At 63.5% G+C, this 97,179-nt stretch carries 82 protein-coding genes; 30 read left to right on the top strand and 52 right to left on the bottom strand.

What is annotated here, in order from left to right; genetic code table 11:
- The 14 genes from ACT53K_RS19185 to ACT53K_RS19120 all read right to left on the bottom strand — a co-directional run.
- A partial coding sequence (locus tag ACT53K_RS19185; protein WP_476230416.1) for a Rossmann-fold NAD(P)-binding domain-containing protein occupies positions 1-521 on the bottom strand: 521 nt, incomplete at its 3' end.
- A 2-nt stretch (positions 522-523) separates the two neighbouring features.
- A complete protein-coding gene (locus ACT53K_RS19180) occupies positions 524-1,453 on the bottom strand; it encodes an electron transfer flavoprotein subunit alpha/FixB family protein (protein WP_476230415.1) in 930 nt (309 codons plus the stop codon).
- Entirely contained in the window at positions 1,450-2,199 is a 750-nt protein-coding gene (locus tag ACT53K_RS19175; RefSeq protein WP_476230413.1) for an electron transfer flavoprotein subunit beta/FixA family protein, read from the bottom strand. The genes ACT53K_RS19180 and ACT53K_RS19175 overlap by 4 nt, the downstream gene beginning before the upstream one ends.
- Positions 2,200-2,256: 57 nt before the next feature.
- Positions 2,257-3,093, bottom strand: a complete 837-nt coding sequence (locus ACT53K_RS19170) for an oxidoreductase (protein WP_476230411.1) — start codon at positions 3,091-3,093, stop codon at positions 2,257-2,259.
- 20 nt (positions 3,094-3,113) lie between these two features.
- Positions 3,114-3,779: a glutathione S-transferase family protein gene (locus tag ACT53K_RS19165; protein WP_476230409.1), complete on the bottom strand. Its 666-nt coding sequence runs from the start codon at positions 3,777-3,779 to the stop codon at positions 3,114-3,116.
- 70 nt (positions 3,780-3,849) lie between these two features.
- Positions 3,850-4,659, bottom strand: a complete 810-nt coding sequence (locus ACT53K_RS19160; protein WP_476230408.1) for an acetoacetate decarboxylase family protein — start codon at positions 4,657-4,659, stop codon at positions 3,850-3,852.
- An 89-nt stretch (positions 4,660-4,748) separates the two neighbouring features.
- A complete protein-coding gene (locus ACT53K_RS19155; RefSeq protein ID WP_476230407.1) occupies positions 4,749-5,951 on the bottom strand; it encodes an amidohydrolase family protein in 1,203 nt (400 codons plus the stop codon).
- 322 nt (positions 5,952-6,273) lie between these two features.
- Positions 6,274-6,702, bottom strand: coding sequence for a GlcG/HbpS family heme-binding protein (locus ACT53K_RS19150; protein ID WP_476230406.1), 429 nt, complete (start codon positions 6,700-6,702; stop codon positions 6,274-6,276).
- Entirely contained in the window at positions 6,699-8,021 is a 1,323-nt protein-coding gene (glcF, locus tag ACT53K_RS19145; RefSeq protein ID WP_476230405.1) for a glycolate oxidase subunit GlcF, read from the bottom strand. The genes ACT53K_RS19150 and glcF overlap by 4 nt, the downstream gene beginning before the upstream one ends.
- Entirely contained in the window at positions 8,011-9,183 is a 1,173-nt protein-coding gene (locus ACT53K_RS19140) for an FAD-binding protein (protein ID WP_476230404.1), read from the bottom strand. Before ACT53K_RS19140 ends, glcF begins: the two co-directional genes overlap by 11 nt.
- Before the next feature lies 1 nt (position 9,184).
- Entirely contained in the window at positions 9,185-10,678 is a 1,494-nt protein-coding gene (locus ACT53K_RS19135) for an FAD-linked oxidase C-terminal domain-containing protein (protein ID WP_476230403.1), read from the bottom strand.
- A gap of 14 nt (positions 10,679-10,692) precedes the next feature.
- Positions 10,693-12,150, bottom strand: a complete 1,458-nt coding sequence (locus ACT53K_RS19130) for a flavin-containing monooxygenase (protein ID WP_476230402.1) — start codon at positions 12,148-12,150, stop codon at positions 10,693-10,695.
- Between the two features lie 149 nt (positions 12,151-12,299).
- Positions 12,300-13,115: an enoyl-CoA hydratase/isomerase family protein gene (locus ACT53K_RS19125; RefSeq protein WP_476230401.1), complete on the bottom strand. Its 816-nt coding sequence runs from the start codon at positions 13,113-13,115 to the stop codon at positions 12,300-12,302.
- A gap of 53 nt (positions 13,116-13,168) precedes the next feature.
- Complete coding sequence (locus tag ACT53K_RS19120) at positions 13,169-14,335, bottom strand: acyl-CoA dehydrogenase family protein (protein WP_476230400.1); 1,167 nt, start codon at positions 14,333-14,335, stop codon at positions 13,169-13,171.
- Between the two features lie 143 nt (positions 14,336-14,478).
- Between ACT53K_RS19120 and ACT53K_RS19115 the strand changes: the two genes are divergently transcribed.
- On the top strand, positions 14,479-15,726 hold the full coding sequence (locus ACT53K_RS19115) for an acyl-CoA dehydrogenase family protein (RefSeq protein ID WP_476230399.1): 1,248 nt from the start codon (positions 14,479-14,481) through the stop codon (positions 15,724-15,726).
- A gap of 51 nt (positions 15,727-15,777) precedes the next feature.
- Here ACT53K_RS19115 and ACT53K_RS19110 read toward each other — a convergent pair whose 3' ends face one another.
- The 4 genes from ACT53K_RS19110 to ACT53K_RS19095 form a co-directional block, all read right to left on the bottom strand.
- A complete protein-coding gene (locus tag ACT53K_RS19110) occupies positions 15,778-16,512 on the bottom strand; it encodes an alpha/beta fold hydrolase (protein ID WP_476230397.1) in 735 nt (244 codons plus the stop codon).
- 189 nt (positions 16,513-16,701) lie between these two features.
- Positions 16,702-19,404, bottom strand: a complete 2,703-nt coding sequence (locus tag ACT53K_RS19105; protein ID WP_476230395.1) for a TonB-dependent receptor — start codon at positions 19,402-19,404, stop codon at positions 16,702-16,704.
- 432 nt (positions 19,405-19,836) lie between these two features.
- Complete coding sequence (locus ACT53K_RS19100) at positions 19,837-22,278, bottom strand: CaiB/BaiF CoA-transferase family protein (protein WP_476230393.1); 2,442 nt, start codon at positions 22,276-22,278, stop codon at positions 19,837-19,839.
- A gap of 159 nt (positions 22,279-22,437) precedes the next feature.
- A complete protein-coding gene (locus ACT53K_RS19095) occupies positions 22,438-23,583 on the bottom strand; it encodes an amidohydrolase family protein (RefSeq protein WP_476230391.1) in 1,146 nt (381 codons plus the stop codon).
- Between the two features lie 162 nt (positions 23,584-23,745).
- Between ACT53K_RS19095 and ACT53K_RS19090 the strand changes: the two genes are divergently transcribed.
- Entirely contained in the window at positions 23,746-25,290 is a 1,545-nt protein-coding gene (locus tag ACT53K_RS19090; protein ID WP_476230390.1) for an aldehyde dehydrogenase family protein, read from the top strand.
- A 100-nt stretch (positions 25,291-25,390) separates the two neighbouring features.
- Here ACT53K_RS19090 and ACT53K_RS19085 read toward each other — a convergent pair whose 3' ends face one another.
- The 10 genes from ACT53K_RS19085 to ACT53K_RS19040 form a co-directional block, all read right to left on the bottom strand.
- Positions 25,391-26,278, bottom strand: coding sequence for a DUF2889 domain-containing protein (locus ACT53K_RS19085; RefSeq protein WP_476230389.1), 888 nt, complete (start codon positions 26,276-26,278; stop codon positions 25,391-25,393).
- Between the two features lie 143 nt (positions 26,279-26,421).
- Positions 26,422-27,204, bottom strand: coding sequence for an SDR family oxidoreductase (locus ACT53K_RS19080; RefSeq protein WP_476230388.1), 783 nt, complete (start codon positions 27,202-27,204; stop codon positions 26,422-26,424).
- A 183-nt stretch (positions 27,205-27,387) separates the two neighbouring features.
- Positions 27,388-28,761: an amidohydrolase family protein gene (locus ACT53K_RS19075; protein WP_476230386.1), complete on the bottom strand. Its 1,374-nt coding sequence runs from the start codon at positions 28,759-28,761 to the stop codon at positions 27,388-27,390.
- Positions 28,758-29,705: a CoA transferase gene (locus tag ACT53K_RS19070; RefSeq protein ID WP_476230384.1), complete on the bottom strand. Its 948-nt coding sequence runs from the start codon at positions 29,703-29,705 to the stop codon at positions 28,758-28,760. Before ACT53K_RS19070 ends, ACT53K_RS19075 begins: the two co-directional genes overlap by 4 nt.
- Positions 29,690-30,703: an enoyl-CoA hydratase/isomerase family protein gene (locus ACT53K_RS19065; RefSeq protein WP_476230418.1), complete on the bottom strand. Its 1,014-nt coding sequence runs from the start codon at positions 30,701-30,703 to the stop codon at positions 29,690-29,692. Before ACT53K_RS19065 ends, ACT53K_RS19070 begins: the two co-directional genes overlap by 16 nt.
- A gap of 80 nt (positions 30,704-30,783) precedes the next feature.
- Complete coding sequence (locus ACT53K_RS19060; RefSeq protein ID WP_476230382.1) at positions 30,784-31,452, bottom strand: TetR/AcrR family transcriptional regulator; 669 nt, start codon at positions 31,450-31,452, stop codon at positions 30,784-30,786.
- Positions 31,453-31,523: 71 nt separating this feature from the next.
- The gene (locus ACT53K_RS19055) at positions 31,524-33,014 is read right to left on the bottom strand and encodes a class I adenylate-forming enzyme family protein (RefSeq protein ID WP_476230381.1); all 1,491 of its coding nucleotides are present in this window, start codon (positions 33,012-33,014) and stop codon (positions 31,524-31,526) included.
- Positions 33,015-33,038: 24 nt separating this feature from the next.
- Complete coding sequence (locus ACT53K_RS19050) at positions 33,039-33,347, bottom strand: hypothetical protein (protein WP_476230379.1); 309 nt, start codon at positions 33,345-33,347, stop codon at positions 33,039-33,041.
- A 43-nt stretch (positions 33,348-33,390) separates the two neighbouring features.
- The gene (locus tag ACT53K_RS19045; protein ID WP_476230378.1) at positions 33,391-33,828 is read right to left on the bottom strand and encodes a Zn-ribbon domain-containing OB-fold protein; all 438 of its coding nucleotides are present in this window, start codon (positions 33,826-33,828) and stop codon (positions 33,391-33,393) included.
- The gene (locus ACT53K_RS19040; protein WP_476230377.1) at positions 33,828-35,042 is read right to left on the bottom strand and encodes a thiolase C-terminal domain-containing protein; all 1,215 of its coding nucleotides are present in this window, start codon (positions 35,040-35,042) and stop codon (positions 33,828-33,830) included. The genes ACT53K_RS19045 and ACT53K_RS19040 overlap by 1 nt, the downstream gene beginning before the upstream one ends.
- Positions 35,043-35,441: 399 nt before the next feature.
- Between ACT53K_RS19040 and ACT53K_RS19035 the strand changes: the two genes are divergently transcribed.
- Positions 35,442-36,290, top strand: a complete 849-nt coding sequence (locus ACT53K_RS19035) for an enoyl-CoA hydratase/isomerase family protein (protein WP_476230376.1) — start codon at positions 35,442-35,444, stop codon at positions 36,288-36,290.
- An 84-nt stretch (positions 36,291-36,374) separates the two neighbouring features.
- On the opposite strand, the gene ACT53K_RS19030 is transcribed toward ACT53K_RS19035, so the two are convergent.
- Positions 36,375-37,520 (bottom strand): amidohydrolase family protein, encoded by a 1,146-nt coding sequence (locus ACT53K_RS19030; RefSeq protein WP_476230374.1) that lies wholly within the window; start codon positions 37,518-37,520, stop codon positions 36,375-36,377.
- A 90-nt stretch (positions 37,521-37,610) separates the two neighbouring features.
- Here ACT53K_RS19030 and ACT53K_RS19025 point away from each other — a divergent pair, with 90 nt between their 5' ends.
- The 3 genes from ACT53K_RS19025 (at position 37,611) to ACT53K_RS19015 (ending at position 40,584) form a co-directional block, all read left to right on the top strand.
- Positions 37,611-38,387, top strand: coding sequence for an IclR family transcriptional regulator (locus ACT53K_RS19025; protein ID WP_476230372.1), 777 nt, complete (start codon positions 37,611-37,613; stop codon positions 38,385-38,387).
- A 144-nt stretch (positions 38,388-38,531) separates the two neighbouring features.
- Positions 38,532-39,539 carry an NADPH:quinone oxidoreductase family protein gene (locus ACT53K_RS19020; RefSeq protein WP_476230370.1) on the top strand — a complete coding sequence of 336 codons (1,008 nt, stop codon included), beginning with the start codon at positions 38,532-38,534 and terminating at the stop codon, positions 39,537-39,539.
- 4 nt (positions 39,540-39,543) lie between these two features.
- On the top strand, positions 39,544-40,584 hold the full coding sequence (locus tag ACT53K_RS19015) for an aldo/keto reductase (protein ID WP_476230369.1): 1,041 nt from the start codon (positions 39,544-39,546) through the stop codon (positions 40,582-40,584).
- Here the strand turns inward: ACT53K_RS19015 and ACT53K_RS19010 are convergent.
- The 6 genes from ACT53K_RS19010 to ACT53K_RS18985 all read right to left on the bottom strand — a co-directional run bounded on the left by ACT53K_RS19010 (position 40,557) and on the right by ACT53K_RS18985 (position 46,502).
- Complete coding sequence (locus ACT53K_RS19010; RefSeq protein WP_476230367.1) at positions 40,557-42,113, bottom strand: AMP-binding protein; 1,557 nt, start codon at positions 42,111-42,113, stop codon at positions 40,557-40,559. The two genes, ACT53K_RS19015 and ACT53K_RS19010, sit on opposite strands and share 28 nt — an antisense overlap.
- 36 nt (positions 42,114-42,149) lie before the next feature.
- Positions 42,150-43,022, bottom strand: a complete 873-nt coding sequence (locus tag ACT53K_RS19005; RefSeq protein ID WP_476230366.1) for an alpha/beta fold hydrolase — start codon at positions 43,020-43,022, stop codon at positions 42,150-42,152.
- Positions 43,019-43,867 (bottom strand): crotonase/enoyl-CoA hydratase family protein, encoded by an 849-nt coding sequence (locus ACT53K_RS19000; protein WP_476230365.1) that lies wholly within the window; start codon positions 43,865-43,867, stop codon positions 43,019-43,021. The genes ACT53K_RS19005 and ACT53K_RS19000 overlap by 4 nt, the downstream gene beginning before the upstream one ends.
- Before the next feature lie 7 nt (positions 43,868-43,874).
- Positions 43,875-45,083: an acyl-CoA dehydrogenase family protein gene (locus tag ACT53K_RS18995; RefSeq protein WP_476230364.1), complete on the bottom strand. Its 1,209-nt coding sequence runs from the start codon at positions 45,081-45,083 to the stop codon at positions 43,875-43,877.
- A gap of 61 nt (positions 45,084-45,144) precedes the next feature.
- Positions 45,145-45,780 carry a 3-oxoacid CoA-transferase subunit B gene (locus ACT53K_RS18990; protein WP_476230362.1) on the bottom strand — a complete coding sequence of 212 codons (636 nt, stop codon included), beginning with the start codon at positions 45,778-45,780 and terminating at the stop codon, positions 45,145-45,147.
- A gap of 2 nt (positions 45,781-45,782) precedes the next feature.
- Entirely contained in the window at positions 45,783-46,502 is a 720-nt protein-coding gene (locus tag ACT53K_RS18985) for a CoA transferase subunit A (protein WP_476230361.1), read from the bottom strand.
- Positions 46,503-46,749: 247 nt separating this feature from the next.
- Here ACT53K_RS18985 and ACT53K_RS18980 point away from each other — a divergent pair, with 247 nt between their 5' ends.
- The 4 genes from ACT53K_RS18980 (at position 46,750) to ACT53K_RS18965 (ending at position 50,522) form a co-directional block, all read left to right on the top strand.
- Positions 46,750-47,748, top strand: coding sequence for an NAD(P)H-dependent flavin oxidoreductase (locus ACT53K_RS18980; RefSeq protein WP_476230360.1), 999 nt, complete (start codon positions 46,750-46,752; stop codon positions 47,746-47,748).
- Between the two features lie 62 nt (positions 47,749-47,810).
- Positions 47,811-48,620, top strand: a complete 810-nt coding sequence (locus ACT53K_RS18975) for an enoyl-CoA hydratase/isomerase family protein (protein WP_476230358.1) — start codon at positions 47,811-47,813, stop codon at positions 48,618-48,620.
- 46 nt (positions 48,621-48,666) lie between these two features.
- Positions 48,667-49,626: an NAD(P)H-dependent flavin oxidoreductase gene (locus ACT53K_RS18970; RefSeq protein ID WP_476230357.1), complete on the top strand. Its 960-nt coding sequence runs from the start codon at positions 48,667-48,669 to the stop codon at positions 49,624-49,626.
- Positions 49,623-50,522: an alpha/beta hydrolase gene (locus ACT53K_RS18965; RefSeq protein WP_476230356.1), complete on the top strand. Its 900-nt coding sequence runs from the start codon at positions 49,623-49,625 to the stop codon at positions 50,520-50,522. The genes ACT53K_RS18970 and ACT53K_RS18965 overlap by 4 nt, the downstream gene beginning before the upstream one ends.
- 12 nt (positions 50,523-50,534) lie before the next feature.
- Here the strand turns inward: ACT53K_RS18965 and ACT53K_RS18960 are convergent, their stop codons facing one another.
- The 7 genes from ACT53K_RS18960 to ACT53K_RS18930 are packed head-to-tail and all read right to left on the bottom strand — an operon-like array spanning position 50,535 to position 60,767.
- The gene (locus ACT53K_RS18960; RefSeq protein ID WP_476230355.1) at positions 50,535-52,034 is read right to left on the bottom strand and encodes a class I adenylate-forming enzyme family protein; all 1,500 of its coding nucleotides are present in this window, start codon (positions 52,032-52,034) and stop codon (positions 50,535-50,537) included.
- A 37-nt stretch (positions 52,035-52,071) separates the two neighbouring features.
- On the bottom strand, positions 52,072-53,145 hold the full coding sequence (locus ACT53K_RS18955; protein WP_476230353.1) for a phosphotransferase: 1,074 nt from the start codon (positions 53,143-53,145) through the stop codon (positions 52,072-52,074).
- Entirely contained in the window at positions 53,142-55,346 is a 2,205-nt protein-coding gene (locus tag ACT53K_RS18950; RefSeq protein WP_476230352.1) for an acyl-CoA dehydrogenase, read from the bottom strand. The genes ACT53K_RS18955 and ACT53K_RS18950 overlap by 4 nt, the downstream gene beginning before the upstream one ends.
- 31 nt (positions 55,347-55,377) lie before the next feature.
- Positions 55,378-56,181, bottom strand: coding sequence for an enoyl-CoA hydratase/isomerase family protein (locus tag ACT53K_RS18945; RefSeq protein WP_476230351.1), 804 nt, complete (start codon positions 56,179-56,181; stop codon positions 55,378-55,380).
- Positions 56,178-57,149, bottom strand: a complete 972-nt coding sequence (locus ACT53K_RS18940; protein ID WP_476230350.1) for a hydroxymethylglutaryl-CoA lyase — start codon at positions 57,147-57,149, stop codon at positions 56,178-56,180. Before ACT53K_RS18940 ends, ACT53K_RS18945 begins: the two co-directional genes overlap by 4 nt.
- Positions 57,146-59,152 carry an acetyl/propionyl/methylcrotonyl-CoA carboxylase subunit alpha gene (locus ACT53K_RS18935; protein ID WP_476230348.1) on the bottom strand — a complete coding sequence of 669 codons (2,007 nt, stop codon included), beginning with the start codon at positions 59,150-59,152 and terminating at the stop codon, positions 57,146-57,148. Before ACT53K_RS18935 ends, ACT53K_RS18940 begins: the two co-directional genes overlap by 4 nt.
- 7 nt (positions 59,153-59,159) lie before the next feature.
- Positions 59,160-60,767, bottom strand: a complete 1,608-nt coding sequence (locus ACT53K_RS18930; RefSeq protein WP_476230347.1) for an acyl-CoA carboxylase subunit beta — start codon at positions 60,765-60,767, stop codon at positions 59,160-59,162.
- Positions 60,768-61,097: 330 nt separating this feature from the next.
- Here ACT53K_RS18930 and ACT53K_RS18925 point away from each other — a divergent pair, with 330 nt between their 5' ends.
- The 6 genes from ACT53K_RS18925 to ACT53K_RS18900 all read left to right on the top strand — a co-directional run bounded on the left by ACT53K_RS18925 (position 61,098) and on the right by ACT53K_RS18900 (position 69,302).
- Complete coding sequence (locus tag ACT53K_RS18925) at positions 61,098-61,730, top strand: TetR/AcrR family transcriptional regulator (protein WP_476230346.1); 633 nt, start codon at positions 61,098-61,100, stop codon at positions 61,728-61,730.
- A 287-nt stretch (positions 61,731-62,017) separates the two neighbouring features.
- Complete coding sequence (gene car, locus ACT53K_RS18920; RefSeq protein WP_476230344.1) at positions 62,018-65,578, top strand: carboxylic acid reductase; 3,561 nt, start codon at positions 62,018-62,020, stop codon at positions 65,576-65,578.
- A 160-nt stretch (positions 65,579-65,738) separates the two neighbouring features.
- Positions 65,739-66,692 carry an NAD(P)H-dependent flavin oxidoreductase gene (locus tag ACT53K_RS18915; protein WP_476230343.1) on the top strand — a complete coding sequence of 318 codons (954 nt, stop codon included), beginning with the start codon at positions 65,739-65,741 and terminating at the stop codon, positions 66,690-66,692.
- A gap of 3 nt (positions 66,693-66,695) precedes the next feature.
- Positions 66,696-67,457 carry an enoyl-CoA hydratase/isomerase family protein gene (locus tag ACT53K_RS18910; RefSeq protein WP_476230342.1) on the top strand — a complete coding sequence of 254 codons (762 nt, stop codon included), beginning with the start codon at positions 66,696-66,698 and terminating at the stop codon, positions 67,455-67,457.
- Between the two features lie 41 nt (positions 67,458-67,498).
- On the top strand, positions 67,499-68,494 hold the full coding sequence (locus ACT53K_RS18905) for an aldo/keto reductase (protein ID WP_476230341.1): 996 nt from the start codon (positions 67,499-67,501) through the stop codon (positions 68,492-68,494).
- A gap of 55 nt (positions 68,495-68,549) precedes the next feature.
- On the top strand, positions 68,550-69,302 hold the full coding sequence (locus ACT53K_RS18900) for an SDR family NAD(P)-dependent oxidoreductase (RefSeq protein ID WP_476230340.1): 753 nt from the start codon (positions 68,550-68,552) through the stop codon (positions 69,300-69,302).
- Positions 69,303-69,306: 4 nt separating this feature from the next.
- On the opposite strand, the gene ACT53K_RS18895 is transcribed toward ACT53K_RS18900, so the two are convergent.
- The 5 genes from ACT53K_RS18895 to ACT53K_RS18875 all read right to left on the bottom strand — a co-directional run bounded on the left by ACT53K_RS18895 (position 69,307) and on the right by ACT53K_RS18875 (position 76,277).
- Positions 69,307-70,089 carry an enoyl-CoA hydratase-related protein gene (locus ACT53K_RS18895; RefSeq protein WP_476230339.1) on the bottom strand — a complete coding sequence of 261 codons (783 nt, stop codon included), beginning with the start codon at positions 70,087-70,089 and terminating at the stop codon, positions 69,307-69,309.
- Positions 70,090-70,304: 215 nt separating this feature from the next.
- On the bottom strand, positions 70,305-72,362 hold the full coding sequence (locus tag ACT53K_RS18890) for a 3-hydroxyacyl-CoA dehydrogenase NAD-binding domain-containing protein (protein WP_476230338.1): 2,058 nt from the start codon (positions 72,360-72,362) through the stop codon (positions 70,305-70,307).
- A gap of 64 nt (positions 72,363-72,426) precedes the next feature.
- Positions 72,427-73,614, bottom strand: a complete 1,188-nt coding sequence (locus ACT53K_RS18885; protein WP_476230337.1) for an acyl-CoA dehydrogenase family protein — start codon at positions 73,612-73,614, stop codon at positions 72,427-72,429.
- Positions 73,607-74,815, bottom strand: coding sequence for an acetyl-CoA acetyltransferase (locus ACT53K_RS18880; RefSeq protein WP_476230336.1), 1,209 nt, complete (start codon positions 74,813-74,815; stop codon positions 73,607-73,609). The genes ACT53K_RS18885 and ACT53K_RS18880 overlap by 8 nt, the downstream gene beginning before the upstream one ends.
- 1 nt (position 74,816) lies before the next feature.
- Complete coding sequence (locus ACT53K_RS18875) at positions 74,817-76,277, bottom strand: OB-fold domain-containing protein (RefSeq protein ID WP_476230335.1); 1,461 nt, start codon at positions 76,275-76,277, stop codon at positions 74,817-74,819.
- Positions 76,278-76,509: 232 nt separating this feature from the next.
- Between ACT53K_RS18875 and ACT53K_RS18870 the strand changes: the two genes are divergently transcribed.
- The 13 genes from ACT53K_RS18870 to ACT53K_RS18810 all read left to right on the top strand — a co-directional run bounded on the left by ACT53K_RS18870 (position 76,510) and on the right by ACT53K_RS18810 (position 91,511).
- A complete protein-coding gene (locus ACT53K_RS18870) occupies positions 76,510-77,580 on the top strand; it encodes a phosphotransferase family protein (protein WP_476230334.1) in 1,071 nt (356 codons plus the stop codon).
- Positions 77,577-78,356 (top strand): SDR family NAD(P)-dependent oxidoreductase, encoded by a 780-nt coding sequence (locus tag ACT53K_RS18865; RefSeq protein WP_476230333.1) that lies wholly within the window; start codon positions 77,577-77,579, stop codon positions 78,354-78,356. Before ACT53K_RS18870 ends, ACT53K_RS18865 begins: the two co-directional genes overlap by 4 nt.
- 19 nt (positions 78,357-78,375) lie before the next feature.
- Complete coding sequence (locus tag ACT53K_RS18860; protein WP_476230332.1) at positions 78,376-79,692, top strand: acyl-CoA dehydrogenase family protein; 1,317 nt, start codon at positions 78,376-78,378, stop codon at positions 79,690-79,692.
- Positions 79,693-79,844: 152 nt separating this feature from the next.
- Complete coding sequence (locus ACT53K_RS18855; protein ID WP_476230331.1) at positions 79,845-80,633, top strand: SDR family oxidoreductase; 789 nt, start codon at positions 79,845-79,847, stop codon at positions 80,631-80,633.
- Between the two features lie 86 nt (positions 80,634-80,719).
- Positions 80,720-81,886, top strand: coding sequence for a thiolase family protein (locus tag ACT53K_RS18850; RefSeq protein ID WP_476230330.1), 1,167 nt, complete (start codon positions 80,720-80,722; stop codon positions 81,884-81,886).
- Between the two features lie 8 nt (positions 81,887-81,894).
- Positions 81,895-83,106 (top strand): acetyl-CoA C-acetyltransferase, encoded by a 1,212-nt coding sequence (locus tag ACT53K_RS18845; RefSeq protein WP_476230329.1) that lies wholly within the window; start codon positions 81,895-81,897, stop codon positions 83,104-83,106.
- A gap of 49 nt (positions 83,107-83,155) precedes the next feature.
- Entirely contained in the window at positions 83,156-83,929 is a 774-nt protein-coding gene (locus tag ACT53K_RS18840; RefSeq protein WP_476230327.1) for an enoyl-CoA hydratase/isomerase family protein, read from the top strand.
- Positions 83,930-83,958: 29 nt separating this feature from the next.
- Positions 83,959-86,034 (top strand): 3-hydroxyacyl-CoA dehydrogenase NAD-binding domain-containing protein, encoded by a 2,076-nt coding sequence (locus tag ACT53K_RS18835; RefSeq protein ID WP_476230326.1) that lies wholly within the window; start codon positions 83,959-83,961, stop codon positions 86,032-86,034.
- A 59-nt stretch (positions 86,035-86,093) separates the two neighbouring features.
- On the top strand, positions 86,094-87,191 hold the full coding sequence (locus ACT53K_RS18830; protein WP_476230325.1) for an acyl-CoA dehydrogenase family protein: 1,098 nt from the start codon (positions 86,094-86,096) through the stop codon (positions 87,189-87,191).
- A complete protein-coding gene (locus ACT53K_RS18825) occupies positions 87,188-88,402 on the top strand; it encodes an acyl-CoA dehydrogenase family protein (RefSeq protein ID WP_476230323.1) in 1,215 nt (404 codons plus the stop codon). The genes ACT53K_RS18830 and ACT53K_RS18825 overlap by 4 nt, the downstream gene beginning before the upstream one ends.
- A 68-nt stretch (positions 88,403-88,470) precedes the next feature.
- Positions 88,471-88,977 carry a flavin reductase family protein gene (locus ACT53K_RS18820; RefSeq protein WP_476230322.1) on the top strand — a complete coding sequence of 169 codons (507 nt, stop codon included), beginning with the start codon at positions 88,471-88,473 and terminating at the stop codon, positions 88,975-88,977.
- Positions 88,978-89,089: 112 nt separating this feature from the next.
- Complete coding sequence (locus ACT53K_RS18815; protein ID WP_476230320.1) at positions 89,090-90,559, top strand: aldehyde dehydrogenase family protein; 1,470 nt, start codon at positions 89,090-89,092, stop codon at positions 90,557-90,559.
- Positions 90,560-90,689: 130 nt separating this feature from the next.
- The gene (locus tag ACT53K_RS18810) at positions 90,690-91,511 is read left to right on the top strand and encodes a coniferyl-alcohol dehydrogenase (protein WP_476230319.1); all 822 of its coding nucleotides are present in this window, start codon (positions 90,690-90,692) and stop codon (positions 91,509-91,511) included.
- Between the two features lie 169 nt (positions 91,512-91,680).
- On the opposite strand, the gene ACT53K_RS18805 is transcribed toward ACT53K_RS18810, so the two are convergent.
- From ACT53K_RS18805 to ACT53K_RS18795, 3 genes are all read right to left on the bottom strand, one after another.
- A complete protein-coding gene (locus ACT53K_RS18805) occupies positions 91,681-92,880 on the bottom strand; it encodes a thiolase family protein (RefSeq protein WP_476230318.1) in 1,200 nt (399 codons plus the stop codon).
- On the bottom strand, positions 92,847-93,248 hold the full coding sequence (locus tag ACT53K_RS18800; RefSeq protein WP_476230317.1) for a Zn-ribbon domain-containing OB-fold protein: 402 nt from the start codon (positions 93,246-93,248) through the stop codon (positions 92,847-92,849). Before ACT53K_RS18800 ends, ACT53K_RS18805 begins: the two co-directional genes overlap by 34 nt.
- Before the next feature lie 65 nt (positions 93,249-93,313).
- Positions 93,314-94,534, bottom strand: a complete 1,221-nt coding sequence (locus ACT53K_RS18795; RefSeq protein WP_476230417.1) for a CaiB/BaiF CoA transferase family protein — start codon at positions 94,532-94,534, stop codon at positions 93,314-93,316.
- A gap of 277 nt (positions 94,535-94,811) precedes the next feature.
- On the opposite strand from ACT53K_RS18795, the gene ACT53K_RS18790 reads away from it, so the two are divergent.
- Positions 94,812-95,459, top strand: coding sequence for a TetR/AcrR family transcriptional regulator (locus tag ACT53K_RS18790; protein ID WP_476230315.1), 648 nt, complete (start codon positions 94,812-94,814; stop codon positions 95,457-95,459).
- 178 nt (positions 95,460-95,637) lie between these two features.
- Here the strand turns inward: ACT53K_RS18790 and ACT53K_RS18785 are convergent, their stop codons facing one another.
- Both ACT53K_RS18785 and ACT53K_RS18780 read right to left on the bottom strand, forming a co-directional pair.
- The gene (locus tag ACT53K_RS18785) at positions 95,638-96,969 is read right to left on the bottom strand and encodes an amidohydrolase family protein (protein WP_476230314.1); all 1,332 of its coding nucleotides are present in this window, start codon (positions 96,967-96,969) and stop codon (positions 95,638-95,640) included.
- Positions 96,966-97,179, bottom strand: a 214-nt coding sequence (locus ACT53K_RS18780) for a hypothetical protein (RefSeq protein WP_476230312.1), incomplete at its 5' end; no start/stop codon positions are given. The genes ACT53K_RS18780 and ACT53K_RS18785, both read right to left, overlap by 4 nt.

The raw sequence follows: 97,179 nt of genomic DNA, 5'->3' as shown, positions 1-97,179 counted from the left end.
ACACCCATCACGAAAACCTTGGCGGCGCTGACCGTGCCCGCCGCCGTCATCATCATCGGAAAGGCGCGGTCATATTCTGCGGCGGCATCCAGCACCGCCTTGTAGCCGGCCAGGTTCGACTGCGACGACAAAATGTCCATCGACTGAGCGCGGGTGATGCGCGGCATGAACTCCATCGCCAGCGCCTCCGCACCCAGCGCTGCATAGCGGTCGATTCGCGCACGCTCGCCGAAAGGGTTGAGACCGGCAACGATCCATGCACCGTTCTTCAGCCCGGTCAGGCTGTCTGGGTCCGGCCCCTGCACGCCCAGAACGATATCGGCATCGGCCAGCACCGCATCGCGCGCGCCGATGGTCGCACCGGCATCGACATAGCCCTGATCGGCGTAGGAAGCAGCGGCACCGGCACCGGCCTCCACTGCGACGTTCGCCCCCAGTGCCGCGAATTTCTTCACGGTTTCGGGAGTCGCGGAAACGCGCCGCTCGCCGGCGGCGGCTTCCTTCAGCACCGCGATCTTCACGATTACAACTTGTCAGTCAGTTCGGGGACGATCTTGAACAAATCACCGACTAAGCCGACGTCCGCCACCTGAAAGATCGGGGCGTCCTCGTCCTTGTTGATGGCGATGATCGTCTTGGAATCCTTCATGCCGGCAAGGTGCTGGATCGCGCCGGAGATGCCGACGGCAATGTAGACTTCGGGCGCAACGATCTTGCCGGTCTGACCGACCTGATAGTCATTGGGGACATAGCCCGCATCCACTGCCGCACGAGAAGCACCCACGCCGGCACCGAGCTTGTCGGCCAAAGGCTCGATGATTGCGTGAAAATTCTCCGAGTTCTGCAACGCCCGACCACCCGATACGATCACCTTGGCGCTGGTCAGTTCCGGCCGCTCGCTCTTGGCGATGTCCGCACGGACGAAGCTGGAAAGGCCGGTGTCGCCCTTCCCCCCAATCGACTCAACTGAAGCGCTGCCGCCTTCCGGCGCCGCTTTCTCGAACGCCGTCCCGCGAATAGTCAGCACCTTCTTGGCGTCGCTCGATTTGACGGTGGCAATCGCGTTGCCAGCATAGATCGGGCGGGTGAACGTGTCACCGCTCTCGATCGACAGCACTTCGCTCACCTGCATCACGTCCAGCAGTGCGGCAACCCGCGGCGCGATGTTCTTGCCGGACGTGGTCGCCGGTACGACGAACGCATCAAAGTCGCGCATCAGGTCTAGGACGAGCGGCGCGACATTTTCGGCCAGCGCATTGCCGTACGCGGCGTCATCCGCCAGCAGCACCTTGGAAACACCCGCGATCTTGGCGGCGGCGTCGGCCGCCGCCTGCGCCTCGTGGCCTGCGACCAGCGCGACCACGCCGCCCAGCTTGCCGGCGGCAGTCACTGCCGGCAGCGTCGCCTCCTTCACCGACACATTGTCGTGCTCAACCCAGACAAGAACGCTCATGCCACAACTCCCAGCGTCTTCAGTTTGCCGACCAGCGCATCAACGTCCGCGACCTTTACGCCGGCCTGGCGCTTGGCGGGTTCCTCGACCTTTATAGTCGTGAGCCGCGGCGTCACGTCGACGCCGTAATCGGCGGGTGTCTTCTGCTCCAATGGCTTGCTCTTGGCCTTCATGATATTGGGCAGCGAAGCATAGCGTGGCTCGTTGAGACGCAGATCCGTCGTTACGATCGCGGGAAGCTGGAGCTTCACGGTCTCCAGACCACCATCGACTTCGCGCGTAACTTCCACAGACGCGCCGGCAACCTCGATCTTGCTGGCGAAGGTGCCCTGCGGCCGCCCCCATAGCGCCGCGAGCATCTGACCGGTCTGGTTGTTGTCGTCATCGATCGCCTGCTTGCCCAGGATGATGAGACCCGGCCCTTCCGCTTCGGCGACCTTGGCCAGCAGCTTGGCAATTGCCAGCGGCTCTACCTTGCCCTCGCATACGATCAGAATGGCACGATCCGCACCCATGGCGAGCGCCGTCCGTAACGTCTCCTGCGCCTTGGCGTCTCCGACCGAGACGGCCACGATCTCGGTCGCAGCGCCCTTTTCCTTGAGACGGATCGCCTCTTCGACGGCGATCTCGTCGAAGGGGTTCATGCTCATCTTGACGTTCGCTAGGTCGACGCCCGTGCCATCGGCTTTCACGCGAGGCTTAACATTATAGTCAAGCACACGCTTGACCGGCACCAACACCTTCATATCCCACACCTCTGTTGTGTTATCGTCCCGCTCAGCGACGCCGGACAGGGCGAAATGCTAGTCACGAAAGTCGGTAGCAGCCCCCAATTCGCCCCAGCGATCCAGCGCTTCCATCGCGCGCTGCAAGGATTTGCGTTTAGTCGCAACGGCCGCAGCGCCGACGACAAAATGGACAGGTAACGCGTCGCCATCGATCATCTTGATCAGTGTCGCAGCCAACCGAGCAGGATCGCCCTCCTCACTGCCGCCATAGCCCGACAGCATCTTGCGGCTCGCTGCAGCGGGCGTGCTCTGGTAATCCTCGATTACCCGCTGGGTCCGGACGAGCGAGCCGAGTGCGAATTCAGTCCGAAAGCCGCCTGGCTCGACCGCCATCACGCGGATACCAAGCGGGGCCAGTTCTGCCGTCAAGGCCTCGCTCATGCCCGACACGGCGAATTTTGCGGCGCTGTACCCCGACATCCCTGGATAGCCGATGAAGCCGGCGATCGACGAAAAATTGATGATGTCTCCCTTGCGGCGCTGGCGCATATGCGGCAACACCGCCCGGATCATCGAAACCATGCCGCCGTAATTGGTGGCCATGCAGCGGTCTATCTCGTCGTCGGTGAATTCTTCCAGAGCACCGTTGATGCCATATCCGGCGTTGTTCACCAGCACATCCAGATGCCCCAGCCGTTCAATCACCGCCGGGACTTCGCGGGCAATCCGCGGCCGATCGGTCACATCGAGTTGCAGGGCAATGGCACGGCCGGGCGCGAGCGCCTCGAACGCTGCAAGCTGATCCTTGTTACGCAGCGTCCCTACCACCGTTCCACCATCCGCGAGAACCGCGGTTGCCAATGCGCGGCCGATGCCGGAGGAAACACCAGTAATGATCCAATTTCTGCTCATAGTCTGAATTCCCGGATTATCTATGCTCGGACCGCAGCGAGATCGTCCGGGCGCTCAGTCGCCAATGGCGCCTCGCGCTCCGCAAGCAGGCAGCGTTGATAGGAAGGCAGATCCTTGAGCCGTCCCCAATATGCCTGGACCGCCTCCGGAAGATCAACAGTGTAATTCATGAAATCGGTCAGGATGAAATTATAGCCTACGCAGAAATCAGCAATGGTCGGCCGATTATCTACCAAAAACGTCTTTGACCCAAGTTGGTCCGCAAGATACTCCGCCTTTTCGAAGAAACGGGACTTGTAGAACGCCACTACGTCCGGCTTGCGCTTTTCCTCGCGCTCCATCCAACCGTAGCGAAGGCATACCGACAAAAGATAATTCATCGTTGCCTCGCCAAAGACCGACCATGTTAGCCAATCTCCGAATTCCGCGGAAATGGCCGGAACACTTACCTTGTGAGCAAGGTCGTATCTGCTAGCGAGATATTGGCAGACGGCGACCGATTCTGTTAACCGTGTTGCGCCATCGACCAGCAACGGCAGCGTTCCCAGGGAATTTTCATCAAGGTACCAAGGCGCGCGGGCGCGGGGTGGAAAGGGCAGGTAGACGAGTCTGTACGGCAACTCGAGCTCTTCCAGGGTCCAAAGGACCCGGAACGCACGACTCCGCTTTCCATGAAACAGAGTCAACACATACTCTCTCCCCATCTTTATTGCTCTGATGGCAGACACACAGTCGGAAATACTTCTTATGATGCCGTCACTCCGGCACTCGTTTCATCGAAGGCAGCCGCTTGGTTTCCTCGCGATAGATGATCGCCGTCGCCTTGGCGACGAATCCTGGCTTCCACCCCAGGATAGGAAGCTCCGCCAGCCCCTTGACGGCCGCAAAGGATGCCGGGGTCTCGTCAAAGCTGCTGGGAAGGAATTTGGATTCACCCTCGCCGATCCACGCTTGCTGATAGTTCCATTTCATCCGGGTGAGTGTGATGTAATCGGCGTCTATCGTGTTCTCCGGCCCCTGAATATATTTCCAGGCAAAATTATACTCCGAGACCGAGGCGTTAATCTTTGGCAGCGCCGACTCCGGCAACGCTTTGAGGTTGCGCACCTCGCCCTCGAGAAACTTGGTTCCATATTCCGACGCCTGAAATCCGATACGGCCCTGGTACTCGATCAGTTGCGGGATGTCCGCGTACAGCTTCGGATAGCCTAGCGCCTCACGGCCGGACAAGATTGCGGGGACTTCATCCACCCATACGCAGATCATGTAGGGCGCCTGGATGACCTTGCCGTCATGCTCATGCCGCGCGTTGACGGCGACAACGATCTCCTCATAGCCACGGCCGGCAAGGTAATCGATGCCGCGATAGCGTAAGCGGTTGACATACACCAGATTGTTGTCGCCAAGCGCAAGATGTGGTGGCAGCAGGCGCTCGATCGCTTCCGCGGTTGTTTCGAACGAGGTGGCGATCAGTTGCAGATCGGGAACATGCGAAACCGTGGTAAAGATCGACTTTCCGAAGGCTGCGGGCATGTCATATTTGGTATTTGGCTCAAGCGTGAGCATACGCTTCGTTTCCTTCCGGCACGGTACCTAGACGACAGGCGTGCGGTGCGTCGATCTTGGTCGCAGCACCGCACGCCCTCCCGGCTGGCTCACGCCATTTCTACGCCCTGCGTCGCATCGCTGAGTGCCTTGGGCACAGGGATTTTGAACAGCTTCGCAGCATTTTGCCAAAGCACCTTGTTCTGAACCCGCTCCGGCTGCTGCTCCAGACCATTATGCAGCGCCTTATGGATCGCCTCCTTGCCACCGAGGCAGGTGGTGTGCGGGAAATCCGTCTCGAACATGATGTTGTCTTCGCCGAGGCTGTCGACGTGATACTGGTCGAGCCGTTCGAACCAGTAATTGACGGAGATCTGTTTCTTGAAGGTCTCGCTCGGCAGTTCCTTGAACTCAGGCCGATGCTCCCAGACCTTGGCGACGTTATAATGATAGTCGAGCGATTCTAGCGCAAATTGGAGATGACCCAGCCCGCTCTCCACCACGGTGAAGCGCAGCTCGGGGAAGCGCTGCGGCACACCGGACATCAGAAGATCCGACATCTGGCCGCTCATCAGCAAAAAGGTCGTGGTCGAGGAACGCACATAATTGGCGTAGATGCCGTCCGCCTTGTACCGGCCCGCACTCAGAAAATCGTCCGCGAAATCGCCGCCGCCGGCGTGGAAGCTGACGGGCAGATCGGCTGCGCGGATCGCCGCCCAGAGCGGATCCCACGTCTTGTCGCTCATATACGGCCAGCCATGCTCGTGCGGCGCACCGCTCAGCAAAACCCCCTTCATGCCCAGTTTGGCGGCGCGCTCTACTTCCTTGACGGATTCGGCGACGTCCCAAAGCGGCAGCACCGCCATGGCAGCGAAGCGCTCCGGTGCCGGCGAAATGAAATCTACGAGAAAGTCGTTATAGGCGCGGATCGAGCCGAGCTTGATATCGTCTTCCATGCGCTTGTACATCGACATGGTGACGGCACCGAGGTTCGGATAGAGAACCTGCGCCAGTACCCCGACCTCGTCCATATACTTCAGTCGTTCATGGATGTCCCAGGCACCCGGGTGCGACTCGTCGCGCTTCGGCGGAATGGAAAGCGACCCGCCCGGATAGCCATAGTTCGCGCTACCCCACGCCGAGAACACTGCCTTGTCACCGATGAACCAATATTCCATGTTGTACTTCGGGTGCATCTTAACATGAAGTACCTGATCGCCGTATTTCTTCGGCAAGCGTGAAGTCCAGAGGTCGGGCGGCTCGGTGACATGGGTGTCCGTATCGATAATCGGCTTTTTAAAAATGGAAGACATTTCTCACGTCCTTTTTCCAAACGAATTCCGGGTCAAAACACGCCGATCACGCCTAGCGACCGATGCGCCCCCTCACGCGCGAGGCCTTGCCGAGGCAGGCAAACGCGCATCGCCGTCCCCGCCGGGATCCCGGAGCCCTTGTTCCAACAGGCAGTGCTAACGGGTCAGTTCCGCCTTTGCAGTTCGCCATCCTCTCACGCCAAGCCGCGGCTTGACCGTACGATAGATAGCCTAACCCATCTTCTTGGGCAACAATTTTCACGAACGTTCGTTAGGTAGCTTTGCCAATTCGGGGGGTGCGCATGTCCGGCCGAGAAGGTGGTCACTGCTGGCAGGCCAGTCCCGCTGCGGCGACCCCCGCGAGAACGCACAGTTCGTCGTTGTCGCTCAGGTCGCCGGATATGCCGACGGCCCCCAATGTCTCCCCGTTACCGTCGATGACCAGAACACCACCCGCAGCCGGGACTACGCCGTTCGGCGACAACGATCCCAGCGAGGCAACGAAAATCGGGCGTTCCGCGACCATGTCGCCGATCTTGCGCGACGAAATCCCCAGGAATAGGGCACCGGCAGCTTTCCCCATCGCGAGTTGCAGGCGCCCCGTCGAGGCACCATCCTGCCGCTGAAAGGCGATGAGATGCCCCCCTGCATCGAGGACCGCGACACCCAGCGGTTTGAGCCCGCGTTCCTCCGCTTTGGCGAGCGCGCCGGTGATGATCTGGTTGGCCTGCGCCAGCGTGATGCCACTCATGACATGCCTTCTCCGATGTTGCGGTGTGATAGTGCGTCCGGCGCCGGACCACCGGTTGCCCAGTCGAGCAGCTCGACTGTGTGTACCACCGGCACCGAAGCGCCCCGGCCAATCTGGATGGCGCAGCCGACATTGCCGGTGGCGATCACGTCCGGCACCAGCCGCTCCAGATGGGCGATCTTGCGTTCGCCGAGTTGATCGGCGATCTCGGGTTGCAGGATGTTGTAGGTTCCCGCCGATCCGCAGCAAAGATGCGCCTCGTCAGGCGTTCGCACCACATAGCCCGCAGCAGCGAGGAGTCTCTTGGGCGCTTCCGTTACCTTCTGGCCGTGCTGAAGCGAGCAGGCTGCGTGATAGGCAACGGTCAGGCCGCGCCCATTGGCGGCGGACAGATCCACATCGATTTCGGTAAGGAACGCGCTGATATCTTTGGCGATAGCCGAGACTCGCGCAGCCTTTTCTGCATAGGCGGGATCATCCCGCAGCATATAACCATAGTCCTTGATCGTCGTGCCGCACCCCGATGCCGTAACGACGATCGCGTCCAGGCCCTCGCCTTCGATCTCTAGGGTCCATACGTCGACGTTCCGCTTGACGGCTTCCAGCCCAGCAGCCTCGCGACCCATATGGTGGACAAGCGCTCCGCAGCACCCCTCGCCCGTGATCGACGCAACCCGATAGCCGCAACGATCGAGCAAGCGCTCGGTCGCGGCGCGAATCGAGGGACGTAGCACCGGCTCTGCGCACCCACGGAGGATGGCAACTCTGCCACGAAAGGACTTAGCGGCGGTCTCGACACACTGCCGCGTGCGGGGCGCTGGCGTAGCGGGAACCAGCGCGAGCATGGCGGCAACGGGACGCATTCCGGGCAGCCGCAGGAAAAGAGGCGCCAGCGGCCGGGCCGCACGCCCGAGCCGCAACGCCACGCCAAAACGGCGAGGATAGGGAAGGATCATCGCGAGCACGCTGCGCACGAGCCGATCCTGCCATGGTCGCCGATAGCGCTTCTGAATATAGGCGCGCGCGTGATCGACCAGATGCATATAGTTCACACCTGACGGACAGGTCGTCATGCAGGACAGGCAGGAGAGACATCGGTCGACATGCTTAACGACCTCAGCCGTAGGCTCGCGCTCGTGCTCCAGCATGTCCTTCATCAGGTAGATGCGGCCGCGCGGACTGTCGAGTTCGTCGCCACGCAAGACGTAGGTAGGACAGGTGGCGGTGCAGAAACCACAATGCACGCATTTGCGGATCACCGCTTCCGACGCCTTCATCGCCGGATCGGCAAGCTGCGCGGGAGAAAAGTCAGTCTGCATCGAATTCCCCGAGAAAGCGTCCGGTTTCGAACACGCCGTTGGGATCGAAGGCGCGGCGCACGCGGGATTCGAGGGCGCCGATACCAGCGCTTCGTGGATGCTGCGCGGGCACGGTCTCCCACAGGTGGCTCGGTGCGCGAACCAATGCGGCCTGCCCGCTGCACTCGGCCGCTGCCGCACGAATTGCCGCGGGGGGCTCCTCACAGGCGAGCCAGATCAGCGCGCCACCCCAGTCCAGGAGCCAGCGCGCGTTCAGCGGCGCCATCTTCGCCAGAAAGTGGCAAGCGCGCGATGCCGGCAGATGGACCCTCCATAGCGTAGGCCCATCGAGCGGAATTGCATAGCGAACGTCGTGCCACAGCCGTTCGGCTTCGTCCGCATTCGCCCGCCGCAGTTCCGCCAGTTCGCACACGATGGCAGGCAGTTGCTCGCACCGCGCTTCCACAGAACGTGGAAAGCCGGCAACGCGCAGCAGCGTCGTCGATGCCTGCGAGCTATCGCCCCATGCCGGCAGATGCGCGGCGGCCGACACGTCGGCATAGCTGCCCAGCGCGCGGGCCATGAGCGCGATCGCCGCGCGGTCATCCAGACCTTCTGCAAGCATCGTAACCACCGTGCGCGGTCGCGGCAGCACCTTGAGCGTCAGTTCGGTGATGGCAGCCAGCCTCCCCCAACTTCCCGCAAGCAGCTTCGGAAGGTCGTAGCCCGTCACGTTCTTGACGACCCTTGCCCCCGCGACGAATGCCTCACCGCGCCCGGAGACGCCACGAAAGCCGAGCAGATGGTCCCGCGCACCGCCTGCGCTGATCCGGCACGAGCCCGCGACTCCCGCCGAGACAACGCCCCCGATGGTCGCACATCCGGTCGCTGCGCCGAACAGCGGCCCATGGTCGAAAGGGTCGAACGCAAGCACCTGCCCCTCGGCACCGATCAGCGCCTCGATGTCCGCAAGCCGCGTGCCTGCCCCGACCGTCAGCACCAGTTCGGCAGGATCGTAATCGACGATGCCGGCAAAGCCGCGCATGTCCAGCAGGACGGCATCGCGTGGCGCGCCGATAAGCGCCTTGCTGCCACCCCCTCGAATCTCCAGACGGTGCCCCGATCGCACGGCTTCCGCCACGGCGGCACACACATCCTCGATCGTATCAGGTCGGATCGACATGTCAGAACCGCGGAAGTTCGGGGAACGGCACCTGGCCGTGATGGACATGCATCCGCCCGAGTTCGGCGCAGCGATGCAGGGTTGGAAACACCTTACCGGGATTCAGCAACAGCTGCGGATCGAAGGCGCATTTGACGCGCTGTTGCTGCTTTAGATCGCTCTCAGAGAACATCGTGGGCATCAGATCGCGCTTCTCGATGCCGACACCATGCTCGCCGGTCAGGACGCCTCCCACTTCGACGCACAGCCGCAGAATGTCGTTGCCGAATGCCTCGGCGCGGTCGAGTTCACCCGGCTTATTGGCATCGTAGAGGATCAGCGGGTGAAGGTTCCCGTCGCCGGCATGAAAGACATTGGCGACGCCGAGGCCATAGCGGGCGGACATGGCCTCGATGCCTCGCAGGACATCCGGCAAGCGCCGACGCGGAATGGTGCCGTCCATGCAATAATAATCGGGAGCCAGTCGCCCTACCGCCGGGAAGGCGGCTTTGCGGCCCGCCCAGAAGGCAAGTCGCTCCGCCTCATCCGCCGAAATGCGTAGGGTGGTCGCGCCGCATTCGCCCGCGATCCGGGCGATTTCTTCGATCAGGTGATCGCATTCGGCAGCGGGGCCGTCCACTTCGACGATCAGCAGTGCGCCGACGTCGAGCGGATAGCCTGCGTGCACAAAGGCTTCCGCTGCGTGGATGGCGTTCCGGTCCATCATCTCCATGCCGGCGGGGATGATGCCATCGGCGATGACCCTGCCCACACAAGCACCGGCGTCCTCCGGTTCGGGGAAACCGAGCAGCAGCGCGCGCGCCCGCTCGGGCTTCGGCAGGATACGCACGGTCACTTCGGTCACCACTGCCAGCAGCCCCTCCGAACCCACAATCACGCCGAGCAGGTCGAGCCCCGCGCCATCGAGGTGACGCCCCCCCAGCCGCACCACCTCCCCGTCCATCAGCACCAGTTCGACGCCCAGCACGTTGTTCGTGGTCAGGCCATATTTGAGGCAGTGCACCCCACCGGAATTCTCCGCGACATTGCCGCCGATCGAACAGGCGATCTGGCTCGATGGATCGGGCGCATAGTAGAAGCCCTGGTCCTCGACTGCGCGCGTGATGCCGAGGTTGGTCACGCCCGGCTGAACCACCGCCACCCGATCGACATAGTCGACGTCGAGCACCCGGTTGAACTTTGTCATTACCAGCAGCACGGCATCGGCCAGGGGCAATGCCCCACCCGATAACGAGGTGCCCGAACCACGCGGCACGACCTTCACGCCCTCGCGATGGCACCACCGCAATATGGCGGCGACCTGCGCAACGGTTTCGGGGAGCACGACCAGCATCGGCGGCTGGCGATACGCGGTCAGTCCGTCTGACTCGTAAGGGCGCACAGCATGTTCATCGCTGATAACCCCCTCACCGGGCACGATCGCCCGCATCGCAGCGACGATTTCGTTCCGCCGTCGCAGCACCGTCGAATCCGGTTCGGGCATCTTGATCGACATGGCCGGCTACCCGATCACGACGCCAGCTCGAAATCGTCCAGTCGCGGTGCCATCATCGCTGCCTGGAACTCGCTCAATCCTTTGGGCCATGTGTTGGGCACGCCCTTGTCATCGAGATACCAGCTCGAACAGCCGGTGGCGAAGACCGTCTTGCGCGCTTCGATGGAACGCCAGGTTTCATAGGCATCCATTGCGCTCTGCCGCACCGCGATGGCACGCGCCTGATCCCGGACAAGCAGGTCAATGAGTTGGTCGATATAATTCCATTGCGCCTCGACGACGTCGATCAGCGAGAAGTTGCCGACGGGGCCGGAGGGTCCGTTGAGCATGAAGAAGTTGGGGAATTTCGGGATACTGATCGCATAATAAGCCGAGGGATGTCCCTGCCATGCATCATCGAGGGAGAGCCCGTCCTCGCCCGTCACCTGGGTAGGGCGAATGAACCTGTCGACCGCGAAACCCGTGGCGAGCACGACCGTGTCGAGCACGTGGAACTGCCCGTCTTTCATCCGGATTCCGTTCCGCTCGAACGTTTCGATTCCTCCGGTATCAACGGTCACGCCAGGACGCTGGACGGCTTCATAATATTCGCCGGAGAAGATCAGCCGCTTGCACGCTGCGCGATAGGTCGGCCGCAGCTTCTCGCGCAGATCCGGGTCTCGTACGCTGTTTTCGAGATTCTCTGAAACGATCTGTTCGATCTCCGCCATTTCCGCCGAGGACGGATTGGTCACCGCCGCCTCGAACCGCTTCAGCACACCTTGATATTTGTCGCCGAAGCGGATGGCCTCAATGTTCTTCCCGTCCGCGCGGAATCCTGCTTTCTCCTCCTCGGAATAGAGGCGCTGGCGGATCGGCATGATCCATTGTGGCGTCCGGCAAACATGCACCAAGCTGTGTGCGCGCGTCGAAAGCGCGCTGACGATCTGGACTCCTGTCGAGCCGCATCCGATGACGCCGACATTCGCCCCATCCAGCCTAGCGTCGTCCTGCCACTGTGCGCTATGGAATAGCGCGCCTTCGAAGTTATCCATACCCGGCAGCGCGGGGATGTTGGGATGGTGCAGCACGCCACTTGCAGCGATCAGTATGTCGGCATGCACGATCCGCCTGTCGCCCAGCGAAACGGCCCAGCGACCGTCCCCCCATTCGCACGCTTTCACCTCTACGCCCAGTTCGATGAAGCGCTTGACGTCGTACTGTGCAGCGATGCCTTCGAAATAATCCCGGATTTCCGGACCAGGCGCATAGACCGAGCTCCACTCGGGGTTCGCCGCGAAGCTGTAGGTGTAGGCGTGGGCCGGAACGTCACAACTCAGGCCGGGATATCGATTATACTTCCACGTCCCGCCAATCTGGTCCGCCTTCTCATAGACGACGAAATCGACATCGCCGCGCTGCTTCAGCTTGATGGCAGCCAATATGCCGGCCATTCCAGCGCCAATGATGACGGCATTGATTTTCCGGTTCATCTGCTTCTCGCCTTCCCAAAGGGGGTATAGATTCTGCGCCCTAACGACGCCGTGATGCCGCAGCGAGCAGCGGGCCCCCCACGCCGCTGCAGCCTGATCGGGCTGCCCCCGCTAATCGCAGCCGCAGGAGCACAGCCGAGCAGCGGCGCTCATCCCCTTTTGCCGCCCGGTCCGCCCTCCATGAGAGCCCGCAGCCGACTGCGATGCTCCTCCGTCGTGAACATGTAGTTCTGCACATATGCTTCGTAGGTAATGCAGGCTTCGAAACTGGTGTCGTCAGCGCGGTTGAGGGCCAGCTTGGTTGCAGCCGATGCGCGGCGCGGCGCTGCTGCGGCAATCTCCTCACCCATCGCAATCGCCCGCGAAAGCAGCTGGTCGCCCGGAACGACCTCCGCAAACAGGCCTGCAGCATATCCCTCCGCGGCCCCCACGGTCCGCCCGGTCAGAATCCAGTGGCGCGCGCGCATGGCGCCGACGGCCTTCGAAAGCAGATAGGTGCACCCCATGTCGGCCGCGGCCGCACCCACCCGGCCGAACGCGAAGAAATAGCTCGCATTCTCAGCAGCGATTGCAATGTCGCAGGCAAGTGCAAGCGCTGCGCCGCCCCCCACCGCCGCACCATTAATGGCGCCGATGATTGGCAGATCGTGCGCACGCATCCGCTGGATAACCTGGTTGTACGTGCGTACCGAGCGGAACTGTTCTTCGCCATCCTTGCCGTCGGGATGCACCACCTCGCCCAGTTCCGCGCCGGCACAGAACGTCCTTCCGGCGCCGGTCAGCACTACCGCGGCAAGACTGCTGTCCTCTTCGACTTCATCGAGGACCGGAAATATCTGTCGCTTGAAATCCAGCGACAACGGGTTCCGCATCGCCGGGCGATTCAGGGTAATGACGGCGACCCGCCCCACACGCTCCAAGGTAACCTGGGCTTCGTCACCCTGCCCAATTTGATTCGACACCATCCAATCTCCACAAATCCTTCAACGCGCGTCGCCCCCGAGCGAAAAAGCTGCCATCACTGCCAGTAGGGCACGTCATCCCAGCGCTTGGCGATTTCTTCCAGCATCACTTCCGTGGCGCCGCCGCCGATGGCGTGGAGCCGGGCATCGCGAACCATCCGCTCGATGGCGGATTCTCGCAGATATCCCATGCCGCCGTGGAACTGCTGGCAGGTATACATCAGTTCGTTGCAGCTCTCGGCGCAGAATGCCTTGACCATGGAAACCTCGCGCACGCACGGCAGGCCCTGCTGCTCGAGCCAGGCCGCATAATAGAGTAGCTGGCGTCCGGCCTCGAGCTTGGCGTGCAGCATGGCCAGCCGCTGCCGCAATCCCTGCTTTTCGATGAGCGGCGCACCAAACGCCTTGCGGTTGCGCAGATGGTCAATGGTCAGCTTGAGCGCCGTCGCGCCCTCGCCCGTTGCCATGGCGCCGAGCACGAGTCGCTCGCCTTGGAAATTCTTCATGACTTCGTAGAAGCCGCGCCCTTCCTCGCCCAGCAGGCGATCGGCGGGCAGCCGGGCCTCATCGAAAATGATCTCGGCGGTGTCGGCGCACCAATCCCCGAACTTTTCCAGGCGCCGGCCGATCGAAAAGCCGGGATCACCCTTTTCGACCACGAACATGCTGATCCCGCGCGCACCCTTGCCCGCCGGGTCGGTTCGCGCCGCAACGAAGAAGACGTCACCATAAACTGCATTGCTGATGTAGAATTTTGCGCCGTTCAGCACCCATTCGTCACCATCGCGCCGGGCGGTGGTACGGATGCCACCCACGTCCGACCCCGCATCCGCTTCGGAGACCGCGATGCAGCACGTCTTTCGGCCCGCGATCAGATCGGGAAGCCAACGGGACATCTGCTCTTCCGTGCCGGCGTGATAGAGATGCGGCATCGCCATGGCCGAATGCACCATCGCCATGACGGTAACCCCGCCATAGGTCGAACGACCGAGTTCCTCCGCCAGCACTACCCAGCCGAGCACGCCGAGACCGCTGCCGCCGAAACGTTCCGGAGCGCGCAGCCCGAGCAGGCCAAGCTCGCCCATCTTGAGCAAGAGCTCGCGCGGCACCCTGCCGGCCTTTTCCCATTCGTCGCCATAGGGCATGATCTCCGCGCGGACGAACCGCCGCACCTGCTCCCGCAGCTCACGATACTCGTCGATCACGAATGGCTGCTCGATCATTCTGCTTCCCACTCCTTGCTGGCAACCCGTCCGGCGGGGCACTTGCTCTCAATCTTCAATCTATCTATCATCCGTTAGACAGCGCTGCAACGGACATCTCGAGCCAGGATGATCGCGGCGCGTACTGCAGGAGAGTAGCATCAATGCACGCCCCGAGCCTTGCCATCACGCCCGAGGAAACGCAGATTCTCGACGGACTGCTCAAGTTCGTGGAAAGCGAAATCGAACCGATCCAGCGGTCGGTCGACAAACTATTCGAGAACCAAAGGCTGTATTGGGACGAGAACGGCAAGGAAGTACCGCAGATTACCGAAGCGCGCCGACAGGTTCGCGAGGCAGCCGCCAGGGCAGGATATTATACCATGTTCTGTCCGGAGTCGCTGGGCGGTGCTGGACTGGGTGTGCGCCTGTGGTTTCTGGCGTACGAGATGCTGCACTATAAATATGGGCCACCCTATACGCAGCTTCCCTATTTCGTGCTCTCGCATTTCACGGGCGGTCCGCATGAAGTGTGGGAACATGCCTCCCCCGAGCTCCAGGCCGAGGTGCTCCCCGCGCTTTCGAGCGGCAAGCTGCAGGGCGCATTCGGGCTGAGCGAACCGGATGCCGGCTCCGATAGCTGGATGATGCGCACTACAGCAGTGCGGGATGGTGACGACTGGATCATCAACGGCACCAAGCAGTGGACCTCCTGGTCCCCCACCGCCGACTTCATCATGGTCTATGCCGTAACCAACAAGGAACTTTTCGCGCAGCGCAAGGGCGGCGTCAGCTGCTTCTATGTGCCCACCGATGCGCCCGGCTACAGCCTTGCCGGCATCGTCAAGATCTTCGGTCAGATTGGCGGGGACGAGGGGATCCTGGCGTTCGACAATGTCCGCGTCCCCGACACCTACCGAGTCGGCGAGCTCGATCAAGGTTTCGCGCTCGCTATGCTGGGCGTCCGCCACGGACGCCTGTCGAATGCAGCGCGCAACCTCGGCTTTGCGCGCTGGGCGATGGAAAAGACGGTGGAATACGCCAAGATCCGTCGCACCTTCGGCAAGCCGATCGGCGAGCATCAGGCTGTACAGCTGTATCTCGCTGAAAACGCAATGAAAATATATGCCGGCCGCTCCATGGCGCTCGACGCGGCGGGCAAGGTAGACCAAGGGCACGACGCGCGCGATGAAGTCTCCATGGTGAAAGCGTTCGTTACGAAGAACTGCTACGAGATCTTCGACAAGTGCATGCAGATTCACGGCGGTATGGGCATTTCTAACGAAACCAAGCTGATCGATGCCTGGTTCATGTCCCGCCTCAACCAGATCGCCGAAGGCGCCACCGAAATCCAGTACCGCCAGATCGCGCAGGGGCTGATGACTGGCCGTCTCGACCTCGAGTTCCAATAGCGGGACACCGCGCCGGGGTGGCAACGCCACCACCGGCACGCCCTCTCCCGCTCAGCGCGCGCGGCGTGCCGCTTCGTGCAGGATGTCGGTGAGTTCGGCCGGCATCGAATAATAGGGTGAATGGTCGGTATCGAGCGTGGCAATCTCGCAAGGATGCCGCGCACACAGCGCGCGCTGCACCTCGATCGGCAGCGCCACGTCGCGCAGGCATTCCACATAGGTGCGGGGCACGCGCCCATAGCGTTCCGGCGTCAACTCCAGCCGCGTACGCAGGATGTCGAACGGCTCCTCCTTCAGCCGCGCAAAGGCGCGTCGTGCCACAGCATCGGACGAATTGCCGAAAAACATGTCCTTCGCAGTCGCCAAGTCCTTCAACCGACTGCGTCGCGAATCCGGATCGATCGCGATCCCGGCGCTGAGTGCCATCGGCTCGGAGCGCCCGTGCAGCACCGCATCGGCCAGCGTCTCGCCCGGGCCCGCCAAAACTGCCGCCACGTAAACCAACCGGACAATCGCCTCCGGCGCCAGTTCGGCAGCCCGGCTGATAACGAGCCCGCCCCGGCTGTGCCCAACGAGAATCGCCCCCTCCCCGCTGATACGCGCGAGATCGGCGACGAAGTTCGCCCAATCATCGAGGGTCGGCGGCGCCACGCCCTCCTGCGCCGGTCCCATACCGGGCAGGTCGGGCGCGACGACCACATGGCCGCGCGCCTCCAGCCCGGGAACAATCTCTTCCCAGCACCAGCCGCCGTGCCAGGCGCCATGAACGAGGATGTAGCGGGCCAACGAGCATTCCTTTCCAACTGCGGGTCATGGTTCGGCGCCGCGCCTGGAGCGCGGCCCCGTCAGTGGAATACACACAGCTCCACCATGGGGGCCAACGCAGCCAGGGACTGCTACTTTAGGCAATGAAGTGCCTCTGCGACGGTTGGCGCGGGAGATGCCGCGCCAACCGCCACTACAGGGATGACAGGTTCAGAACTTGAACGTTCCGGTCACCCCGATCGTACGGGGCATTCCGACGAGGAACGAGTTGATTCCGAGCGCCTGCGGCGAAGTTCCGGCCCCCCCCTGATAGACAATCTCGTCCGTGATGTTCCTGACCCATACCGCAAGGCTGAGACCGGTGCCGCCGATCTCGTCCAGACTCACACGGGCATCGGCGGACTTGCTGCCGGGAATGATGACATCGGCCTGCTGGTACGAACTTGAATACGTGTAGCTGAGAGAACCCATCAGGGTACCTCCCAGCACGTTCCGCGGATATTGTGCAGTAATACCGCCATTGGCCGTCCAGGTCGGCTGCCCCTGGATCCTGCTGCTGGTATCAACCGGAGGGCGGCCCGCAGCGGCATATAGCGCATTCAGGTTCGCGTCTGCCGCGGACTTGTCGATGGTCACATCGACATATCCGACGCCGCCGTTGAACGTGAGCCAATGGACCGGACTAAACACGGCATCGATGTCGAACCCGCGGATGGTCAGGTCGCGGGCGTTCAGAATGACGGTCGTGCCATTCTGCCGGATCAGCACACCCGGCGTCCCAACCGCAAAGGCAGTCTGGGTTGCATTCGTCGTACAATTCGCCGCGCGCCCCGCGCTTCCGACCGCCGAAGGGACACACGTGCCGCCGCCGAGACCCGCCGTCGAGGTCGGCAGCTGGTTACCGATGTCCTTGCCGCTGTACAGCGCGATGTTCAACGCGCCGCTCATGCCGTTTCCACGCCATTTGAGCTTCGTCCCGATTTCCCAATCGGTGACGGTTTCCGGCTCGAACGCCTGAACGCTAGACAGGAACGGATCGAACAGCGGGTTGTTGTATCCGCCCTGCCGGTATCCCCGTCGGCGGGCGACATAGACCATCGCGTCGCGGCTTACTTGCCAGTTCGCACCAAGCGTGTAGGTGAGCTTGCTGAAGCTGCGGTAAGGCAGCAACTGCGACGTCACGCCGGCCGGCAGCGACCCCGCTCCCGGCGCTAGCCCCGAATTCGCGTCGCACGCAGCTTCATTCGGGACTGCTCCCGACAGATCACCGGCCGAACGGATTTGCATCGCAAAACCCGTTGCAAACGGGCTGAACTGCTGCAGGGTGGTGCACGTCGATTGCTTATCCCACGTCTGCCGCAAGCCCGCCGTGAAGTTGATCCCCTTGAGTAGCCACTCTGGCGAATAGTTTACTTGGCCGTATACCGCTTTGCTCCGGTTATGCAGGTAGTTGGCGCTGATGCTGTGAGAAAGGCCGAAAAATGCATTATTTTCAAGAAGCCCGAAGCCGCCAGGACCGTTCGGATCTTCGCGGAAATAAAATCCTCCAACAGTATATTGCAGGGACTTGCCAAAGAAATCACCAGATAGCTGCAACTCTTCCGTCAACTGCTTCATCTGGTACGCCTGAGCAGTGGTTATCGTCGGAATTGGCGTGCCGCTAAGTGTCGCAAATGCTACGTTATCGATAGTGTTGTATCCAAAGATATTCTTGATCTGATGATTACTCGATATATCAATGGTCGTTGTATTGGAGAAGCTGTTAAAAATGAATCGCGCCAGACCGGGATCTTGATTGACGGCCGATATCCGCTGCGTGATGGCCGTGCCTTCCATTGCGGATTTGGCTACGAAAATATTGCAATTAATCGTGCCGGCAGGACATTGTGCCAGTTGCTGAACAATCGAGGCATAGGCAGCCGCACCGGCGGGTCCAAAAATGGGCGTGAACTGGGTCGCGATCTGCGCGGGCGGCTGGAAGAAGATCGCCAGATTCTGGCCATCGTTCATGACGCCATTGGAGTAGACCTTGCTGACCAGCGGCGCAGGCATACCCCGCGATTTCGCATAGGTATAGACGCTGACATTCTTGATCCAGTCCGTCGGCTCGAGCAGCAGCGACGCCCGGAAGCTCTGATCCAGGAACTCGCCCGGCTTGAGACGCGGGTTCGGCACCTGTGGCCCAGGCGTCGCGACGAATCCCGTGGGCCCTAAGGCGAGAGAATATCCGTTGTAGACGGTTCCGTTAACGGCAGTGCCATCCTTGCCCATTCGACCGGCGACCCGCAACGCGATATGGTCTGCCAGGATCGGCAGATTGATCGCTCCCTCGATCGATTGGGTGTCGTATTGCGCGATCTCGCCGCGGACATAGCCTTCAAACGTGTAGGACGGCGCCTTGCTGTTTGTCAGGATCGCGCCACCAAGCGCGTTTCGGCCGAAGAGCGTCCCCTGCGGCCCCTTCAGCACCTGCACGTCCGCCATGTCATACGTTTGAATGATGGAGCCGAAATTCTGCAGCGGCACGTCATTGAGATAAACGAGCACGCCGGGCGAGATATTACCGGTAATGGCACGCGACTGACCGCGAATGGCGATGAACGGGCTCCCCTTGCCCGCAGGCGACGTGGTGACCGCAAGGCCTGGCGCGATCTTCGCGACGTCCTGCACATTGGCAATTCCCGCCTTTTCAAGCTGTTCGGTCGACAGGGTGGAAATCGAGATCGGAACCTTGGAGGCGTCTTCTGCGCGGCGCCGCGCTGTCACGATGATGACGTCTGGTTCCGCAGCACTCACCCCGTGCTGAGCCGCGGCGGGAGGCGTGGCTGGTGGCACCTCCTGTGCATACGCATCTGACACAGCCAACACGCCGACGGCAGCCGTCGACAATAGGTAAAGCGCCGTTTTCGACATCGCTTCCTCTCCTTGTAGTATTTTGGTCTTTTTACTATTTATCTATCGTTCAGTAGATGCCGTAGCCGCAACATTGTCAAGGGACGGAACGGGATCGCGCCATTCGGCGGAAGCGGTGAAAATGCCCCTGAGCGGGATCAACAGGAGTGATTTCAGCCGGTCGAGGCCTGACCTCGTTCCGCTTTGTCCTCACCCGCCGAAAAGAAAGTTGGCCAGTGTTGCACGATTGCGACAGCTTCCCATCCTGACGCTACATCAGCCGAACATGGTTCCGCGCTGGCGCAGGATAGAAAGCGGGCATGGCTACCACTCCCTTGTGCGGGATGTGGCATCATCAGCGTGACAGAGCCAAAGCCAAAGGGGGGCCCAACCATTGCGAAACGTCGGTCTCGAGGTGCTGATGCCCCCCCCCCCCCGCATCGCTTGGCAGCGTTACCAGGCGGTACCCATCATCGGCTTCGTGCCCACCACACCGGAAGCTTCGAAACTCTCGAACACGGCATCCGATACGCCGAGCAGGCCTTTCAGGATTTCACGGCTGTGCTGCCCGAACGTAGGCGCAGGTGTGCGATGGATGCGGTGGGGTCCGTGCTCGAACTGCGCCGGATAGCCCACGATCGGCACCAGGCCGAGACCAGGCTGATCGACATATTCGTACAGCCCGCGTCGGGCGACCTCCGGGACGTGCTCGAGCCCTGCACTGGGATGGAAACGTGCGGCGGGAACGCCGGCCGCCAGCAGCATCGCGACGGCATCCTCCGCCTTTAACGGGCGGGTCCAGGCGGCAATCGCCGCGTCGATCTCGTCGTGGCGACGCATGCGCCCCTGCACCTTCGCAAGGTCGGGGTCGGCAGCCAGCGCGTCGGCGCCGATGACGCCGCACAAAGCACGCCATTGCGCATCGTCCGCGACACTGACCGCGATCCAATCATCCTTCGGCATGATCTCGTATGGCGGCTCGAAGTCCGCAGCACGGTAGGCACCTTGCGGTGCCATCGTCCAGGATCGGTTGCCGTTCCGCGACAGCAATGTGCCGGTCGCCGAAAACTCGATCATCTGCTCCGCGCAGATGTTGAGACCGGTCATGAACTGGGGCGTCTCGAGCAGAAGGCCCTTGCCGCTACGCCGACGATATTCGAGCGCGAAGAGGATGGCGAGCGCAGCGTGCGAGCCAGCGATCGGATCGCACGAGCCGCCGGACATTTCCGGCCGTCCATCGGCGAAGCCCGTCACCCAGGCCATGCCACAGGCCTGCTCCACCGTGGTCGCATAGGCAAGGTGATCCTTCCACGGCCCGGTATTACCGAAGCCGGACGCGCGCACCATAATCAGCTTGGGATTGATCTTCTGCAGCCTCTCATAGGTGAGGCCCCATTGTTCCATAACGCGCGAACTGAAATTTTCGACGAGGATGTCGGCTTGCGCGATCAGTTCGACCGCCAGCTCCCGCGCCCGTGCATCGCTCATGTCGAGCGTCAGATCACGCTTGTTGGTGTTCGTCCCCGCAAACTGCGGCGAGGCTTCCCACCACCCCTCGCTCATGTCGAACTTGATGGTCGAAGCACGCAGTCCGTCGGGACGCTTGGGGGATTCGACATGGATTACATCGGCACCCATGATGGCGAGGAAGTGGCTGATGATCGGCCCCGCCCAAAAGGCGGTGAAGTCCATGACCCGCAGCCCCTCCAAGGGGAGCGGCTTCGGGTCGCTGGCCCGGACTGCGGTCGTGCGGGCGGGAAGATGCCGTGTCGCCACCGCCGCGTTGTGCTCGCCAAGGCGCGGCGCGATACCGGCTGGCCGGCTCGTCACGTCGCCCCAATAGATGCAGGGCGGGACCGGCTGGTCGAAGCCGCCCTGTGGGTTCTTTACCACCCAGTTGCGCGCCACGACCTGCTCGAACTGCCGGATAGTGTCGCCATTGTTGATCGGCGCGACCGGGAGCCGGAAGAGGGTTGCATATTCCACCACTTCGGCGGTCGTGCGCTGCGACGTCCAGGCGTCGATCACTGCGACCAGTTCTGCGTTGCGACGCGCGCGCGTATCGTGCCGGGACAGCGTGCGGTCCTCGGCCCAATCGGGCCGCTCGATCATCGCGCAGAAATCCAGCCATTGCTGACCTGTCGTGACCTGGAAGCCGACATAGCCGTCGCTGGTCGGATGATTCAACGGTAGGATGGTCGAGCGAACGTAGCGGAGCGGCCGTCCGGCTGCAGCTTCGAACGTCGCCCCGAAGAATGGCTGGGTGATGTGGAGCGTGTCGAGGATCGAAACATCGACGAGTTCGCCCTCGCCGGACGCGCTCGCCCGGCGCCACGCCGCCATCGCGCCGAGCGCCGCGAAGATGCCCGCCCCCCAGCAGGCATGGTCTCCACCTACCATCAACGGATGCCGATCGGCCTGCCCCTTCGACACCCAGCCCGCCGCCATCGCCTGCATGGTATATTCGGTCGCGGGTCGGGGATGCTCCAGGCCAATCAACCCGAAATCGGTGATTGCAACCACCACGACGCCCGGCACGCGCGCCCGTATCGCCCGGGGCGAGAATTCCGGCGCATCGGCGATGGACGAACCAGGCGTCCAGATGACGATATCGGCGGCCTCGATGACCGACCAGGCGAGCGCGCGATCCTGCGCGCACCCGATGTCGATGACCACGCTCTCTGACGAAGCCGCGAGGAACTGGAACACCGGACCGCCGGTAGCAGGATCGGTCGCCGCACCGCTGGCCGAACGACGGCGCAGCGGATCGCCCTCCGGTGGCTCGATACGGATCGCCGTCGCACCGCCATCGATCAGCAATTTGGTGCAGTACGCACTGCAGACACCGGTCCCCAAATGGGCGATCGCGACCGAATCGTTAAGCGGCGTTGCCATCAGCATCCTACACCCAAATTTATGGTTCTATTGACGTTGTCCCACCCGATCGCCGGAAAGCCGATCCGGCGACAGGATGTTCGGTGCGGCCCTGCCGATCACCGGCCGCGGCACTTACACCAATGCAAGCCTCGCGCCGGCGAGCGCGGCGTATACCGATCAGCCGGCCTGCGTCTCCGCAGTCTGCGCCACCGGTTCGATGCCGAAGAGGCGCGCGGCGTTCAAACCGATGACGTTGCGCCAGGTCTGCTCGCTGACGTTCAATTCCTTGCGCAGCTTCTCCACCACCTGCCGGCTTTCGGGGAACGTCCCCTCCCCATGCGGATAGTCGGACCCCCAGATGCAATTGCGGGCGCCCGGAAGGCCCGCCTCGGCCGCCACCACGCAGGCCCGGTCATGCTGGAAGCTCGACCAGATCTGGTCGTCGATGATCTGGCTAGGCTTGCGCGACAGCTTCGGTCGAACGTACACGGCGTGCGCTTCGTCGACTTCATCCATGCGCTCGGCCAGCGCCACCAACCAGCTCGCACCGCTTTCGATGAACGCGACCTTCGCCTCGGGATTGCGATCGAGCACGCCGCCCGCGATGAGGTACATCGCCGTGTTCATCGCATCCATGGCTTGACCGGTATAGTTGATGATCGCAGCGCCGGGGCCTTTCTCCGCAATCACGCTCTCGAGACCCGTCCCCGTGTGCATGACGAACACGATGCCGTGCGCGGCTGCCCTGGCAAAGATCGGATCCCAATCCTCGCTGTTGTACTTGGCCACACCCGCGGGGCTGACTGCAGGAAGCATGGCCGCAGTCACGCCCTTGCTCGCCAGATAATCGAGTTCTGCCAATGTGTTCGAGAAGTCGAGCACCGGCAGCATGCCGCACCGCACGAACCGGTTGGAATGGCTGCCCAGAAACGCGTCGTTCCAGTCGTTGTAAAGGCGCGCCGAAGCCGCTTCCGCCTCGCTATCCCCGATTGCGTACAGCCAAAGTCCGAGCGTGGGGAAGCAGATCTCCGAATCGATTCCTTCGAGCTCCATGTCCTCAAGCCGTCCCGGCAGCTCGCGGACGCCCTTGCGCACCTGCCCGATCGGCACTTCGCGCTGGTTGCCCAGACGCATGCGGTGGATCAGCTTATGCTGCGTCCCGGTGATCAGATAGTCGCCCTCCTTGCGGGAGTGAATCGCATGCTCCTTGAGGCTCGCGGGAAGGCCGTCGAGGAAAATCTCCGCAGGCTCCATCACATGGCTGTCGGCGCTGAATACGAAGGGCTTCATCGGTGCTCTCCTGAATCTGATAATTTTCGCCATTCATACCTACCTTACGATCATTAGGCAAGCTGAACAGCCCTCAGCACGTCCTGTTTCGCATTGCCTATCGAACGATCGGTTTATAAATATGAGGTAGTGGGTCGACTCGGATTGCGAGGCAAGAAGGCGGTGCAACTGCCCTTCTTCCATCGATAGCCGAGTTTGCCGCGCAGAAGCGAAACGCCCCGCCACGGCGGCAAAAATGGAGAGAGGATCATGGCAACACACGCGGCGCAGCGCGTCGAAATCGAGCGTCCGCTAAGGATTCAAGTCCATCTCGGACACGAAACCCGCGCAACCGCGAGTGGCGGCGTTCATGCGCACCTCAATCCCCATTCGCAGCAGCCGCAGAACGAGGTCCCGCTCGCCGGCGCTCCTGAGGTCGAGGAGGCGGTGCAGCGCGCCCTGAAAGTGAAGGACGCCTGGCGGCGAACGCCGGGCGAAGAGCGCCGCAGGCTGCTGCTGCGGCTCGCGGATCTGATCGAGGCCCATCGCGAGGATTTCGTCGAATTCGCCCGATTGGATAATGGCCACGCCGTCACCGCTGGTCATATCACGGTCGATCATGCGGTGGAGAACGCGCGCTACATTGCCGGCTGGTGCGACAAGCTGACCGGCCAGACGCTCTCGACCATGGATGTCTTCGGTGAGATGGCCTACACTATTCCCGAACCCATCGGCATCGTCGGCATCATCATCACCTGGAACGGGCCGCTCATCTCGCTCGCTATGAAGGTGCTTCCTGCTCTGGCGGCCGGCAACTGCGTCGTTTGCAAACCGTCGGAACTGAATGCGCATGTGCCGGAGCTGTTTGCTCGGCTGATCAAGCAGGCGGGCTTTCCCGATGGCGTGTATTCCAGCTTCCACGGCGACGCCGACGCCGGAGAGGCGATGATCCGCCACAAGCAGATCCGTAAGATCAGCTTTACCGGCGGCCCCGTCACAGCGCGCAAGATCCTCACCGCCTGCGCCGAGGAGATCAAGCCCACGGTGATGGAACTCGGCGGCAAATCAGCAAACCTCGTGTTCCCCGATTGCGATCTCGATACCGCCGTCCAGATTTCGATGATGATGGTGTTCTTCTTCGGTTCGGGCCAGGGCTGCGCCTTGCCGACCAGGACGCTGGTGCACGCCGACATCTATGACGCCTTCCTTGCCAAGGCCAAGGCGCTGGTCGAATCGCTGAAGGTGGGCGATCCGGCCGATCCGAGCGTGATGATAGGGCCGGTGATGACCAAAAGCGCGGCCGAACGCATCGAGGCGATGTTCGAGCGGGCGCGGCGCGACGGTGCGGCGACCTTCTTCCTCGGCGGCAAGCGCTGCCAGGGTGAACTTGCGGGGCTCAACTATATCGAGCCGACCATCATCGTGGATCCCGATCCAAAGCACGAGATCAGCCAAGTGGAGATATTCGGCCCGGCCCTGACCGTCACCAAGTTCCATACCGAAGAAGAGGCCATCGAGATCGCAAACAACACCGAATACGGCCTGGCTGCGTATATCCAGTCGAACAACGTGGAGCGCGTCCATCGCCTGTGCGAACGGCTTGAGGCGGGCGGCGTCCATGTCAACGGCGGTGGACCGGTGCGCGCGGCGATTCCCTTTGGCGGCATCGGCATCTCCGGTTTCGGCAAGGAAGGCAGCCGCGCTGGCATCGACGAGTTCGTCCACTACAAGACGGTGACGATCGGAACCCAGCGGAAATAAAGCCGAGTCGGAGCGGTGCGACGAAGGCTTACGTTGCGCCGCTCCGCACGATTAGGGTCTGCCTCGTCGCCCGCCGGTAACCGACGCCGTTCCTACCAGATCATGCGCTCTCTGTCGGCAAGTTCGCAGCCAATGCGGGTACGTCGGCAAGCGCACGGATCACGTCGTTCAAATGCGTGCAGCCGAAAGTCATTGGCAGCCGCTCGATCACGGCACCGCGCAGCGCGCTCACATCGGCGCCCACCATCCGCGCTACCTTCACGGCGGCACCGGGGCATTCGGGAAACGGCAGGATGAGCGGCAACGCCTGCACCGACGCGAGGCGCCCCGTCGCCTGTTCGACTTCTGCGTAGACGCGATATTCATGCACGGCCCGCCGCCCCCCGGCCGGCGTCGTGCCGCTATCCTGGAAGCCGGCATCGACACGGATCAGGTCGCCGTCGCGCCACAGATCGATGCGGCGCGCACGCCTGCCCTGCGGCCGCCCGCCCTGTGCGGGAAGCGCATGCCACCCTTGCGGATCATCCGGATGTTCGAGCGGGCCGACATCGGCCGAGGACTGAAGCTGGACATTGGTACCCCCGTCTTCGGCCAACGCGCTCGATCCCGTGGCGAAACCGGTGCAGACATTCTCCATCTTGCCGCCGCGCCCGGCAGTAGAGGAGACTTGCGCGCTGCGCACCCGCGCGGCCCAGCCTGGATCCCACTGCGACCAGATCCACGCCGCGACGAGGCTTGCGCCCGCATAGTCATCGAGCAGCTGATACAGCGGTTCGTGCCGAATGTCGGCGAGCAGTTCCTCGATCCGCCCGCGGCTCGCGCCACCGCCCCGGATGCCGACCAACTGCGGTATGCCCGGGTGGGCCGGCGACGCGGTTATTTCCAGGATCTCCCGCACGGGGGAGGCGAGAATTTCGAACGCCCCCTCTGCGAGAATCACCGGCTTGCCGGAAGCGGGAGTCAGCAGATCGCGCGCGCGCGCTGTCATGCGCCACGGTGCGCGCGCGCCCTCCGGCCATTCGGAATCAATCGTCGTCGTTCGACGGACGGAGCCGGGACGCCGCAGCGGCGCATGGCCTGCAGATCGATCTGCAATCGGATATTGCGGAGGTGTAGTCAATGACTTGCTTTCTACTTGGGGGGCATCCTGATGGCGCCGTCCAGCCGAATATTCTGGCCGTTGAAATAGACATTGCGAACCAGCTCCAGAACCAGACTCGCAAACTCCTCGGGCTTGCCAAGGCGCTTGGGGAAGGGCACGGATGCATTCAGCACTTCCAGCACTTTCGGTGGAACCGCAAGCATCGGCGGCGTCGCGAAGATCCCCGGCATGACCGAATTCACGCGGATGCCCAGATCCATCAGATCGCGCGCCATGGGCAGCGCAAGCCCGTTCACGGCCGCTTTCAACGAGCCATAGGCCACCTGCCCCACCTGCGCATCCTGCGCCGCAGCCGACGAGGTCAGCGTAATGACGCCGCGCTCGCCGTCCTCCAGCGGATCGAGCGCGGCCATGCCCAGCGCGCTGATCGAAGCGACGCGATAGCTGGCCACCGCCACACCCATCGCCGAGAAAGCATAATCCTCACTGGAAAAGCGCTTGAACCGGCCAGCCTCGCGATCCCAGCTCACCGTCTTCCCGCCCTTCACCGCAACGGCGCAATGCACCAGCACACGCTCCTGGCCGTGCGCGGCACGTGCCTTGTCGAAGGCAGCGAGCATGCTTTCTTCGTTCATGATGTCCGCTTTGCAGAACACGCCGCCGAGCGCATCGGCGGTGGCCTGCCCAGCCTCTTCGTTGAGGTCCAGAATGGCTACCTTCGCACCCGCCTGGGCAAGCGCCGTTGCCGTCGCCTTACCCAACCCGGATGCAGCGCCTGTCACTACCGCGGCAATGCCATTTTCGATCTTCACTATCGCTCCCCTTCGGCCTCGCAATTCCTCGCGACGCGGCGGCGGCGCATCGCGGAACGCCACCAGCGGCTACAGCGCATCGGCAGAACCCGGCCCCCGCCACGTCCATCCCGACGTACACAAACTACCGACTGATAGATAGATGAAAACGACCGTTTGCGCTTTCGCCGAACTGGGAGCGATTCAGCGCCGTCCCACGCCGACATCCCGGCACGAAACGAGTTTACCTGCGATGATGGTCATACGGACACGATCGGCGTCGAGCTCGGCGAAGACCGCGTCCGGCGAGCCCTCGCACAGGATGAGGTCGGCGGGCCCGCCAACGGCCAGCGACGGCTCTGCATAGAGCTGCCACGCCTGTTGCCCGCTCAGGCGCTCGGCAGACGCCACGACCCTGCCGGCTGCCGTCCGCCTGTCGCGTGCGCTCCGCATCGCCAGCCAGGGATCGAACGAAGCGTAAGGTGCATCGGAACCTGCCAGCAAGGGAATGCCAGCACTGCGCAGGCTTCGCGCGCGGTAAAGGTCGTCCAGCCGATCCTCCGCCACATGCCGCAGATAATGCTCGCCCCGGTCATACAGAAACGCAGGATTTGTGCAGACCATGAGGCCGGCCCGTGCAATCTCCGCCAATGCCTCGCGCGTGATCAGGCCGCCATGTTCGATTCTGTCGCCGCGGCACGCCCCGCCTGCGGCAGAAAGCGCCGCGAGGAAGAGTGCCAACTCGAGATCGGTGACGCAGTGCGCCGCTACCGTCCTGCCCCGTGCCCGCGCACCGCCGATCCGTGCGATTAGCGTATCGAGCGGCGGCGGATCCCGTTCGTCGATCAAGAGCTTCAGCGCGCCGAGTCGATACCCCTTGCCCGCGTCAAGCGCCTCGCTTCCCATCAACGTCAGCCGCTGGGGCAGTTCGCCGCGCCGATGCGCGGCACCCAGCGTCGCGGCAGCTTCCGGACCGTTGGTGGCGCTGGCATCGGTCAGCGCCACCAAGCCCAAGCGCGCGAACGTCTGGCCAAGCTCCCCGAGATCGGGCGTGGTGGTGGGCAGCGCCGAACGCAGCCAGCCATCCTCGCGCCAGAATCGGCCGGTCGGCTTGCCGGCAGCGTCGCGCTCCGCACCGGGAGGAAGCGGGCGGCCCTCCAATTGGCGCAGGCCCCGGCTGTTCAGCACCCACAGCGCACCCGTTCGATCCTGCACCCGCAGCGGCCGATCCCTGATCCAGCCGTCGAGCAGCGCGGCATCGGGCAGCCCCGCTGCCTGCTCATGATAGTTGACCGCGCGCACCCACCCGTCCGAACGCGGCGCGGCATTGGCAAGCATCTGGCGGATCTGGTCTTCTCGCTCCAGCCCGCCCAAGTCGAGAGACGATCGGCGTGCCGCAAGCGCGAGGACATGCACATGATGGTCGTGCAGCCCAGGCAGCGCGGAGGCACCCCGTCCGTCGATTTCCTCGCCGGCCGAGGCGAGGCTCGGACCGATCGCCGCGATCCGCCCGCCTGCAATCGCGATGTCGCGAACGAGGCCGTCTTCCATCTGCACGTGCCGGATCGTCAGGGTCATCCGTGCATCGCCCGGGCATAGGCAGCCGCAACGCCGGCCATCGCAAGATCGACGAGACCCCGATGGCTGCCCTCGAGCACCGCCAATGCCCCTTCGAGCCCGGTCAACGGGTCCGCCAGCGCATCGCCGAGGAACAGCGGGTTGCCGTCGGCGCGGCGATCGACGAGCCCGCCGGCAACCGCACAATCATCGCCGAACCCCACGCGGGCGGCGCCCGGTCCGCTAAAACCGTGCGCCGTGATGGCGATCCAGGTCAGGCCCGGTCGCTCGCGCAGCAATCCTTCAGGTTCGAACCCAAGTCGAGCGAGCGCGGCGCGGCGGGCGCTGGTGACAAAAACATCGGCGCAACGCACCTCTGCGTGCAGGCGCGCGACATGGTCGGGCTTGCGCAAGTCCAGTGACAACCCTCGCTTGCCGCCGTTGATCCGAGCCGAAAGCACCGGCGACAAGGCCGGGGTCGGATCGGGCCTGCCCACGCTCTCGATCCGCAAGACGGCTGCGCCGCACCGGGCCAGCAGGCCTGCACAGAGTGGCCCCGCCCACAGCGCCGACATGTCGACCACGCGCAGGCCGGCGAGCGACCGTTCGCGTATTTCCGCGCGCCGGATCGGCGCCGCCTCGCCCAGCACCGCCACGGGCAATTGCAATTCGACGGCGAGATCCCGGAACGCGGCGGCGTCGCTTGCCGCTGCTGTGGCGAGGACAGCCTGCCACGGCGTACCTTGCCGCCCCGTCAACGCGGGAACGAGATCGACATCGCCCGGCCTGGCGAGGTTCAACGCCACCCAGGCGTCGCGGCACGGCAACAAACGACAATGGCCGTTCGCCGAAACCGCACCGGGAACGTCCAGCCCGTTCGGCGCATCGCGTTCGAGCAGCGCATCACCCGACAGCCCGAAGGGGCGCAGCCGTGGACGCAGCAGCGCGTTCAGGTCTCGGGCCATGGCTCGACTGCGTGGTACAGGCCCCACGCCAAGCCCTGGCGGGCGTTCATTCGCTGCGCGGTCAGCGCAAGCCACATCGTGCGGTGGCGGCCGATTGCGCGTGGCAGCGTCACCGTTCCGCCCGCGCCGGGGATCAGTCCCATCGTCAGCTCGGGCAATTGTGCAAAGGTCGCGGGCGTCGCAATCCGGAAGCCGGCCGCTGCCGGCACTTCGATTCCCGATCCGATACAGGCGCCGTGCAACCGCACCGTCGCGCGGTCTTCCAGCAAATGGAGTATTCGTGAGCAACTACGCTCGGACCGGATGATGTGCGCTGCCGCCACATCGCGCGCCACCCCGAATTCGGGCAAATGGCCGCCGGTCGAAAAGCAGCGGCCCTGGCCCTGGAGCACGACCATCGGCAGGCTCGGATCTTCGAGGACGTTGACGAGCGCCTCATAGAGCGCATCGCGCATCGCTGCGGTCATGGCATTGCGGGTCGAAGGCGCCGCAAGCGACAGGGTCACCTGATCCCCGTCGCGGGCATACACCACCCCCCCCTCGTCGCGCCCATCGTCCGCCCCACCGGGAGGACGCGCCTTCCGCCATGCCGCAAATTCCGCCCCGACCAGCAAGGTCGAATAGGCAAGCGACTCAACCTCCAGCGCAGCATCGAAGGGGAGTATGTCGCCCAGGCGCAGCACGCGGGCCAGCACGGTAGCGGCGATCGGCGCATTGCCGCAGACCGCCCGAATGCGGGTGATCGCGTCATCCACGCGCTCCGGCACCACCCAGGTCCAGGGTGCGGGCGCATCCGACGCAGTCGTCAGGGCCAGATCGAATGCGCTCGGATCAATGTCCGGCAGTGCGCCGCGGCGATCGATCGCCACCCGTATCGCCCCCTCCTGCGGCCCTATGATGTCCTGGGCGAAATCGACGAAAATCAGCGGATCGCCACCGATCGGCGAATAGCGCGCGCCGGCCAGAAGATCGGATGGTTGCTCGGCGCGGGAATGCATCACTCAGCCCGACCCCGGTATTAGCCTGCCGAATGCCATGCCGGGGGCGGCACCCGTCGCGCTATACGGCAACAATATCCTCACGGCGTCGCATCGCGCACGAACGCCACGATCTGCGCCGAAAGCAGATCGATGCCGGCAGCGACGAGGTCCTCGCGCGCCTCTCCGGCGGCAAACTGGCAGAATTGCTCGATTTGTACCAGCACCAGATAGGCCGCGATCCACCGGGCTGCATCGGAACGATCCGCGACGGCAAAAGCGTCGAAGCGCTCGCCCAGGATCACCAGGAGCTGTTCGCGCTGTGCGTTCACGCTGTCGTTGAGGGCGGGGTCGCTGCCCAGCAACTGTGCATAGGCGGACATCGAGATTCGACGCGCGCGAAAGCCCGAGACGAGCCGCCGTAGCCATCCCGCCACTGTCGCCAAGGAAATGTCTTCTGTCGGAAAGGTCGCGAAGAGCACCCGCTGCACGCGCCAATCCTCGCGCAACATCGCGAGCCAAAGCGCCTCCCGGCTCGGGAAGTGCAGATAAACGGTCGCGCGCCCGACACCGGCCTCGCGGGCGATGTCGTCGAAGCTCACCGCACCCGCGCCCATCGACGCGAAACAGGCATGCGCCGCAGCAATGATACGCGAACGGGTTAGCGCCTTCTGCTCTTCCCGTAGGCTGGTGACAGCCCCCTCCTGGGACGCCGCCGCGCGCCCCGCCGCGCGCGCACGCAAACCCGACGATAGCGGGGGATCATCCATCGCTCGAGACAAGTCGCCCTGAGCCGAGCCGTCACAAGCCGGCACGCACGCGCGGTCTGATGCTGTTCGATTCAAGCGTCCTGACTCTCCGATACGAACTCAGCCTTTACCACGCGACGAAGCAGCTTGCCCATCTCGTTGTACGGGAGTTCGGTACGAAACGCCCACGCTTCAGGCGTCTTGGTCGAGCGCAAATGCTCGCGGACCCAGGCGCCCAGCGCCGCAAAGGTCGGCTTTTCACCAGCTGGCACCACGACGCACGCCACCTTCTCCCCCCAATGATCATCGGCGACCCCAAACACGGCCACATCGGCAACATTGGGATGACTCCGCAAGACATCCTCGATCTCGACGGGGGCAATGTTTTCGCCGCCCCGAACAATCACGTCATCCAGGCGCCCTTCCAGGAAAAGATACCCGTCCTCGTCCAGCCAGCCCGCGTCGTTCGTTGGAAACCAGCCGTCACTCCTGATCGCCTTGCGGTGCACATATTCGCCGGCGACCTGATCCCCGCGAACATAAACCTCGCCGCTATGCCCCCGTGGAACCGGGTTACCCTCCGCGTCCCGGATTTCGATTTCGAGCGTGGGAAGCGGCTTGCCGACCGAGCCCAGGCGGCGCCGGATGCGCGGGTCCGGCGACGCCATCGCGAGCCGATGATCCTCGGGCCCCAGGACGCTGATTGTCGAGCTCGTTTCCGTAAGGCCGTAGGCGTTGACGAAATCGACTTGCGGCAGGACGCGCATCGCCCGCTCTATCACGGCATGCGGCATGCGCCCGCCGCCATAGGAGATTGCCTTGAGATGGGGCAGCGTGATCTTCCGGCTCTCCAGCACCTCCAGAATCCGCGACAGCATCGTCGACACGACCATTGCATGACTGATCGCTTCGCGCCGCGCTGTCTCGACCCAGTCCTCGGGCGTGAAGGCCGGCAGGTACACGATACGGCGCCCGCTGTAGATGCCGGTCAGGATCGCCGAAATCCCCGCGATGTGGTAGGAGGGCACCGAAACCAGCGCCGCCTCCTGCTCCTCGGCGCTCATGAACTCGACGCTCGAAAGAACGTAGCTCGCAACATGCTGATGCCGCAGAATCGCGATCTTGGGCTCGGCGGTCGTACCACTGGTGAACAGCAGCACGGCGATGTCGGGTTCGCCGGCCACTGCATTTTCGTCCGGCACAGGGTGATCGCGCAACGCGGCTTCGAACGCGCTCCGAGGCACGACCTGCACGCCGTCGATATGCGCGGCGCGCGCGGCCATCTCGTCATCGACGATGGCCGTGCACGGCGCGGCTCGCCGGAGCTGTTTGCGCAGGTCCTCGTCCGGCAGGCGATAATTCAACGGCGCGAACGGCTTCGCGCTGAAACCGCTGCCGAAGAGCGCGGTAGGGAGCGATACGCTGTTCAGCCCGAGATAGACGACCTTGTCTCCAGCATGGCTGGAAAAGAACTGTGCCGCGGCGCGGGCGCGTGCCGCCAGCCCACCCAAGGTGAGGCGCTCGGTCGGATCGGTAACGGCGCGCCGCTCCGGAAAGGAGCCCGCCCCCATCTCCAAAAGCAAAGTTGTGTGCACAATTGGCCCCGCTCAGTCCGAAGAAGGAAGAGGCTGCGCCTCTTTGAGCACCAGCGGCCGCCCGTCGATCGCCAGCAATCCGACCCCTACCTTGGTTACCAGCACTTCCAGGCCCGACTGCGGATCGTGATATCGCTTGCCGACCAGGACCGCGCCGCTCAGCGCGGGATCGATCTCGAGCCCTTCGGGCACCTTGTCGGCCGATGCGACGATCGGATGGCCGCCGCAGGTAGGAACGGTATCACCGGCAGCCGGTCGCACCACCACGAACTCGGCGGTGCAAACTGCACTTTTCCAGCGCGAGCCGGGCTTCAGATCCATCACACTCTCCTCATTCTTGTTTTGCTGCCCGATGCGGGCCGTGTCATGCCCGTTCGAAATTCGGCAACAGCCAGCCTTCCTGAATCTCGGTCCAGTGTACCGTGACTTTCATGCCGATATGCACCTCCTCGGCGGTGCAGCCAGCCACGTTCGCCAGAAGCCTGGCACCGGGCGCACCATCCAAGTCAACGACGATCGGAACATAGACATAGGGTTCCCCGTCGGCAGGATTCTTGTTGCATACCACATAGCTGAAGATCGTTCCCGTTCCGGGCAGCGTCGGCCACGCCTTCTCCGCGCTCGAACACTCGGGACAAAACGGGGAAGGCGGCATGCGGAAATGCCCGCAGGACGCGCACTGGCAGGCGGTGAGCCTGCGCTCCTTCGCCGCGAGCCAGAACGGCTCGGTATGCGGATCGGTCGTGATACTGACATCGCTCCCAGGCAGCGGGCGGGCGATACCATAAACCCGTTCGGTCATCACGCTCTCCTCAAGATCAGGCTGGAGACGGGAATCGGCGCCGGACCACCGGTCACCAGCGCGAATTCGGCGTCCTTCACCTGGTTGATCGCCGTACCACGAACTTGCTCGACGCCCTCGAGGAGATGCGTCATCCCGATCATGTAGGCTTCGGACAAATTGCCGCCATGGGTGTTCACCGGCACGCCGCCGTTAACGCCGCGCCGACTTGCTGGATCGTAGCGCATCTTCCCCTCCAGCAGATACGCGCCGCCCTCGCCGCGCTCGCAAAACCCGTAGTCTTCGAGCTGCATCATCACCATCGGGCTGAAATGGTCGTACAAAAGCGCGACATCCATGTCCTTGGCCGTCAACCCGCTCTGGTCCCAGACGCGCTGCGCGGTGAAGCGATGACCCGAACTCGAAAACTCCGGATCGGGCATGCCCATCCAGGCAAAGGCACGGCCCCACTCGCGCGATGCGCCATGGGCGCAGGCGTGAATCAGCGCCGGCGGTTGGCGGCAATCGCGCGCGCGCTCGGTCGTGGTCGTAACGACCGCAATGGCGCCGTCGGTTTCCAAGCAGAAATCGAGCCGCCGGAGCGGATCCGCGAGCATTGGCGACGCATCATATTCTTCCCTGGTCAGCGGCTTGCGCCGGATAGCCTTGGGACGATTCAGCGCATGCTCGCGCGTCGCCATAACCACTTCGGCGAACGCGTCTTCGGTCGTGCCGTAGAGATGCATGTGGCGGCGCGTGAGGACGCTCATCAAGTGGCCCGGGCCGACGAGGCCCGCAGGCCGGGTGAAACTCGCCTCGGGCGTGGGGGCCATGGCGCCGAACACCGTGCCCAATCGCTGAAGCCGTTGCTGGCAGCCCATCACGGTGACGGCATATTTGCAGTCCTCGTTCATCAGTGCCGCCGTCGCGAGACCGACCGCACCCGCTGAGCCGCCGCCACCCGAAGTCAACGCCGCGGTGAAGGAGACGCCGCGCATCCCCAGGGTCTCCATCAACGAGCCGGTTTCCAGCTTATCGACATAGCCGGCGCTGGCGCCGGAATAATAGGCGAAGCCGTCGATGTCCTTGACACCAATGCCGGCATCGGCGCAGGCCTTGAGGATCGCCTCGCCAACCATCTCGTTGATGGTACGGGGCCAGCTTTGCCCCCTCGGGTAATAATCGGTAGCCCCGACCCCGACGATCGCACATTTATCCTGATTTGCCCATGACACGGCGCTTGATCCTCTCACAATTCGCTGTTGCGTTCCCCCGGCACCTGCGGCTGGACCGTATACGGAGACAGGCGACGCTCGACTTTGGCCGCGTCACCCCGCCCATCGCGATAGCGCTGCGGGACGGTCGCCCGTGCCAAGCCGCACCCGGATGCAGGCACCACATTTGCGGCAACCCGAAAGAGAGTACGATCCTCGGCATCTGAAGCTTCCCTATCCGCGTTTGCCGACGCTCAGGAATCTAACTATCAATCGTTCGGAAACTTGGCTAGACAATTCTGCACCTGCCTGCTTGGCCGCTGCGGCTGGTTCCGCAACAATCCCCGGGCATGCGGAATCGGCCGCTGCCGATGGACCGCGGCCGCCGGCAGGTCGTCAAAGGAAGCGCAGGAGAGGTCCATGAACGCAATCGAGGTAGAATCGTTCGAAGGGTGGGAACGCCTCCTGCTCAACAAGCCCGCCACCTTGAACGCGCTCGACGACGACATGACATCGAGCCTGCTCGACTATTTTACCGGCCTGTCGCGGCGACCAGAGGTCAGAATCGTCGTGATGAAAGGGATGGGGCGTGCCTTCTGCTCCGGGCTCGACCTGTCGAGCGACCAGGCAAACCGGTTCATGCACGGCGGATCCGTCGAGAAGTTCGCGGTGCAGGACCGCCTGGGCGGGATCGTTCTGGCAATGCGCCGCTGCCCGCAGCCGATCGTCGCCGCGCTGCACGGCGTCGCCGCAGGCGGCGGCTTCTCGCTTGCCATGGCGACCGACATCCGGGTGGCAGCGAAGAATACGCGCATGAACGCCGCGTTCATCCGAATCGGCGTCGGCGGCGGAGACATCGGATCGAGCTATTTTCTGCCGCGCCTGATCGGCGCGGGACCGGCCGCGGAACTGCTCCTCACTGGCCGGATGCTCAACGCCGAGCGCGCCTTGCGCCTGGGCCTGCTCGCCGATGTCGTGCCGGCCGAGCAGCTCGATGATGCCGTCCACAGCTATGTCGCGGACATGCTGGGCACCGCGCCGATGGCACTGCGCCTGACCAAGGACCTGCTCAATTACAATCTCGACGCACCCAGCCTCGAAGCCGCAATTGCCCTAGAGGATCGAAATCAGGTCCTCTTGGGTCAGACGTACAACTTCGCCCATGGCGTCGACAGCTTCCGGCGCAAGCAGACGCCTTCCTACGACTTTGCTGGCGACGCAGTGCGCGGGTCCCGCATCGCGGGACAAAGCCCGGCGGGCGACGACTGACCGGGTTGTCGGCGCGCCGTCGGCAAGGCGCCTGCCGCGCTCGGCGCCGGCCGGGGCAATTGCATTGCCCCGGCCGAGTCCCGGTTACAGGTTCCACAGCCTCGCGGCAGTACGTCCAACAACATCCTTGGCTTTCTCCTCGCCAAGCGTCTCAAAGATCTTCCGGATCTCGGCGCGCGAATTGCCGAACACACTTTCCGCATGCGGATAATCGCAAGACCACAGCATGTTGCCGGTCATGTCGTAGTCCCGTGCGAGTTTCAGGCCGACATCGTCCTGCATGATCGCGCAATAGCATTGCCGCTTGAAATAATAGCTGGGTGGATGCGGCAGCTTCGGCTTCAGTTCGCTGCCATAGACCTGGTAGACCCGATCCGCGTCCTGAAGCGTCCACGGAACCCAGCCGAAGCCGCCCTCACAGAAGACGATCTTGAGATCGGGGTGTCGTTCCAGAATCCCGGAAAAGGCGAGAAGCGCCCATAGCGGACGATAGGGCCCGAAATTCTTGGTGAGGTTGGCCCCCGTCGCGCCATAGCCGCTGAATTCGAGGTACGCGCCAACATGGAACATCACCGGAATTCCACTCGCGGCGATCGCCGCCCACAGCGGCTCCATGGCCTTGCTGTTATACGGCGTGTTCTTTGGCGCTGAGGGGATTTCCAGCGCCTTCAGCCCCCACCCCTTCATCTTCTGAAGATAGTCGTGCGTCTCGTCCGGATTGAACACGGTCGGCAAGATGCCGACGCCGACGAGACGACCGGGCGCTGCGGAGCAATATTCGCCGACCCATTCGTTGAACGCATCCATGCAGCGGCTGAAAAAGGCCTTGTCTTCTAGGCGGATGAGCGCCATCGCCCGGGTGTGGAAGAAGAGCGAGGTCTCGATGCCTTCCGCGTCCATGTCCTTCAACCGGGCATGGACGTCCCACATGCCCGGCCGCCCCTCGCTCACGTGTGAGTCGATGCCCGGCACGTCCCAGGGCTTCCCATCGACCGTCATCCACCAGCGATTGTCGGCGTCCTTCCACAATTTGGGCGCGCGGTCCCTGTCGGCGCCCTTCATCCGGTTCTCCCAGAGGTGCTCTTCTTCCATACCATGATCATCGACCGAAATGATCCGCGTCCCCGCCGGCGGCCGCCAATCGTCCTGCCGAACTTCCCGGTGCATCGGCCAAGGGATCTGCTCGAGCGGCGCGCCGTTCAGCCCCACGATTTCGCTAATGTGATCCATGTGCATCCTCTTTTTTATTCACTATGCGAATAGATATTGCGTATAGTGAATATATATGCTGTTTAGCGTGCGAAGTAAAGGACGAGAGACATGGCCAAACCGACAGCCCAGCCAACGGTAACCGCACTCGCAAGAGGGCTCGAAATTCTGCGATGCTTCGATCGTCCCCGGGCAGAACTGAGCGTTTCGCAAATCGCCCGGCGTGTGGGCCTGAGCCAGCCGACCACCTGGCGACTATGTCAGACGTTGCTCGAAGCGGGTTTCCTCGTCCGTAGCGGAGGCGGCGCGGCCCTGCGGATCGGCGCGCCTGCGGTTACGCTGGGCTATGCCGCCATCATGGGGATGGCCCCGGCGGAGGTAGCACTGCCATACATGCGCAAGATCTCGGACGCGACTCTCGTCACGACGACGCTGAGCAAGCGACAGGGCGCCGAGATGATTTCGATCGAGCGCGCGGAGGGCGCGTTCGTCCGGCCGGACGAGCCCGTCGGCTGGCGCGCATCGCTGGTCGACGTGGCGTCCGGTCTCGCCCTTCTGGCCGCGCTTCCGCAACCCGCGCGCGACGCCGCGATGGACACGACACGGATGACGGCGGGATCCTGGGACCTGCAGCAAGCCCGATTCGACGCCGCCCTGGCGGAGTATCAAGCATTCGGCTTCGTCAGCCTCGATCATGGTCCGCGCGGGAATTACTCCGCGGTCGCCGTCCCGCTTATCGAAGACGGCACCGAACCGGCAGCCCAATGGGCGCTGAGCTGCGGCGAAGTGCGCGAGCGATGGACCGACGCAGACCGAATCGCTGCCGGCACGGCGCTGATCGATGCACGCAGCATCCTACAGCCAGCATTGGCCGCGATACGAAACTGACACGCCCAAACCTGTGGCACGTCTCCTCTGGCCAAGTAATCTAACGATTGATAGTTTGATAAACATTGCTGCTTCGCTGTCGATTCGGTTGCGGGGCCGATCCGAGGCGATGCTGCGGGTACGAGACCAGAGAAGGCGCTGCACATGTCGACACCGGAACAGGGATTGGCCGTTCGTGCGGTGGTAGTGCCCGCCTTTGGCGATCCGTCCACCTTCGAACTCCAGGCGGTCGATATGCCCGGCCCGGCCTTCGGCGAGGTCCAGATACGGGTGCATGCCGCCGGCATCAGCTTCGTTGATGTCCTGACGGCCCGCGGACTTTATCAGATCAAGCCCACACTGCCGTTCATTCCCGGTAGCGAGTTCGCGGGAACAATCGAGGCGGTCGGCGCGGGCGTTTCCCACAGCCGCATCGGGGAACGGGTCTGCGTGATGCTGGACGGTGGTGCCCTTGCCGAAGTCGCCGTGGTCGCCAGTGCGCAGGCGCGGCGGATCCCGGACACGATGAGCTTCCCCGAAGCATCCGTGTTTCTGGCTTCCTATTCCACCAGCTATCACGCGCTTGCCCAGCGCGGCGCACTGAAGGCGGGCGAAACGCTCCTGGTACTGGGTGCCGGCGGCGCCATCGGCTATGCTGCGTGCGAAATCGGCAAGGCATTCGGCGCATACGTGATTGCGTCCGCGTCGAGCGAGGAGAAGCGGACGCTCGCGCTGCGAAGCGGCGCGGATGCCGTCATCGACAGCAATTCGCCGCAATGGCGCGATGCGGTGAAGGCGGCCGCCAACGGCCGGCCGATCGATGTCGTCGTCGATCCCGTGGGCGATCCGATGACCGAACGCGCGTTCCGCACGCTGGGACGGAATGGCAGGCTGCTGGTGCTCGGCTTCGCCGGCGGCGGAATCGCGAAACTTCCGGTGAACCTCGCGCTGCTGAAGAATGCCGCGCTCGTCGGCGTGAACGTGCGCGATTTCGAAGCCACGGAGCGGGCGCAATCGGAGGCCAATATCGAGCAGCTCTTTGCTCTGCATCGCCGCGGCCTTCTCCGTCCTCCCATCGCCCGTGCCTACCCGCTGGAGCATTTTGCGGAAGCGATGCTCGCCGCCGGCGGGGGAAGGAACGCCGGTCGGGTGATTCTCCGCATGAAGGATTAGAAGCTTGGAATATCGCGATCTGGGCACATCGGGGTTGAAGGTGAGCGCCTTCGGCCTCGGCGTGATGACATTTGGCGGGCAGAGTTCCGAAAGCGATGCATTTCGCCAGCTCGACGCCGCGTTCGACGCCGGCATCACCTTGTTCGACACCGCTGAAAACTATCCCTTCCCCTTTTCCGCCGCCACGCAGGGCGAGTCCGAAGCGATTCTAGGACGCTGGATCGCCAGCCGGAAAGTGCGCGACAAAGTGGTAGTCGCCACGAAGGTGGCAGCCTTTGGCGGATTCGACTATCTGCGCGGCGATCGGCGCCGCCTCGACCGCGCAAACATAGGGGAAGCCGCCGAGGCCAGCCTGAAACGGTTGGGCACCGACCATATCGACCTGTACCAGACCCATTGGCCGGAACGGCCGATTGCGCTCGCCGCCCGACCCCGCCTCGCCAACATGCCCGAGCGCCCGGAATCCGTTCCGATCGACCACACGCTAGACGCGCTGAGCGCACTGGTGACCGAGGGCAAGGCGCGCGCGATTGGCATCTGCAACGAATCGCCCTGGGGCGCGATGAAGCATCTTGCCGTCGGAGACAGCAAGGGCCTTGCACGAATCGCATCGGTTCAGAACTGCTACAACCTGCTCGATCGCAGCGCCGAGCTCGGGCTTGCCGAGTGCGCCTTGCGTGAGCGGTTTTCGCTGATCGCCTATTCGCCCCTGGCAACCGGCGCGCTGACCGGCAAATACGGCACGTCCCCTGCGATTCTGGCGGGTACGCGATCCAGCCACATCCGCGACTATTTCACCCGCTTGGGGCCGGCGCGCATCAAGGCGATCGGTGCCTATGACGCGATTGCGCGTGCGCATGGCTTGACGCTGCCGCACATGGCGCTCGCCTTTGCACGCCAGCAACCCTTCGTCGGTGCCGTGCTCATGGCAGCGAGCAATATCGAGCAGTTACATGCGAATCTGGGCGCGATCGACGTCGTTCTATCGAAGGAACTGGTCAAGCAGATCAACGCGGTTCACGACGAGGCCCCAAACCCGCGGTAAGCCGGGTCGCTGCGCAACGCCGCCTTGAGCGGCTTCCCAGCCGCAGTGAGCGGCAACGCTTCGACGATGGCGAAGCTTTTCGGTAACTTGTAAGCCGCGATCTGCGGGCGACAGTGACGGAGAATATCCTGAGGATCGAGCATCTCTCCGGGGCGCGCTACCAGCACGGCGTGGACGCGCTCGCCCCAGCGTGCGTCCGGCAAGCCGACCACCGCGGCCTGGGCCACGCACGGATGGGAGGCCAGCACGTTCTCGACTTCTGTAGAATAGACGTTTTCTCCGCCGGTGATGATCATATCCTTCAGCCGATCGACCACCGTGAGATAGCCGGCATCATCGAGGAAGCCGACATCGCCGGTATGCAGCCAGCCGTTGCGCACCGCCTCGCCCGTTTCCGACGGCAGGTTCCAGTATCCGAGCATGACGCTCGGGCCGCGAACGACGATCTCGCCGATCGCCCCAGCGGGTAACTCGGCGCCGCCCTCCTCCACCACCCGCACCTCGCACGCGGCGGTTGCCCTGCCGGCGCTGGCAATGCGCTGCGCAAAGCCGGGCCGGGCGGGATCATGGTCGGCAGCGGTCAGGATCGTCGCCACCGGCGCCAGCTCCGTCATGCCATAGCCCTGAACGAAGCCCGCGTTCGGGAGCGCGGCAAGCGCACGCTCAAGCAGACTGTGGTCGATCGGCGATGCCCCGTAGCGGATACGCCGTATGCAAGCCAGGTCGCGGGCATTGAAATCCGGCTGATCGAGGATCGCGCGGATCATCGTCGGCACCAGAAATACCTCGTCCACGCGCCATTCGGCGATGGCCTGGGAAACGCGCTGCGGGTCGAACAAGGGCAGGAAAAAGGTAGTCGCGCCCGTGGCCAGGCCGATCAGGAGATTGGACAAGGCCCCGACATGGAACAGCGGCGCCACGTGCAGATGGCGCCGCGTCGCAGGCCCATCGGTCGCGGCGATGGTGCCGAACATCGACCAGGCAAGATTTGCGTGGCTGAGCATGACGCCCTTCGAGCGCCCGGTGGTACCGCCGGTATAGAGAATGGCGGCCAGATCGTCGCCACGCCGCAACGTGTCCTCCACATCGCACTCGCCGGCCAACCATGCCGCATACGGCATCGCCGAGTCGTTCCCTTCCTCCGCATCGAATGCGATGCCGGAGATCTGCGGCACTGCGGCCAGAAGATCCGGCAGCAACGCGAGAAAGGCCGGTTCGATGAACAGGAATCGGGCGCCGCAATCGCGCAGCGCATGCGCGATCTCCGGGGCGGCCCAGCGCAGGTTCACCGGCACGATGACGCCACCTGCCCAGAATGTCCCCATCGCATAGACGAGAAACTCGACGCGGTTGCGCGCCATGATCGCGACGCGCTCACCCGATTGCATGCCGTCGCGGCGAAGCGCCCCGGCAAATCGGCGCACTTCCAATGCCAGTTCCCGCCAACTGAGCGCGCGCCGTATATCCTGCGCCGCACGTTCTTCCGGGGCCTGCCGCACGAGACGGTGCAGGAACTGGGTCATATACATCGCGCGTCAACCTTCAGGCCGGTCACCGACGGGCGGTCAAGACGCCAGAATGGCGCGCACGGTCGACACGAAAGCGATCGGCTGGTCCAGCATCAGGTGGTGATGGGCGGCCGGGATATCGATGAACCGCGTGCCCGTCGGCACGATGTCACACGTATACTGCCTGACGGCCGGTGTGATAAGCGACGACTCCTCCCCAAAGAGGAAGACCAGAGGACATTTCGCAGCACGGATATACTCGGGATAGCCGGGCAGCGGCGTATGCCGGATGCCCAGATCATCGCTGATAACGGGGTCGAAACACCAGTACCAGCGTCCGTTCGCATGCTGCGCCAGCGATCGGCGCGCGATATGATCGAGCATCCAAGGTTCGACGCCCGCCTGCCTCGGGCTCAGCCGAAAGCGCGCCAACCCGTCTTCAAGCGTCTCGAATCCCGCGTTAGCAGGCGCGCGCGCATGCAGGGCCGCCCAGGCGCCAGGCGGCGTCACGCCCGAGTCGACGCTGATGAACCCGGCAAAGCGCTCGCCCACTGTGCCCATCGCGCGCATAGCGAGAATGGCACCCATCGAATGGGCGACCAACCAGGGCTTCTGGGTAGAGTCGAAGAGCGCAAGCGACTCGGCAACGGCGACGACTTCGCGGCTGTATGCCTCGACCGAATAGCGGTTGCGCCGGCCAGACCGGCCCATGCCCGAGAAGCTGAAGGCGCCTACTCGCCGCTCGGCACTGAAGAACGGCGCGAAAGGCGACCACCAATCGGCGTGCGCGCCATTGCCATGCACGAACAACAGCCCCGGACTGCCAAGCTGGCCCCAGGACAAGGTCTCGATCGCGCAGCCATCGGATTCTACTGTCGTGCGATCGGCAAGCGCCGCGACGTTGCGGCTGAACCATTCGGGCGGGGTCATCGTCCGGTGAACCTCGGCGTCCGCTTCTCCACCAGCGCGGCAACCCCCTCGCGGTGATCCGCGCTGAGGTGCAGCAGCGATTGGGTCGAAGCGGCGAGGTCGAGCGCGGCCTCGTAGCTGGACGTCTGCGCCTGCCGGACAAGGCGCTTGGTCAGCCGCAGGGCCTGGGGCGCCTTTTCCACGACGCGGCGCGCCAGGGCGCGCGCCTCTTCCATCAAGCGCTCGGTCGGGACCACGCGGCTGACCAAGCCCCATTCCAGCGCGGTGGTCGCGTCGATCACGTCGCTGGTAAAGAGCATCTCCGCCGCTCTGCTGTGTCCGATGATCCGCGGCAACAGCCACGATCCGCCATCGCCCGGCACCAGGCCGAGCTTGAGGAACGGGACGCCGAACCGCGCGGACTCGCCCGCGATGCGAATGTCGGCCAGGCACGCAACGTCGCACCCCAGCCCCATGGCCGGACCGTTCACTGCCGCGATCAAAGGGACGTCCAGGTCGTAGAGGGCGCGCGCAATCGGATGGACATTGGACCGGTACTGGTCTCGCAGCTGCGTGCCGCCGCCCTCGAAGGCGCCGGCCGCCTCGTGCATCGCCTTGATGTTGCCGCCGCTCGAGAAAGCACGCCCGGCACCCGTAAGGATGATGCAACGGACGTCGGCATCGTCGTTCAACGCCTGGAACGTCCTGGCGAACTGGTCGCCATCGCCCAGCTCGCCAATCGAATTGAGCATATGAGGCCGATTGATGGTCAACGTGACCAGATGGCCCTCGCGCTCGACTGCGAACAAGCCGGCGGAATCCCCCGCATCAGCGGTGCGCCCCCCCTCCATAGTCGACGTCACCATGTGCCTGTCACCCCCCACGCTGCGCGTTCTTCCAGTCGCGCTTGATCTTCTTGGCGAGGCTCCATTTGTGAACCTCGGTCGGGCCATCATAGATGCGGAAGGCGCGGATCTCTCGGAACACCTGCTCCACGATCGTGTCGCCGGTGACGCCACTACCACCCATCACCTGCACGCATCGGTCCGCGACCCGCATCAGCGCCTCGGAAACCGCCACCTTCGCCATCGAGCTTTCGACCGTGCCCAACGACCCGGAATCCAGCACGGTCGCCGCCCAGTCCGTCATCAACTCCGCCTGCTGCAGGTCGATCAGATTTTCCGCCAGCATGAAGCCGACGCCTTCATGGTCGATCAGCAGCTTGCCGAAAGCCTCGCGTCGATTGGCATAGTCGGTCGCGATTTCCTGCGCGCGCGTGCACGCGCCGTGCCAGCGCATGCAGTGCGACAGGCGAGCGGGGCTCAGGCGCACCTGCGCATATTGAAATCCCTCGCCCGCCTCGCCCAGCATCTGATCGGCGGGGACACGCAGATTCTCGATCCGGATCGTCGCGTGTCCGCCAGGCATCGAACTGTCGATCGTATTGGGCACCCGCTCGATCACGATGGCCGGATCGGGCAGGTCGACGACGAACATGCAGGCGCCGCCCTGCGATCCCGCTTCCTCCGACTTCGCCATGACGATGCCGACACGGGCCCCCTTGGCGCCGGTGATGAAGGCCTTGCGCCCGTTCACCACCCAATGATTGCCGTCCCTGCGGCAGACCGTCTTCATCATCGACGGATCCGAGCCGGCGCCGCCGTCCGGCTCGGTCATGAAGAATGCGGAGCGCACTTCGCCGGCGATCATGCGGTTGAGGAAGCGCTCGCGCACCAGCGGCCCGCCCACCTTGCCCAGAAGGAACATGTTGCCTTCGTCGGGCGCGCTCACGTTCATCGCGAGCGGTCCGAGCGGCGACAGCCCGCACTTGCGCAGCACATGCGCCGTTTCGACCTGCGTCAGGTGCGTGCCGTCGCCCAGGATATGCGGCGTCATCACGCCGGCAGCGATCGCCCTGGCACGAAGTTCGTCGACAAGTTCCTCGGTGGGAGCATCATGGTGATCGCGCCGGGGATCTTTCTCGTAGGGAATCACCACAGTGCGGACGAACGCCTCGACCCGCGCGGCGATTGCATTCGTTCGTTCCCAGTCAGGCGCATGCGCCGCGACTCCGGTCTGCAAGACCAATTCCCCCTCCATCTTCATGTACACGCGCGATCCTATCGCGCAGGTATCCGCCGGTTCAGGCTTCGAAATGCGCCTCGGTTTTCGCCCGCAGTTCGTCGAGCGTCACACCCGGCGCCAGTTCCTGGAGCGCAAAGAATCCGCGCCGCTCGCGCCGCTTGAACACAGCCAGATCGGTGATCAGCGTGTCGACGATGTTCAGGCCGGTCAGCGGCAACCGGCATGTCTCGCGAAACTTGGGCGAACCGTCGCGTGCATTATGGTCCATCAGCACGATCACCCGCCGCGTTCCGCTGACCAGATCCATCGCACCGCCCATGCCCTTGACCATCTTCCCCGGAATGATCCAGTTTGCCATGTCGCCATTCTGGGCGACCTCCAGCGAGCCGAGCACGGTGGCGTCCATATGCCCGCCGCGCACCATCGCAAAGCTTTCCGCCGAAGACACATAGCTCGTGCCGGGCAGTTCCGTGATGGTTTCCTTGCCGGCGTTGATGAGATCGGGGTCCACCTCATCGCGGGTGGGATAGGGGCCGAGCCCCAGCATACCGTTTTCCGACTGCAGCGTGATCCCGAGGTCGTCAGGCAACTGCGCGGCGATCAGCGTCGGAATGCCGATGCCGAGATTGACGTACCAGCCTTCGCCCAATTCGTTGATGGCTCGGGCAGCGATCTGTTCGCGGGTCCACGGCATCGTCAGCCCTCCCCTCGCAGGACAAGTCTCTCCATTCGTTTCTCGTTCACCTCGGCGTGGATCATGCGTTGAACGTAGATGCCGGGCGTGTGCACATCGTCGGCACCGATTTCTCCCGCGGGCACAAAGGTTTCGACTTCGGCGATGGTCATACGGGAGCAGGTCGCGACCACCGGATTGAAGTTCCGCGCTGTCTTGTTGTAGCGAAGATTGCCCTTCGCGTCGGCAAGCGCAGCCTTGATGAGCGATACGTCCGCGGTCAACGCGGTTTCCAGGATATAGCGCTCGCCGTTGAACGCGCGCTCCTCCTTGCCCTCGGCAACCTGTGTGCCGACCCCGGTGCGGGTATAGAAGCCGGGGATACCGGCGCCACCGGCACGCATCCGCTCCGCCAATGTGCCCTGCGGGCAGAATTCCAGCTCGATCTCGCCGCTGAGATGCTGGCGCTCGAATTCCTTGTTCTCGCCCACGTAGGACGAGATCATTTTTCGAATCTGCCGGGTCTGCAGCAGCAGGCCAAGCCCCCATTCGTCCACGCCCGCATTGTTCGAAATCACCGTAAGATCCCGCACGCCGCTGTCACGCAGGGCGAGGATCAGCGTCTCAGGCAAACCGCAGAGGCCAAAGCCGCCTACCGCGAGGGTCATGCCGTCAAACAACAAGCCCTCCAGCGCCGCCGTAGCACTATCAAACCGCTTATTGAGCACCGTGCGCGACTCCATCCTTACCGATCAACGTGTTACGCCTGCGGGCGACACCCGCAGGCGAAAGGCGCGGCGAAAAGCCCACGACACCGCCCGATCCTCCACCGGCATCCCCCGGCACGGACCCGATCGCAGCGCATGTGCTCTTGCGCACCAAACGCAATCTATCTATCCTTCGTTAGGTCAGGACACAATGGGCTTTCGGCGCTGCCCCACGCATCGCCGCCCGGAACAACGAACGAGGGACATCTAGATGGAATATGGCATGGCGGGCCTCGAACGGCTGTCCATCCCGGTGATCGCGGCGCCGCTATTTCTGGTGTCCGGCCCCGATCTTGTCATCAACTGCTGCAAGAACGGCGTCGCGGGGACCTTTCCTTCGCTGAACCTGCGGACGTCGCCCGCCTTCGAGGAATGGCTGGTGCAGATCAAAGAGGCGTTGGCGCTTCACGACGCCGCGCACCCGGAGAACCCGGCCGCGCCCTATGGCGTGAACATCATCGCGCACAAGACGAACACGCGACTCGATGAGGACATGGCGCTGGTCGAGAAGCACAAGGTGCCGCTTGTCATCACCAGCGTCGGCAACCCTTCCGAGATCTGCAAGATCGTCCACGGCTATGGCGGCGTGGTGTTCCACGACGTCACCACGCCCACATGGGCGAAGAAGGCGATCGCGGCCGGTGTCGACGGCATCATTCTGGTGTGCGGCGGCGCGGGCGGCCACGCCGGTATCCTCAATCCCTTCGCCTTCCTCCCGCAGGTACGCGAGTTCTACGACGGACCCGTCGCCCTCGCCGGCTGCATTTCCGACGGTCGCTCCGTGTTCGCTGCGCAGACCCTGGGCGCCGACTTCGCCTATATGGGCACCCGCTTCATCGCCACGCAGGAGAGCATGGCCAGCGAGCCGTACAAGAACATGCTGATCGACGAAGGCCCGACCGACATCGTCTACACGCCGGCATTCTCGGGCATTCCGGCGAACATGCTCCGCCGCAGCATCGTCGAGAACGGGATGGATCCGGACAATCTGCCCTCCAAGGACCGCATCGACCTGGGGGAGGAGTTCAACCACGAAGCCAAGGCTTGGCGGGACATCTGGACGGCAGGGCAAGGCGTCGGATCGATCCACGACATCCGCCCGGTCGAACAGGTCATTCTCGACATGAAGGCCGAATATGCGTCTGCGAAGTCGCAGTTTTCGGGCGGCATCCGTCGCGAAGCCGGCCGCCTCAGCATCGTCGACCTGCCCGCAGCCTCCTAAGCGGGCCCCGGGATCGACGCCGGACAACGCCTTCCAACGCCTTCCAACCACCCGGGGTAGAAATGACCGATCGTTACGCCAACTATAAGCGCCTTCGCTTCGAACGTCCGTCGGACGGGGTTCTGAAGGTCATCATGTACAATCCGGAAAGCCTCAATTCGGCGGATATCGCGATGCATGGGGAATTGGGCGCCATCTGGCGGGATATCGATGCCGATCCGGACGTTCGGGTCGCGATCCTGACCGGTGAAGGCAAGGCGTTCTCCGCGGGCGGCGATTTCGACATGATCGACGGGATCATCAACGACTTCCAGCTGCGCGCGCAGATCTGGAAGGAAGCCAAGGACATCGTGTACAATGTGATCAACTGCTCGAAGCCGGTGATCAGCGCCATGCGCGGGCCTGCGGTGGGTGCGGGACTGGTAGCAGGGCTGCTCGCCGACATCTCGATCGCGAGCAAAAAGGCCAAGATCATCGACGGACACACGCGCCTCGGCGTGGCGGCCGGAGATCACGCCGCCATCGTCTGGCCGCTGCTGTGCGGAATGGCGCGTGCCAAACTCTACCTGCTGCTCTGCGATCCGATCTCGGGCGAAGAAGCCGAACGGATCGGCCTGATCTCCAAGGCCGTCGACGACGAAGTGCTGGACAGTACCGCGCTGCAATATGCCGAACGTCTCGCTGCCGGTGCGCAAAGCGCCATCCGCTGGACCAAATACTCGCTGAACAATTGGCTGCGACAGATGGGCCCGACCTTCGACGCGTCGCTCGCGCTCGAATTTCTCGGCTTTACCGGACCGGAAGCGAAGGAAGGCCTCGCCTCGTTCCGCGAAAAGCGCCCACCGGTCTTCCCGACCGACTGTCCGCTATGAGCGGCAGCCCTACCATCCCCCCTCATCGTCGAAGCGGACCGCAACCATGTCACTTCCCGCCTTGTTCGAAGGGCGCCTGTCGGTGCCAGCCATCGCGTCTCCCCTGTTCATCATTTCGCAGTGCGATCTGGTCCTCTCGGTCTGCCGAGCCGGCATGGTCGGCTCCTTCCCCTCACTCAATGCGCGTCCGTCCGGCGTGTTCGAGCAGTGGTTGCAACGGCTGACCGAGGAGTTGACGGAAAAGGACGCCCCTTATGCCGTCAACCTGATCGTCCACAAGAGCAACCCCAGGCTGGAGGAAGATCTTCAGCTATGCGTCAAATATCGTGTCCCCATGGTGATCACGTCGCTAGGCGCCAGGTCGGATGTGAACGATGCCATCCACTCCTATGGCGGCATCGTGATGCACGACGTGATCAACGACAGCTTCGCGCGGAAAGCCGTCGAGAAGGGTGCCGACGGCATTATCGCGGTCGCCACTGGCGCGGGCGGGCATGCCGGAACCACCTCGCCGTTCGCGCTGGTACAGGAAATTCGCAGCTGGTTCGACGGGCCGATCGCGCTTTCGGGGTCGATCGCACATGGTGGAGCAATCGCTGCCGCCCAGGCAATGGGAGCGGACCTCGCCTATATCGGCTCGCCGTTCATCGCGACCGAGGAGGCCATCGCCGACCCGCGCTACAAGGCGATGATCACCGAATGCTCGTCCGAAGACATCGTCTATTCCAACTTGTTCACCGGCGTGCATGGCAATTACCTCAAGCCCAGCATCGTCGCGAACGGCCTTGATCCGGACAATCTGCCCAGTTCCGACCCGTCTGCCATGAACTTCAACCCCGACAAGACCAAGGTTAAGCCCTGGCGCGACGTTTGGGGTTGCGGACAGGGCATCGGCGCGATCGACGAGATCGTCCCTGCGGGGCAACGCGTGGCACAATTCGGCCGCGAATATCGGGAGGCGATCACACGCATCTCGTCCGGTGCATCGCGTTTCGGCCGCCAATGACGCCGGAGGAGCGACGCGAACTCGCCCGCTTTCTCGAGGCGTGGCCGCAACGCAAGCTCGCGCAGGCTGCCAGCCTGAAGGAGTTGCGCCGGTTCGCCACGGAAGAAAGCAGTACGATCCCCCTTCCCCAAGGCTGTGTCGTCGAACCGATCGAGCGCGACGGGGTGCAGGGCGAATTGCTGGTGCCAAAGGGTGCCGACCGCGGCGCCGCGATCCTCTTCCATCATGGCGGCGGACACGTCTTCGGCAGCCCGCTGGAGCACCGGCATCTCGCTGCCCGGCTCGCAGCTGCGGCTGGGGTGACTGCGTACAACCTGGCGTATCCGCTCGCGCCGGAAAATCCGTTCCCGGCCGGGATGGAACGCGCCGTTGCGAATTATCGCTTCGTACTGGACCGGGGCATCGCGCCGGAGCGTCTTATCGTTGCCGGAGACTCGGCTGGCGGCAACCTCTCGGTGGCCATGCTGCTGCGCCTGCGCGAACTTGGTCTGCCCATGCCGATCGGCATCTATCTGCTCAGCCCGTGGCTCGACCTCGCGACGATTCCGCCAGACCATGATCTAGCGCGTGATCCGCTGCTGACCCCCGAGGCGATGCGGGCCTGGAGCGTATGCTATCGCGCTGGCCACGATGCGACAGCGCCGGAAATCTCCCCTCTTTTCGCCACGATCGACGATTTTCCCGCAACGCTGATCCAGGCTGGCGGCGCCGAAATGCTACTCGATGACGCGCTGGAATTCGCCCGCAAACTGGCGAAAGCACAGACGGCGGTGCAGCTCTCCGTGTTTCCACACATGGTTCATGCATGGCCGCTCTTCCATGCCGCATTGCCCATCGCAGCCGCAGCCGCCTTTGCGGAGTTCTCGGACTGGGTTGCCCGGCTGCTGAACCGTTGAGCGGCCCTGACCTCAAGCGGTCCCGTTCGCCCAGGCGCCGCGGAGCCGCGGCATGTCGACCTTCATCGTCAAGGTGCGAGGCAATGGCCGAAAGATGCGGACCTCGGCAGGCACTGAGGGTGCTGCGAGGTGTTCGCGGCTGAAGCTGCGAATGTCCTCACCCGTTACGGGTTGGGCGTCCGGCTTCAGTTCGATGGCGGCCACCGGAATTTCGCCCAGCCGCGCGTCCGGCAAGCCGAATACGGCGGCGTCAGCCACGGCCGGATGGCGCCGCAGGGCGGTCGCAACCGTATCCGGCAGGACCTTGAATCCGCCACGGTTGATCGCACCGTCCAGCCGACCGAGAACATATAGAAATCCGTCGTCATCCACCTGCGCGAGGTCGTTCGTCCTGATCCACGCCTCCGACATGGACGGGATCAGCGCTTCCAGCCTCCCCTGTGCTCCCGCAGCCCGGGGCTCGCCCGTGTCGGGATCGGTGACCCGTATGCCCACACCGGGCAAGGGCTTGCCGACGCTTCCGGCCTTCTCGCCGTCGAACGCGATTCGGAGTGCACGCGTCCAGCTCGTGAGCGTGCCGGCGAATTCGGTCGCACCATATCCCCAGCAGATCTTCAAATCGAAGGTCCGTTCCACCTGCTCGATCGTTTCCGGGTCGAGTGCGCCGCCGCCGCCGTACAGGATCTCGGCCGATGCCAGCGACTTGGCCGGCACGTCCAGCGTCAGCAAGGCGCGGACGATCGGTACGGCGACCCCCATCGATCTGGAACCGTGGCGCCGTACGGCATGGAGCCACTCCCACAATTCCAGCTTTTCGAGCAGGCAGAACGGCAGCCGATACGCCGCATAGGTCAGCAACGGGAGCATGCCGCCGATCGAACTGATATGATGGCCATGAATATCGACCTGCGTCCCGACCAGCGATGGCTCGGCCACGGCCATCATGTCGTACCCCCGCATCAGGGCGCCCGCGCCGAGCTCGATCCGCTTCGGCGCCCCGGTCGTGCCGCTGGTAAGCAGCCCGACCGAAAAGCTATCCCGCATCAGGCACCCGTCCTCGCGCAGCGCCCCCGGCGAAACTAGATACGGCGCGACACCGCCGTCCGGGAAAGCGATGCCGATTCGTCCGTCGGCGAGACAGGCGCGCAGTGTCTCCGTCCAATCCGACTCCTCGGCAATGACGACGCCGAGTCCCAACCGCGTAATGTCCTCGACGACCAACGGGTCGGGCAGCATGGTCGACAGCGACAGAATCGAGCGGCCCGAACCGGCCAGCCCGAAGATCGCGGCCGCATGCCCCACATGATTGCGCACCAGCACGCCGACGGCCATCGTCGTCGGCACTCCAGCTTGCTGCAGCAGCGCGTCCAACCGACGACCCGCCGCCGCAATCTCCGGGCCCGACCACCATCGCTGCTGGAATTCGAGAAAGTCGCCAGCCGGTGGCGCACGGAGAAAGTCCGCCAGCCGCTCGAGATACGCGCCGCCATCCTCGGGATGTTCATCGATCATCTTCGCCTGCCTCGTTCTTGTGCGACGCAATCGATCCTTATCGGGCGCCGGCCCGCTCCGCCTGCGCCCAAGCGATCTCGATCAGCTTGGGCAGCACCTTCACCCGCTGTTCGGCCTGCGCGTTCGCGGCATTGCCGCGAAGAACACGGCCCTTGATCCCGTGGAAAATGGCGGCGAGGCGAAAGAAGTTGAACGCAACCGCATAGTCATAGTCGGGCAGCGACGCGCGCCCCGTTCGGCGCGCATAAGCGTCGACATAGGCCGCTTCAGCGGGAATGTTCAACGCCACGAGATCCGCACCCGCAAGGCCCGCGACGATATCCGCCGGCATTCGGTACATCATGGCGTGGTAGGCGAAGTCGGCGAGCGGATGGCCGAGCGTCGACAGCTCCCAGTCGAGTACCGCCAGCACGCGGGGCTCGCTAGGATGGAAGATCATGTTGTCGCACCGGAAATCGCCGTGCGAGATGCCCGTCTCCTCGCCCTTTGGAACATTGCTCGCAAGCCATTCGATGAGCCGGTCCATCAAGGGATCGCGCCCGGCGTCCACGTCGTCCTGATATTGACGCGACCAGCGCGAGATCTGCCGCTCAAAATAGCTGCCCGGCCTGCCATAATCGCCGAGGCCGATCGCTTGCGGGTCGAGCATGTGCAGTCGCGCGATCGTGTCGTTCATCGCATCGAAATAGGCGGGACGTTCGTCGCGAGGGACGTCCGGGAAAGTCGCGTCCCAGAAGATGCGCCCCTCAACCATGTCCATCACGTAGAACCAGGTGCCGATGACCGATGCATCGGTGCACAGCCCTCGCACCGGCGGCACCGGAAATCCGGCGCCGTTCAGCGCGGTGAGCACCCGCGCCTCACGATCGACGGCATGCGCCCCCTTCAGCAGATCGCCGGGTGGCTTGCGCCGCAAGACATAGGTGCGGTCCGGGGTAACGAGCTTGTAGGTTGGATTGGATTGCCCGCCGTTGAACTGCTCGATCGCGAGCGGCCCCGAAAACCCCTCGATGTGCGCGCGCATCCATTGCTCGAGTGCGCTTTCATCGAACCGATGCGCCGCACGGACCGCGCCGGTGCCCGAATTCTGCTGGGCGATGGTATCGCTCATCCGCGGCTCTTGGTCATGCCCAACGCCTGTTCCGCGGTCAGGCTGCGGTGAATCTCGCTGGTCCCCCCATAGATCGTCGCGCCATATGCCCGGCGATGGCTCAGCTCGAGCACCCCCAGATCGTCCTTGCCCACCATCGTTGCTTCCGGCCCGATCAGCTCCCGGAGCTCCCAGGCGCTTGCGAGATGCGCCTCGGTCACCGCGAGCTTCGAAACCGGGCCTGCCCATCGGCTGTGCGCGCCGCGCTCGGTCTGATACAGCACCCAAAGGCCGAAGGCTTCGCTGAAATGATAGCGCGCGAAGACCTTCGCCAACCCCGCGCGGACTTCCTGTCGTGCCGCCGGTGCCTGCCCATCCACGGCGGTCGTTGCCCATCGCAGGGCCGATTGCATCATCGGAACCTGCGCGAGGAACAGTGGCGCGGCAGCAGAATGTTCGAGCAAAAGTGCCTGCGCCATGATCTTCAGCCCGCCGTCGACCTCGCCCAGACGATATTTGTCGGGGACCCGCATGTCGGCATAGAACGTGATGCTCGTCCGCTCGTCCTGATAGGTATCGACCGTTTGATAGCTGAACCCGGGCAGGCGCGTCGGCACAGCGAACATCGTCAGGCCCTTCGGGCCGCTCAGCTCGGGGTTCGTCCGGGTCAGCAGGAAGACATAGTCGGCATAAGGGCCGCCGGTGGTCCACATCTTAGATCCGTTGATGATCCAGTCGTCGCCGTCGCGCACCGCGCGCGTACGGGCCGCGAAGACGTCGGAGCCGCTGCCCGGTTCCGAAAAACCAAGGCTACACACCGCTTCGCCGCCGCGCACCCGGGGAAGGATCTCCTGCTTGGCTTCCTCGGTGCCGAACATGTAGACCATGCGACCGATCCAGTCGGTGGTCGTTAGCAGATTGGTGGTGTAGCCCTGCGCCTCCAGCGCATCGTACACGGCGTAGTTCTTGATCGCGCTTAGCGGGATTTCGGGATCGTCTGGCCAGCCGAAAAATAGCAGGCCCGCCTGCGCCAGCTTGCGCTGGAAGTTGATGTTGTGGCTGGACGTCGAGTGATGTGCCTTGCGACGCATCTCTTCGTCCATTTCGGCAAGGCAAAGCTCCGTCACCCGGCGATGCAGCGCCAGCGCATAGTCAGGCAGCGCGAAGTCGAGCGCGCAATCGCCTGCTGGAGGAAGCGAAACCCGCTTGCCCGCGAACATCCGATCGCCAGCCTCGTCCAGCGCCGCCGCCGCCCTTCCGCCCGCGAGGACCAGACCGGCCGCCCGCTGGTGATACAGATGGGCATCATACTCGATGCTCAGGCCGAAGCCCCCGAAGGTTCGCATGGCCTGGCCGACACTAGGCACCACCCGATCCGCGATCGACCACCAAACAAGGGCGGAAAGCGGCGCCGCCGAGTCCTGGTGGGTCGCGTTCGCCCAGATTGCCTTCCACAGCAGGATACGGGCGCTTTCTACCTCCGCGAACGAATTGGCGAGCGGGTGGGCAACGCCCTGGAAGGCGCCGATCGGCCGACCGAAAGCGATGCGCTCATTTGCATAGTCGGCAGCCATTTCCGTGGCGCGCGCCTGCAGCCCGATGAGGAACGCGGCAGTCAGCAGGCGCCATTCCTCCTGCCCCGATTGATACAGCGCGAGCGCGTCGGGGCCGGATGCGAGCACGGTTCGGCCGGTGACTGCAGCCTCCTTGATCCGCGCGGCGGGCAATCCGCCGCCAGGGGCATCCGCGACCATCGCCGGCGTTTGTTCGATCGCGACCAACTGCTCGCCATCCATGGCCACGACGATGTTGGCGACCGCCGCCTGCGAAATGATCTGGGAGGGGTCGCGGTCGAGCGGATAAAGCGCGAACGCCACGCTCGCGGAGCCGTCCAGAACCGCCGCCAGAAGCCGCGCCCCGGTATCGCCCGCAGCGCTCAGCAGGCGCCCGCCCACCAGGGTATCGACGAGTGGAACCGATGCCAGGGTGCGGCCGGCTTCTTCCACGATAACCGTGCAGTCCAGCAGCGACGCGCCAAGGCCGCCCAGCGCCTCGGGTACACGCATCGCCGGTGCGCCAAGCTCGACCAGCTTTTCCCATAGCGCGGCATCGAAGCCGAGCGGCTTGGCGGCGCGGATGCGCTGCGGCGTACTTTCGGACCGGAACACCTTGCCGAAGGCGTCCTTGAGAAGTTGCTGATCGCCTGTCAGTTGAAGAAACACAACGCCTCCCGCAAATCCCGTCCTCTCGTCGTCAGCGCCCCTGCCATCGAGGCGGGCGCTTCTCCGCGAAGGCCCGAGGCCCCTCCTGCGCGTCCTCGCTCGCATAGGTTTCGCGATAGATCTGCCACGCCATTTCGAGCCCGGTGTCGCAACCCACGCTCATCGTCGTCAACAAGGCGCGCTTCCCCGCGACGACCGAGAGCGGCGCGTTGTCGCGGATTGTCCGCGCCAGTTCCAGCGCACGCGCGCGCACGGCGTCCGGCGTATCCTCCAGATAGTTGACGAAGGCGAGGTCGTGGAATCGCTCGATCGGATATAGCTGCGCCGTAAGGACCATCTCCATCAGCAGCGGCTGCGGCAGCATCCACATCAGCGGCATACCCCAGGGCGAGCCGCGGCCGATCTTGGATTCGGTGATGCCGACCTTCGTGCCTTTCAGCCCCACGCGAATGTCGCAGTTGAGGCTCATCAGCATGCCGCCCGCCATCAGATGCCCCGTCATCGCCGCGATGATCGGCACTTTCACGCGGCGCATGCGATAATGGAACGGGTCCTTGAAGAAGGTGAGGATGTCCTCGCCCGTTTCCTGCTTCATGCGGGCGGCTTCCTTGAGGTCCTGCCCCGCGCAGAACGTGCCACAATCGGCCGAGGTCAGAATCACCACGCGCACCTCAGGGGTCTCGTCGATCCTTTCCCACAGCTTGTACAGGCCGTTGCCCACCTCGATCGACAGCGAGTTGCGCTGCTCGGGGCGGTTGATGGTGACGGTGCAGATCCCATCCTGCACGTCACACAGCAGCACCCCTTCGGTACGCCGCAAGGCTTCCACGGTCATCCCATTTCTCCCATCAGTTCGCGATGCCGCTTGGGCGCGCCGGCGTGCATGAGCTTGCCGGAAAGTGGCCGACCGATGATCCGCTCCGCCAACAGCGAGGCTTCGACCAGCGCGGGAAGGTCGATCCCGGTCTCGATTCCCATTTCATGGCACATGAACACCATGTCCTCGGTGCAGATGTTGCCGGCGCCATGGCTGTTGGCGTGGTTCGCAAACGGGCAGCCACCCAGTCCCGCGACGGAGCTGTCGAACATGTCGACGCCCATTTCCAGCGCGGCGTAGAAATTGGCGGCGCCCAGGCCGCGCGTGTCGTGCAGGTGCAGGCCGATCGGCGCATCGGGCTCGCGCTCGCGCACGGCGCCGATGCGGCGCTTCAGGTCTTCGGGATTCGCCCAGCCCACCGTGTCGGCCAAGATGATCCGGGGAATCGGCAGCCCGCGTTCCCGGGCAAGGTCGACCGCATAGACCGAGCTTTCGACAACCACATCCAGCGGGATGTCGCCTTCGTAATTGCAGCCGAACGCGGTGAGGATGTAGGCCTGTTCGTACGGCACGCCGTCGGCCTGGTACAAGTCCACCAGCTGCCCCTGGCGCTGCCGCATCTCGGCGACCGAGCAGTTGTTGTTCCGCTGGCTGAACGTCTCGGTGTTGTAGAGCAGGATCTTGCCGTCGAGATAGATGTTGGGCGTCGCCGTCGCGCGCCGGTAGCCGTTTTCGTTCAGCCACAGGCCGGTGTAGCGCACACCCTCGATCGGCGTGATCGCCGCGAACAAGGCATTGATGTCGGCCATGGCGGGGACCGCCCGCGGGCTGACGAAGGAGCCCACCTGCACTTGCGGCAGACCCGATGCGGCTAGCGCATCGATCAGTGCCGCCCTGTCCTGAAGCGGGAAAAGGCGCTTCTCGATCTGGAAGCCTTCGCGCGGCCCCTCCTCATGGAAGATCACTTTCTTGGGCAGATCGCTCACTTTGCGTTCTCCGGTGGTTTCGGCTCGATCTCGACGACCAGCACGTTGCGCTCGATCATGTCGCCTTCGCTGCAATGCACGGCCTTCACGGTACCGGCGCAGGGCGCGGCGATCGTCAGTTCCATCTTCATCGATTCCTGCAGGATGATCGCCGCGCCCGATTCGACTTCGTCACCCGGCTTGACGTTCACGCGGATGACCACGCCCATCATGTCGGACAGCACGCGCCCATCGCTCACCGCGCCGGACCCGCTGCTATCGAGCAGGTTCTTAACACGAAACTTGTGTGCCCCCGATGGCGCCGCGAGGTAGACACTCTGCCCGCCCAGGCTCGCGCGGTAGGTGATCGTACGACCATCGAAGGTCGCGTTGAAGCGCCCTGGCTCGACCTCCGCCAGGTGGATCAGAAACGTCTGACCATCGATCGAGACGGCGAAGCGATCATTGCCGATCGCATGGCGATGAAGGCGATAGGTTTGTCCGCGCGTTTCCAGCAGCGTGGCGCCGAGCCAATCGGTGGCCACTTCGTCGGCACCGTCGGAGATTCGCCACGACGTCAGCAGCGGCGATCGCCAGGCGCCGCCGTCCGGCGTCGGCAGTGCGGCGCGGAACGCGATTGCCCCCGCAACGGCCACCACATCCGCTTCGGGCGGTGCGCCAAGCCGGATGTTGACGAGTTCACGATCGATGTATCGATTGTCGACCTCGTCGGCGATCACACGCTCGTCGCTGCTCAGCGCCGCAAGCAGATCCAGATTGGTTTCCACCCCCAGCACCGAGGTATCGATCAGCGCGTTGCGGAGCTGGGCAAACGCCGAGCGTCGGTCCTTGGCATGAACGATGATCTTGGCGAGCAGCGAGTCATAGAACGGGCTGATCTCGCTTCCGGCCTCAATGCCGGTTTCGATCCGCACATTGCCAGGCGGCGGCGCGAAGACCCGGACGATACCGGTGGAGGGCAGGAAGTCCTGCGCGGGATCCTCGGCATAGAGCCGGGCCTGCACCGCATGCCCATTTATGCTCACCGCCGTCTGGTCGATCGGCAATGCGCCTTCGGCCGCGACGCGAAGCTGAAGCTCGACGATGTCGGTCCCGGTGATCTCCTCGGTCACCGTGTGCTCTACCTGGAGCCGCGGGTTGCATTCGAGGAAATAATAGCGGTCCCCGGAGACCAGAAACTCAAACGTGCCGGCGCTGCGATACTGCACGCTTTCCGCGAGCCGGACCGCATCCGACGTGATCTTTTCGCGCAATGCATCGCTCAGATGCTGCGCTGGCGCTTCTTCGATGATCTTCTGGAAGCGTCGCTGCAGCGAGCACTCGCGCTCGAACAGGTGCAGCACCCGCCCCTGCCCGTCACCGACCACCTGAACCTCGACATGGCGCGCCGACCCGACAAACGTCTCGATGATGAGGTCGGGGCGACCGAAAGCCGATTGCGCCTCCCGCATCGCGCTTTCGATGACGGCCGCGATTCCTTCATGGCTATGGACAATACGCGAACCGCGGCCGCCGCCGCCGGCCACAGCCTTCAGCATCAAGGGCGGCTGCATGCGCTCGGCCAGCGCGACCAGATGCGCAGTGTCGGAGGAAGGCGCGTCGGTTCCATCGATAATCGGCACGCCAGCCGCCACGGCGAACCGCTTGGAGGTCGCCTTGTCGCCGAAATCGGCGAGCGATTGCGGACGTGGTCCGACGAAGATCAACCCTGCGGCTTCGACCGCTTCGGCAAATTCCGGAGACTCCGCCAGAAAGCCGATGCCGGGATGGATCGCATCCGCACCAGCCTTCCGCGCAGCTTCCAGAATGGCAGGAATGTTGAGGTAGCTGGCGGACGGCGCGGACTCGCCGATCTCGTAGGATTCGCCTACCTCGCGGACGTGCAGCGCGTCGCGGTCGGCAACCGAGTGCACCGACGCGACTGGAATACCCATACGCCGGCAGGTGCGAGCGACACGGATCGCGATTTCGCCGCGATTTGCGATCAGAAGCTTCTTAATCATCGCGAGATCACATCCGTAAAATGCCGAAGCGCGTTTCAACCGGTGGCGTACGGGCACTCAGATCCAGCGCCAGCCCCATGACAGCACGCGTCTCGACGGGGTCGAGAATGTCATCGAGCCAGATGTGCGAGGAGAAGTTGTACAGTCCTTGGAACGCCTCGAACTCGCCGGCGATCTGCGCCCGGAACGCGGCTTCTTCCTCGGCCGGCCATTCGACGCCGTCGCGGGCGCGCTTCGCCCGCTGCACCATAGCAAGCGTGGTCGCCGCCTGTTCGGGACCCATCAGCGCTGCCCGGCCGTTGGGCCAGCCGAATGCAAGCGTCGGTTCGAATGGCCTGCTGCACATGCCCATGTAGCCGGCGCCGAACGAGTTGCCGATGATGATGTTGTACTTGGGGACGTTGGCCGACGACATGGCGGTGATCATTTTGGCGCCGGCTTTGGATATCCCGCCGGTTTCCGCGTCGCGCCCAACCATGTACCCGGTGATGTCGGCCATGAACAGCAAAGGGATGTTCCGCTTGCAGCACAAGTCGATGAAGTGGACTGCCTTCAGCGCGCACTCGGTGAACAGCACCCCCTGATTGGCAAGGATGCCGACCTCGAAGCCGTGGATGCGGGCGAAACCGCACAGCAGCGTGCTGCCGTAAAGCGGCTTGAACTCGTCGAAATCGCTATCGTCCACCAGTCGCGCAAGAATTTCGCGCGTATTGGTGGGAATGCGCGGGTCCTTGCTGATGATGCCGTACAGTTCGGCCGGATCATAGCGCGGAGGCTTGGCGACCGAGGGGGGCCGCACGAAGCCGCGCTGCGGCGGCAGGTCCCGGACGAGTTCGCGCAGGATGCGGAGCGCATGGCGATCGTCATCGGCGAGATGATCGGTGACGCCGCTGACGCGCGAGTGCATGTCGGCGCCCCCCAGCGCCTCGCGGTCGATCCGCTCGCCGGTCGCAGCGAACACGATCTCGGGGCCGCCGAGATGCATGTAGCCCTGCTGCTGCACGATGATCGTCTGGTCCGACAATGCCGGAATATAGGCGCCACCCGCCGTGCACGCGCCGTGCACGCTCGCGATCTGCGGAATGCCCTCGGCCGACTGGCGGACGATCTGATGGAAGACCGTGCCGAACTGGCCGGCATCCGGGAAAATGCCGGCCTGTTCCGGCAGGAACGCCCCCCCCGAATCCACCAGCGTCAGATTGGGCAGGCCATATTGCCGCGCCACCTGCTGCGCGCGGACATGCTTGCGGCAGGTCTGACTGAAATAGGTACCGCCTTTGACGGTCGCATCGTTCGCGATGATCATGCAGGCGCGCCCGCTCACCAGACCGATGCCGGTGATGATCCCCGCCCCCAGCGGCGCGTCCGAATCGGTGGCCTCCCCCGCAAGGGTACACAGCTCCAGGAAGGGCGAGCCGGGATCGAGCAGCGCATCGACTCGCTCCCGCGCCAGCATCTTGCCGGCCTTGCTGTGTCGCGCCCGCGCCGCGTCGTCGCCGCCTGCGCGCGCGCGCCGACGCTTTTCCTGCAATTCCCCCTTGAGCAGAGCGTAATGCTGCTCGTTCTCCCGAAAGCCATCCGAGCGGGTATTCACCGTGCTGGGAATCACCGGCACAAAGTCATCTCCTCAAAGCCAGTACCGCTCGTCCGCCGGCGCCCCAGGAAGCCACGCGGGGCATCACGTCCGCCCGCTCCAACCGGCGCGGCACTATACTGAACGAACGATAGATAGACTTGTCGGGCATGGCAAGGGCAAACGGGAGCGCGATCGCGCAACGGCGGGCGAAAACCATTTGCTTGCCCGTTGCAGCGCAGGCAGTTAATCCGGCGTGCAAAGGATCAACGCGATGTTCCAGCCCAGCAAGTCGCGCGGAGGAAGCGCACACAGCGCGCATCAAGCGCAAGGACATGGAACATGCCAAAGCGACGTTTGAAAGGTTCTGGAATGTCTGAGATGAATGATGATCGCAACACGAAGCAGCGTATCCTCGATACTGCTGCGGCATCATTCAGAACCGATGGCCTCGCATTCACCAGTATGGCAGACCTAGCGAAGATCACCGGGGTAAAAACTAGCAGCATCTACTATTATTTTTCATCGAAGGACGCGCTGATCGAAGAGACGTTTCGCATCGGCATCGAACTGGTTCACGCCAACGTGCGCGATGCGGTGGAAGCACTGGGCCCGAAAGCATCACACCGCGATCGTATCTTGGCAGCGGTGACGGCGCATCTGTCGACCCTGCTCGGCGCCAATGATTATTCTTCTGCCAACATCAAGAATTACTCGCATGCATCGGTTGCGGTTCGTGAGAAGAACCGCGAAGTCCGTGCGCGCTACGGCAAGTTCTGGATGGAACTGTTACAGTCGGCCCAGGAGGATGGCTTCATCGCGCAAGACATCAACCTGTCGACGATACGTATGCTGCTGATCGGCGCCATGAACTGGGCGACAGAATGGTATTCGCCCGAGCGCGGGTCGATTCAAGATATCGCCATCACGCTCTGCCGTATGGTCGACGGGCTTTCGCAGCCCATTCCGATTCCCGCCAAGGCGCGCGCGCGCAAAAGGGCCTAACAGACCGTTTGAGCATTCGGTCGGGTCGGTCCGCCGGGTGCCTTCCGACACCAAAGCGTCGCCGACCCCCACCGGTGCTGCCGGCATCGGCTGCGGTCGCCCGATCGCGGCGGACGCAATCCGTCGCGCGTCCGCCGGCGCCAAATGCGTAAACGGCTTCCAAGCGCCGTGCCGGACAGGCGCTTGCCATCGCTCGTCGGCAACGATACCTATCGTACGATCGATAGCCAACCAGGCCGCCGTCCGGAGGGCCCGTCGGCAACGAACCTCAGGATGGCGACCCTTGCATGGCTGACACGTCCCCCCGTACCGCGAAGCCCCCCAAATCTGAGCGCGCGCAATTCGCGTCGGCGCTGCTGCAGCGGCTTTCCGCAGAGGATGCCCAGTTCCGGGCCGCCATGCCGGACCCGAAGGTTACCGAAGCGAAAAGCCAGCCTGGCCTCGGTCTCGCCCAAATCCTGTCGGTTGTGATGGAAGGCTATGGCGACCGGCCGTGCCTTGGCGAACGAGCAACCGAAATCGTCCGGGATCCCGCCACGGGCCGAACCGTCCGCCGTGTGCTCGATCACTTCGAGGAAGTCAGCTATCGCGAGCTGTGGCATCGGGTGCGCACCCTCGCCGGCTTCTGGGAGCACACCGAGCAGCACTCGCTGCAGCCCGATGCACTTGTCACGCTGATCGGCTTCGCCAGCATCGAGTACGCCACGCTGTGGATGGCGGGCATCCATGTCGGCGCCGTTCTGGTGCCGATGCAGGCCAATGGCGCGCTGCCCCAGCTGCAGCGCGTGCACGATGAAACCCAGCCGAAATGGATCGCCGTCAGCGGCGAATATCTCGATACCGCGATCGAACTGGTCACCGCCGGCCATCGTCCCGCCGGCGTGCTGCTGTTCGACCATGATTCAGCGGTAGATGACGATCGCGAACGGCTGGAGCGCGCCCGCGCGCGCCTCACTTCGGCCGGCCTTCCGGACCTCATCATTCCCCTCGACGAAGCGCTGGCGCGGGGACAGTCGCTGCCGGCGGCGACGCTTTTTGCCCGGCCAGACACCGCGCAGCGCCTGTGCACCATCTTCTACACCTCAGGCAGCACCGGCCTGCCGAAAGGGGCGATGCTGTGCGAGGCCGCGATGAAGCAGCCCTATCTAGGGCCCGCGAATTTCCCTCAGATTCTCGCGCACTACATCCCGATGAATCACAATTTCGGTCCAACGGTGCTCAACCGGGCGATCAGCAACGGCGGCATCTGCTATTTCACGAAAAGCGATCTCAGCAACATCTTCGAAGACATCGCGCTCATCCGGCCGACCTCGCTGACGCTTGTTCCGCGCGTCTGCGAGATGCTGCACGGCCAATTCCTCCAGGCGTTCAATCGCTGCGCGGCCACCAGGAAGGACCACGCCGCCCTACGCACCGAGATTCTGTCGGAGATGCGTCGGGAAAAAATGGGCGGCCGCGTCGTGCGCATGAACTTCGGATCGGCGCCTTTGACGCAGACCCTCAAGGAATTCGTCGCCGATCTGATGGGCATCCCGCTCGATGAGTCGTTCGGATCGACCGAAGCATCGGGCATCCTGCACAATGGCCGGATCCTGCGGCCGCCGGTGATCGACTACAAGCTCGAGGATGTGCCGGAACTCGGCTATTTTACCACCGATCAACCGCACCCGCGGGGTGAACTCCTCGTGAAATCCTCGGTGATGATGCTCGGCTATTATGCGCAGCCGGAACTGACCGCCCAGATCATCGACGCCAATGGCTATTATCACACTGGCGATATCATGGCGGAAACAGGGCCGGACAGGCTCGCCTATGTAGACCGCCGGAACAACGTCCTAAAGCTGGCACAGGCCGAATTCGTCGCGGTGCAGCGGCTCGAGGGAGTCTTCGCCAACGCCAGCGATCTGATTTCGCAAATCTTCCTGTACGGCACCAGCATCCGCTCGTTTCTGCTCGCGGTCGTGGTGCCCGATGCGGAGACCGTCCGGCAACGCGGTCTGCAAGGGAACGACGAGGCGATTCGCGCTGCGGTGCGAGAGGCGCTCGCCGAGACCGCGCATCGCGAGGAACTCCATGCCTACGAAATCCCGCGCGATTTCATTCTGGAGCACACGCCGTTTTCGATCGAGAACGGCCTGTTGACCATTTCCGCCAAGTTCGCGCGGCCGAAGATCACGGAGAAATACGTCGCACGGCTCGAGGCGATGTACGATGCGATGGCCGACCGCCAATCCCAGGAACTCGAAAGCCTGCGCCTGGAAGGAGCGGGCCGGCCCGTTCTGGAAACGGTCGTCGGGGCGCTCAAGGCAACGCTTGGCATCGACGAAATCGATCCCGAAAGCGGCCAGGGCTTCGCCGATTACGGCGGCGATTCGCTTGCCGCGCTGGGCTTTTCGCTGTTGCTCGGCGATATCTTCGGCATTGAGGTTCCGGTCGGCCAGATCACCGCCCCCTCGACGAGCCTGATCGACCTGGCCCGCCACATCGATCAGCTCCGCAGCAACACCGATCGCCAAGCGACCTTCGCATCGGTGCATGGTGCCGGCAGCCGGCTGATCCGGGCAGACGATCTGACCATCGACCGGTTCCTCGACGACGAAACGGTCGCACGGGCACCGGAAGCCGCCCCGCCCGCCGCGGCGGTGCGCTCGGTGCTCGTAACCGGGGCGACCGGCTTTCTCGGCCGGTTCCTGTGCCTCGAATGGCTCGAACGCATGGCAGCCGTGGGCGGCAAGGTGGTCGCGATCGTGCGAGGGCGCGATGCGGCGGACGCCTATCGGCGGCTGGCCGATGTCTATGACAGCGGCGACGCCGGTCTGAAGCAGCGCTTCGCTGAACTCGCCGCCGATCACCTGGAAGTGCTGAACGGCGATCTTTCCGAGCGATGCCTTGGCCTGTCCCTGGCCAATTGGCAGCGTCTTGCCGGCTCGATCGACCGCATCGTCCATCCCGCCGCGTTCGTGAATCACGTGCTGCCCTATGCGCAGCTATTCGGCCCCAATGTGGTGGGCACGGCCGAGTTGATCCGGCTCGCCATTACCGAACGGATGAAGCCGTTCGCCAATGTCTCCACCGTTGCAGTCGCCTTTCTCCCAGGCGGCACGGCAACGCTCGACGAAGATGCAGATGTACGCACAGCCTATCCGGTGCTGGACACCGAGGCGGCCGGCTATGCGCCGGGGTACGGCATGAGCAAATGGGCTGCGGAGGTATTGCTGCGCGATGCCCATGATCGCTTGGGCCTGCCGGTATCGATCTTTCGCTGCGGGATGATCCTCGCGCATCGCCACTATGCCGGCCAGCTCAACGCGCCGGACCTGTTCACCCGGCTGCTGCTCAGCGTCGCACAAACTCGCCTTGCGCCCGCCTCTTTCTATCGAGCGGAGGTGAAGCATCCGCATTATGACGGGCTGCCGGTCGATTTCATCGCGCACGCGATCGTGGATCTGAGCGAGGCGGCAATATCGGGCCTGCATACCTATCATGTCGCCAATCCGCATCAGGATGGGATTTCGCTGGATAGCTTCATCGACTGGATGGCCGAAAGCGGCCTGCCGATCGCGCGGATCGCGGACTATAAGGACTGGCTGGAGCGGTTCCGAAGTGCGCTCAAGGCGCTCCCGGAACAGCAGCGGCAGCGCAGTTCGCTGCCGCTGCTCCATAATCTGGAAAAGCCCGAGCGCGGCCATGTGGCCCTGTCGACCTCGCGCTTCCAGGCGGCACTGCGGCAATGCGGGCAAGGCGATGACTCGGGCATCCCGCATCTGACACGGCCGTTCATCGAGAAATATCTGAGCGACTTGCGCGTAACGGGCCTGTTGCAGGTGACATCGGCGATCGGCGGCTGACGTGGTGGCTTGAAGATCGCACGCGGATTGGCTATCGATCATTCGTTAGAATTGTCATCGCGAAGCATGACTTCGGATGGCATCGGGAGGGACGAATGAGAGAGGTGAGGAAGGTCGGATCTGTGAAATGCCTGCCGGGTCGCGGTTGCGGGAGCATCGGATGAGCATTCCTGCGCCGCTCCTTCCCGGCCTGCGACTGCCCGTGGTGGTCGCGCCGATGCTGATCCTCTCGACACCGCAGCTCGTCATCGAATGCTGCCGGAACGGGGTGATTGGCACATTTCCCGCACATAACCCGCGAACGACCGCACAATATGGCACGTGGCTCGACGAGATCGAGGCAGCTCGGACGGAAGAGTCGGCGACCTATGGCGTCAACCTGATCGTTGCCAAGGCCAACCATCGCCTGGCGGACGATCTGGCGCTTACCATCCGCCGTCGCGTTCCGCTGGTCATCACATCCTTCGGCGCGGATCGCGAGGTGGTGAAGGCCGTGCACGGCTATGGCGGCATCGTGTTTCACGATGTCGCGAGCGCCCGCCATGTCGAAATCGCTGCGGAAGCCGGCGTCGACGGTGTGATCCTGCTCACCGGGGGCGCCGGCGGTCATACCGGATTCCTGAACCCCTTTGCCTTTCTGCACGATGCGCGGCGCAGGTTCGATGGCACGATCCTGCTCGCCGGCGCACTATCAACAGGCAGCGACATCGCCGGAGCGACCACCGCCGGTGCCGATCTAGCCTATATGGGCACCCGCTTCATCGCGACCGATGAGTCCGTTGCCGCCCCCGAATACAAGGCGATGCTCATTGCCGCCGGTGCTTCGGACGTGGTGGCTACGGCGGCCATGACAGGAACCCCCGCCAGCTTCCTGAACGAATCGCTACGTCGTGCTGGCCTGGATCCCACCAAGCTGGATTTGCGCCACCCCCAGCTACGCGAGGCGCCGGATGGCACCCCGCTGAAGCCCTGGAAGGAAATCTGGTCTGCCGGACAGGGTGTCGCCGGGGTCGATGCAGTCCTTCCGACCGATCGGCTCGTGGGCCAGCTCCGCACGGAATATCGAGAAGCACTCGCGCAGGCCGCAGCGATATCGGCGCGACTAGGGAGTTGAGCGATGACCGAGCAAGCAGTTTCGACGCTTTCGACATCCATCGAGCAAGCGTGCATGGTGATCCGCTTCGAGCGGCCGAGGGTCCTCAACGCCCTTAACAGCGAAATGGTGAATGCGTTCGAACGCGCCCTGCTCGACGCGGAAGCCGATCCCGCGATCCGCGCGATCGTCATCACCGGTTCCGGTCGGGCATTCTCCGTCGGCACTGATCTGAAGGAAGGCGGCATCGATCCAGATGCGCGGGTGCGGCATATGCACGCGCTGATCCTGCGGATCGTCCGCCTGTCGAAGGTAACCGTCGCTGCGATCAACGGCATGGCGCTTGGCGGCGGACTGGAGCTGGCGATGGCCTGCACCTTCAGGGTCGCGGCGACGGACGCGGTTCTCGGGCTGCCGGAAATTACCCATTCGCTGATGCCATCCTATGGCGGTACCCAGCTGCTGCCGCGCATCATCGGCGCTCCCCGCGCCTTAGAGCTTGCGTTGCTCGGTGCACCGATCAGTGCGGCGCGCGCGCTCGAGATCGGGCTCGTGACGCAAGTGAGCGATGACGTGATCGGCACCGCGCTGGCGCTTTGCCTGGCGGCGACCCAGGGGAGTGAAACGGCGCAGCGCGCAGTGCGCGACGCGATCCGCGAAGGCCTCGACCTGTCACTGGAAGCAGGACTGGCGCTGGAGCACCGGTGCGTCATGGGCGTAGCCGATAGCGCCGAGGCGATGGCCGGCGTGGCACACTTCAACGCCCGGACCAAAGCCGGATCCTGAACGGCAACCGCGATGCATACCCTCAAGAAGAGGAAGGCTGGATGATAACACGCCGGTTGACTCAGGAACTCGAGGTCTCCGCGATCGGATTCGGATGCATGGGCCTCAACGCTGCCTTTGCGGAGACCCTGGATCCTGCCGATGCGGTGAAACTGATCCGGCAGGCAGTCCATCGCGGCGTCACGTTGTTCGACACCGCCGAGGTCTATGGCCCCTACATCAACGAGGAACTCGTCGGCGCCGCCCTCGAACCGGACCGCGGCACGGTGCGGATCTCAACCAAGTTCGGTTTCCGGATCGTCGACGGCAAGCAACAGGGCCTCAGTAGCAGGCCCGAGCATATCCGCGCGAGTTGCGAGCAATCGTTGCGGCGGCTCCGATCGGAAGTCATCGATCTCTACTTCCAGCACCGGGTCGACCGACAGGTACCGATCGAAGACGTTGCCGGGACGGTCAGGGAATTGGTCGCAGAAGGCAAGGTGTTGCACTTCGGCCTGTCCGAGCCGAGCGCCGAGGTGCTGCAGCGCGCGCATGCGGTGCACCCCGTCGCCGCCGTGCAGAGCGAATATTCGCTGTGGTCGCGCGACGTGGAGAGCAACGGCATCCTGGAGGCCTGCGACGCGCTGGGCATCGGCTTCATTGCCTATAGCCCGCTCGGGCAGGGCTTTCTCACCGGGACGATGGCACCGGGGCACCAGATCCGCGAAGGCGACCTGCGCCGATCGCTGCCGCGCTTCGCCCCGGCTGCGATCGAGCATAATCAGGCGCTGGTGCGCCTCCTCCGCGAGGCTGCCGCGAAGCGCGGCGTCACCCCCGCGCAGATCGCGCTGGCCTGGCTGCTCGCCCAGCGTCCCACGCTGGTTCCCATTCCCGGTACGACGAAGCGCATCAGACTCGAAGAAAACATCGCCGCGAGCAACATAGATCTCAGTGCGCTGGAGATCGCGCGTTTGAACGAGGCGCTCGCGGCTATCGAGATCATGGGTCCACGTTTCCCGGAGCGGAAGCCTGCTACGCCCCAGCGGGAACGCTCATGAAGTTGGCGGCGATGATCTTCCGAAAGAACCACGAAGTGATGCGAGGATGGGCCCGATGGAGCGATGGCGACTAGACGACAAGGTTGCAGTGGTAACGGGTGCGTCGGCAGGACTGGGCGCGCATTTCGCCACTGTCCTGGCCGGCGCGGGTGCCGAAGTCGTCCTGGCTGCGCGGCGGCCGGAAGCCTTGGCTGCCATCGCGCAGCGGATACGCGCTGACGGGGGCAAGTGCCAGACCATCACGTTGGACGTCACCGACAAAGCCAGCATCACCGCCGCCGCGCCGGCGCTGGCCCGGGTGGACATCCTGATCAACAATGCCGGCGTGGTGCGCGATGCACCGGCGCTCGATCAGAGCGAAGCCGATTGGGACACGGTGATCGATACCAATCTCAAGGGTATTTTCCTGATGTCGCAGGCGGCGGGTCGTGCAATGCGCGCCAGAGGGGCGGGCGGATCGATCATCAACATCACCTCGATCCTAGGTCTACGCCAGGCAGGCGGCGTCCTACCCTATGCAGTGTCCAAATCAGGCGCGATCCAGATGACGAAATCGCTGGCGCTCGAGCTTGCCCGTTTCGGGATACGCGTCAATGCGCTGGCGCCGGGCTATCTGGAGACCGAGCTCAACGCCGGTTTCTGGGAAACCGAGGCAGGCAAGGCCATGATCAGGCGCATCCCGCAACGCCGCCTTGGACAACTTGCCGATCTTGACGGCCCCCTGCTGCTGCTTGCATCGGATCTCTCCCACTACATGACGGGAGCGGTGATCGAAGTCGATGGCGGCCACCTGGTGAGCACGCTATAGCCCGTCAGCGTCCAGTGAAACGCGGCGGGCGCCGCTCCCGATAAGCGGCGACGCCTTCGATAAAGTCGGGCGTTCGACCGGAAGCACGTTGCAATTCGCGCTCGCGCTGCAGTTGTTCGGGCATGGACAAATCGCATGCGGCCCAGGCCGCATCCTTGATATGCGCGAGCGACCTCGGTCCGGCCGCCAATGCGGTAGCAAGCGACAATGCCTCGGTCTCGACTGCGTCGTCGGCTACGACGCGATTGACCAGCCCCCATTCGAGCGCGAGCGCAGCAGGCAGTTTCGTACCGAGCAACATCATTTCCATCGCACGCACGCGCCCGATCGCCTTGGTCAGCAGATAGCTGATACCGCCGTCAGGTGAGAGACCGACATGGCGGAAAGCCGGAAAGAAGAACGCACTCTCCCCCGCGACAATCAGGTCGCCAGCACAGGCGATTCCGCAACCGACGCCCGCCGCAGCACCCTTGACCGCCGTAACGATCGGGAGATGCGACGCCCGCATGTCGAGCAGCAACGGGTTGAAGATGCTGCGCACCCCGGCCGCCACGTCGCGACCCGTATCTTCCAGGTCGAATGTCGCGTCGGATAGGTTAGCGCCCGAACAAAAGGCCCGCCCGACGGAGGTGAGCACAAGAGCGCGAGCCTCGCGCTCGGCACGATGCAACGCGACCAATATCTCGCTGCCCATGGGATCGGTCATGGCGTTGAGCGTTTCCGGCTTGTTGAACCGGACGACTGCGACATCCCCAACCATCTCATAGATCAAGTGTTCGTACGTCATGCGTCTCACTCGTGTAGCGGCGAAACGTGCCTCGCCAGAACATGGTCGAGCGAACCGTTTTCCGTCAACGGCTCGGAAAATGCGACACGGGACAAGGAAGAGCGTTTCCCCAAGCGAAAACGCCCTTGATGCGCGGGAGGGTGCGGATCCGTGCCTCCGGGCATCCCAGCGATGCTGCGAGGCGCAGTCCGGTGCACTGCCGCGCGCCGAGCCGATCAGCGCGTGAAGCTTCCACCATTTGCGGCCTTTTCCCGAAGCAGCTTGCACGGCGCGAACTGTTCGCCATGGATTTTCGCGAGCGCCTCGAGCTTGTCGACCACCTTCTGCAGCCCGATCGTATCGCCCCAGAACATAGGCCCGCCGGTATAGAGCGGCCAGTTATACCCCAATATGCAAGCGACATCGATGTCCGAAGCGCGGATGGCGATGCCTTCTTCCAGTACCTTCGCTCCTTCATTGATCATCGGATACAACAAGCGCGCGACGATCTCTTCGGGCGGCTGCGATGTCCCCCGTGCGACGCGCTTGAACTTAGCGAAGTCGTCGATCGCCTGCGCCGCAATTGGGGAGGGACTGCGTTTCCGATTGGCGTCATAATCGTAGAAGCCGGCACCCGTCTTTTGACCGCGACGACCGAGCTTGACGAGATCGCCATGCAGCGAGCGCTGGTCGTCGTCGCGACCGATCACGTCCAGTCCAACCAGATCGATCATCTCGAACGGACCCATGGCGAACCCGAAGTCGTAGATCGCCTTGTCAATCTCCTCCGGTGTCGGTCCTTCGAGCACCATCGCGTCGGCGAGATGCACGCGAAGCCCCATGATACGATTGACGATGAAACCCGGCCCCACGCGTGACAGAACCGGGACCTTGCCAATGCCCAGAGTCATGCAGGTCGCGATAACTTCCTTGCACGTCTTCTCACCCCGCACGACCTCGAGCAGGCGCATCACATTAGCCGGAGAGAAGAAGTGGAGCCCGATCACCCGCTCGGGCCGGCTGGTGACCGACGCGATCTCGTCGATGTTCAGGAACGAGGTGTTGCTCGCGAGGATAGCCGACGGCTTGGCGATGCGATCAAGGGTCGCAAAAATATCTTTCTTGATCGACATCTGCTCGAATACTGCCTCGATGATCAGGTCGACACCGGAGAGCGCATCGAGGCCGACCACGGGCGTGATGAGCGCCATGCGGCTCTCGACGTCCTCCTGCTTCAGGCGGCCCTTGCGCACCGTGTTCTCGTAGTTCTTGCGGATCACCGAAAGGCCCCGCTCGAGCGCTTCCTGATTCATCTCCGAAAGCACGACCGGCAGCCCGGCGTTCAGGAAGTTCATTGCGATGCCGCCGCCCATCGTTCCCGCGCCGATCACGCCCACCGACTTTACCGGCAGACGCGGCGTATCGGAGGGCACGTCAGGGATCTTGCTCGTCTGGCGTTCGGCAAAGAAATAATAACGCTGCGCCTCCGATTCGATTGAATCGTGCAACTCGTGAAACAGTTCGCGCTCGCGCAGAATACCCTGCTCGAACGGCAATTCGACCGCTGCCTGAATCGCCTTTATGATATGCCCCGGTGCCTTGAAGCCCCGCGTCGATCGGGCGACCTTTTCGCGATACGCATCGAACAGCCCGGTATTTCCCTTGTCGGCATCGACCTTGTCCTGCCGGTCGCGTACGCGTTGCAGAGGTCGCCCTTGTTCAAGCAGCGTCCGGGCGAAGGCGATTGCATCCTCCCGCAGCCGTCCTTCTTCGGCGAGCGCGTCGACCATGCCAAGCGCAAGCGCCCGCTTTGCTGGGACAGGATCTCCGCCGACGATGATATCCAGAGCCGCAGCGGCGCCGACGATGCGAGGAAGGCGCTGCGTACCGCCGGCGCCAGGCAGTAGCCCAAGCTTCACTTCCGGCAGCCCGACCTTCGCCGAGGGAACGGCAATCCGGTAATGGCAAGTGAGCGCCAGTTCGTAGCCGCCGCCCAGAGCCGTGCCGTGGATCGCCGCGACTACCGGTTTGCCGCCATTCTCGATCGAGTGCAGCGTGCCCAGCAGATCAGGTTGCTCGATCGGCTTGCCGAATTCGGAAATATCCGCGCCTGCAAAAAACGTCCGCCCACCACAGATCAGCACGATCGCCTTGACGGCGTCATCGGCACCGAACTTCGTAAACCCTTCATGTAGAGCCCGCCGCACCTTGATTCCCAGTGCGTTAACGGGAGGCGAATCGATGGTGATGATGCCAATGCCGTCCTCGACCGCGTACGATCCTACTTCGCTCACGATATTCCCCTCATCCTGTATCTGACGATACGAGCGCTTGCTGGCGCTCGAGTAGACAGCGCGATCATTGCCGTTCGGCGAAGTCGCGCAGCATGTTCTTGGCGATCACCAGTTGCTGGATTTGCGTCGTGCCCTCATAGATCCGATAGAGACGCACATCGCGATAGAAACGCTCGACCTCATATTCGGACATGTACCCGGCGCCGCCATAGATCTGGACCGCGCGGTCTGCGATGCGGCCGCATGCTTCGGTCGCAAACATCTTGACGCAACTTGCTTCGGTAGAAAATGTCCGCCCGGACTCGGCGCGCCGGATCGCGTCGGCGATCATGCACTCGGCGGCGTAGAGTTCGGCTTTCGAATCCGCGAGCATCGCCTGGATCAACTGAAAATTGCAGATCGCCTGTCCGAAGGCCTTTCGCTCGGTCGCGTAGCGCAACGCGGATTCCAGGATACGGCGCGAATAGCCGATGGCGGCGCCGCCCACCGAAAGACGTCCGGTATCGAGGGCTTTCATGGCAGTCTTGAAGCCGTTGCCTTCTTCCCCCCCGAGCAGCGCGGCCGTCGGCACCCGTACGTCTTCGAGTACGATGTCACCTGTCAAGGCACCGGATTGCCCCATCTTCTTGTCGGGTTTCGCGCGCGTCAGGCCTGGTGTGTCTGCGGGCACGATGAATGCGGAGACGTGCTTATTCTTCGGCAGGTTTTCGGCAGTCGTGCGCGCCATCACCAGCACCATGTCCGCGATCGGGCCATTCGTGATGTAGCGCTTCGTGCCGTTCAGGACATAGTCGCTGCCGTCCCGCACCGCGCGTGTCCGCAAACCGGCTGAATCGGAACCGCTGTCGGGCTCCGTCAGCGCAAAGCAGCCCATCGCCCCATTAGCTAGGCGGGGCATCCATTCACGCCGCTGTTCTTCGGTCGCGCTCGTCTTGAACGCGGTGGTCACCATACCGGTGTTGATCGAGAGCGCAGAACGGAACGCGGGGGCCGCCCAGGATATCTCCATGACGGTTTCGATATATTCTCCGAGACTTAACCCGAGGCCGCCATATTGTTGCGGCGTCGTCAGGCCGAACAGGCCGAGGTCACACATCTCGTCCAGCAGGTCACGCGGCACCTGCCCTGCCTCGAAGACTCGTTCCTCTTCGGGAACGAGGCGCTCGCGCACGAACTTCCGGACTTGGTCGAGAAAAGCCTCGAAAACATCCGCTTCCATCGTCCTGGCCAGCGTTGCGGAAAGCTCAGACATTTGCCAGCCCCACAATAGCGACAGCAGAAACGTTTTCGCACGGCTGGCCACCGAGGTTCTGACTGAGTGCTAAACTCGGCGCAGTCTTGACCTGCCGGTCGCCCGCACGACCCAGCAATTGTAGGTAGTTTTCGTAGATCATGCGAAGCCCTGATGCGCCGATCGGGTGACCAAAGCATTTGAGGCCGCCATCGATCTGACATGGTATCTTGCCGTCAGCGTCGAACATCCCGTCCCGGACGTCGCGCCATGCCTGCCCTTCCTTGGAAAGAAACAAATCCTCCATCGTGATAAGCTCGGTGATCGAAAAGCAGTCATGGACCTCGGTCAGGTTGATCTGCTCGCGCGGGCTGGAGACTCCCGCCTCGGCATACGCCTTGGTCGCCGCGATGCGGGTCGTGTGGAAATAGCTTCCGTTCCATCCGCCAGCCTGCTGCATCTCCCAGCCATTGGACATCGCCAGCTGCAATGCCTTGACCGTCACCAGGTCTTTCTTGCCAAGGCTGCGCGCAATTTCCGGGGTCGTGACGATCGCACAGGCTGCGCCATCCGAGACGCCGCAGCAATCGAACAATCCAAGCGGCTCCGCGATCATCGGTGCATTGAGGACCGTGTCCATGTCGACGGCATTGCGCAAATGAGCCTTCGGGTTTTTCGCACCGTTCGCATGCGACTTCACCGAGACATGGGCGATCGCACGTTTTAGGTCATCAGCACCAATGCCATGGACAGCGCGATATGCTGACGCGAGCTGCGCGAAATTTCCCGGTCCGGATCCCTCCACACCGACCATATCGAACGTACTGCCGATCGTGCGAACCGGAAGACCGCCATAACCCGTGTCCTTCAGCTTCTCGACCCCCATCGCCAAGGCGATGTCTGCCGCTCCCGACGCCACGGCATATACCGCCCCTCGAAAGGACTCGGTTCCGGAGGCACAGTAGTTCTCAACTTTGGTAACGCCGATATTGGGGAGGCGCAGTGCGAACGACATCGGAATACCAGACGATCCGATATTGACGACGTCATAGGCAACGCCAAGCCAGGCGGCGTCGATTTGCGAAACGTCGATACCCGCGTCGATAATCGCCTCATCGAACGCCTCGACCATAAGGTCGCCAGCGTCCTTGTCCCATCGCTCACCGAACTTGGCGCACCCCATCCCCAGGATCGCGACCTTGTCCTTGATGCCGCTCGCCATATCAAACCTCCGTCATAACAGGGCGGGCCTTCCAGAAATATTTTCGAAATCCTCGGGATTTATCGAAAGCCTTGATCCGGAAGGCCATTTCCAGCTCCATTCCAACTTCGAGCGCGCCCGCCTCCACGTCGGTCAGTTCAGCCTTCAAACGGCCCCCACCCTCGAAGTCGATCAGCCCGTAGTAGAGGGGCGGCGCTGGCGTGTAGGACAGGGCATCGGCAGTGTAGGTGATGAGGCGCGCCCGCTTATCCGCCAACGGATAGTCTTCCAGCGTCCCGCGCACCGGCTTGTTCGGATTCACGCCGATCTCGCTCTTCGGGAACTGGACGGTACCGGTCTGGGTGCAACGCCCGCCAACCAGCCCCAGCACTTCCTTGCGTCGCCGCCACAAGGAGGCCGAAAACTGCTTGTTGTCGGCTTCCGCGCGCATCCCGGTCTCGAGTTCCACCTGGCCGCGGTGAAAGAGCCAGCGCATATAATTTCGCTCCTCCACACGCCGCGCGAGATGGCCTTGGACACCTCTGCGGGGCACCAGGCGACACAAAGCCTCGGTCGCTTCGAACAAGATGACGTCCACGCCCTGACCGAAGCCAACCAGCAAAATCTTCTCGCCCGGCTGCGCGCGTTCGAGGACGGAGACCAACAGAACCAGCGGATGGGCGGCTCCGCTGTCTCCGAGCTGCTCGGCGAGCGTCGGCACGACCGCGTCCGGTCGAAAGCCGGCCTTCTTGGCCACCGAGGCAGCCACGCCGCGTCCGTTCAAAGGGATGATGACGTGATCAACGGCGTCCGCCGCGATCTGAAGTGAGCCCAGCCCATCCTTGAGCGCCGTCACCAGCAGTCCGTGATGGCCCTCGTCGCGGATCCAGCGTCCCTCCCAACCATAATCGAAATCCGAGCCCGCCGCTCGGGAATGGTCGACGAAATCTGCGGTGACGCTGTAGGCGCCGAGATAGTCAGCGATCGTATCGCCATGTCCCACCACGACGCTCGCTGCCGCGTCCCCGTTCGACAACTCGGCTTCCGATGCGGGGCGCGACTTGCGCATGTCGGATGCGATGCAGATCTGCGGAGCTGCCCCTTGGATCGCCGTTGTGCGCAATGCCTGGATCAAAGCGCTGGTGCCGGCACGCAGGCTGCCGCACGCGTCCATAGCACCGACGGCGTCGCCCAGATTCAAAGCTTCCTTGACGATGCCGGCATTCTGCCGGTCCGCAAAAGGCAATGTCGTCGATGCGAGGACGACGGTGCCGACGCGCGAACGATCCAGGCCGACCAACCCGTCACGGGCGGCTTCGACCGCCATAGTGATGCTGTCCTCATCCCAGTCGCCGATCGCCCGCTCGCCTTTTGCAAGGCCCTTCAATCCCGGTGCGAACCATTCGTGGATCGAATGTATCGCGGCACGTTGCAGGCGCCGTTTCGGCACATAGGCACCAAAGCCGATAATTCCGCTCATCATGCATCCTCCGCACACGAATCCGAGAGTCGCACCAGCCGAAAACCCGCATGCGCCCGCTTCACGCCCGCGCGCCGCGGTGGACACGAGCGCAGGCTCGGCAAAGGCCTAGCATTACCGATCGAATATTCAATAGGTATCTATCGACACGCGCTGCGTCAGATTATATAGACGTTTATCCATAATCTGATTTTATGTTCATCCAAAACAACTGATCGAGAGAGGTGTCGGCGGCGTGCAGAATAGGAGTACCGACGCACATCTGCTTCCGGCGCGGGAGTTCGAACACTGGGCGAATCAGCACCTGCCGTTGCTGGGAGACGGGCCGCTTCAGGCCACCCAGCTGACCGGCGGCTCCTCCAACGCGGTGTTTCGCATCACGCGCGGGGGCGAGACTGCCGTATTGCGCCGCCCACCCCGCGTGCCTCGTCCGGACAGCGAGAGAATCCTTGGCCGCGAAGCACGAATCCTTACGGTGCTGAACGGAACGAAGGTTCGCGCTCCGCACATGCTCGCTTGGTGTGCCGCGCGCGACGTCATCGGCGTGTCCTTTTACGTCATGGCCTTCGTGGACGGCTGGGGATACTATGGCGACGGGCCGCTACCGCCTCCCTATGACGACCCCGCAGCCGATCGCAGCGAATTGGCGTTCGAACTCATCCGCGGGCTTGCTGATCTCTCGCGCATCGACCATCGCGCAGTGGGTCTTAACGATTTCGGACGCGGCGAGAAATTTCTCTCGCGTCAGGTAGAGCGATGGCTGGGACAACTTGCCAGTTATCGCGAGACCGAAGGCTATGCAGGACGGGTATTACCCGGTCTTGATTATGTGACCGACTGGCTGGAGGCCAACCTGCCCGAGACCCCGCGGCTCGGCATCATCCATGGCGACTATGGATTTGCGAATACCCTGTTCGACAAGAGGCGAAAGGGACAGCTGGCGGCGATCATCGATTGGGAATTGTCCACCATCGGCGATCCGCTGCTGGATCTAGGTTGGACGGTGTATGGCTTCCGACCGGCCGATCCCGGCGGGGTCGCACCTCCACCCGAACTGTTCGATCCAACGCACTTTCCACCGCGAGAGGAACTGATCGCCCTGTACGGTGAGCTTTCGGGGCTGCCGACCGACAATATCGACTATTACATGGTACTTGCTCAATTCAAGCTCGCTACCCTGCTGGAACGTAAATACGCCGAGTCCCTCACAGGGAAAATGCCCCGGCAACAAGGCGAGTTTTTCGGCCGACTAACGCTCAACCTTCTTTCCTGCGCAGAACAGATCGCGAAAAGATCGAAGCTGTGACCAGGACACCTGCCGAACTGTTCGATTTGTCTTCCATGGTTGCGCTGGTTACCGGCGGCAGTCGCGGTCTGGGCCGCGAGATGGCGCTGGCCTTCGCTGCCGCCGGAGCCGATGTCGTGATCGCCAGCCGCAAAATGGAGGCGTGCGAAGTCGTGGCCCGAGAGATCGAGGCGATGGGTCGTCACGCCCTCCCCGTCGCGGCGCATGTCGGGGAATGGGACGAGCTTCTTGCACTCGCGGATGCGGCATGGGGCTGGAAAGGGCATGTCGATATCCTGGTTAACAATGCCGGCCTGTCGCCGCTTGCGCCCTCTCCCCACGAAACCAGCGAAGCGCTGTTCGACAAGATCGTTGACGTCAACTTCAAGGGCCCCTTCCGCCTCACCGCGCTGATCGCGGAGCGGATGGCTGCAGGGCGCGGTGGGTCGGTCATCAACATCTCGTCGACCGGCGCGTTGCGACCGGCCGCAAACTTCGGACCATATGCCGGGGCGAAGGCCGGTCTCAACGCGATGAGCGTCGCGCTTGCCATGGCCTACGCGCCCAAGGTGCGCATCAACGTGATCTCGCCAGGGGCGTTTCGTACCGACATTTCCAGGGCCTGGGCGGACGATCCCGCCGTCGGAGGCGACATCCCGATGCGCCGCATCGGAGAACCACGCGAGATCGTGACCGCCGCATTGTACCTCGCCAGCCCCGCCTCCTCCTACACCACCGGTGCCATTCTCCGCGTCGACGGTGCGGGTCCGGCGCCTGGATCGGCATTCAAACCGTAGCATCAGCAAAGGCAACACGATGACCGATTTCAGCCTCTCCCCTGAATTCCAGGCCAAGCTCGACTGGATCCGCGATTTCGTGCGCGAGAAAGTCGAGCCCATGGACTATCTGTTCGACCAATACGGCTCCCAACCATACGACGTGACCGACGTCGCATCGCGCGCGGTGCTAAAGCCACTTCAGGCGATCGTGAAGGAAAAGGGGCTTTGGGGTCTCCATCTGCCGCAAGAACTGGGTGGCCCTGGCTTCGGCAGCGTACAGCTCACCTACATCAACGAAATTCTCGGCCGCAGCTTCTGGGCACCGACCGTGTTCGGCTGTCAGGCACCCGACAGTGGCAATGGCGAAATTCTGGCACGCTTCGGGACGGAAGCGCAGAAGCGGCAATTCCTTGATCCGTTGCAGGCTGGCGAAATCTACTCGTGCTTCTCGATGACTGAGGTCGAGGGCGGTTCCGATCCGACTCAGTTTCGCCTGTCCGCCTCGCTTGACGGGGACGAATGGGTACTCAATGGCGAGAAATGGTTTTCATCCAACGGGCACCACGCGGCGTTCTTCATCGTGATCGCGCGGACCGAGAGCGACGATAGGCCCCGCCACGAGCGCTTCAGCGCCATTCTGGTGCCCGCCGGCACACCCGGGATCGAGATCGTCCAACAGGTAGGAATCTTTGGCGAACCCTATGGGGAAGGGGGGCACCCGCACCTGCGCTACAACAATGTGCGCGTTCCACGCGATAACATATTGGGCGCACCTGGCGAAGGCTTCAAGGTAGCACAAGCACGCCTTGGCGGAGGCCGTATTCATCACGCGATGCGAACCGTTGGTCAGGCCCGCAAGGCACTCGAGATGATGATCGAGCGCGCCGCATCACGGACCACCCAGGGTGAGTTGCTGGCGCGCAAACAGCTGGTCCAGGTGGACGTGGCGGATTGCTGGATCATGATTGAGGAACTGCAGCTGCTGATCCTGAAAACCGCCTGGCTGCTGGATCGTGGCATGGAGCATGAAGCGATCCAGTGGATCGGCGCGTGCAAGGTGCGATGCGCACAGGTGATCGATCACGTCATCCGGAAGGCCACGCATCTGCTCGGATCGCTCGGCTTGACGAACCTCACCCCGCTGGCGCGCGTCTATTATTCGGCACCGGTTATGGGCATGGCGGATGGCCCCACCGAAATTCATCAAATGCAGGTCGGGCGTATCCTGCTGAAGGACGCCAAGCCGGCACCGGGCCGCTTTCCAACCGATTACCTTCCGGACCTCAAGGCGAACGCCGAAGCCCTCTACGGCGAACAGGTGCGGGCCGCGCTCGCTGCCGCGGGCCGCGCCTGAAACCAAAGCGCGCCAGGCGGCGCCGCCCGCTTGGCACCCCTTGACGCAAGACAGCTCGGGGCGCTACCTTTCGAACGTTCAATCGGTAGAATCATTCGCGACGCCCCGCTTCGTCAGAAGCCGCCGACAGAACCGGATGAGGATGGATGATCATGGCAGATTTTCGTAACGAGAATTTCCGGGTGGACGGCAAGGTTGCGATCGTGACGGGCGCTGGCGGCCGAGGCAATTCGATCGGCCGCGCCTATGCGATAGCTTTGGCGCAAGCCGGTGCCCAGGTCATCGTTGCCGATCTTAATGCGGCCGGGGCGCAGTCCGTCGCTGATGAGATCCTCGCGGCGGGCGGAAGCGCGAAGGCGGTCGAGGTCGACATCACGGACACGCCTTCGGTGGAAGCGATGGCACGGGTCGCGACGGAGACGTTTGGCGGGATCGACATCTTGGTGAACAACGCTGCGCTGATGGTCGAAATCACTACGGCGCCGCTGATGGATACCGATCGGGCGACATTCGACAAATCGATGGCCGTGAACACCTGGGGCGCTTTCAACTGCGCCAAGGTCTGCGTGCCTTCGATGGTCGCCCGCGGCGGCGGCGCGATCGTCAATCAGGTTTCGGCCGGCGCCTTTCCCGCGCAGTCGCTGTACGGCATCACCAAGCTCGCGCTGGTGGCGTTGACGACCTCGCTCGCAACCCATCTCGGGCCGCAGAACATTCGCGTCAACGCCATTGCCCCCGGCATAACCGCAACCGATGCCGGGCTCTCGCTCACGCCGCCCGACCACCCCTGGTCGCAGATGGTCGAGGCTCGCGCACCCATCAACGCCCGCGACACGCCGGATGCCTTGTGCGGCGCATTGCTGTTGCTGGTCTCGGAAGCCGGTCGGTGGATGACCGGACAGACGCTCAACGTCGACGGCGGGTTCATCATGCGCAACTGATGGCAATCGCGCGCCCGATCGCCGGCCGGCGATCCGCGCCCATACCGATCGCCAGCGGGCGGATGCCAATTTGGAAGGGAATGGAAATGTCTCCAGTCATCGTTTCGGCGGTCCGGACCGCCGTCGGCACCGCCCGCAAGGGGATGTTCGCACACACCGAAGTCGAACAACTGGCCATTCCGGTCTTGAAAGCAGTGATCGAGCGCGTGGGCGTCGATCCGTCCCAAATCGACGACGTCATTCTGGCGGAATCCGGCTATGGCGGCGGCGCGGTGGCGCGCTATGCGGCGCTCGAGGCTGGGATGACGGCCGGCGGCGGCGTGGCGCTCAACCGCCACTGCGCCGGTAGCCTGACCGCGCTCGGATTTGCTGCCGCTGCGGTTGCGGCGGGCATGGAACGCTATGTGATTGCTGGCGGCGCCTATTCCTACTCGCTCGGACCGAAGCTGAGCCGCCGCATTCCCGGCGGCGACGCGTATGAGCCTTGGTATCCGCCGACGCACCTATCGACGGACGAAGCGCCCAATCTCGACATGTCGATTACCGTGGGCTGGAACACCGCGAAGGAAGCCGGGCTCACCCGCGAAGAACAGGATGCCTGGGCCGTCCGGTCCCACCAGCGCGCCATCGCCGCGATCGATGCGGGCCAGTTCGACGAGGAGATTGTCCCGGTCATGGCATTGATGGCCGACGGATCCTACCGCGAATGCCGCGTCGACGAGCATCCGCGCCGCGAAACCTCGATGGAAGTGCTGGCCGGCCTGCGCGTGATCCACCCGGAGATCGCGGGATTCAGCGTCACCGCAGGCAATTCGAGCGGAATCAACGATGCTGCCAGCGCCATGCTGGTTACCAGTGCCGACATCGCCGCTTCCGACAAGCTGGAGGTCAAGGCGAAGGTGCTCGGCTGGACCGCCCTCGGCATCGATCCGCGCCTGACGGGACTTGCCGTGCCGGGTGTCGTCAGGAAGTTGCTGGCACGCGCAAACCGTAAGCCGCAGGACGTCGCGCTCTGGGAGATCAACGAAGCCTTCGCATCGGTGCCCATTGCGGCGGTGCGCGAGCTCGACCTGGATGACGAACGCGTCAACATATCCGGCAGTGGTTGCAGCATCGGTCATCCGATCTCGGCTTCGGGCGGCCGCATGATCACGACCCTGATCAACGATCTTCGGCGTCGCGGTGGCGGGCTGGGGGTCGCCACGATGTGCGCGGGCGGCGGCCAAGCCGGCGCCGTGCTGATCGAAGTCTGAGTTATACGGTGATCGACGCCTATGTCCTTGAGCCGGTTCGCACGCCGGTCGGCCGCTATGGCGGCATTTTCCGCGACCTCACGGCGGCCCAACTCGCTGAGACCGTACTGCGCGGACTCGTCGAGCGCACCCGCATCACCGGGAATGATGTCGACGACGTGATCTTCGGCCAGTGCTCTCCCAATGGCGAGGCACCGGCGATCGGCCGTATTGCCGCGCTGGACAGCGAACTCGGCATCGCGGCGCCGGGCATCCAGATCGATCGCCGCTGCGGATCGGGCCTTCAGGCCATCCTTGACGCCGCAATGCGCATCCAGACCGGCGCTGCCGATCTCGTCATCGCCGGCGGAGTAGAGGCGATGAGCCAGGCCGAACATTATGTGTTGGGGGGCCGCTTCGGCCTGAAGGGCGACTCCCAGCCCTTCTGGGATCGCATCGCGCGGGGGCGGATCACCTCCGGCGGGCGGCATCATCCCGTCCCCGGCGGCATGATCGAAACGGCAGAAAATCTGCGCCGGGAATTCTCGATCGACCGCGAGGCACAGGACCGGGTCGCGTTCGCGTCGCATGCTCGTGCGGTCGCCGCGCAGCGCGAGGGGCGCTTCGTGCAAGAGATCATCCCGGTGCGTGTTCCGCAAAAGGGCAAGGTAGCCAGCGTCGACACCGATGAACATCCGCGTGCGGACGTCACGCTCGAAGGCCTTGCCGCGCTCCGCCCCGTCCGCGCCGGCATCGATGCGGAGGCAACGGTCACCGCCGGAAACGCCAGCGGCCAGAATGATGGTGCCGCTGCCTGTATTGTCGCCAGCGCCCGCAAGGCAGAAGCCTTGGGACTCCGCCCGGTTGCGCGGCTCGTATCCTGGGCGACAGCCGGCGTCGGTCCCGAACGTATGGGGATCGGCCCGGTCCCGGCGACGCAGCGTGCGCTCGATCGCGCCGGACTGTCGCTCGCCGACATCGATCTCATAGAACTGAACGAAGCCTTCGCCGCACAGGTGCTGGCCTGTACCCATCTGTGGCAACTGGGTGCAGACGATTTCTCGCGCATCAACGTCAACGGCTCGGGCATTTCGCTCGGCCACCCGCTCGGCGCGACGGGCGTGCGCATCGCAGCGACAGGCTTGCGCGAACTCGACCGGCGAGGCGGCCGCTACCTTCTGGAGACGATGTGCATCGGCGGCGGCCAGGGGCTCGCCGCCATTTTCGAACGCGTGCCCTGAGCAATGTGGCTAAGCTCGCACACGACCAATATCGCTAAGGAACCGTGGAATGTCGTTTGATACCATTCTTTTCAGCAAGGAAGACACGGGCGTCGCCACGATCACGCTCAATCGCCCGGAAAGGATGAATGCATTCAACCAGCAGATGCTGGAAGACATGGAAGCCGTCTGGAAAATCGTCCGCGAAGACCCGGAGATCAAGTGCGTCGTTCTGCGCGGCGCTCCCGGCCGCGCGTTCTGCACGGGCGTGGACGTGATCGACGGCATCACCTTCTATCCCGACGAGCCGTTCCGCGAACGCGACCCCGGGGCTATGCTCGCCCCCAAGACGAACCAGGTCTGGAAGCCGGTCATCGGTGCCGTCCATGGACTATGCGCAGGCGGCGCCTTCTATTTCCTCAACGAGTGCGACTTCATCATTTGCTCGCAGGACGCGCAGTTCTTCGATCCCCATGTAAGCTTCGGCGTCGTTCCTTCCTGTGAACCGATCGGAGCATCGCATCGGATGCCCTATGGCGACATCATGCGCATGATCCTGCTGGGGAACAGCGAGCGGATTTCGGCCGAGACGGCGTTGCGCATGAGCTTGGTGAGCGAGATCGTCGAAAACGACAAGCTTTGGACGCGGGCGGACGAACTCGCCGCGATCATCGCAGCCAAGCCCGCCCAGGCGGTCCAGGGAGCGGTCAAGGCAATGTGGGAAGCGCTGGACATGCCCTATTCGGTCGCGGTGCGGAACGGGTACAAGTATCCGCAGATCGTCAATCCCCCCGACTGGCAAGACCGCAGCGCGTTCAAAAAAGAGAGCGTTTCCATCCGCTAACGCTGCAAACGACGAGCCAGGAGGGGTAGATGACGAGCGTTGGCACTTTCACCGTTGATGACGGCATCGGCATTCTCAAGATCGACTCGCCGCCGGTGAATTCACTGAGCAGCAAGGTGTGTCGCGCGCTCGCTGAAGGCTTCCAGAAATTCAAAGACGATACCTCGGTCCAGGCGATCGTGCTGATCTGCGGCGGGCGCACCTTCTTCGCGGGCGCGGATATCGGCGAGCTCGACAAGGCCGATGCCGACGCCGTCGATAGCCCCGATCTGGGCAGTATCCTGCATGCGGCGGAATATGGCACCAAGCCGCTCATCGCGGCGATCCACGGTACGGCGTTCGGCGGCGGGTACGAGCTTGCGCTGAACTGCCATTACCGCATCGCCGTACCGTCCGCGCGGGTCGGGCTACCGGAGGTCAAGCTGGGCCTGCTGCCCGGCGGCAAGGGAACGCAACGGCTTCCGCGGATCGTCGGTGCAGCCCGGGCGCTCGAAATCATGGTCGGCGGCAACCCGATCGCGGCGCCGAAAGCGCTGGAGATGGGCATGATCGACGCCCTTGCCGAAGAAGGCCGGTTGCAGGAAGATGCCACTGCCTTTGCGCGCCGGATCCTGGCCGAGGGACGCCCCCTCCCCCGCGCGCGGGATCGACAGGACATGGTGGATCCCGACAAGGGCAACCGTCAGCTGTTCGACGATTTCCGACGCGCCAACGCCAGGCAACTCAAAGGCTTCAAGGCGCCGGAAGCGATCATCCGTTGCGTCGAGGCTGCGGTCGAACTCCCCTTCGAAGAAGGCGTGAAGCGGGAGTGGGAATTGTTCGAGGAGTTGCTGGTCTCCAACGAGTCTGCCGCACAGCGCTATTTCTTCTTCGCGGAGCGCGAGGCGGCGAGGGTTCCGGGCATCCCCAAGGACGTCGCCAGCCTTGCCGTCCAGTCCGCGGGGGTCGTCGGTGCCGGCACGATGGGCACTGGCATCACCCTGGCGTTGCTGGATGCCGGCATCGCTGTGACGCTCGTGGAGATGTCCGGGGAGGCGCTCGATCGCGGCGTTGCCAAGATTCGGGCCCATTATGAAGGCGCGGTAAAGAAAGGTCGCCTGACCGAGCAACAGATGGACGAGCGCCTGGCACTGCTCTCCCCCACGCTCGAGATTGCCGCACTTGCAGACGTCGATCTGGCGATCGAGGCGGTGTTCGAAGCGATGGACGCCAAGCAAGACATCCTCGCAAAGCTCGACGCCGTAACGAAGCGTGGCGCCATCCTCGCAACCAATACGTCGTATCTCGACATCGACCAGATTGCAGCGGCGACGCGCCGTCCGGAGTCCGTGATCGGTCTTCACTTCTTCTCTCCCGCAAATGTGATGCGCCTGCTGGAAGTGGTTCGCGCGGAAAGGACGTCGCCTGAGGTCGTCGCGGCCGGGATGAAGCTCGCCAAGCGCCTCGGCAAGGTTGCCGTGCTGTCGCGCGTTTGCCATGGGTTCATCGCGAACCGCGTGATGTCGCAGCGCAACGCGCAGGCCGACGCGATGGTGCTGGAAGGCGTGTCGCCGGAAGCGGTGGACCACGCGATCGAGGACTACGGCTTTCCCATGGGGCCGTTCCGCATGCGCGATCTGGCGGGTGTCGACGTCGCCAGGCCCGACCCGGCGCAACGCACCGTGCGCGGCGAACTGATCAAGCTTGGTCGGCTGGGGCAGAAGAGCGGCGCCGGCTACTACGATTATGATCAGAATCGAACGCCCACCTTCTCACCGGTTGCGGCCGACGCGATCCGGCAGGTGGCGCAAGCGCTCGGAATCCGCGACGGCGGCCCGCAGCCGGCCGAGGAAATCGTGGCACGCCTGCTCTTCCCGGTCGTGAACGAAGGCGCCAAGCTCATCGAAGAAGGGATCGTCCTGCGCGCCTCCGACATCGATGTCGCCTGCATCACGGGATATAGCTGGCCAGTCTATACCGGTGGCCCGATGTTCTGGGCCGACACCATCGGCCTCGACAACATCCTCGCCAAGCTCACGCAACTGGAAGCGGTGCATGGCGAAGCTTTCAGACCCAGCGCGTTGCTCCAGGAAAAGGTGCGCATCGGAGGCAGTTTCACCCGCTGATCGATAGCATCGGCTCTGGCCCCGGGGCCATCACCATCCACCTCTGAAAGTAGCGCATCATGTCCATTTTATACACGGAAGAGCAGCAGCAGATCCAGGACGCCGCGCGACGCATGCTGGCGGACGGCTATTCCGCCGAACGCCTGCGCAACCTGCTCGAAGCGCCCGGCCGCTATGACGAAACACATTGGCAGGCATGCAGGGAGATGGGGTGGACCGCGCTGGCCATTCCCGAAGCCTATGACGGCCTCGGCCTTGGCCTGCTCGAACTGGCACTGGTGGCCGAGGCGGGGGGACGGTCGCTGTGCGGCTCGCCGTTTCTGCTAAGCAGCTATGCTGCAGCGCAGGCCATCCTGATGGCCGCCGACGAGGCGACCAAGGCCGAGGTGCTGCCGCTTCTCGCCAGCGGCGAGAAGATCGCCACCATCGGTTTTGGCCGAGGCAATGACGCCCTGGCGATCCTCCCCCCGGTTACCTGGTCCGATGGTTCGATCTCCGGGACGATGCCGGCGGTGCTAGCCGGCGCCCATGCTGATCTGGCGGTGGTGCTCGCCACCGATGGCGCGTCCCCGCACCTGGTTCTGGTCGAACTCGACGCCAGCGTCGGTCGCGATATTCTCAACACCTATGACAATAGTCGCTGCGTCGCCGACCTCAGCTTTACGTCGACGCTGGCGCGTCCTCTAGGCGAAGCGGATGCGGTAACGACCGCCTGGGCCGTATTGGAGCGGGCCGCAGTCGTCCTGGCGGCGGAGCAGACCGGCGGCGCCGATGCCTGCCTCGAGCTTGCCTGCGCCTATGCCAATACGCGCCAGGCGTTCGGCCAGCCCATCGGCAAGTTCCAGGCGATCAAGCACAAGCTAGCCGAGATGTACGTTGCGACGGAAATCGCACGCGCAAACTGCCTCGAGGCGGCACTGCGCCACGACAAGGGCCTCGCCGATTTCACCCCGCTTGCTGCAGCGGCCCGTGTCAGCGCGTGCGAAGCCTATGATCTGGCGGCTCGCGAGGGAACGCAGGTCTTCGGTGGCATCGGCGCGACCTGGGAGTCCGACATGCACCTGCACATGCGGCGTGCGCGCAGTACCGCCGGCACGTTCGGTAGCCGGTTCGTCTGGCAGGACCGCCTTATTTCGGCGTTGGAGAGTGCGATATGACCGCTGATCTGGTGAGCGAACTTCAGGCCTATCGTCAAACGGCGCGGGCATGGCTCGCGATGCATGCGCCCCAATACGGCCTGGAGGCCAGACGATATCTTTCCGAAGCCGAGGATGTGGAACTCGCCCGGCGATGGATGACGTTCAAATATGAGAACGGCTATTCGGGCATCAGTTTCCCGAAGAAATTCGGCGGCGTAGGCCTGACGCAACTGCACCAGGCGGTTTTCACCTCCGAGGAACTGGCGCATAATTTTCCTACGGAATATTTCGGCATCAGCCTGGGCCAGCCGGTGCCGATCATGATGCACTACGCCCCCGAAGCGGTTGCGCAGCGCTTCGTCATGCCCGCGCTCAAGGGTGACGAAATCTGGTGCCAGCTCTTTTCGGAACCCGCGGCCGGATCGGATCTGGCGGGTCTTCGTACCCGCGCGATCCGCGACGGCGACGACTGGATCCTGTCCGGCCAGAAACTATGGACGAGTTGGGCACAATATTCCGATTATGCGGTCATCGTCGCCCGGCACGACGCCACGTTGCCCAAGCATCAGGGACTGACGTATTTCTGGCTCGACATGCGCAGCCCGGGTGTCTCGGTACGCCCCGTCAAGCTGTCCGATGGCACGCACGACGTGAACGAAGTGTTTCTCGACGAGGTCCGCGTGCCGGACAGCCAGCGGCTGGGCGGCGTCGGCCAGGGCTTTGCGGTCTCGATGCACACCCTGTTCATCGAACGCTATGCGGCCGCTGCCGACGAGACCGGCTACGGCCCGAAGCTCGACACGTTCCTCGAGCTTGCGCGTCGGGCATCTTTCCACGGAGAGTCGGCGTTGCGCGATGGCCGCGTGCGCGCTGCGGTGGCCGATACCTATCGCTTCCAGCAAGCACTGGCGACGATCCGGGACAAAGCGTTCCTCCAAATCGCCAGCGGCCAGGAGCCCGGGGCGGAGGGCTCGATCCACAAGCTGGTCTCGGTCCGGTCGCGGCAGAGGCTGTCCGAACTCGCCGTCGATCTGCTCGGCCCCGGTGCCCTCTTTGACGAAACGAAGATCGCGAAGGAGGATTGGGTACGGTCTTGGCTGATCGCACCAACGGGCCGGATCGCCGGCGGCACCGACGAGATATTGCTGAACACGATCGCCGAGAAGATTCTCGGCATGCCGCAAGACTATCGGCCCGACAAGGGGGTTCCCTTCGACAAGATCGGGTGACGCTGGGCAGGCGACGGGCCCGCGCAAATCCGGCGATGGCGGGACCTGTCGACACGGGGAGTACGTGCATGAAGGACATGGATCTGGCGGACGCGCTGAAGGCGGCGATGCGGCGCATGCCGGGGCCGGTAGCGCTGGTGACGACGGCAGATCCGGACAACGGCGTCTATGCGGGGCTTGCCGCCTCGGCGGTAATCCCCGTCGCCATGGACCCGCCCTCCATGCTGGTGGGCGTGAACCGCAGCGGGAGCGCGCATGCCATCCTCGCGCGCGCGGGCCGCTTCTGCATCAATTTGCTCTGCAACAGCCAGACCGATCTGGTGCATCAATTCTCGAAACCCGCTCGACGCGCCGAACGCTTCACCAGCGGCCACTGGCTCGGCCGGAACGGACTCCCCTATCTGCCGGAGTCGTGCGTCAGCATTTTCTGCAAGGTTGTGCAGTCGCAGCATTTTGGCACGCATGAGCTGTTCATCGGGCTGGTCGAGGACGTGCTGCCGGGGACTGGCGATGATCCCATGGGCTGGATCGAAGGGGGCTTCGCCCGGCTTCAGGCCCTCGAGGCGAAAAGCTGACGTCGCTGCGCGCGAACCGCGGATGATGGGCGACAGCCGATGGCCGGACAATTTGGAATGCGCGACGGGCCGAACAGCTCGCGGCACCAGTGGAGAGGAAGCAGCAATGGAAATGGTGGCACCCCTCCGGTCGCTCTACATCGATGGCGAGTGGGCGACCGCCGGGGATCGCGACGTCATCCTCAATCCGGCCGACGAGTCGGTCTTGGGGGAGGCGCCGGTGGGCAATGCCGGGCATGTCGACGCGGCCCTCGCCGCCGCGCATACGGCGTTTCACCACGGGCCATGGCCCCATCTGTCGGCCAAGGAGCGCCAGGCCAAGCTCACCGCCTTCCTCGACGCGATCGATCGCCGCTCGGGTGAGATTATCGACCTTATCGTCGCAGAAGCCGGGTCTACGCGCGGGCTGGCGCAGTTTCTCCAATATGCCACGCCGATGAAGCACGCGCGCACGACGCTCGACGTGATGCTGCGCCCGGCGCAGACTGCGTTGCCGATCGATCTGACCCCTGCGGCCGATGGCTCGACCATGCTGGGCGGCCATGTGCTCTCGCGCGAGCCGGTCGGCGTCGTATCCGCGATCACGGCGTATAATTTCCCGTTTTTCCTCAACATCGGCAAGATCATCCCGGCCATGGCGGCCGGTTGCACGGTCGTCCTGAAGCCTTCGCCCTACACGCCGTTCGAGGCGCTGATCCTGGGGCAGATCGCCGAGGAAGTCGGCCTGCCGCGCGGTGTGCTCAACATCGTGACCGGGGGTGCCGATGTCGGCGCCGCGCTGACGACCGACAGCCGTGTCGATCTCGTCACCTTCACCGGATCGGACACGGTCGGCGCCGCCATCCAGGCCCAGGCCGCGCCCACGCTCAAGCGCGTGCTGCTCGAACTAGGCGGCAAATCGGCGCTGATCGTGCGGGCCGATGCCGATATCCAGCAGGCAGCGATGGCGGGCGCGATGGGCTTCACCATCCATTGCGGCCAAGGATGCGCACTGACCACCCGGCACATCGTCCACAACGCGATCAAGGCGCGCTATATCGAGGCCGTCAAGCAGATGATCGGCGCGATGAAGATCGGCAACCCGAGCGATCCCTCGGTGCAGCTCGGTCCGCTGATCCGCGAACAGGCGCGCGCTCGCACCGAAAGCTATGTCGAGATCGCCAGGGCCGAGGGGGCACGGCTGGTCGCCGGCGGCAAGCGGCCCGCCGGCTTCGACAAGGGTTTCTTCTTCGAGCCCACACTGTTCGACGATGTCGACAATGCGCATCGCATTGCCCAGGAGGAAGTGTTCGGACCGATCGGGGTGGTGATCGGTTTCGATACCGACGAGGAAGCGATCCGTATCGCCAATGACAGCAACTTCGGCCTGGGCGGCGGCATCTATTCGCGCGATGCGGGCAAGGCCTATACAATGGCGCTGGCGATACGGGCGGGTGGTGTGGCGATCAACGGCGGCGCCGGCGCCATGTCGAGCCACGCCCCCTTTGGCGGGATCAAGCGCTCTGGCTATGGCCGCGAATATGGCATCGAAGGCCTGAACGAGTTCACGTACATGAAGTCCATTTCCTTCCACGCCGCGTGACGCCGGGCGGGATGGCAGGCCGAGGTGCGGATCGGACCCGCACCCACGGACTGATCGCGCGGGCGCCAGCACCGCCGCCCACCGCGATTGGCGGCTTTCCACGAACAACGCATACATATGGAGAGGAACCATGAACGATTTGTCGTCATACGAAGGCAAGCGCGTCGCCATCGTCGGTTGTTTTTCCGGTATGGGTGAAGCGTGCGCCCGCACACTGGTGGCATTGGGCGCGGAGGTTCAAGGCGCTGACATCAAGCCATCGCCGGTACCCTTGGCCTCGTTCGCGCAGGTCGATCTCAACGACTGGGCGTCAATCGATCGGGCAGTCGCCGCGATTGGCGGCGAGATCGATGCCCTGTTCAATTGCGCCGGCTTGCCACAAGCCTTTCCTGCCGCCGATGTCGTGTCGGTGAATTTCCTCGGCATCCGGCACTGGACCGAACAATGGCTGCCTCGCCTCCGCCGCGATGGCGCGATCGCCACTATTTCCTCGCTGGGGGGCATGGGGTTCCTGCGGCGTCTGCCGTTGCTCACCTCGCTGATCGCGATCTCCGACAAACAGGCGTTTCTGGATTGGATTGCAGCACATCCGGACGAGGTTCAGGACGGCTATGCGCTATCGAAGGAGTTGGTCAACGCGTGGACGTGCCTCCTCGCCTACGAACTGGGCGGTCGTGGCATCCGCGTCAATGGGACAATGCCGAGCCCGACACAGACGCCGATGATGGCAGCCTTCGAAAAGGTGGTCAGCACAGCCGTGCTCGAGCTCTTCACGATTCCGTCGGGGCGTCGCACCACACCAGAGGAACAAGCCAATCCGCTTATCTTTCTTAATTCGAACGCGGCCAGTTTCATCAGCGGCGTGTGCCTGCCAGTCGACGGCGGGTTTCACAGCGACGTGCAGGTTGGCGCGATCGATATGCTGGCAGCGTCGGGGGGGACGGAGGCATGACCCACCGAACCGCGCATGCTTGGTCGATACGGACCCGCCGCGCCATAGCTCCGCGCTACGCCTACGCGCGGACCTGCTGGCCCCGATGGCGCTAGCGCCGGATGGCATTCGGTTGCATCGCCGCCAGCGCATTGATGGCCATGCGATTCCGACGGCAGGCTTGCCGGCTTCAGCCCCGCGCGAACAACAGGGCACCGCCGGGCGCGCCGCCGCCACTGGTCACCACGGCGACCTGCGGATCGCGCGGTACCTGGCGCGCGCCCCCCTCGCCCCAAAGCTGCACACAAGCTTCATGCGCAAAGCCAAATCCTTGCAAACGCCCGGCGGACAGTTGCCCGCCATGGGGGTTTATCGGCAATTCGCCGTCTCGCGCGATCCGCGTACCGCCTTCGACGAAGCGGCCGCCCTCCCCGACCGGACAGAAGCCCAGCATCTCGATCCAGCTGAGGCTGTTAAAGGTGAATCCGTCGTAGATGAGCCCGACGTCGACATCGGCGGGCTTGAGATCGGTACGCTCCCATAGCGAGCGCGCCGCGCCTTCGATGAGGGGAAGGCGGTCCAGTGCGGCATTGTCCCAGCTCCAACGCTCGCTGATCTGCGTGCCGACCGCTTCGATGCGGATCGGATCGGGCCGCCGCGTATCCCGCGCAGCGTCTGCCGCAGAGAGGACCAAAGCGATGGCGCCGTCGCAAGGGACATCGCAGTCATACAGCCCGAACGGCGTAGAAACCATGCGGGCGGACAGATATTCGTCCATCGACAATGGCGCGCGGTAAATCGCGGCGGGGTTCAGCATGGCATTGGTGCGAGCATTGATGGCAATAGCGCCGAGTTGCTCGCGCGTCGTTCCATAGCGCCGCATGTGCTCGGCGGCGTAGAGCGCAATCCAGTTCGCCGCCGAAAACGCGCCGAACGGCACCATCCACTCGAACTCCTCGGGGAGCGAGTCACGCGCGCCCTCCGGACGCATCTTGGCGGTGCTTTCCCATGTGCAGCGAAACACCAGCACGTGGCGCGCGAGCCCCCCGGCGATCGCCAGCATCGCTTGCACCAGCGCGCCGGTATGGCCTGGTATCTCAAGAGAGGAATTGAACCAGCGAGGATGTACCTGCAGAACATCCTCGACATCCTTGACACCCGCGCCGGAATAGCCACTTCTGCTCAGCGCGCCGCCATGGGACGACAAGCCATCGATGTCGCCACGCCCCAGTCCCGCATCGGCGATGGCGGCAAGGCACGCATCGACCGCCAGGCCGACCGGATTGCGGCCGAGCCGCCTGCCAACCTCCGACATGCCGATGCCGGTGATGCGAACCTTGTCTTCGAACTTGTCCATCATGCACCTGCCGGTTCGAACAAGGGCAGCCATGCGTCCCCTTGCCGGCTGAAGACGACGCGGACCGGCATCCCGGGGGACACCGCATCCACATCGCAGTGGACGATCCGCGTCGTGAGGCGGACATAGCGCGCTTCCTCAATCTCCACGATCGCAAGCGCATAAGGCGGCGGCAGCGCGGGGTGCCAAGCTTGATGGTTTATCGTGCAGGTGGCGACGCGGGCCTTGCCCGAGACCTCACGCGCCGACAGACGATCGCTCAAGCAGGCAGGGCAACGCGGCGAAGGCGGATGGACGAAACGTTCGCAAGCATCGCAATGCTGGAAGCGCAGCCGCCCATCTGCACCGGCGCTCCAGAAAAAGGCATTTTCCGGGGTTACGGACGGCGCAGGCAATGACATTCAAGCCTCCTTTCGCGGATCGAGTGTCAGCCGGTTGGCGAACTTGTAGCCTCCACCGCGGCCCATCAGGCGATCACGCCGCTGGTCTTGAGCTCTTCGATCCGATCCCAATCGAAGCCCATCTCGGTCAGCACCAGTTCGGTATGTTCGGAAGCCTCAGGGTAACGGCCAGCGACGGTCGGCTGGTGGTTGAACTGGACGGGAGCGGCAGCCAGCTTGATCGGCTTGCCGCCATTGTTCGACTCGATTTCGAAGATCATGTCGTTGGCCAGCACCTGCGGATCCTCTGCCACATCCATCAAACCCTGATAGGGCGCCCATTGGCCCGTGAAGGTCTGGAATCGCTTGATCCAGTATGCGAGCGGATGCGCCGCGATCGCGCGTGTGACGATGTCGCTGCCCTCGGCCCAATTCTCCATTACCGCTTCGGCCGTGTTGAACCGCGGATCGTCCATCAGTTCGGGTACGCCGAGATGGTTCCAGGTATCTTCCAGATACCGCCCCGGCGTGAGGACGGTAAGGTTGACGAACTTGCCGTCCGAGGTCTCGAAAACACCGACAAGCGGATTTCCCCGCCAACCGCCCGACTGGGGCATTTTGGGCACGAACGGCTGACGCCCCAGTTCCATTCCCATCGCCAGGCCGCAACCGACCGTCCACACGCCGGACCCGAGCAAGGACACGTCGAGTTCGACCGCTTCGCCGGTTCGCTCGCGATGAAAGAGCGCTGCCGAAATGCCGAGCGCAAGGTTCGTGCCGCCGATGGTATCGCCATACGCAGGCCCGGGCTGCGTGAGGGGGCCTCCCAGCTCCGGCGGCGTGACGCACATGGAAGAGCCGGCCCGGGCCCAGAAGGCGGTCGCATCGAACCCGCCCTTGAGCCGATCCGGCCCCTTGTCGCCCAGCGCGCTGCCGCGGGCATAGATAATGTTGGGATTGGCCGCACGGATATCCTGGACCTCGATCCGCAACTTCTCGCGCTGCGAGGGGAGATAGTTGGTCAGGAAAACATCGCACTGCTTGGCGAGTTCGTAAATCAGCTGCTGCCCCTCGGGCGTGGAGATGTCGATGCCGACGCTACGCTTGCCGCGGTTCGGATGGGCCGTCATCACGTTGCGCTCGGGGTTCACCGGTGCACTTTCGATGTTGATGAAGCCTCGCTGCGTGTCGCCCCGTACAGGATGCTCGATCTTGATGACGTCGGCGCCCCAATCCGCCAGCACCGCCCCGGCTACCGGCACGAACGTGAACTGCGCGACTTCGAGGACGCGCACACCCTGCATCACCTTGGTCAATTCACTCTCTCCTAACACCTAGGATCCGGTGCATTTGCTGATTGTACGCACCCTTCCTTTCGCCGTGTCTGCCCGGCGATTCGCGGTAGTATAGGTCAAAAACCATCAATGTGTATCTTTTTGTAATCGGTTGGCGTGGCGACGCTCCGCCTGCGTTTCGCCCTGCCGTCGAACCGACCGGATTCGCAGCGTACGGAGCTGGATCCAACGGTCCGCATCTCCCAGCCAATCCCTTGACAAGGCCGCGCCCGCGCGCTTCGAGAGCTTAGTGGAAGAAGTAAACAAGCATGGCCAAGCCATCGGTCGAAAAGGTCTGGAAAGTCGGCAGCGACTGCTCGACGCTGCGCGCCAGCTCATCACCGATGAACCAGCCCACAAGCTTACCGCAAGTGCGGTCGCGCGCGCCGCGCAGCTCGCTTCACAGACGTTCTACCTCTACTTCACGGACATTGACGAGATCCTGCTGACGCTCAGCCGAGAAGCGTCCGAAGACATGTCGCTGGTCCGCGAAACCCTGTCGGCGCCCTGGACCTCGCAAAGCCCGGCAAGTCACGCCCGGCGCTTCATCGAGGCCTTCAGCGCCTATTGGGACCGGCACCGCGCCGTATTGTCCATGCGCAATTACCTGGCCGACAGCGGACACGAGGCCTTCGCCCGCGTGCGCGAAGAGGCCGCCCTGCCGCTGATCGAATTGCTTGCCGATCGGATAATGGCGGGGCACGCGGATGCCGTTTTCGACCGGCGTGCCGCTTTTTCACGAAGCCTCGTCATCTATTCGGCCATCGAGCGAATGGCCGCGCGCGCGTCGATCATCCAGGCCCAGCCTCGCATATTGTCCCTCAAGGAACTGCAAGAGGCTGAGATCGCCATTCTCGAGCTGCTGTTCACGATGGACCCGCCAGCCTCCGGCCGATAATCGAGAATGCAGCGCGGCGGTGCCCCCGCCCGGAAAGACCATCGGTCCAGGCTTCGGATGTGCCGGACCTTCTGGCGGAGGGAGCGTCCGATTACCAAATCCATTGGCGCGACCGCTTGGCGTTCGCCAAGCGGTCGCCGGATCACGTCACACCGATGTTCGGGAACGCGATCGTTCCTTATTCCGCCGCTTCAAGCTGACCGTCTTTCCGGGCGATCTGCGCGAACATGCCGGTGATGTCGCCCGACGTCACGCGCCGCCGCTGTTCTCCTGGAGCAAGCGGCGCCGGCCCGCCGAACGACACGGGTGCTGTATTCACATGCGCGGCCTGCGCACGGAGCGCCGCGACGGTGCAGTTCTCCCGCCCGCCCATCAGGCCGAATGCATCGAAATTAAGCTGGCGCAGCGCGTTTCCATGGCTGATCTTCTCAATCTGCGATGCGCTGAGATGCTTGATCGTTTCGAACAGGCGCTCGGGGGCGTAAGGCCAGAGCGTGTCCGAATGCGGATAATCGCACTCATAGGCGATGTTGTCCTCGCCGATCTGATCGATGTTGGCGAGGCCGAACTTGTCGTCGATGAAGCAGCACATGAAGTGCTCGCGAAATTTGTCGCTCGGCTTCTTGCTGCCCCCGAAGGACGCGAATGTCCAGGCGCTGTGATGCTCATGGGTGAAATCGGCGCGCTCGAGGAAATACGGAATCCAGCCGATCCCACCTTCGGAAAGCGAGATCTTCAGCGGATAATCCTGCAGCGCCTTGAGGTGCAGCCAGTCGGCCGCAGAATAGGCAATCGACATCGGCATGGTGGTGATCCATGCGTCGATGGGAGTCTCCATTGACGAGTGCGGCGCCATCGCGCCCGTGCCGATATGGATGTTGATCGTCATGTCGTGATCGGCACAGGCCTTCCACAACGGCTCCCAATAGGCGTTATGAATGCTCGGATACTTCCGAGCCGCCGGATTGTCGGACAGGCTGACAGCATGGCACCCTTTTTTGGCGACACGTTCGATTTCGGCCACCGTGGCAGCCATGTCCCAATAGGGAAGGATCGCGTTCGGGATGTTGCGGCCGGGGTACAGGCCGCACCATTCGTCGATGTGCCAGTCGTTATAGGCCTGAAGAATGATCAGCGCGTTCGCCTTGTTCTCGAACTGGTGGAACAGCGCCCCGTCGAACTGAACGACGCTCGGGAAATTGAGCGAGGCGAGAATGCCGTTGGCGTTCATATCCTCGATCCGGGCATGAATGTCCCATGCCCCGCGACGCATCTGATCGAGGCTTACCGGCTCGCACCCATATTCCTCGCGTACCCGACCGACAACGGCATTGAGACCGATGGCGCCGGTACGCTTGCCCTCATACAGCCAGTAATCCACGCCGTTGGAATCCTTGCGCATGACCGGCGCAATTGCCTTGTGCTGGGCACTCAGGTGCTGCTCATACATGTGCGGCGGCTCGACGATATGATCGTCGACACTCACCATGATCAGGTCATCCACAGTCATCGCTTATCCTCTCCGAACCAACAATGTGTTTGTTTTTTAATTAGCGCATTTCCGGAACACGGTAAAGGTGGGCGATCACCGCCAAGCACATCGCCGGCCAACCTGCTGAGCAGGAGAAAACGCTTTGACTCATTAGCATTACAGTTGCGTTTTTGATCGAACATGTGACCGTTGTGCGGCGGCTTGGTGGGCCCGTCGCCAGCATGACCA

The organism is Sphingomonas sp. DMC8, assembly GCF_056314185.1.
This window is presented reverse-complemented; position numbering and strand designations above follow the sequence as displayed.

Bases quoted from the DNA above. Each gene is read 5' to 3' on its own strand.
- ACT53K_RS19180 (WP_476230415.1), bottom strand. From the start codon at position 1,453: ATGAGCGTTCTTGTCTGGGTTGAGCACGACAATGTGTCGGTGAAGGAG.
- ACT53K_RS19175 (WP_476230413.1), bottom strand. From the start codon at position 2,199: ATGAAGGTGTTGGTGCCGGTCAAGCGTGTGCTTGACTATAATGTTAAG.
- ACT53K_RS19170 (WP_476230411.1), bottom strand. From the start codon at position 3,093: ATGAGCAGAAATTGGATCATTACTGGTGTTTCCTCCGGCATCGGCCGC.
- ACT53K_RS19160 (WP_476230408.1), bottom strand. From the start codon at position 4,659: ATGCTCACGCTTGAGCCAAATACCAAATATGACATGCCCGCAGCCTTC.
- ACT53K_RS19155 (WP_476230407.1), bottom strand. From the start codon at position 5,951: ATGTCTTCCATTTTTAAAAAGCCGATTATCGATACGGACACCCATGTC.
- ACT53K_RS19150 (WP_476230406.1), bottom strand. From the start codon at position 6,702: ATGAGTGGCATCACGCTGGCGCAGGCCAACCAGATCATCACCGGCGCG.
- glcF (WP_476230405.1), bottom strand. From the start codon at position 8,021: ATGCAGACTGACTTTTCTCCCGCGCAGCTTGCCGATCCGGCGATGAAG.
- ACT53K_RS19140 (WP_476230404.1), bottom strand. From the start codon at position 9,183: ATGTCGATCCGACCTGATACGATCGAGGATGTGTGTGCCGCCGTGGCG.
- ACT53K_RS19135 (WP_476230403.1), bottom strand. From the start codon at position 10,678: ATGTCGATCAAGATGCCCGAACCGGATTCGACGGTGCTGCGACGGCGG.
- ACT53K_RS19130 (WP_476230402.1), bottom strand. From the start codon at position 12,150: ATGAACCGGAAAATCAATGCCGTCATCATTGGCGCTGGAATGGCCGGC.
- ACT53K_RS19125 (WP_476230401.1), bottom strand. From the start codon at position 13,115: ATGGTGTCGAATCAAATTGGGCAGGGTGACGAAGCCCAGGTTACCTTG.
- ACT53K_RS19120 (WP_476230400.1), bottom strand. From the start codon at position 14,335: ATGATCGAGCAGCCATTCGTGATCGACGAGTATCGTGAGCTGCGGGAG.
- ACT53K_RS19115 (WP_476230399.1), top strand. From the start codon at position 14,479: ATGCACGCCCCGAGCCTTGCCATCACGCCCGAGGAAACGCAGATTCTC.
- ACT53K_RS19105 (WP_476230395.1), bottom strand. From the start codon at position 19,404: ATGTCGAAAACGGCGCTTTACCTATTGTCGACGGCTGCCGTCGGCGTG.
- ACT53K_RS19100 (WP_476230393.1), bottom strand. From the start codon at position 22,278: ATGGCAACGCCGCTTAACGATTCGGTCGCGATCGCCCATTTGGGGACC.
- ACT53K_RS19095 (WP_476230391.1), bottom strand. From the start codon at position 23,583: ATGGCGAAAATTATCAGATTCAGGAGAGCACCGATGAAGCCCTTCGTA.
- ACT53K_RS19085 (WP_476230389.1), bottom strand. From the start codon at position 26,278: ATGACAGCGCGCGCGCGCGATCTGCTGACTCCCGCTTCCGGCAAGCCG.
- ACT53K_RS19075 (WP_476230386.1), bottom strand. From the start codon at position 28,761: ATGACCCTGACGATCCGGCACGTGCAGATGGAAGACGGCCTCGTTCGC.
- ACT53K_RS19070 (WP_476230384.1), bottom strand. From the start codon at position 29,705: ATGGCCCGAGACCTGAACGCGCTGCTGCGTCCACGGCTGCGCCCCTTC.
- ACT53K_RS19065 (WP_476230418.1), bottom strand. From the start codon at position 30,703: ATGCATTCCCGCGCCGAGCAACCATCCGATCTTCTGGCCGGCGCGCGC.
- ACT53K_RS19060 (WP_476230382.1), bottom strand. From the start codon at position 31,452: ATGGATGATCCCCCGCTATCGTCGGGTTTGCGTGCGCGCGCGGCGGGG.
- ACT53K_RS19050 (WP_476230379.1), bottom strand. From the start codon at position 33,347: ATGGATCTGAAGCCCGGCTCGCGCTGGAAAAGTGCAGTTTGCACCGCC.
- ACT53K_RS19045 (WP_476230378.1), bottom strand. From the start codon at position 33,828: ATGACCGAACGGGTTTATGGTATCGCCCGCCCGCTGCCTGGGAGCGAT.
- ACT53K_RS19035 (WP_476230376.1), top strand. From the start codon at position 35,442: ATGAACGCAATCGAGGTAGAATCGTTCGAAGGGTGGGAACGCCTCCTG.
- ACT53K_RS19030 (WP_476230374.1), bottom strand. From the start codon at position 37,520: ATGGATCACATTAGCGAAATCGTGGGGCTGAACGGCGCGCCGCTCGAG.
- ACT53K_RS19025 (WP_476230372.1), top strand. From the start codon at position 37,611: ATGGCCAAACCGACAGCCCAGCCAACGGTAACCGCACTCGCAAGAGGG.
- ACT53K_RS19020 (WP_476230370.1), top strand. From the start codon at position 38,532: ATGTCGACACCGGAACAGGGATTGGCCGTTCGTGCGGTGGTAGTGCCC.
- ACT53K_RS19010 (WP_476230367.1), bottom strand. From the start codon at position 42,113: ATGTATATGACCCAGTTCCTGCACCGTCTCGTGCGGCAGGCCCCGGAA.
- ACT53K_RS19005 (WP_476230366.1), bottom strand. From the start codon at position 43,022: ATGACCCCGCCCGAATGGTTCAGCCGCAACGTCGCGGCGCTTGCCGAT.
- ACT53K_RS19000 (WP_476230365.1), bottom strand. From the start codon at position 43,867: ATGGTGACGTCGACTATGGAGGGGGGGCGCACCGCTGATGCGGGGGAT.
- ACT53K_RS18990 (WP_476230362.1), bottom strand. From the start codon at position 45,780: ATGCCGTGGACCCGCGAACAGATCGCTGCCCGAGCCATCAACGAATTG.
- ACT53K_RS18985 (WP_476230361.1), bottom strand. From the start codon at position 46,502: ATGGAGTCGCGCACGGTGCTCAATAAGCGGTTTGATAGTGCTACGGCG.
- ACT53K_RS18980 (WP_476230360.1), top strand. From the start codon at position 46,750: ATGGCGGGCCTCGAACGGCTGTCCATCCCGGTGATCGCGGCGCCGCTA.
- ACT53K_RS18975 (WP_476230358.1), top strand. From the start codon at position 47,811: ATGACCGATCGTTACGCCAACTATAAGCGCCTTCGCTTCGAACGTCCG.
- ACT53K_RS18970 (WP_476230357.1), top strand. From the start codon at position 48,667: ATGTCACTTCCCGCCTTGTTCGAAGGGCGCCTGTCGGTGCCAGCCATC.
- ACT53K_RS18965 (WP_476230356.1), top strand. From the start codon at position 49,623: ATGACGCCGGAGGAGCGACGCGAACTCGCCCGCTTTCTCGAGGCGTGG.
- ACT53K_RS18960 (WP_476230355.1), bottom strand. From the start codon at position 52,034: ATGATCGATGAACATCCCGAGGATGGCGGCGCGTATCTCGAGCGGCTG.
- ACT53K_RS18955 (WP_476230353.1), bottom strand. From the start codon at position 53,145: ATGAGCGATACCATCGCCCAGCAGAATTCGGGCACCGGCGCGGTCCGT.
- ACT53K_RS18945 (WP_476230351.1), bottom strand. From the start codon at position 56,181: ATGACCGTGGAAGCCTTGCGGCGTACCGAAGGGGTGCTGCTGTGTGAC.
- ACT53K_RS18935 (WP_476230348.1), bottom strand. From the start codon at position 59,152: ATGATTAAGAAGCTTCTGATCGCAAATCGCGGCGAAATCGCGATCCGT.
- ACT53K_RS18925 (WP_476230346.1), top strand. From the start codon at position 61,098: ATGTCTGAGATGAATGATGATCGCAACACGAAGCAGCGTATCCTCGAT.
- car (WP_476230344.1), top strand. From the start codon at position 62,018: ATGGCTGACACGTCCCCCCGTACCGCGAAGCCCCCCAAATCTGAGCGC.
- ACT53K_RS18915 (WP_476230343.1), top strand. From the start codon at position 65,739: ATGAGCATTCCTGCGCCGCTCCTTCCCGGCCTGCGACTGCCCGTGGTG.
- ACT53K_RS18910 (WP_476230342.1), top strand. From the start codon at position 66,696: ATGACCGAGCAAGCAGTTTCGACGCTTTCGACATCCATCGAGCAAGCG.
- ACT53K_RS18905 (WP_476230341.1), top strand. From the start codon at position 67,499: ATGATAACACGCCGGTTGACTCAGGAACTCGAGGTCTCCGCGATCGGA.
- ACT53K_RS18900 (WP_476230340.1), top strand. From the start codon at position 68,550: ATGGAGCGATGGCGACTAGACGACAAGGTTGCAGTGGTAACGGGTGCG.
- ACT53K_RS18895 (WP_476230339.1), bottom strand. From the start codon at position 70,089: ATGACGTACGAACACTTGATCTATGAGATGGTTGGGGATGTCGCAGTC.
- ACT53K_RS18885 (WP_476230337.1), bottom strand. From the start codon at position 73,614: ATGTCTGAGCTTTCCGCAACGCTGGCCAGGACGATGGAAGCGGATGTT.
- ACT53K_RS18880 (WP_476230336.1), bottom strand. From the start codon at position 74,815: ATGGCGAGCGGCATCAAGGACAAGGTCGCGATCCTGGGGATGGGGTGC.
- ACT53K_RS18875 (WP_476230335.1), bottom strand. From the start codon at position 76,277: ATGATGAGCGGAATTATCGGCTTTGGTGCCTATGTGCCGAAACGGCGC.
- ACT53K_RS18860 (WP_476230332.1), top strand. From the start codon at position 78,376: ATGACCGATTTCAGCCTCTCCCCTGAATTCCAGGCCAAGCTCGACTGG.
- ACT53K_RS18855 (WP_476230331.1), top strand. From the start codon at position 79,845: ATGGCAGATTTTCGTAACGAGAATTTCCGGGTGGACGGCAAGGTTGCG.
- ACT53K_RS18850 (WP_476230330.1), top strand. From the start codon at position 80,720: ATGTCTCCAGTCATCGTTTCGGCGGTCCGGACCGCCGTCGGCACCGCC.
- ACT53K_RS18840 (WP_476230327.1), top strand. From the start codon at position 83,156: ATGTCGTTTGATACCATTCTTTTCAGCAAGGAAGACACGGGCGTCGCC.
- ACT53K_RS18835 (WP_476230326.1), top strand. From the start codon at position 83,959: ATGACGAGCGTTGGCACTTTCACCGTTGATGACGGCATCGGCATTCTC.
- ACT53K_RS18830 (WP_476230325.1), top strand. From the start codon at position 86,094: ATGTCCATTTTATACACGGAAGAGCAGCAGCAGATCCAGGACGCCGCG.
- ACT53K_RS18825 (WP_476230323.1), top strand. From the start codon at position 87,188: ATGACCGCTGATCTGGTGAGCGAACTTCAGGCCTATCGTCAAACGGCG.
- ACT53K_RS18820 (WP_476230322.1), top strand. From the start codon at position 88,471: ATGAAGGACATGGATCTGGCGGACGCGCTGAAGGCGGCGATGCGGCGC.
- ACT53K_RS18815 (WP_476230320.1), top strand. From the start codon at position 89,090: ATGGTGGCACCCCTCCGGTCGCTCTACATCGATGGCGAGTGGGCGACC.
- ACT53K_RS18810 (WP_476230319.1), top strand. From the start codon at position 90,690: ATGAACGATTTGTCGTCATACGAAGGCAAGCGCGTCGCCATCGTCGGT.
- ACT53K_RS18805 (WP_476230318.1), bottom strand. From the start codon at position 92,880: ATGGCTGCCCTTGTTCGAACCGGCAGGTGCATGATGGACAAGTTCGAA.
- ACT53K_RS18800 (WP_476230317.1), bottom strand. From the start codon at position 93,248: ATGTCATTGCCTGCGCCGTCCGTAACCCCGGAAAATGCCTTTTTCTGG.
- ACT53K_RS18785 (WP_476230314.1), bottom strand. From the start codon at position 96,969: ATGACTGTGGATGACCTGATCATGGTGAGTGTCGACGATCATATCGTC.